Below are 112,336 nucleotides of genomic sequence, written 5' to 3'. Positions count from 1 at the left end.
GATAAACCACGCCCGGCAGGTTCGCTACCAGGCCGCGGAAGCGACTCTCGCTCTTCTGCAGGGCGCGGGTGGTCTGCAGCAGCTCGCTGATATCGCTGGCGATGCCGAGGAATCCGGTGATCTGGCCGCCCTCGTCGAACATGGCACTGACGGTGAGGTTGACCTGGCGCAGGCTGCCGTCCTTGTGGCGATAGGTCCACTGGCGGGTTTCCGGCTCGCCGCCACGGGCGTTGTGCACGAATATTTCAAAACCCTCCACTGGCCGGCCTGCCGTCGCGCTCAGTTCAGCGGCACGCGCCTGGACTTCCTCCTCCAGATGAATGACCGCCGGAGTGCGAAGGCCGACCATCTCCTCGGCGCGGTAGCCGAGCAGGCGCTCAGCGCCGGAATTGAACAGTGTGATGGTGCCGGTGCTGTCGGAGGCGATGATCGAAACGCCGGTGGCGGAATCCAGCACCGCCTGCAGGTAGGCGCGGGCGGAACGTACGGCGTGCTCCTGCTGCTGACGTTCCAGCATGGCGCCGACCCAGCGGGCGAACAGGCCGAGAAAGTCGCGGTCGGCTTCATCGAAGGGGCGCTTGCGCGGTTCGCGGTTGGCGAAAGCCAGCGTACCGAAGGGCTTGCCGCCGACCCGGACCACGGTACCGATGTAGCTTTCCAGGGCGAACTGGCCGTAGCAGGGGTGGCCGCGGTGAGTCGAATCGGCCATGTGGGTGATGGCAAGCGCCTCGTCCTGTTGCAGCGCCAGGCTGCAGTAGGTATCGCCCAACTCGAACTGCTGGCCGTCGCGCAGCGTGCCCTCGGGCGACACCTGCACCAGCACCTGGTACTGCTCGCCTTCGATGCGACTGATGATGCCCAGCGGCATGCGGAAGTGATCGGCGCCCAGGCGCAGAGCCTGGCGCAATTGCTCGGTGCGGGTCAGGCTGGGCAGCGCGGCAATTTCATTGAGCGCGCGTAGCGCTGCCTGTTGACGCTGCATCAGGCGTTGGGTGCTGCGCCGAGTGCTGCGCAGCAGGCCCAGCAGCAGTGCTTCGGCGCCGCACCAGGCGAGCAGCCACTTGATCACCAGCCAGCGCTTGTCGCGCTGGTGCACATTGTACTGATCGCTGATGTCGTGCCAGATCAGCGCGACCGCCAATGGCCCTTGACTGGGCGCATGAAGTTCCTGGTAGCTGCGTAGCGCGACCTGGTTGAGCAGATAATGGCGTTCGCCGTCGCCCAGCAGGCGTACGCTATCGCCCGCTGCTGGTGCGGGCAGGCTTTGCTGTTGTTGCCAGGCCAGCACCTGTGGCCGCGAATGGCCCATCATTTGCCAGCGCTGGCTCTCACCGGCGAGGCCGCGCAGCTCTTCGCCACTGTCCGAACTTAGCAGCAAATCCTCGCGCAGCAGCAGGGCGACGCCGCTGTCGAACTCCCGGTCCAGTTGCGCGAGGTCTTCGAGCACGCCCATGGCCACTTCGATGGCCCCTACCTGAACGGGCCCGTTGGCTCCGTCAGCCAGTAGCGGGGCGATCGCTCGCATGCCGATGCTGCCCCGGCTCAGGCCCAGGCCGGCCTGGCTTCTGGCGCTGCGCAGCGCTTCCCGGACCATGGGGCGCCAGCCGATCTGCAGATCGCCGAAGTGCTCGGGCTCGTGCACGCGCAGCAGCACCCTGACGTCAGGCGCCAGGTGTACGTACAGGCGAAACGGTTGATGCGCTTGCAGATTGCGCCAGCGTGGCGCCAGACGGGTGTAGAGCTGGCTGCGGATGCTGGCCAGGCTTTCATGATCACTCGCCGGCAGGGCATGGGCCTGGCGCACCAACTCCGTCACCCAGGCGTCGGCGGCGATGGTTTCAGCCAGCAGTTGCGTGCGTTCCTGCAGCCCATGTTGAGTGCTGTTCAGCGCCAGACGCTGAATCTCCGCCTGTTTGCCCATCTGCAATTGCCAGAGGGCTTCGCGCTCGTTCAGCGCACGGCTCCCGAGAAAGGCGAAGAACAGCGCCAGGCATAAACTGCCGCCAATGACGATTCTGCGGCCAGCATCCCGCGGGCTGGCGCTCCAGCGGCCGAACCCGCGCCTAACCAGCCTCGGCATGTTCATCGGACGTACCTCAGGTCAGCCCGGCCAGGCGGCGCAAGCGCTGCACTTGCTGGCTATCGGCACTGTGCATTTCGACCGTGGCCAGACGCATGAGGATGGGCTCCCGGCGCGCGTTGCCGGGCGCCAGGCCATAACAGGCACCGATCAACTCCCGCAGGCCAATGGGTAGACGCCAATGCACCTTGAGGCGGTTGGCCAGCTCGCTGCTGTACTGGTGCAGAGCTTGTTGCAGATGGCCCTCGTGCAGCTCGAGGCCGCGTTGGCGCCAGCTCTGCGCCTGTTGCAGCACGGCCAGCTCACCCATGCGTTGCAGCATGGCCGCGCATTGCAGTGGCGCCGGGTCCAGTTGGCAGGCCTTGGCCAGTTCCGCGACCCTCAGGCGCAAGGTCAATTGCGTTTGCAGCAGACTCTCGCCAAGGGCTTTCAGGTCTGCGTCCTGCAGGCTGGCCAGTGGTCGTAGCGCCAAGCCCTGGACAAGGTTCAGCGCGGTGGCCGCACCCAGTCGGCGAACCGCGTCGGCCAGGCTGCTGCAGGGCTGTCCTGTGTTGTTGTAGAGCGGGTTGTTAGCGGCTGCAACCAGCCGCGCCTGCACAGCCGGATCCTGCTGCCAGAGGTCGCCTAGCTGCTGCAGGCTGGTGGATGCTTCGGTGATGGCGAGCAGTTGCTGGCGGAGATCATCGCGCAGCGGCAGATCGATGTCCTCGTCGCGCAATGCGCCCAGGTGCTGAAGAAAATCTTGTTCTTCGCCTGGTGGTGCTGCAGTGGGGGCGGGTGCCTCGGGCAGCAGCCGCTGCAGGCACTCCAGGACCTTGGGAACCTGGAAGGGCTTGCTGATGAAAGCATTGATCCCCAGCGGGCGTACCTCGAGCACGCTGTTGCGATCCGCTCGGGCGGTGATCATCACCAGCGGCACCTCGCGATCCTGGCTGCGTACGGCCTGCAGCAGCAGAGTGCCGCTACCGTCCGGCAGGCTCCAGTCGGCGATCACCAACTGAGCCGGCTCCCGTTGCCAGGCCGAAATGGCGTCCGCCACGCGTGCCTGGCAGTCAACTCGAGCGCCGGGGCGCAGGCTAAGTACGATCTGCTTGAGCAGATCGGCGATCCAAGGATCGTCTTCGAGTATCAGCACGCGCATGTTCAGCTCCTCGTGCTGGACTGGCTACTTTTCGCTTCGTTGAGTGGCGTGTCGACGGAGGCAGTTGGTACCGGCTGCGGGTGGCCGAAGTGATAGCCCTGGCCATAATTGCAGCCTAGCTCACGCAGGAAGTCGGCCTGAGCCGGTTGTTCGATGCCCTCCGCGAGGACCTTCAGACCCAGGCTCTTGCCCAGCGCGATCACCGCACGGGCGATGGCGGCGTCCTCGGGGTCGTCGGGCAGGCCGCGCACGAAACTCTGGTCGAGCTTGAGCTTGTCCACCGGCAGGCGTTTGAGGCGCGCCAGCGAACTGTAGCCGGTGCCGAAGTCATCGATCGCCAGGCGTACGCCCAGTGCCCGCAGGCTGGTGAGCAGCTTCAGGGCGGCGTCAGGGTCTTCCATGATCGCGCTTTCGGTCACTTCCAGCTCCAGTTGCTCGGGCGGCAGTCCGGTTTCGGCGAGCACGCTGGCGACCTTCAGGTCGAGCTCACCGCGGCTGAACAGGCGGCTGGAGACGTTCACCGCGACGAAACTCAACGCATGCTCTTCGGCATTCCAGCGCACCATCTGGCGGCAGGCCTGTTCCAGCACCCAGGCGTCGATAACGCCGATCATGCCGTTGTCTTCGGCAATCGGAATGAACTCGCCAGGAGGGATCAGTCCGCGTTGCGGATGTTGCCAGCGTACCAGCGCTTCCATGCCAACCTGGCGACCATCACGCAGGTCGTGCAGCGGCTGGTAGTAGACACGCAGCTCCTGATTGTCCAGGGCATGGCGCAGGCTGCTGGCGAGCTCCACGCGCTGGCGGGCGTAGTCGGTCAGTTCCTGCACATAGAAGGCATAGCCCTCGCGGCCGCTGCTCTTGGCCTTGAACAGCGCCGAGTCGGCATTGCGCAGTATTTGCTCGACACTGTCGGCATCTTCGGGGAACAGGCTGATGCCGATGCTGGCGCCGATGTAGAGCTCGTGGCCGTCGAGACGAAAAGGGGGCTCCAGGCTGCGCAACAGGCGCTGTGCCAGTTCGGCTGCCTGCGCGGCTTCGGCGCAGTTCTCGCTGAGCAGGCCGAACTCGTCACCGCCCAGCCGGGCCAGGGTACTGCCACTGGGCAAATCCTGCTGCAGGCGTTCGCCGACACCCTTGAGCAGCAGGTCGCCGACGTTGTGACCCAGGCTTTCGTTGATGTGCTTGAAGTGATCGAGGTCGATCAGCAGGACTGCGCCACGCAGCTCCTCGAGCGTGCTGCGCTCCAGTGCGTGGGCGACGCGTTCTGTGAACAGCAGGCGGTTGGGCAGGTTGCTCAGTGGATCGTGGTGCGCCAGGTAATCCAGCTCACGCTGCGAACGCTTGAGTGCGGTGATGTCGGAGAACACCGCGACGTAATGGCTGACACGCCCCTGCTCGTCATGGATCACGCGGATGCATTGCCACTGTGGGTAGATTTCGCCGCTCTTGCGCCGGTTCCACACCTCGCCGCTCCAGGCACCGCGATTCTCCAGGGCATGCCACAGGCTGTGATAGAAGGCAGCGTCGTGGCGACCCGATTTGAGCAACGTGGGGTGCTGACCGAGAATCTCTTCGCTGCTGTAGCCGGTGATACGGCTGAAGGCCGGATTGACGTGAACGATGCATTGCTTGGCATCGGTGACCAGAACGCCTTCCTGGGTGGCATCGAACACGGCTGCGGCCTGGCGCAGGCTGTCGTCGATGGCACGCTGCCGGGTGATGTCGCTGGCGATACCGATGAAGCGTTGTGGTTGGCCTTTCTCGTCACGCAGCAGGCGGCCACGCGAATGAATCCAGCGATAGCTGCCATCGGCATGGCGCAGGCGATAGACATTCTCGTAATGCTGCTCGCCGAACTCGGCATTGAGCGCATGCAGTGCGCGCTCCTGGTCATCCGGATGCAGGCGTTCGGCCCAGGCCTCGCGGGTGTCACCAAGCGTCTGCGGGGTCAGCCCGAGCAGCTTGGCGTAGCCTTCGGAAAAGAACACGCGTCGGCTCGACACGTCCCAGTCCCACAGTCCGTCGCGTGTGGCGTCCAGCGCCAGGCGCAGACGTTCCTCATTGCCTGCCAGTTGCAGGCGCGCGCTGCGATACTGCCGGGCATGGCGGTGCAGTACGAGATACAGAAGCGAACTGGTGAGTGCGACGAAGAACAGGCCCTTGAGTGACTGCAGGCGCTCCTGCTGCGCCACGGAGAGCCCCAGAGCCGCGAGTAGCTGATCGCTGAGAAGAATCCATAGACCAGCCAATAGCAGGTAGCCCAGGGTCAGTCGCAAGGCGGCGGTGTCGATAAGCATGAGTGGGCGGCTAAGCTCCCTGGAAATGTTGGGCAGTATAGATGGGCTGGGTCTGAAACATTCTTATCTAAAAGACCAACTGGTTTTCTGGCATGGGTCAGGGATAATGTGATCTGGTTCGTCCTTGTAGGACAACCGCGTTTCCCTATCAAGAGGCAACACCGCCTATGTGGTACAACGGTTTACTCGACCTGTCGGTCTGGCAGCTGGTGGCTGCGACCCTGCTGATGACACATGTGACCATCGTCAGCGTCACCGTCTATCTGCACCGCTACTCCGCGCACCGGGCACTGGAACTGCACCCTGCGCTCAAGCATTTCTTCCGTTTCTGGCTGTGGCTGACCACGGGCCAGAACACCCGCGAGTGGACCGCGATTCACCGTAAGCATCACGCCAAGTGCGAAACCGTCGATGACCCGCATAGCCCGGTCATCAAAGGGCTGAGCACCGTGCTGCGCAAAGGTGCAGAACTCTATCAGGAAGAGGCGAAGAACCAGGAAACGCTGCGTATCTACGGCAAGAACTGCCCGGATGACTGGATCGAGCGCAATGTCTACAGCCGCTACCCGATTGGCGGCGTGACCCTGATGGCGATCATCGACCTGGCTCTGTTCGGCGTGCTCGGTATGACCGTCTGGGCGATCCAGATGATGTGGATTCCGTTCTGGGCGGCCGGCGTGATCAACGGCCTGGGCCATGCCGTCGGCTATCGCAACTTCGAATGCCGCGATGCCGCTACCAACCTGGTGCCGTGGGGCATCATCATCGGTGGCGAAGAACTGCACAACAACCACCATACCTATCCAAACAGCGCCAAGTTGTCGGTGAAGAAGTGGGAATTCGACATGGGCTGGGCCTGGATCAAGCTGTTCAGCTTCCTTGGCCTGGCCAAGGTGCAGCGCGTGGCGCCCATCGCCCATCGTGTCGAGGGCAAGGGCCACCTGGACATGGACACCGCCATGGCCATTCTCAACAACCGTTTCCAGATCATGGCGCAGTATCGCAAGTTGGTGATTGCGCCGCTGGTCAAGCAGGAAGTAGCCAAGGCCGACGAATCCGTTCGTCACCTGTTCAGCCGTGCCAAACGTCTGCTGTCGCGTGAGCCAAGCCTGCTGGAAGAGCAGCATCATGCACGCATTGCCGACATGCTGGCGCAGAGCCAGGCGCTCAAGGTGATCTACGAGAAGCGCCTGGCGCTGCAGCAGATCTGGGTCAAGACCAGCAGTAATGGCCACGACATGCTCGAGGCCATGAAGCAGTGGGTGCACGAAGCCGAGGCCAGTGGCATCCAGTCGCTGCGAGAGTTCGCCGAGCAGCTCAAGACCTACTCGCTACGCCCCTCCGCCGCGACAGCCTGATCTCCGTTCGCTCTCATCGAAGGCCCGCCGAACTGGCGGGCCTTTGTGTTTGTCCAACGGCTCGCACTATGCTCAATTCAATGCGAGGCGAGGCGGGATGGCCGCTGTAATGGACGATCAAGGCAACGCTGTTTCCGAGTTGGAAGAACTGACCCTGGCTCTGCTGCACAGTCGGGCTGAAGTGGAACGCCTGGGTGAGCGCGAGCAGCTGTTCAGCAGCCTGCTGGGTAGCGTCAACGCGGTGCTCTGGGCCTTCGACTGGAACGAACAGCGGATGATCTACGTCAGTCCGGCCTATGAGCGTATCTTTGGACGCTCTGCCGCGTTGTTGCTGGCCGATTATGGCGAGTGGCGCAACAGCATCTATCCGGATGATCTCGATTACGCCGCCGAAAGCCTGGCCAAGGTGCTGGAAACCGGAGCCGTGGAGTCGCGCGAGTACCGCATCATTCGCGCTGATGGCCAACTGCGCTGGCTCAGTGACAAGTGCTTCGTAAGCCCCAGACCGGGTGCGGAGCCGGGCAGGGTGATCGTTGGTATTGCCGAAGACATCACCGAGAAGAAACGGCTGGAGGGCGAGCTGCATCGTCTGGCCACGACCGACGTGCTGACCCAGAGCAGTAACCGTAGGCACTTCTTCGAGTGTGCCCGTCGCGAGTTCGAGCATGCGCGCAAGTTCGGCAGCCCGCTGGCCTTCCTGCTACTCGATCTTGATGACTTCAAGAAGATCAATGACCAGTACGGCCACCAGATCGGCGATGAGGTGTTACGTCGCCTGGCTCAATGCGGCAGCAATGCCTTGCGTCGCGGCGATCTGTTCGGGCGTATCGGCGGGGAAGAGTTCGCCGCTTTGTTCCCAGGGTGCGAGCAGGACGTGGCCTTGCAGGTGGCCGAAAGACTTCAGCGCGAGGTGCAACGCCTCAGCTTTCAGCATGAGGGCTCCAGCTTTGGCATCACCGTCAGCCAGGGCCTGACCAGCCTGCTGGCAACCGATGTCAGTCTCGATGCTCTTTATGCGCGCGCCGACGCGTCGATGTACCTGGCCAAGCGGCAAGGCAAGAACCAGATCGTGCTCGGATAGCCATTGGCGATTTTCCGCCTGAGAGAGGGGTGTGGTCGGCGGAAAATTGCCTATAGAGAGTTGTCACTGACCGGTCACGCCTCTGCAGAAAAACTGTAACCTACTGTTCTAGAAGCCTTGTGTGCCCGTTCGGAGGAGCTGGCGCGCTATCTGCATAGGCCTCGCCAGATGCCGGCAGGATGTCGGCGCAAAATAACAACGACGAGAGAGTACTCACCATGCATCACTCTGCCCTCCTCATTTCGGCCGCCTCACTGCGTTCGCCGTTGTTCCGTTCTTCCTGAGTTTTCACGCGCCCTGTTCGAGCCCGGCTTAGCCGTGTCCTGGCTCGCGTGCGCGTATGCCCCATTCGTTCCGGCCTGCCTCTTCGTGCCGAAGTCTGCGCCGGACGATGCGTCACCTTAAACACACTGGAGAGAAACATAATGAGAAAGACCTCCCTGGCACTGGCCGTAGCCGCCAGCACCCTGGGCCTGAGCCAAGTAGCCTTTGCCGATTTCATCGGTGACAGCAAGGCCAGCGTGACCATGCGCAACTTCTACTTCGACAACGATGTCAAGAACACTGCTGACAACAATGGTGCCGCTCGTGAATGGGGTCAGGGCTTCATTCTCAACTACACCTCCGGTTTTACCGAAGGTACCGTGGGCTTTGGTGTTGACGCGGTTGGCATGCTGGGTGTGCGTCTGGACGGTGGTGGTCGTGCAACCAAAACTGGTCGTGACCGCACTCCGGGCGCTCTGTTCCCGCTGGAAAGCGACGGCAGCGCAGTCGACGAGTTCAGCAAGGGTGGCCTGACCGGTAAGGTTCGTTTCTCCAAGACCGAGGCTCGCATCGGTACCCTGATGCCGAAACTGCCGATCCTCACCTCCAACGACGGTCGCCTGCTGCCGCAGATGTTCGAAGGTGGCATGATCACCTCCAACGAAATCGACAACCTGACTCTGACCGCTGGCCAGATCGAGCACGCCGTAGGCCGTGCGTCGAGCAACAGCACCGGTCTGGCCGTGGATGGCGGCAGCCAGGCCTCCAACAAGTTCTACTTCGGTGGTGGTGACTGGAAGATCAACAAGGATCTGACTGCGCAGTACTACTACGCCAACCTTGAAGACTACTACAAGCAGCACTTCGCCGGCCTGGGCCACAACCTGGCGCTGGGTGAGGGCAGCCTGAAGACTGATCTGCGTTACTTCCGCACGACTTCCGACGGCAAGAACGGCAGTGCTGCCGGCCGTGCTGGTGGCTATTCTGCCAACAGAACTTTCGGTGACGGCACCGGTGAGATCGATAACAACACCTGGAGCGCAGCCTTCACCTACACCCTGCAGAGCCACGCGATCATGCTGGGTTATCAGCGTGTTTCCGAGGACAGCAACTTCGTACAGCTGAACCAGGGCGGTATCGAAGGTTCCGCAGGCGCCAGCGTGTATCTGTTGACCGACCGTCTGGCCCATAGCTTCACCCGTGCTGGTGAGCGCACCACCTTCGGTCAGTACACCTACGATTTCGCTGGTCTCGGCGTCCCGGGTCTGAAAGCTTCGGTTGCCTACCTGAAGGGCACCAACGTTCAGCGTGCCGATGGTACAGAGGCCAAAGAGTGGGAGCGTGACGTCGCTCTGGACTATGTGTTCCAGGACGGCGCCCTGAAAGGTCTGGGTCTGGGCTGGCGTTACGGCGTGCTGCGTGGCAACGCCGCAACCGACGTCGACCAGAACCGTCTGATCGTCAGCTACACCCTGCCGCTGCTCTAAGTCGGTATTGGCGGGGACTTCACTCCCCGCCTGCGTTGTAACGAAAAAGCCCGCATCGAAAGATGCGGGCTTTTTTCATTCTGCGCTCGCCACGTTCTCGCTCGTGTTAGCCGATGCCGCAAGAATGGCGCTGGCCAGTGCCATATCGTCGGCGTTCTGCAGCTGCGGATTGGCGCTGCGCAACTGCTGCATCGCGGCCTCCAGATGCGGCCCACGAATTTCGCCGTTACTGGCGACGAAGCTGCTGGCATCTTCTTCGGCCGCCGCGACCAGCTTGCGATCCTTGAAGGTCAGGTAGGTCGAGGCGGTGGTGGCGCCCGAGGACAGAATATCGCGCAGCATGCCATCGGCTGCTGCTGTCTGGGCGATCAGGCAGGCACTGAACGCCAGTGCGGCACGGCTCGTTACACGCATGATGAAACTCCTGTAGGTGGTTCCTATCCTAGGAGTCGTATTGGCCGCTTGTGGTTCCTTGCAGGCGATGGCCGGTTGCCACGCTGGTCAACTTTGCAGTCGGCGCGCGCGATGTTGATGGCGCCGCCAGAGCAGCGCCGAGGTCGCCGCCAGGGCAGCGAACAATAGAAGCTGCCAGGCCCAGGACAGATCGGGAAAGAGGTACGACAGCGCGCCGATGCCGACCGCCACCAGGCCTATCCACAGCAGATAGCCGCCAGCGCCGAACACCTCGAGAATCAGTAGCAAGGTGGCCAGTGCCAGCCAATCCCAGAACGACAGATGTTGCAGGTAGGTGATCATGAGAAGACGCGGCTACCTGTAGTCAGACAGTGTGCTGATCGCCCTTCGGTGTGCATCGCTTAGACTCCATTACCAGATTCATCAATCTAAGCACAGCGGCCCGCGCTCTGCCGCCGACCCCTTCGCAAGGTGGGCAGATGCCGGGCAATGGGTGTGAACTTGGGCATATTCAGGCGTCTGACGAGTGCGTTTTTGCTTGCCATTGTGCTGGGCCAGTACGCGGCGGCTGACGGGCAGCTTGATGTATTGCAACGCGCAGCGCCGCAGTTAGAGGTGCGTGCGTTGCAGGAGGCGCTGCAGGCGCTGCGATGTGCCGAGCGCGGTGGGATCGGCAAGGCCAGGAGGCTGGCGGTCATCGATTACTCTCGCTCGTCGCTGGAGCGGCGCATGTGGGTCTTCGATCTGGCGCAAAGGCGCCTGCTGCAGCGTGAATTCGTAGCCCATGGTCGTCAGTCCGGCGAGTTGTTCGCCGAGCGCTTCTCCAATCTGCCCGGCAGCCATCAGTCCAGTCTCGGCCTGTTTCGCGGTGCCGAAAGCTACACGGGGCGGCACGGTCACTCGTTGCGTCTCGATGGCCTGGAGCCCGGTTTCAACGATGAGGCGCGAGCCCGGGCGCTGGTGATCCATGGTGCTGATTACGTGGCGCCGGCCTGGGCCGAGAAACACGGGCGCATGGGGCGTAGCCTGGGCTGTCCTGCGGTGCAGCAGGAGGTGATTCGGGTGCTGGTGGATCAGCTCAAGGATGGTCAGTACCTATTCGCCTGGCACCCGCAGATGAAAGCAGGCCGCTATCTCCACTGTGCGAGCGTTAGCGCTGTTCGCTCTGTGGAGTGACGCGCAGCACTTCTTCGATAGTGGTCAGCCCCGCGGCAACCTTCTGCGCACCGGACAGGCGCAGGCTGCGCATACCGTCCTTGAATGCGGCCCGGCGTAGCAGTGTAAGGTCTGTGTCGGCGCTGATCAGTGGCTTGATCGCGTCGTTGATGAGCATGATCTCGTAGACGCCGGCCCGGCCACGATAGCCGGTTTCGCGGCATTCCAGGCAACCGACTGCGTGGTGCGCCTGAGTCGGCAGCGGTGAGCTCCAGGGGCGCGTCAGGCCGTTCCAGGTATCTTCGTCCAGTTGTACCGGCGCCTTGCAGTGCGGGCACAGGGTGCGCACCAGGCGCTGGGCCATGACGCCAAGAATGGTGGCCTTGAGCAGGTAATGCGGCACGCCCAGTTCGAGCAGGCGGGTGATGGCGCTGGGGGCGTCGTTGGTGTGCAGGGTGGAGAGCACCAGGTGGCCAGTCAGCGCAGCCTGGATGGCCATTTCCGCTGTTTCCAGATCACGTATCTCGCCGACCATGATGATATCCGGGTCCTGACGCATCAGTGCACGCACGCCGCTGGCGAAATTCAGGTCGATATTGTGCTGCACCTGCATCTGGTTGAAGGCGCCTTCGATCATCTCGATGGGGTCTTCGATGGTGCACACGTTCACTTCCGGCGTCGCCAGTTGCTTGAGTGTGGTGTAGAGCGTGGTGGTCTTGCCTGAGCCGGTGGGGCCGGTGACCAGGATGATGCCATTGGGCTGACTGGTCATGCTCGCCCAGCGGCGCAGGTCTTCGGGGGAGAAACCAAGCTGATCCGGGCTCTTCAGCAGCACTTCCGGGTCGAAGATACGCATCACCATCTTCTCGCCGAAGGCTGTCGGCAGCGTGGAAAGACGCAGCTCTACCTCGCCGCCGTCCGGGGTCTTGGTCTTGACCCGGCCATCCTGCGGTTTGCGCTTCTCGGCGATGTTCATGCGGCCGAGGTTCTTCAGGCGGCTGACTACCGCCATGGTGACCTGCGCGGGGAACTGGTAGACGGTGTGCAATACGCCGTCGATGCGAAAGCGCACCGTCCCCTGTTCCCTGCGCGGTTCGATGTGGATATCGCTGGCGCGCTGCTGGAAGGCGTACTGGAACAGCCAGTCGACGATGTTGACGATGTGCGCGTCGTTGGCATCCGGCTCTTGGTCCTGGGCGCCGAGGCTGAGCAATTGTTCGAAGTTGCCGACACCGCTGACCTTTTGATCGGTGGCATTGGCGCCGCTGACCGAACGCGCCAGACGATAAAACTCGGTGGTGAAGCGCTGGATATCGCTGGGGTTGGCCACCACGCGCTTGATCGGGCGCTTGAGTACGTGGACCAGGTTGGCTTCCCAGCTGTGCACAAGCGGCTGGCTGCTGGCGATGGTCACGCTCTCGCTGTCCACTGCCACGGCGAGAATCTTGTGGCGCTGGGCGAAGGCGTAGGACATCAGCGGGGTGATGGCCGGTACGTCGATTTTCAGCGGGTCGATGCGCAGGTAGGGTTGGCCGGCGAAGTTGGCCAGCCAGACCGTGAGGCTTTCCAGATCGAGCTTCTTGCCCGGTCGAGACAAGTCGTCGACCTGTTGCGCGGCGAGAAACTCAAGAGGGTGCTGGGCGTTGTTCAGCGAGCTGCGACGAATCGCCAGGCACTGCTCGGCCACCTCCTGCTCGACCCGGCCTTGGGCCACCAGCTCGCGCAGCAGGTCGCCAAGATCCAGTACACGGTCAGGGGCGGTAGCGGTGAAGGCGGACATGCGGGCTCCTCGGGTCGGCCTAAACAAGGGTAGCAGGTCGTTTTTCAACGACCTTTGAGCCGAGCTAGGATGCCCGAAAAGCTGCGTGAGGGCGAAGTGTCTGGCGTGATCGAATGCCCGCTTCAGGCCACCTCAGTTACCAGGCTGTGATCCAGATGCTGCCAGGACACCTCCCATACACACACCAGGCCGCGCAGTTTTTGCGCAAGCACGCCAGCGCGATGCAGTGAGATGCCGGGTAGGCGCAGGCTGATGTGCAGATCATCCTGCAGGCGTTCCATGTGCAAGGCCTCAGGTAATAACTGCAATTGGGCGAACAGCCCCAGCAGGCGGCACATCACGTCGGCTTCGGCGTCGGTGCGCAGCTGGTATTCGACACAGGCATCGCCACGATCCTGCCAGGGATCGCGGCGGTTATGGGCGGACGGAAACGGGGTGGTATCTGGCATGGCGGAAGCTCGGGCAGGTTTTGCTTAAGTTTCCGCCTTAGTTCGGCAAAAGTTCTGCCTGGTTTTCTGGGCTATTCCAGGTTTCATGGATAAACTTGCCTTGTTAATCGAGTATTGGGGATTTTTTATGTCCGTCGTGCTGGATGCTTACGACCAACGCATTCTTGCCCTGCTACAGGAAGATGCTGGTCTCTCCACTGCGGAGATAGCCGAGCGCATTGGCCTGTCGCAGTCGCCTTGCTGGCGTCGTATTCAGCGGCTCAAGGAGGAGGGTGTGATTCGCAAGCAGGTGACGCTGCTCGATCGCAAACGCATCGGCCTGCATACGCAAGTCTTTGCCCAGGTCAAACTCAACGCCCACGGCCGCTCTAATCTGACCGAGTTCGCCGAGGCCATGCGTGAATTTCCCGAGGTACTGGAGTGCCATGTGCTGATGGGCGCGGTGGACTTCATGCTGCGCATCGTCACGCGTGATATCGAGGCTTATGAGCGCTTCTTCTTCGAGAAGCTGTCATTGGTTCCCGGTATCCAGGAGGTGAACTCCATCGTCGCGCTGTCGGAGATCAAGTCCACCACCAGCTTGCCGCTGGCTTAAGAGCCTTTTCAGCATCTCGCGAGCTAGAGCGAAGCCAGTTGAAAAAGCGCAGTTTACGGGCTGTAAATGAGCATTTTGACTGGGCTCGCACGCGAGGCTGGCTTCAACGCAGCATGGCCGACGCGCAGCAGATCGTGAACAGGTTTTAAGGTTTGATCACCATCGGAGGCGACTGCTCGGCGTTGCGTTTGCCGGGTGGCGTAAGTCCCATGGACACGTAGATGCTGGTCAGTTGCTCCACGCCCATGTCGGCAGGGCGTATCCATTCCTCTGGCACATAGAGCAAACCGCCACCCACCGGGATCGGTGCGGTGGGAATGAGAATGGCGCAGTAGGCGCGGCCTTCCAGCTCCACGGTTTCCGAACTCGGGCGCAGAGCGAGCACTGCTGCACCATCGCCGCCGAAGAAACACCAGACGGGGGCCATGGTGGTGATATCCGGGTTCTTGCTCCTGTCCAGCAGGCCCACGAAACGGTCGGCCAGGTTGTAGAAGTTGCCGATCAGTGGGGTGCGTCGTAGCGTGCGGTCGAGCAGCCAGGACAGCGGACGGCGCAGGCCCAGTTGCACGGCCAGGCCCAGCGGGTAGAGGCTGGCCAGCAGCACCAGGCTACCGAGCAGATAGGCCATGTAGCCGTTGCTGGAAAAGGGTTGTCCGAGCGCCGCGAACAATTGGCCGATCAGGGTCGAAGGGCCGACCAGGCGATTGAACAGGCTGAATATCCAGGCGAGCAGTGCCAGGGTCAGCACCAGCGGGAGAAGCGCCAGCAGGCCGGTCAGCCAGGTAGCGACGACGGATTTCAGGCTGCGTCTGATCATGCCTCGGTTCCTTGATGAATATGCCGGCGACTTTACGCCAGGATGTCCGGCTCCGGGCAGTTATGTCCGCACCGTCGAGCCGGGAAATGGCGACAACTCTTTTCCTACGACCATTTCGCTTTCCTGACGTGCAAAAAAAGCCCGGCACAGAGGCCGGGCGGAGTGGGTACACAGGGTACCGAAGTAGCAGCGTTGGTTTGAACGGTTACAGGCCGAGCATATTAGGCAGGGCCATGGACACGGCCGGGATGTAGGTGATGATCATCAGGAAGCTGAGCAGCAGCATCAGCCACGGCATCGCCGCGCGGATCACCGCCGTCAATGGCATGCCGGTCACCGCCGAGGTGACGAACAGGTTCAGCCCCACCGGCGGCGTAATCAAACCGATCTCCATGTTCACCACCATGATGATGCCCAGGTGGATCGGGTCGATGCCCAGCTGCATGGCGATCGGGAACAGGATCGGTGCCAGGATCAGGATGATCGCCGACGGCTCCATGAAGGCACCGGCCACCAGCAGCACGATGTTCACCACCAGCAGGAACTGCCACGGCTGCAGGCCCAGCTCGACCACCCAGGCGGTGATGGTCTGCGGGATCTGCTCGGTGGTCAGCACATGGGCGAAGAGCATGGCGTTGGCGATGATGAACATCAGCATGATGGTCAGCTTGCCGGACTCCAGCAGCACCTTCGGGCAGTCGCGGACCTTCAGGTCCTTGTACACGAACAGGGCGACGAAACCGGCGTACACCGCTGCCACGGCTGCGGCCTCGGTCGGGGTGAACATACCGGTGTAGATACCACCGAGGATGATCACCATCAGCAGCAGGCCCCAGAACGCCTCGCGGGCGGAACGCAGCCACTCGCGGAAACTGGCGCGTGGCAGGGCCGGCAGCTTCTTAATGCGCGCGACGATGTAGATCGCCACCATCAGCACCACGCCGAGCATAATGCCGGGGATCACACCAGCCATGAACAGCTTGCCCACCGACTGCTCGGTGGCGGCGGCGTACACCACCATCACGATCGACGGCGGAATCAGGATGCCCAGAGTACCGGCGTTACAGACGATGCCGGCGCCGAACGCCTGCGGGTAACCGGAACGCACCATGCCGGCGATGGCGATGGAGCCCACTGCAGCTACGGTAGCCGGCGAAGAACCGGACAGAGCGGCGAACAGCATGCACGCCAGTACCGCACCGATGGCCAGGCCGCCACGAATGTGACCGACGCAGGCGTTGGCGAAGTCGATCAGGCGACGTGCCACGCCACCGGTGGTCATGAAGGCGCCGGAGAGCAGGAAGAACGGGATCGCCAACAGGGTGTAGTGCTCGGAAGTCTCGAACAGCTTGATCGCCAGCGAGCGTACCGAGTCCGGGCTGAACAGCATGATGGTGATCGAGCCGGCCAGGCCGAGCGACGCGGCGATCGGCACGCCGATGAACATCAGCAGGAACAGCAGCAGGAAGAGGAACAGAACGGTCATTATTTGGCCTCCTCGTGCTCATTGATTTTCAGCGCATCGGCGGCTTCGTCAGCCAGGCCGAGGCCGGTCTGCTCGTTGCGCAGGATGCGCACGAGGATCTCCAGGAAGCGGATGAACACCATGGTGTAGCCGAACGGCACGATCATGCCGATGTGCCATTGCTGCACGCCGTAATGGCCGAGGTCTTCGGCGCCGATGCCGGCGATGAACAGGGTGCGAACCCAGTCGAAGCTGCCGATGGCGATCAGGCCGGCGTAGCCCAGGCAGCACAGGCAGGCGATCACGCCGATAACGCGCTGTACGCCGCGCGGGGCGAGCTTGACCAGTGCGTCGACGCCGATATGGCCGGCGGTGCGCACGCCGTAGGCCAGGCCGAAGAAGATCAGCCAGCCGAACAGGGCTTTGGTCAGGGCATTGCTCCAGGTCATCGCCTGGGCCATGTCGAGAATGGAGTCGCCGATAGCGAGCAGGGTCTCGTTACCGCCGAAGGTGTCACCCAGCCAATAGAATAGGGTGTAGAAGTTGTTGAGGATCACGTAGACGAAAGTGATCAGCGTCATGGCCGCCAGGAGGAAAGCGATGAAGCCTTCCTCGAAGTGCTCCCAGACGCGCCGCAAGGCGTTCATGGTCGGTTCTCCCGAATGGAAAGGGCGTAGGGTGGGACGCAAGCCGTCCCACCGGTTACAACATTGAACGACGCCCATCGCGGGCGTCGTGGTGGGTCAGTGCTGCAGTGCGCTGCCCACCCTACGGCTCTCCGGCCTTATTGCTGGTTGGCGGCTTGGGCGGCCTTGATCAGGTCGGCACCGATTTCGCCTTCGAACTTCTTCCATACCGGCTGCATGGCGGTACGCCATTCGTTGCGCTGCTCGGGAGTCAGGGTCAGGATCTCGGTGGTACCAGCGTCGATGATGCGCTGCTTGTCGCCTTCGTTGAGGGCGTCAGCCTGCTTGTTCACCTCGACGGTGACTTCGGCGATGATCTTGTTCAGCTCGTCGCGTACGTCAGCCGGCAGACCGTCCCAGAACTTGGTGTTGGTGATCAGCATGTAGTCCAGCAGGCCATGGTTGGACTCGGTGATGTACTTCTGCACTTCGTGCATCTTCTGGCTGTAGATGTTCGAGTACGGGTTCTCGGCACCGTTGACTACGCCAGTCTGCAGGCCCTGGTAAACCTCGGCGAAGCTCATCTTGCGCGGGTTGGCGCGCACGGCCTTGAACTGCTCTTCCAGTACGGCGGAAGCCTGTACGCGGAATTTCAGGCCACGGGCGTCTTTCGGCTCCAGCAGCGCCTTGTTGGCCGACAGTTGCTTCAGGCCGTTGTGCCAGTAGGCCAGGCCGGTGATGCCCTTGTCGGTCATGGAGGTCAGCAGCTTCTGGCCTTCCGGACCTTTCTGGAAGCGATCGACTGCAGCCATGTCGTCGAACAGGAACGGCAGGTCGAACACCTGCAGCTGCTTGGTGTAATGCTCGAACTTGGCCAGGGACGGAGCGATGATCTGCACGTCGCCGAGCAGCAGCGCTTCCATTTCCTTGCCGTCGCCGAACAGCGAGGAGTTCGGGTAGACCTCGACCTTGACCTTGTCGCCCAGACGCTCTTCAGCCAGTTGCTTGAACAGCACGGCGCCCTGACCTTTCGGGGTGTGCTCGGCAACCACGTGGGAGAACTTGATGACGATCGGGTCGGCAGCGTGAACCACGCCAGCGATGGACAGGGACAGGGCGCAAGCCAGCGCCTTGGCAGTCAGTTTGAACATGCGGATGCTTCCTCTTGTTGTGTTTATCGCATTGGCGCCGAAGCGCTGCTGACGAACGGACAAGAGCAAGTCTAGGCGGCTTGGAGAAAAACGCCGGTGGCATCAGCGAGGCCTGGACTTGTACTTGTGGGTTCGCTTGAGGCTAGCTTAGAGCAACCCTTGTGCCAGTCTGCTGTCGTTGGATTTCATGCATCGGGGAAAAGCCCGTGGTTGAGGGCTTTGATGGCTCTTTGCCGAGGGGCTGGCGGGTTCATGAACCCGCCGCCGGCAAGTCTTTGGTGATGGATTTGGCGGTTTGCCGCCAGTCAGTCGAAGTCCTCTGGCGAGCTTCCGCCAGCGCCGGAGAAATTCAGCCCATGTTTGCGCAGTTTGTCGTGCAGGGTCTTGCGCGGTACGCCCAGTGCTTCGGCCAGGCTGCGTAGCGAGCCGTGCGGACGGCTCAGCTCGGCGGCGATCAGCGCGCGCTCGAAGGCTTCGACCTGCTCGCTGAGCCCGCCGTTGACCGGCGGCAGGTTCGGTGCGTTGCTGTCCAGCGCCAATTCCAGGCCCAGGGCGAAACGTTCGGCGGCGTTCTGCAGTTCGCGCACGTTGCCCGGCCATGGATGACGCAGCAGCAGCGCACGCTGGCCCGGCTGCAGTTCGCGCGGAGCCAGGGCATGGCGGGCGGCCGCCCCTTCGGCGAAGTGCTGGAACAGCAGCAGGGCATCCTCGCCGCGCTCGCGCAGCGGCGGAATCGAGAGCGGCGCGACGTTGAGGCGGTAGTAGAGGTCGGCGCGGAAACGCCCGGCATCGGCGGCCTGGCGCAGGTCTTCCTTGGTCGCGGCAATCACGCGGATATCCAGCGGGATCAGCTGGTTGCCGCCGAGACGCTCGACCACCCGTTCCTGCAGCAGGCGCAACAGCTTGACCTGCACGTCCAGGCTCATGCTCTCGATCTCGTCGAGGAACAGGGTGCCGCCATTGGCGAACTCGAACTTGCCGATTCTGCGCTTCTGCGCGCCGGTGAAGGCGCCTGCCTCGTGGCCGAACAGTTCGCTCTCCACCACCGATTCGGCCAGCGCACCGGCGTTGATGGCGACGAAGGGGCCGTCGCGGCGGCTGGACAGATCGTGCAGGGCGCGGGCGACCACCTCCTTGCCGGCGCCGGTCTCGCCGAGGATCAGCACGTCGGTGGCGATGCCGGCGAGCGCGCCGATCTGTTCGCGCAGGCGCTGCATGGCAGGCGACTGACCCACCAGGCGGCTGGAGAGTTGCTGGCGGTCATTGAGCGCCATGCGCAGGCTGCGGTTGTCCAGTACCAGGCGGCGCAGTTCCAGGGCACGGCGCACGCTGTCGAGCAGGTCGTCGTTGGCGAAGGGCTTTTCCAGGAAATCGTAGGCGCCGGCACGCATCGCCTGTACTGCCAGTGGCACGTCACCGTGACCGGTAATCAGCAGCACCGGCAACTCGGCATCGCGTTCGCGAAGCTGCTGCAGCAATTGCAGGCCGTCGATGCCCGGCATGCGGATATCGCTGACCACCACGCCGGGCCAGCCGGCCGGGATACGCGCAGCCAGGCCCTGGGCGTCGCCCAGGCTGAGGACCTTGAGCCCGGCCAGGTCGAGCGTCTGGCTGAGCGCCTGGCGCAGATGGGCATCGTCGTCGATCAGCAGTACCTGAATGCGGCTGTCGATGGCGCTGTCGCTGGTCATGGCGAAGGATCCTCAGATGGTTGCAGGTTGACGCCGGGGCTGGCCAGGCGCAGGCGCAGGGTGATCAGCGCGCCGCCGGCCGGATGATTGGCCAGCAGCAGTTCGCCGTCCAGCGCCCGCACCAGGCTATCGCAGATGGCCAGGCCGAGCCCCAGTCCCTGGGCGCTGGTCTTGGTGGTGAAGAAGGGCTCACGCGCACGGGCGAGGGATTCGGCCGAGAAGCCCGGGCCATTGTCGCGCAGCAGCAGCTCGAGGTGTTCGGCCTGATGTTCGATGCTGATCCAGATGCGCCGTGGCGGCGCCTTGTCGACCAGGGCATCGAGCGCATTGCCGAGCAGGTTGCCGAGCACCTGGCGCAGGCGTGTCTCGCCGGCCTGGACCCAGAGCGTGGCGTCCGGCAGGTCGCGGATCAATTCCACATCCATGGCCCGGCGGCGTTTGGCGAGCAAGGCCAGGGCGTCGTCCAGCGCCGGCTGCAGAGCGACCCGCTCCGGTGCATGGCGATCACGGCGGGCAAAGGCGCGCAGATGGGCGATGATCGAGGCCATGCGCTCGGTCAGTTCGCTGATCAGCTTGAGGTTGGCACGGGCGTCATCGCTGCGCTGGTGGTCGAGCAGGGTGCTGGCGTTCTCCGCGTAGCTGCGGATCGCGCCCAGGGGTTGGTTGAGCTCGTGACTGATACTGGCGCTCATGGTGCCGAGCGCGGAAAGCTTGCCGGCCTGGACCAGCTCGTCCTGGGCGCGCACCAGTTCCTGCTGGGCCTGCTCGCGTTCGAGCACTTCCTGCTTGAGGCGGCTGTTGAGCAGTTCCAGGTCCCGCGTACGTTCGGCCACTCGCTGCTCCAGCTCGGCCTTGGCGCGGGCGTCGAGGGCGATGCGTTCCAGGTAATGACGGCGACGCAGAATCAGCAGGCCAAGCAGCAGGAGCACGGCCAGCAGGGCAGCCGCACCGACAGCTACCGCGCTGCGCACAGGGCGGTCGAGCAGGATGCGCGGGGCGAGAATGCTCACCGTCCAGCCGGTTTCTTCCAGGGCGCGGCTTTGTGTCAGCCAGGCGTTGGGCTCGAGCTCGAGCGCGGGCGGCGCCTGGGTTGGGTAGGGCTGGTTGGCGGCGATCGCCAGTTGCTCGGTGCGGTCCAGTGGGCGGCTGGCATGGAAGCGCCAGTCCGGGCGTGAGGTGAGAATCACCACGCCATTGGTGTCGGTAACCAGCAGCTGTTCAGGGGTATTGCCCCATAGCGTTTCGGTGTGGTCCAGGTCGACCTTCACCACCAGTGCGCCAATGTTGTGACCGTCTTCGCGCACCGGGTAGGCGAAGTAGTAACCGCGTTTGCCGGAGGTGGTGCCGAGGCCGAAGAAGCGGCCCAGGCGCCCCGCCAGTGCTTCGCGAAAGTACGGGCGAAAGGCGAAATTGCCGGCGACGAAGCTGTCGGGCTTGTCCCAGTTGGAGGCGGCCAGGGTGACACCGCGGGTGTTCATCAGGTAGATCACGTCGGCGCCGGTCTGGTTCTTCACGCGCGCCAGCAGGCGGTTGGCGCTGTCCAGCACGGCGGGATCCTCTGGCGCCTGCAGCGCGGCGCGCAGGCCGGGCAGGTCACCGAGAATCTGCGGCAGCACCTCGTAGCGACGCAGCGTACCGAGCAGGTTGGCCACGTAGAGGTCCAGTGTCTGCCGATTCTGTTCGGTCAGTACTTCACGGTAGTAACGCTCGGCGAGGAAGTGCACCGGCCACAGCAGTGGCGCGAGCAGCAGCGCCAGCAGCACGAGGCTGCGCCAGCGCAGGCGACGGGGAGTGGCGGTGTTCGTGCTCATGGAAAACCGTGCAGAAATGATCGGCGCATTATGCACGTTAAGCGAGCGGCCGGTGATGTGCGCCGGCCGCTGATGTCAGTTCATGCGCTGCAGGCAGGTGTCCAGTGCCGTGCGCCAGTCCGGCAGGCGAATCTGCCACTCTTCCTCCAGGCGCTCGCCATCCAGGCGCGAATTGAGAGGGCGCTGCGCCGGCGTCGGGTAGTCGCTGCTGGGGATGGGGCGCAGCCGGGCGCAGGGCTTGCCGGCCGCACGCAGACGCTCGGCAATGGCGCTGGCGAAGCCGAACCAGCTGGTCTCGCCCTGGCAGGTCAGGTGATAGGTGCCCCAGCGATGACGTCCTTGCTGCCACTTTTCGATCAGTTCGGCGGTGGCGCTGGCAATACTGCCGGCCCAGGTCGGAGCGCCGATCTGGTCGTCGACCACGCTCAGCTCTTCACGCTCCTGCAGCAGGCGCTGCATGGTCAGCAGGAAGTTGCGCCCATGCTGCGAGTAGACCCAGCTGGTACGCAGAATCAGGTGGTCGCAGCCACTGATGCGCAGTGCCTGTTCCCCGGCAACCTTGCTGGCGCCGTAGACACCCAGCGGGCGCGGCGTGTCCGCCTCGCGGTAGGGCATAGCCTTGCTGCCGTCGAAGACGTAGTCGGTGGAATAGTGGATCAGCGGGATGTCCAGTTCGAAGCAGGCATCGGCCATGACGCCCGGCGCTTCGGCATTGATGGTGAAGGCCAGTTCGCGCTCCTGTTCGGCCTGATCGACGGCGGTGTAGGCGGCGGCATTGATCACCAGCGCCGGGCGCTCGCGCAGAATGATTTCGCGCAGGCCGGCCGGGCGCGACAGGTCGAAATCCTGACGACCAAGGCTGATCAATTCATGCTCGCGCAGGGCCAGTTGCAACTCGCGGGCGACCTGTCCGGTGTGACCACTGATCAGAATCTTCATGCGAACGTCTCGGCGTCGGTGAGGCTCAGGCCCTGCTGGTCCTTGGCCGATAGTTGCGGCGTCAGGCCTTCGAGCGGCCAGTCAATGGCCAATTGTGGATCGTCCCAGCGGATGCAGCGTTCGTGAGCCGGGGCGTAGTAGTCGGTGGTCTTGTAGAGGAACTCGGCGTATTCGCTGAGTACCAGAAAACCGTGTGCGAAGCCTTCCGGTACCCAAAGCTGGCGCTTGTTCTCGGCAGACAGATGCACGCCCACCCACTTGCCGAAGTTCGGCGAGCTGCGGCGCACATCCACCGCCACGTCATAGACCTCGCCAGCGCTGACCCGCACCAGCTTGCCCTGGGCCTGCTGCAGTTGATAGTGCAGGCCACGCAGCACGCCTCGGGCAGAGCGCGAGTGATTGTCCTGCACAAACTCGCGGGTCACTCCGGTGGCTTCGCCAAAGCGTCGGGCGTTGAAACTCTCGTAGAAAAAACCACGCTCGTCGCCGAACACCTGAGGCTCCAGAATCAGCACTTCCGGTAGTGCGGTTGCGATGACGTTCACTGAGGGTCCTCCGCCAACTTGTACAGGTACTGGCCGTAGCCGGTCTTGCCCAGCGCCTTGGCGCATGCGAGCAGTCTGTCGCGGTCGATCCAGCCCTGCTGATAGGCAATTTCCTCCAAACACGCGACCTTCAAACCCTGGCGCTTCTCCACTGTCTGCACATAGTGCGAGGCATCGAGCAGGCTGTCGTGGGTGCCGGTGTCGAGCCAGGCGAAGCCGCGACCGAAACGCTCTACGCGCAGATCACCGCGGGCCAGATAGGCATTGTTGACGTCGGTGATTTCCAGCTCGCCGCGCGGCGAGGGTTTGACCTGCTTGGCGATCTGTACAACGTCATTGCCATAGAAATACAGGCCGGTCACGGCGAAGCTGGACTTCGGGTTTGCGGGTTTTTCCTCGATCGACAGTGCGTTGCCTGCGTCGTCGAATTCGACCACGCCAAAGCGCTCCGGATCGCTGACCCAATAACCGAAGACGGTGGCGCCGCTTTCATGGCTGGCCGCGCGCAGCAGTTTTTCGGTGAAGTGCTGGCCGTGGAAGATGTTATCGCCGAGGATCAGGCACACCGAATCGCTACCGATGAACGACTCGCCTATCAAGAACGCTTGGGCCAGGCCGTCCGGTGAAGGTTGCTCGGCATACTGCAGCCTGATGCCGAACTGGTTGCCGTCGCCGAGCATCTTCTCGAAGTTGGGCAGGTCTTCGGGGGTGGAAATGATCAGAACCTCACGTATGCCGGCCAGCATCAACACCGACAGTGGGTAATAGATCATCGGCTTGTCATAGATAGGCAGCAGTTGCTTGGATACGCCCAGGGTGATTGGGTGCAAACGGGTGCCGGAGCCGCCGGCGAGGATGATGCCCTTCATTGAAGCTCCTTAGAGTGCGCCGAGTCGCTGGCCCTGATAGCTGCCATCCTGCACGCGGCGACACCATTCGAGATTGTCCAGGTACCACTGCACCGTCTTGCGCAGGCCTGTGTCGAAGGTCTCCTGCGGCACCCAGCCCAGTTCGCGTTCGATCTTGCTGGCGTCGATGGCATAGCGCAAGTCGTGGCCCGGACGGTCCTGCACATAGGTGATCAAATCTTCATAGCGAGCAATGCCGGCAGGTTTTTGTGGCGCCAGTTCTTCCAGCAGGGCGCAGATGGCGCGCACCACATCGAGGTTCTTCTGCTCGTTGTGTCCGCCGATGTTGTAGGTCTCGCCGACCTTGCCTTCGCTGACCACCTTGAGCAGCGCGCGCGCGTGATCTTCCACGTACAGCCAGTCGCGCACCTGCTGGCCATTGCCATAGACCGGTAGCGGCTTGCCTGCCAGGGCATTGAGGATCATCAGCGGGATCAGCTTTTCCGGGAAATGGTACGGCCCATAGTTGTTCGAGCAGTTGGTGATCAGCACCGGCAGGCCATAGGTGCGTTGCCAGGCACGGACCAGGTGATCGGACGCAGCCTTGCTCGCCGAGTAGGGCGAGCTTGGGGCGTAGGGGGTGGTTTCGGTGAACAGGTCGTCGACGCCATGCAGGTCGCCGTAAACCTCGTCGGTAGATATGTGGTGGAAGCGGAAGGCTGCCTTGCGCTCGGTATTCAGACCGAGCCAATAGGCGCGTGCGCTTTCCAGCAGGCTATAGGTGCCGACGATATTGGTCTGGATAAAGGCCGCGGGGCCATCGATGGAGCGGTCGACATGGGACTCGGCGGCCAAGTGCATGATGGCATCTGGCTGGAATTGGCTCAGCGTCGTAGCGACTCGCTCTGCATCGGCGATATCGGCCTGAACGAAGCTGTACCGTGGGTTTTCCGCAATCTCCAGCAGGGAATCCAGATTGCCGGCGTAGGTCAGCTTGTCGAGGTTGAGGACTTCGTGCTCGGTGTCCTGAATCAGATGGCGAATCAGCGCCGACCCGATGAAACCGGCGCCGCCGGTAATAAGAATACGCATCAGCCCATTGCCTCGCTAGTTAGCCTTTCGCCATACCCACTATCCGAGTGCGGTAAGTGCAATGAACAAGCGGCGGATATGGGCAGTGCAAAAACAAAAAAGGCCTGCGTGAAAGCAGACCTTAGATATTAGATGGTGCCGGCACCAGGAGTCGAACCCGGGACCTACTGATTACAAGTCAGTTGCTCTACCAGCTGAGCTATACCGGCACTGAAGGGCCGCCATTATATCCATTCGTCGGCGTGAGTAAAGCCACGTTCGAGCCTGGCTTTTTCGGGGGTGGTTATCAGCAGCTTTTGGCTTATGCACAAACAGGAGGCGCGTGCGACAGACACGCACCAGCTCTGTGCGCCTTGTCACGATATTTCGCAAGTTGTTGTTTTTGCTGGGTGTTCTGCGAATGATCAGAAAATGATCAGATGTCTATGAGGCCATTCACAAGTGGCGCTGCGGCATTTGCCCAGAAGGATCAACAGAGTTATCCACAGCTTCTGTGAGCAACTCAGCTGCGCTCCGCCAACAGCAGCAGGTTGCGCGGGCTCAACTGGTAGTCGCAGAAGGTGCCCAGTCTGACGCTGTAACCCTGTTCTGCCAGGTACAGGGCGCGGTCCAGCAGTAACCAGAGTTCCAGTGGGCGGCGGAACAGGTTGCGCAGCAACTCCAGGTTGCGCACTTCGGCCAGGCGCTGCCAGCCGCGAGCCTCCAGCTCCGGCCAGTCCTGCTCGCCGGGCGAGGCCACGCCTTTCAGGGCGGCGAGGTCATGGCAGAAGCGGGCGAAGGGTTTGCTCAGCCAATCGCTGGGCAGCGATGGTGTCGGCAGGTATTCGTCGATGCCGCGTAGTAGGCGCTGCAGCAGGTCGAAGGCCAGGCGCCAGGCCATCGACTGGTCGCGTTGCCTGCGTACCCGGGCGCCGGCCGTGACGGTCTCGCTTAGTGGCAAGCCTAGATCGTCGCGTGAAAGCTGCAGGGCGGATGTTTGCGCTGCAGTCGAAAGCGCTTGGTACTGCTTGCCGGCGATGCGGTTGTAGCAGCAGGGAGCGACTGCCAGTTGCGAGCAGCCCTTGCGGCTGGCCAGTTGCAGCAGGCGTACGTGTAGGTCGCCACAGGCGTGTAGGGCTACCGGGGTGTGCTCTTTGCTCAGGTGGTCGCTGCAATCATCGGCCAGCACATCTTGCTGTAGGTGCATGGCATCCAGTCCCAAGCGTCTGCTCAATGCGCTACCCGATTCGATCAGTGCCGGGTCGTACTCCAGGCAGGTCAGGTGCTGACCAGTCTGGGTCAGCCAGCGACCAAGATGGCCCTTGCCGGAGCACCAGTCGAGCCAGTGCTTGGGGTGCTGTTGAAACTGCAGATGACTGGCGAAGGCCTGGATCTGCGCCAGCTTTCTACCGGGCACATCGACGCTGAGGGTATGCGCGCGTGCTGGGGCGTCGCGGCTCGGCAGTTCGCCCAGCTGGCTGAGCGCCTGTGCCTGACGGGCTAGAGCGGTGAACGGAGAGGGTGCTGCGAGCGCGAAGAGATGGCTGTCGCTGGTTTGCGCCTGCTCCAGAGAGCGGCTGCGCAGCCAGGCGGAGAGTTCGGGTAACTCTGCCTCCCAAGGTAGGTGCAGATGATAAAACGGTCTGGGACGCCAAAACGCCTGGTGCTGCAGGAGAAAGTTGTCCAGCGCCTGGAAGCGGGCGCGCAGTTCGCCTGAGGTAAGGATGGGCTCGGACATGGCGTCTATGTCGGAAGGGCGGGCCACCCGTGCAGGCGGCCCCCAGGCTTAGCGGCCTTGGCAGGCGTCGACGCGCAGCCAGCGTTCTAGCAGCTTGAAAAGATTGATCAGGACAAAAGTGATCGCGAGGTAGAACAGTGCCGCGGTGAAGAAGAACTCCATGCTTACGTAAGTGCGGGCATTGAGCGTACGCGCCATGCCAGTCAGTTCCAGCAGTGTGACCGTGCTGGCCAGGGCGCTGGCCTTGAGCATTAGGATCACCTCGTTGCTATAGGCCGGCAGGCCGATGCGTGCGGCGCGCGGCAGGATGATGTGCAGCATGGCCTGGGCGCGCGACATGCCCAGGGCGCGAGCAGCCTCAATCTCACCTGGCGGTACCGCCTGGATGGCGCCGCGCAGAATCTCGGCGATATAGGCGGCGGTGTGCAGGGTCATGGTGAGCACCGCGCACCAGTACGGATCACGCAGATAGGGCCAGAAGACGCTCTGGCGCACGGCATCGAACTGTGCCAGGCCGTAGTAGATCAGGAACAGCTGCACCAGCATCGGTGTGCCGCGGAAGAAGAAGATGTAGCCGTAGGGCAGCGCGCGTACGTACCAGTGTTTCGACGCTCGGGCGATGCCCATGGGCAGTGCCAGGATCAGTCCGGCAATGACCGCAACTGCCAGCAGTTCGATGGTCAGCAGTGCGCCTTCGAACATCTTCGGCAGGTACTTGTAGATCAGCTCCCAGTTCATTGGTTGCTCCTGACGAAGCCGCGTGAGGCTTTCTTCTCAAGGAAGTGCAAGCCGATCATGGCAATGATGGTCAGCCCCAGATAGATGATGGCGGCGACCAGGAAGAAGATCATTGGATTCTTGGTGGCAGTGACTGCGATCTGTGCCTGGCGCATGATTTCGGTCAGGCCGACCACCGATACCAGGGCGGTGTCTTTCATCAGAATCATGAACAGGTTGCCCAGGCCGGGCAGGGCGATGCGCCACATCTGCGGCATGATCAGCTTCCACAGGATGCGCCCCTTGGACATGCCGAGTGCCTGTCCAGCTTCGCGGTGCCCCTTGGGAATGGCCAGAATGGCGCCGCGGAATACCTCGGTGGCATAAGCGCCAAAGCACAGGCCGAGGGCGATGACGCCCGCAGCGAACGGACTGAGCTCCAGGCTACCTACGCCCAGGTTTTCGCCCAGCGCGCGCAGTACGTTGACGGTGCTGAAGTAGATCAGCAGTACCCATAGCAGCTCGGGCACGCCGCGCACGATGGTGGAATAGCTGCCGCCGAGCCACTGTAGCGGCTTGTACGGCGAAGTCTTGGCCAGCGCGCCGAGCAGGCCGAGCACCAGACCTAGAACCAGCGCGCAAAGCGCCAGTTGAATGGTCATCAGGGTGCCGGCGGCCAGGGCGGGGCCGAATCCTTGGAGATCGAAAATCATCGGAGGGCTCGGGCGACCGCGCCGCCAGGTCGGCGGCGCAGCGCCTTCAGGTCATCAATAGATGCTGAACGGGAAGTACTTGTCGTTGATCTGCTTGTAGGTGCCGTCTTCTATGATGGCTTGCAGAGCGGTGTTCAGCTTCTCGCGCAGCGGGTCACCCTTGCGCACGGCGATGCCGATCTTGTCGTTGTCGAACACCGGGTCACCCTTGAATTCGAAATCCTTGCCGGCGTCGCTCTTGAGCCATTCCCAGTTGACGAAGGTGTCGGCCAGCACGCCGTCGAGGCGGCCGGAGGCCAGGTCGAGGTAGGCGTTTTCCTGGGTGTCGTACAGCTTGATGTCGACCACTTTGCCCAGGTTATCTTCCAGCCAGGTACCGGCGATGGTCGCGCGCTGGGCGCCAATCACCTTGCCCTTGAGGCTGGCTTCGTCAGTCTTGAAGTCGGCCGACTTGGGCGCGATGAACTGCAGTTTGTTGGTGTAGTAGGGTTCGGTGAAGTCGACCGCGGCCTGACGCTCTTCGGTGATCGACATGGAGGCGATCAGGAAGTCGAATTTCTTGGCGTTCAGGGCCGGGATGATGCCATCCCAGTCGGAGGTGACCACTTCGCACTCGGCCTGCATCTTGGCGCACAGCGCCTGACCGATTTCCACGTCGAAGCCGGTGACCTTGCCGCTGGCGTCGATCAGGTTGAAGGGTGGGTAGGCGCCTTCGGTGCCGAGTTTCAGTTTGTCAGCTGCGACAGCGCTGGTGCCGAAAGCCAGGGTAGCGGCCGCGGCCAGCAGGATCTTCTTATAGTTCTGCATGCATGTTGCTCCGTGTTAGCGATTGCTGGACATGAATTGTTTACAGCGTGCCGAGTTCGGGTTGTCGAACACCTGGGCGGGTGACCCCTGTTCCTCGACCAGGCCCTGGTGGAGGAACACCACCTCGCTGGATACCTGGCGAGCGAAACTCATTTCATGGGTAACCAGCAGCATGGTGCGACCCTCATCGGCAAGCGCGCGAATCACATTAAGCACTTCTTGTACCATCTCCGGGTCGAGGGCCGAAGTCGGCTCATCGAACAGGATCACCTTCGGTTGCATGGCCAGGGTGCGGGCAATGGCTGCGCGCTGTTGCTGGCCGCCGGAAAGCTGGTTGGGGTATACGTGGCGTTTGTCGGCGATACCGACCTTGGCCAGCAGCGCCTCGGCCACTTCGATGGCCTCGGCCTTGCTCTGGCCGAGCACGCGACGCGGCGCCTCGATGATGTTATCGAGCACGCTCATATGCGGCCACAGATTGAAATTCTGGAAGACGAAGCCGATCTCGCTGCGCAGGCGGTTGATCTGCTTGTTGTCGGCGGCAACCAGCTCGCCGTTCTTCGCTGACTTGAGCTTGAGCTCTTCGCCAGCGACGAAAATCTGACCCTGATGCGGATTTTCCAGCAGGTTGATGCAGCGCAGGAAGGTGGACTTGCCGGAGCCGGAGGAGCCGAGAATCGAGATGACGTCGCCATCTTTGGCCGTCAGGGAGATGCCCTTGAGCACTTCGAGATCGCCGTAGCGTTTGTGCAGGTTGCGAATTTCCAGCGCGGGCGTCGCCTCGGCCATGGGGTGGTGTCCTCTTCTTCTTCGAATGCGCTCCGGCGTACGGCGGGCCGTCCTGGCTGGCGGCCAAGCTAGCATAGCGTTTCCGTGACCGCCAAGCCGTTTGCTGGCCTATGGCTTGCTCTACGGTCAGGGTGTCGCCTGACTGCAGCAGGTTGTCGCGCAGATGCAAAACGCGCAGTTCAACGTACGTCGTTCAAGTACAGCTCGACCATGTCGTCGAGGCGTGCCTTGATTGGCTGCCAGTCTGGCATGGATTGGTCTAGCAGGCGCCAGAAGGCTTCCGAGTGATTGTGCTCGGCAAGATGGCAAAGCTCATGCAGCAGGACGTAATCAATGCACTCGGCAGGCGCTTTTACCAGATGCGGATTGAGCGTCAGCGTGCCGGAGTGCGAGCAGCTTCCCCACTGCGTCTGCATGGTCAGCAAGCGAAGCGCAGGCTTGCGCGTGACCCATGGGGTCTGTGCGATCAGACGCTCTAGGCGTTGATTGAACTGTTCGCGTGCGCGAGCTTTGTACCAACCGAATAGCAGCTCACGCACCTTATCTGCGCTGTTATGGCGCAGTGTCACGCACAGCATTCCGCGCAGCAGCTTCACCTGTTGCGGTGCTCGCGGAGCCTCCTGCACCTTCAGTGGATAGCGTTTGCCCAAGTAGAAGTGGGTCTCGCCGCTGACGTACTGGCGTGGGCGAACCTGCAGCAGGCGTTCACGGATGGGCTGCAGTTGCTCCCAGATCCAGCGAGCCCGATTCGTCACTCCCCGGTTGATCTCTTCATCGCTGGCGGTCTGCGGTGCCAAGACCTCAACCTGGCCATCCGGGTGCACCTTGATGGTCAGTTTGCGTGTGGCGCGCGCCAGCTTGCGTACCTGATAGCAGATGATTTCGCCGCCATAGTGCAACTGGCTCATCAGCGTTTGCGCGTCCCGGCACGCACGATCTGCACGACCTGCTCCACCAGCGCCTGCACACTATCCATGCCCATTCCAAGGGGTTTGAGTGCCAGGAAGTACAGAGGGAGAAGCTGCTGGCGTATCGACGCTTCGATATTCAGCGGGTTGATGGAAAACTCCCGCACGGCCTGATCGACGATGGCATCGGTCTGTTCGGCCAGCGCTACCCAACTCTCGTCAGTCGCTACCTGTTGCTCCGCAAGCACCAGTTTGAAGGCGCCGTAATAGGCCTGTACGTGCGGGTTGCCGCGTACTTGCTGAGGCAACTCGTCGAGCTGGCGTTGTTGCACCTGCTCATCGAATGACTTGAACAGCAGGTACTGCTTGAGCGGATGGTCGAACAGCGCATCGGCTTCTGCGATCACCTGGCGCAGCAGTTCGGAGAAGCGCTTTTTCGCGTAAGGGTCGTCCAGAAGCTGATCGATTTCGCGGGTCACTCGGGTCTGGATGATGTCCTTCTCGTTGCGCGCTTTTTCGTCGCTCCAGTTTTCCGGGTGGTGCGAGCCCATTTCCCCAACCAGATAAGCGCCCTTGGCTTCTCGCACATCGATACCCAGCACGTGCTTGTCCATGAGCTTTCTCACCTGCACGGCGTACTCGTCGTAATCCACCGTATCGCCTGTGATCTGCTTGAGGCGCTGACGCAGGTTGGAAAGCTGCTTGACCGTCTCCTTGTATTGGCGGCGAGTGTTCTCGCTGACGCTTTTGTCCTGAAAGAACGCCTGCGATTGCAAGGCAATGCTCAGGCAGCCGGCAAACTCGCTGAGCAGCGCATAGAAGTCATCGCGCGCTTTCTGCCGGCTATCGACCTGCACGCCATCGCGCTCTTCCAGACGAGGCAGCAGCACCGCCAGCATCTGCTCGATATCCTGGGTGTTCTTCACCTCGGCGAAGATCTCCCATAGACGCTGATAGAGATCCGGCAGCTTCTTGTACTCGGTGCTCATCGGGCTGTAGAGGCCGTCCAGATCCTCGATGCTGTAACCGCCCTGGGTGCGGGTTGCCAGATCCTGGTACTGGGCGATGGTGATATCCAGCTCGCCGAGGATGCCACGATAGTCGATCAGCAAGCCGTGCTTCTTGTGCGGATGCAGGCGGTTGACCCGCGCGATGGCCTGGATTAGGTTGTGCTGCTTGAGGTTCTTGTCGATGTACAGCACCGCGTTGCGTGGCTCGTCGAAGCCGGTGAGCAACTGATCGATGACGATCAGCAGGTCGGGGCCATCGTCTTCGGCGAATGCCTCGATCATGCGCTGCTTGTAGGCCGTGCCGTCCTCCTTGCCGACATGCTTGTCCCACCAGGCCTGCACCACCGACTTGCTGTCCTCGTCGCTGTCGCTATTGTCTTCGCGGCTATCGGGGGCGGACATCACCAGCACCGACGACACCTGGCCGATCTCATCGAGAAACGCCTTCAGGCGAATCGCCGACACGCGGCTGTCGCAGGCGACCTGGCCCTTCAAACCATCGGTGACGTGCTTGCTGAAGTGATCGCTGATGTCGTGAGCGATCAGTTCCAGGCGCCCAAGTGCCTTGTACAGCTCACCCTTCTTGGCGAATTTCTTCTTCAGGTCGGCCTGCTGGGCGGTGCTCAGGTTCTGTGTATGGCGCTCGAACCAGCTGTCGATGGCGCGGTCGTTGACGTCCAGTTCGAGGCGCCGCTCCTCGTACAGCAACGGCGTTACCGTGCCGTCCTCCACCGCGCGCTGCATGGTGTAGGCATGCACGATGGGGCCGAACTTGTTCTGCGTCTTTTCATCCTGCAGCAGCGGCGTACCGGTAAAGGCCACGAACGCGGCATTGGGCAGGGCAAGGCGCATCTGCGCATGATTTTCGCCGCCTTGAGAGCGATGCCCTTCATCCACCAGCACGATGAAATCGCTGCTGTCGTTATGGCACTCCGGCAGTTTTGCCGCCGAGTTGAATTTCTGGATCAGGCTGAACATCACCCGCGCCGACCCTTTGCCGATTTGCTGGGCCAGATGGCGCCCGGATTGGCTCAAGGCCTCCTGCTGGTCGCGCGCGCTCAGCGCGCCGGCGCTGGCGAAGGTCTTGCTCAGTTGCGCTTCCAGATCGGTGCGGTCGGTGATCACCAGCACGCGGCAATTCTGCAGCTCCGGGTGGAAGATCAGTGCCTTGGTCAGCAGCAGCATGGTGATCGACTTGCCCGAGCCGGTGGTGTGCCAGATCACCCCGCCCTTGCGCGCACCACGCGCATCGCGTTGCTGAATGCGCTCGATCAGCGCGCGGATGCCGAACACCTGTTGATAGCGCGCGACGATCTTGCCGTGCTTGCTGTCGCTGTAACTGTAGAAACGCACCATATCGAGCAGCCGATCCGGGCGGCACAGGCTGATCAGCAGCTTGTCCTGCTGGCTGGCCAACAGGCCGCCGGCCAGCCATTGCTGATACCAGGCCAGGCTGGCTGCCGGGCGCTGAGCGAAGATGGCCTGTTGTTGCTCGGCATCCAGAGGGCGATTCTTCAGTTCGGCGAACGCCACTTCGCCGATTTCCTCCTCGCGCCAGGCGGCCCAGAACTTCTCCGTGGTGCCCACGGTGCCGTAGCGGCCGCTGCTGCCGTCGATCACCAGTAGCAGTTGGCTGAAAGCGAACAGCTGCGGAATTTCGTCGGCGCGCTGATTGCGCAGCATCTGCGAGATGCCCTGTTTGATCAGCTCCTTGCCGTTGCTGGCGTCTGGCCGCTTGGCCTCGATCACCGCCAGTGGTAGGCCGTTCACGTAGAGCACGATATCGGGAATACGCAGGCCGATACCACTGGCGCAGCCCACACCCAGCTCTTCGGTGAAGTGGAAGCTGTTGTTATCGAGATTCGTCCAGTCGATCAGCGCGATGGTCGGGTTGACCTTGTTGCCCGCCACGAAATCGCTGACCCCGATGCCGTACAGCAATTGCTCGGAGAAGCGCTGGTTGGCCAACTGCAGGCCCTCGTTCAGCGCGGGTTGGCCTATCTCGGTCACCAGCTTGTTCAGGGCGGCTTCGCTCAGCCCGTGCTCCACGCCCGCGCTGTGAAAGCGCCGTTTGGCCAGCTCGGCGCGCAGCACCGGGGCCAGCACCACGCGCTCCTTGCTGCCGCGCATCTCCAGCGCCTGGCTGGGGCTCAGGTAGGTGAAGCCGAGGTTAGCCAGCAGAGCCAGGGCGGGGATCTTGGCGCTGTACTCTTCCTGAAAGCGTGGTGAGGCGGTCACAGCACTATTCCTTGTTCTGCCAGCCACAGGCGACCAGCAGCGCTGGTGACATAGGCCTGCTGTGGGTGGTTGATCACTTCGGGGTACAGGTATTCCAGCAGGCCTTGCTGCTCGCGCAATGGGTTCAGGTGGCCGGTTTTCAGTGCCACCACCTGACGATTCAAGTGTCTGGCCAATTGCTCCGCATTGTGTGGGCGGATGCTGCATAGCCAGAGAATCAACGGCCAAAGCTTGTGCTTGCGGGCCTTGGGTGAAATCGTTGCCAATGCTGCGAGCAGCGGCTCGGGCAGCTCGCCCGTATCAGGGGCGAGGTCACTCGTATTTACCCTGAGGTCACTCGTATTTGCCTCGAGGTCACTCGTATTTACCCTGAGGTCACTCGTATTTGCTCCGAGGTCACCCGTATTTGGCTCGTCTGCGCCTTCCTCCGGGAACAGCGGCAGGCCTGGCAGCTCGGCCAGTTGGTAATAGGTCGCCGGCCCCGCGCCGCCTTTTACCAGCAGGCCGCGTTGATGATGCAGACGTCCCAGAATCTGGCTGGCGGCCAGGGTATCCAGATCGCTGATGGCGCGCAGCGCGGCGTTGTCCACTGCGCCGGTTTCCGCCGCCAGCAGCAGCGCCTTGGCTTCGTCGGCGCTCAGGTGCAGATGGCTGAACTGCTGCAGCCAGCGCAACTGCTGCTCGCCCAGCAACTGGTGCAGCAGGTAAATGGCAGTGAACTGGTTTTCCAACTGATGGCTGCTGAACACCGGCGCGGTCAGCCCCAGTTCCTGCAGCAGACGGCGCATGGTGCGGATGCCCGTGCCCTTGGTTTCGGCAAAATCCAGGTCATACAGCACCGCAGCGATGATCGGGTTGCGCAACTGTGAGCCCATTTCGCCGAGCAGTGCGGTGGGCTTGAGCGAATAGCCGGCATTGCGGATTTCCAGGCGATTGCTGTAACGCACCACCAGCGTCGGCTGGTTGACCTGATAGTCGCGGTGCATCAGCGCATTGACCACCGCTTCGCGGATCACCTTCTGCGGCAGCAACGGCTGGTCGGAGCGCTGGGTTTCGCCTTCGCGCAAACGGAAGTGTCGCGGCATGTCGTCGAGAATGGTCGCCTCCAGGCGGACGATCAGGCGCAGCAGCGGCTCGCGAAAATCCTGGGTGGTGGCGAAGCGCTGTTCAGGGTCTTCGACCCACTGCGTGCCCTGGATGCGCACATAGTCCACCCGCACGGCTGGCAGCAGGCGGCGCAGCGCCAGCGGCTTGCCCAACAGTAGCAGGCCCGCCACATTTGGCCGCCAGTGCCCGTCGATGCGCTTGACCAGATTCAGCGCGCGCAGCATTTCCTCATCGCCGGCCAGCAACTCCTCGGCCTGTGGGCGCACACGGGCACGTAGCTGCCGATACAGGGCGATGGCGCCGTCATCGAGGTCATCCCACTCGGCGTCCGGCAGGATCACCTGTTCGAAGCTCATACCCGACTTGGCCAGCAGCAGTGGCTCCAGCTCCTGTTGCGAGCACTCGTAGTCGCCGTTCAGGCCGCGTCGCCACACGCCGGTCTTGCGCTTGTTCTTGCTGTCGAACCTGCCCTTGAAGATGCAGGGTTTGGCGGCGGCATCCAGCTCCGGCACATACAGCGCCACCACGCGCTGGCCATCGATCAGCGCTGTCTGGCTATGTATGGCGATGGCGCTCTCGAACTGCTCGCGGCAGTTGCCCTGAATCTCGTTCAGCAGCTTGTCGACATCGGCGACGCCCTCGACCCAAAACTCGGCGTGCGTTGCGTCCGGCTCGCCTATCCCCAGCAGCAGATAACCACCGCCCAGGCCTGGTTCATTGGCGAAGGCGCAGATGCTTTGCATGATCGAGGCGCCGGCCTGGCTGGCGCGTTTGGCTTCGATGCGCGGGTGCTCGTCGAGCGCGCGCAGTTCGGCGAGCAGGGACTCAACGCTTTGCATCAGTGCTCGCAGCCTCCGAAAACGGCGGCGGCAAGACGCAGTGGCGAGCGGGTGAGGGCGCTGGAGGGCTGCATAAGGCTTCCTTGCAGAGGTTTGCCAGACGATACCAGAGGCGCGCCAAGGCGGCACCGTTGGCGCTGAGCCTCAGTGTAGGCAGCAGTGCTTGAACTTCTTGCCGCTGCCACAGATGCAGGGCTCGTTACGCCCCGGCATCTTGACTGAGTGCGCCGGAGCGTTTGCTGGTTGGGTGCTGCGCAGGGACAGCCAGTAGGCATGCAGGGCGATGGCGGCGGGTTCGATACCGTCGACCAGGGCCTGGTGTTGTTCCAGGCTCAGGCCATCGAGCTTGTCGAAGTGTTCTTCGCGGCCATGCAGGGCGATGGCCTCTAGCTGGCTGGCCTGGGGTTCCGGTAGTGGCGGCCATTGGCCCAGATCGACGCCACGCATATAGCCGAAGCACCATTCCTCGATCACGGTCACGGGCTTGCCCTGGTGTTCGTTCTCGTAGAACAGCGCGGTGAAGTGTTCGGGCTGGGTCATCAGCAGGCTGGCGATATCGTTCATATGGCGCAGCAGCAGGCTTAGCACGGCCTGTTCTTCGTCGATACTGGCAAAGGTCGGCAGCACGCCGCCCCACAGCTCCGGCAGCCAGGTGCTGGGCATCACCGCTTCGGGGCCGGAAACCAGCGCGGTAAAGAAGCCGTCCAGTTCGGAGATACCGAGCACCGAGTCATCGTTGCCGTGATCCAGCAAGGCGGCGTCGAGAAAATCCAGTTCTTCCGGCGTTAGCGGTGTGTCGTGCATGAAGCCTCCATCGATGAAGCACCAGCGATCAGTGTAGGAGCGGCTTCAGCCGCGAAGCGAGGCCAGCATACCGCCACGTCGAGGGCGCAAGCCGCGTGGCGATCAGCGTATCGATCGCCCGAAACGGTAGGCATCCAGCATTGGCGGACGGTGTAGTGCCCAGCATCGTGGTTGGCTGCAAGCCCGCTCGGTGGGTTACGGCGCCTCTGACCTGGGGGCTGGTTGTTCCGCCCGCGACAGGCGCCTAACCCACCCTACGGATCGGCGCCAGATCCTCTTCCTCGTCGTCCAGGCGCACCCGGCGTTTGCCGGTCAGCAGTTGTTGCATCAGGGCCTTTTTCTCCAGCTTCAGCTTGTCCAGCTGGGCTTGCAGATTGGCGATTTCGGCATCGGCGGTGGAGAGTACCTGGGCGATTTTTTGTTGTTCGGGGAGTGATGGCAGCGGAATTTCAAGCTGGCTCAAATCGGTGAGATAGATTCGGACTCGAACGCTGCCATTTCCAGCACTCTCCATATAGCTTGTCCATGACTCCGACCTTCGGAAGTGATCGAAGTAGGCGCCAAGCAGTACCTCTTCATTGCACTCGAATACGACATAGTCTGGGCTGACTAGGCAGTCGGTTTCTTTATGCCAGCGACAAATAGAGCCAACGTTAATACGCATGGGGTTGTAAGCGAACCAGCCAGGCTTGACGATTTTATAGCGATCAATCGACTTGCCGATGGTCTGCTCCCTCATCGGGATCATGCCGTCGGTTTTATTGACCGACATGACGTCTTCTACGCTCAGCCTGGAGTTTGTGTTACGTAGACTAGAGCCCAGTAAGCAGCTTGCAACAGAGGCTCTACGCCAATTCTGCGAAAAGCCCCGTAAGCGCTTTTGCCCTGTCAGTAAGTGCTGTATCAGGGCCTGCTTCTGCTGCTTGCTATTGGCAAGCAGACGCTCGGTGGTGGCGATGGCTTTGTCCCAGGTGGAAAGGATTTGGGCGATCTTGGTTTGTTCTGCGAATGGCGGTACAGGAACTGGAATTTCTTTAATTAAACCGGCGCTCAGGTTGTTTTGGCTGCCACCATTGCTCATGCCACGAATATTTTCATACTCGGACTGTAGGTACTGAAAGAGGTATTCGTGTGAGTAGCCGCTTTTGAGAATTATCGCTGCGCAGGCCTGGTTGGTTGTTGCCTCTATACTTAGCTTAGCAACTTGGCCGCGTGTTTTACCCTGGCCGTACATGGCCATCAAGATGGTGTTTTTCGGGAATAATTTTGCCGATGAACACTGCATGCCCAATGAAGTGATCTTTTGGGCTGTCTTGGTAATCGTGCCGAAGTTGATTTCTGCTGTTGTAACCCAGGGAATATCTCCATCCCAGTATTCGCTCTGGGAACGGCTGGGGGTACCACCAGAGGAAATAGTGGCTATATCACCAAGGTCTTTGATGACCCAGCTATCAGGCACCATAACCCAGCTCCTTCAAATACCCATCCATCTCCCGCTTTAGCTCCAACAGCTCCCGCTCCAACTCTTCACGCTCAGCCTTGATCGCCAGCAGGTCGATTTCTTCTTCGGCCTTGAAGGTATCCACATAGCGCGGGATATTCAGGTTGTAGTCGTTCTCGCGGATGCGCTGCAGCTCGACCCGTTCCGCGTAGCGGCTCTGGTGCTGTCGGGCACGGTAGGCGGCGACGATGCGCTCAAGCTGCTGCGGCCCCAGCTGGTTCTGGTTCTTGCCAGCGACGAAGTCGCGCGAGGCGTCGATAAACAGTACGTCGTCGCCGCTCTTGGCCTTGCGGAACAGCAGGATGGCGGCCGGGATGCCGGTGCCGAAGAAGAGTTTTTCCGGCAGGCCGATCACGGCGTCCAGCAGGTTTTCTTCGATCAACGCCTGGCGGATCTTGCCTTCGCTGCCGCCACGGAACAGCACGCCGTGGGGCACCACCACGCCCATGCGGCCAGTGCCGGGTTTCAGCGTTTCGATCATATGCAGGATAAAGGCGTAGTCGCCCTTGGTCTTCGGCGGCAGGCCGCGCTGGAAGCGGCCGAACTTGTCGCGCTCGGCCTGTTCGATGCCCCATTTCTCCAGGGAGAAGGGCGGGTTGGCCGTGACCACGTCGAAATGCATCAGGCCGCCGCTGGCATCCAGCAGTTTCGGGTTGCGGATGCTGTCGCCCCATTCGACCCGGTGGTTGTCCTCGCCATGCAGGAACAGGTTCATTTTCGCCAGCGCCCAGGTGGCGCCGATGGACTCCTGGCCGAACAGGGCGTAGTCGCGCGAGCCGGTCTTGCTCAGCACCTTGCGCCCGCACTTCATCAGCAGCGAGGCCGAGCCGCACGCTGGGTCGCAAATCTGCTCGCCCGGCTGCGGGTCGAGCAGTTCGGCCAGCAGGTCGCTGACTTGCGGCGGGGTATAGAACTCACCGGCGGTCTTGCCGGCGCCGGCGGCAAAGCGCGAAATCAGAAATTCGTAGGCGTTGCCGATGATGTCCAGATCGCCGATGCGCGAGGGGCGCAGGTTCATCCCCGGCTGGGCGAAGTCTTCCAGCAGGTGGCGCAGCAGGTCGTTCTTGCTCTTTTCCTCGCCGAGCTTGTTGGCGTTGAAGCTGATGTCCTGGAATACGTCGCGCAGCTTGCTGCTGTTGGCGTCTTCGATGGCGTGCAGGGCCTTGTCGATACGCTCGCCGTTGCCGGGCAGGTGGCGATTCTTGTGCAGGCTGTAGAAGTTGGCCGACTCGGGCAGCACGAAGCGCTCGGTCTTCATCATCGCGGCGATCAGCGCCGGCTCGTTGCCGTACTTGGCCTGGTAGGCCTCGTAGTGATCCTGCCAGACGTCGCTGAGGTACTTGAGAAACAGCATGGTCAGCACGTAGTTCTTGTAGTCGCTGGCATCCACGCTGCCGCGGAAGGTGTCGCAGGACTTCCAGATGATGGCGTTGATTTCGTCCTGGCTGATCGGGCTATGGCTCATGGGCTTCTTCTTGACGGCATCAAAGGGTTGGGCTGGCGTGCGTAGTCGCGCGCAAACGGCGTTGAGCTTCGATAGTGAGTGGCGCCTGGCAGGGCTGTGCGAAGGTGTGCAGGTTGCGGGCCAGGTCGCGAGGGGAGGTGGGCGTCTGATCGTACATGGCAGCGGGCGTCCCTGAGGTTGACGATGCTGTACATGGCCATGGCAGGAGGGCTGCCATTTTCTACAGATAGAAAAAAGGCTCACATTGCTGTGAGCCTTTTTCAAATATGGTGCCCAGGGACGGAATCGAACCGCCGACACGGGGATTTTCAATCCCCTGCTCTACCAACTGAGCTACCTGGGCCAACGGGGCGCTATTAGACGGATTTGAAGGATCAGTGTCAAGCGCGGGTTTGAAAAATATTTAATTATTTCGGGCGCTTAGGTTCGTGAGCGCTGAAAAACGGGGAGGGCGAGCCGGGCTGCACGTTGGCAATAAGCGACGCTTGTCGCGGCTGAAGCCCCTCCCACGGGTGTCGTCACTCGCTCGGCGGTACGTAGCCTTCGGCCTGGGCGTATTCCTCGCCAGAGAGGAACTTGTCCATCTCGGTCTGCAGGAACTTGCGGTCTTCGGCGTTCATCATGTTCAGACGACGCTCATTGATCAGCATGGTCTGGTGCTTCTGCCACTCGTCCCAGGCCTGCTTGGAAACGTTATTGAAGATGTCTTCGCCTTTGGCGCCGGGGTAGGGCGCGCGATCCAGGCCGGGCAGTTCCTGTTTGTATTTGCGGCACTGTACGGTGCGGGTCATGTCGGTTCTCCAGCGGTAATGGCTTGCGCCGCGCGTTTGAGCAGCTTCTTCACCGGGGCGGCGAGGCCCAGGCGCGGCGGGGTGGCGAGGTTATACCAGAGCCAGTCGGCCTCGGCCACGCGGCCCGGCTGCTCGGTGGCCTTGATTAGCCAAGGTTCGATGGCCAGTTGGAAATGGCTGAAGGTGTGGGTCAGGCCTTCCAGTTCGCGGCGCTCGCCGAGGCGCAGTTGTTGCTGCTGGGCAAGGCTATCGAGTTGGGCGAGATCGTCCAGTTCCGGCAGGCTCCACAGCCCACCCCACAGGCCAGTGGCTGGGCGGCGATAGAGCAGGATGTCGCCGGAATCGTTAACCAGAATCGGCATCAGGGTGCGTTTCTGCGGCAGCGTCTTGCGTAGCTTCGGTATGGGATAGCGGATTTCCAGACCGAGCAGATGTGCCTGGCAGCCGCTGCGCACCGGGCACAGTAGGCAGGTGGGTTTGCTGCGCGTGCACAGGGTGGCGCCGAGGTCCATCATCGCCTGGGTGTAGTGGTTGACGCGCTCGTGCGGGGTGAGGCGCTCGGCCACGTCCCACAGCTGCTTGGCCACTTTCGGCTCGCCCGGATAGCCCTCCTGCGCCACGTAGCGCGCCAGCACGCGCTTGACGTTGCCGTCGAGGATCGGCGCACGCACGCCCATGCTAAGGCTGGCGATGGCGCCGGCGGTGGAGCGGCCGATACCGGGCAGCTCGGCCAGCGCCTCAACGCTGCGCGGGAACTCGCCGCCGTGCTCGCGGATGATGATCTGCGCGGTCTTCTGCAGGTTGCGTGCGCGGGTGTAGTAGCCCAGGCCCGTCCACAGGTGCAGCACTTCGTCTTCGGGGGCTTCGGCCAGGTCTTTCACGGTCGGCAGCGCGGCCATGAAGCGGTCGAAGTAGCCGAGCACGGTGCTGACCTGGGTCTGCTGCAGCATGATTTCCGAAACCCACACGCGATACGGCGTGATGTTCTGCTGCCAGGGCAGATCCTTGCGCCCGTGCTGGTCGTACCAGGCCAGCACGGCGCCGTTGAACTGCTCGGGACTCATCGGTTGAACAGGCCCTTGAGTGCGTCTTTCAGATCCGGGCTGACCTTGTCGCCGAGTTTCTCTTCCAGCTTCTCGGTCAGCTTGTTGCCGGCCAGACGTGCAGCGATCTTGCCCAGGCCGTCCTGATCCAGGCGGCAGGCCTTGGCGCCCAATTCGAGTGGGCCGCGGCAGCGCAGCGGCCATTCGATGCCGACGTAACGTTCGTTGACCTGGCAGGCCGGGTCCGGCATTTCACGCTTGTCGCCTTCGATGGTGATACCGACCCTGTAGTCGAGACCCAGTACACGCAGGTCGAGATCGCCATTGCCGCTGACCGCCAGGCCGGGAACCTGGGCCTTGAGGTCGGGGTTGTGAGCGACGCCGTCGCGCACGCTGAGGCTGCCCGTGAGTTCGCGGAAGGGGGTGTCCTTGCCGGTTGGCGGGTTGCTCAGCGACTTGCGGTTGAGGGTAGCGATGCCGCGGCACAGTTGCTGTTCGAGGTTGGCATCGACCAGCACGCCGTCGTTCAGTACGAAGCTGGCGTTACCGTTGAGTGCCTCGACCCACTCCTTCTGGCTGTTGCCGCGGGTATTGAACTTGGCGTCGAGGTCGAGCAGCCCTTTGATCGGCGACGGCTGATCGTCCTTTTTCAACAGCGGCTCCAGCGGGATACGGCTGAGGCGTTTTTCCACGCTGATCATCGGCTCGGCCTGGCGCACGTCGATGCGCCCGCTGCCAGCGAAGCTGCCGCCCTGCAGTTTGCCACGCGCTTCCTCCAGGGTGATCAGGCCGCCACGGCCATTGGCCTTGAGGTTGACGTCGGTGAGGGGGTGCTTGTCGTAGGTGAGTTGGCCGAGGCTGAGCGCCAGCTGCAGGTCGAGTTTGCGCAACTGGTCCACAGGTAGCACTTTCTCGTTGCTCCAGGCCTGTTGAGTCGGCGGCTTGGGCAGGGGCGTGGTGCCGTCCTTGCCGGCGCCGGCGATGCTCTCCTTGACCTCGGCCTTGCGCGCAGCTGCGGCACTGTCCTTGGCTTTGGGCGGCAGGTAGCGATCGAGGTCGAGCTTGTCGCCCTTGAGGTCGACGCGCAGCGCCTGTTTGCTGACATCGGCCACGCCGAGTTTGCCGGTGAAGGTGCTGCCGTCGAGTTTGAGGTTGAGCTCTTCGAACATCATGCCCTTGCTCGAACCATTCAGGCGGCTGACCAGCTCGAACTGGTTAAGGGCATCGCCAGCCTGCATGGCCGGCAATTGGACGCCGATGCCGTCGAGGAACTCGCGCAGGTTGAGCGAGGCGATGGACAGCCCGCCGGAGATCTTCGCGTCCTCGCCCAGTTCGCGCGCCTTGATCTCACCGAGGGCGCGCATCTGGTTGGCGGAGAGCTTCAGGCCGTTCCACTCGGCGATGTTGGCCGCCTGGTCGAGCAGCAATTGGCCCTGGGCTGAGAAATTCAGCGTCTTGCCCTTGAGCGGCTCGCCGGACGCTTCGCCGGCCAGTTTCAAGTCTTCGAACTGATAGCGCTTGAGAGCACGGTCGAAACGCAGTTGGCCCTCCACTTCGCTGCGCGCACGCAGCACCGGCTGATTGGTGCCAAAGAAAGCGCTGAACTTGACCGGAATACTGGCGCCTTCGCGAATGGCGCCGGTTTTCAGCTCGATGTTCTCGACGGTGAATTGCTGGCCCTTCTGTGCGTCGCTGTAGTCAACGCGAGAGTTGCTCAGGGTCAGGCTGTCGATGTCCAGTTTCAATGGCTGGCCGGCCGGCTTTTCGCTTGGCTGGCTCGGTGGCGTGTCGCCACTCGGCGCCTGTTCGCTGGGCGCGGGCTGCGTTGTACTGGCCTGGGCCGGGCGACCGACGCCTTCCCAGTTGCCATGGCCCTTGTCGTCGCGCTGCAGGTTGAGGTTGAGGCCATCGACGCGGATGTCGCTCATCTGCACCTCCTTGCGCAGCAGTGGCATCACGCGCACCGACAGGCCGATCATGCGCAGGTCGGCGAAGGGCTTGTCCGGGGTGTCGGCGCTGGCCAGGGTCGCATCGGTTAGCTCCAGACCCAGCCAGGGGAACAGGCTCCAGCCGATGTCGCCCTTGAGCTGCAGGTCGAGGTTAGCCTTATCGTGGGCGATCTGGCGGATTTCGTCCTTGTAGTCGTTGGGGTCGAACAAATGAGTCAGGGCGAACAGCAGCGCCACTACGATCAGCAGCAAGCCGAGAAGGAAGAGGCCCAGGATCTTGCCGAGCGCTTTCATGGACGAGTCCTTGTTTCGATAACGAAATGTGCGGGCGGCCAGTGATGGCGCAGCCGTCGATAATGGGCGCCGATTATAGCCTTACAGGGTTCCTGCGACCCGCTCGGCAATGGCCAGGCTGGCTGTCAGCCCTGGCGATTCGATGCCGAACAGGTTGACCAGGCCCGGCAGACGGTGGTCGGCAGGGGTTTGGATCAGGAAGTCGGCAGCCGGTTCCCCGGGCCCGCTGAGCTTGGCGCGCACTCCGGCGTAGCCGGGTTGCAGGCGGGACGCATCGATTGCCGGAAAGTAGCGGGCAATGGCGCTAGCGAAGAGTGTGCGCAGACTTTCGTCTACCTGATAGTCGAGCGCATCCAGCCAGCGCACGTCCGGGCCGAAACGCAGCTGTCCAGCGAGGTCGAGGGTGGCGTGGATGCCCAGGCCGGCGGTGTTGGCCTCAGGCATGGGATAGATCAGGCGGGAAAACGGCGAGCGCCCGCTGTAGCTGAAGTAGCGCCCCTGGCACAGGTGCAGCGGCGGTACCGGAAGGTCTTCGATGGTGCTGGCCAGGCACTGGGCGAAGGGACCGCCGGCGTTGATTACGCGTTGTGCGCGCAGGGTAAAGGGCTCGCCGGCGCTGTGGCCGCTGGCGATCCAGGCGTCGCCGTCGCGCTGCAGGTGTTCGACTCGACTGTGCAGCACCAGTTGTGCGCCGCGACTCTCCGCCACCGCCAGCAGCGATTGTAGATAGGCATGGCTGTCGATGATGCCGGTGCTCGGCGAGAGTAGGGCGCGTACGCCACGCAGGGCGGGTTCCAGTTCGTACAGATGCGACTGGCTTATGGCTTGCAGATCGTTCACGCCGCTGGCCTCGGCGTTGCTGGCCAGAGCCTCGAGCTTGTCGACTTCGTTCTCCTGTACTGCCACCAGCAGCTTGCCGATACGCCGATGCGCCACGTCGTATTGGTTGCACCAGGCGTACAGACGTTCGCGCCCCTCCAGGCATAGCTCGGCCTTGAGCGAGCCGGGTGGGTAATACAGGCCGGCATGAATAACCTCGGAGTTGCGACTGGACGTGTGGCTGCCAATCAGCCCTTCCGCCTCCAAAATCAGCGTGTCAGGCGTGCCCAAGCGAGCGGTGCAGGCCAGGCCGAGGGCGCCGGCGCCAATGATCAGGGTATCGACTTCGTGCATGGCTCTATCGGTGTGTTGGCTGGTCGGCGGGAGCATAGCAAGAGCTGCGTTGCGCTCTCAGGTTCGGGCGCGTCGGTATTGCGCAGTTCATCCGACCATCGCCGGTAGCCGTTGCGGCCCCGGCGCGCCTATAATGCGGGCCTTTTTCCGTTAGTAATTCGTGGAGCTGGTGATGGCCGAACGTACGGCATTCGTCGAGCGCAATACCCTGGAGACCCAGGTCAAGGTCTCGATCAACCTGGATGGCACCGGCAAGGCCAGATTCGATATTGGCGTGCCCTTCCTCGAGCACATGCTCGACCAGATCGCCCGTCATGGCCTGATCGACCTCGACATCGAGTGCAAGGGCGATCTGCATATCGACGATCACCATACCGTCGAGGACGTCGGCATCACCCTCGGTCAGGCCTTCGCCAAGGCCATCGGCGACAAGAAGGGCATGACCCGTTACGGCCATTCCTACGTGCCGCTGGACGAAGCGCTGTCGCGCGTGGTGATCGACTTCTCCGGGCGTCCGGGCCTGCAGATGCACGTGCCGTTCACCCGTGCTGTGGTTGGCAACTTCGATGTCGATCTGTTCCAGGAATTCTTCCAGGGCTTCGTCAACCATGCGCTGGTGTCGCTGCACATCGACAATCTGCGCGGGCACAACACCCACCACCAGATCGAGACCGTGTTCAAGGCATTCGGTCGCGCGCTGCGCATGGCTGTCGAGCTGGACCCGCGCATGGCCGGGCAGATGCCGTCGACCAAGGGCTGCCTGTAAATGCAGACGGTAGCCGTAATCGACTATGGCATGGGCAACCTGCACTCGGTCGCCAAGGCGCTGGAGCATGTCGGCGCTGGTCGTGTGCTGGTGACCAGTGACGCCAAGATCATCCGCGAAGCCGACCGGGTGGTGTTTCCCGGTGTTGGCGCGATCCGCGATTGCATGGCCGAGATCAAGCGCCTGGGCTTCGACGAGCTGGTGCGTGAAGTCAGCGCCGACCGCCCGTTCCTCGGTATTTGCGTCGGCATGCAGGCCTTGCTCGACCGCAGCGAAGAGAACGACGGCGTCGATTGCATCGGTCTGTTCCCCGGCCAGGTACGCTTCTTTGGCAAGGACCTGAACGAGGAGGGCGAGCGTCTGAAGGTGCCGCATATGGGCTGGAACGAAGTGGCGCAGGCGGTGAAACATCCGTTGTGGCACGACATCCCCGATCATGCGCGCTTCTATTTCGTGCACAGCTATTACATCGAGGCCGGCAAGGCGCAGCAGGTGGTCGGTCGCGGTCACTATGGCAAGGACTTCGCCGCCGCGCTGGCCGAAGGCTCGCGCTTCGCCGTGCAGTTCCACCCGGAGAAGAGCCACGCCCACGGCCTGCAGTTGCTGCAGAACTTCATCGCCTGGGATGGCCGCTGGTAATGGCCCGCGCCAAGGTGCCGAGCCTGGCGCTGGAGCCTGCTCAAGAGCAGGCCGCGCTACTGGTTCTGCAGCGCTTTCTCGATGAGCGCTTCGAGCTTGAGCTGGGCACCTTCGAGGTGCAGGAAGTACTCGACCTGATCACCCGCGAGCTGGCACCGCACTACTACAACAAGGCGATTCTCGACGTGCAGGCGCACCTGAAGGACAGGTTCGAAAGCATCGAGAGCGACCTCTGGGCGCTCGAAAAGAGCTGAGCGCCTTACCGAATTCAAACTTGAGCAGGTTCAACCGATGCTGATTATCCCCGCTATCGATCTCAAGGACGGCGCTTGCGTGCGTCTGCGTCAGGGCCGCATGGACGACTCCACGGTCTTTTCCGATGACCCGGTGAGCATGGCCGCCAAGTGGGTAGAGGGCGGTTGCCGTCGCCTGCACCTGGTTGATCTGAACGGTGCCTTCGAAGGCCAGCCGGTCAATGGCGAAGTGGTCACTGCCATCGCCAAGCGCTACCCGACCCTGCCAATTCAGATCGGCGGTGGCATCCGCACCCTGGAGACCATCGAGCACTACGTGCGCGCCGGTGTCAGCTACGTGATCATTGGCACCAAGGCAGTCAAGGAGCCTGAGTTCGTTACCGAGGCGTGCAAGGCCTTCCCCGGCAAGGTGATCGTCGGCCTGGATGCCAAGGACGGTTTCGTCGCCACCGACGGCTGGGCTGAAGTCTCCAGCGTGCAGGCCACCGACCTGGCCAAGCGCTTCGAGGCTGATGGCGTGTCCGCCATCGTTTATACCGACATCGCCAAAGACGGCATGATGCAGGGCTGCAACGTCGAGGCCACCGCCGCGCTGGCCGCTGCCAGCAGGATTCCGGTGATCGCTTCCGGCGGCATCCACAACCTCGGTGATATCGAGAAGCTGCTGCTAGCGCGTTCGCCCGGCATCATCGGCGCCATCACCGGCCGTGCCATCTACGAAGGCACTCTGGATGTGGCCGAAGCCCAGGCTTTCTGCGACAACTTCAGCAATTAATGTAGGGCGTACTCGCCGCAGGCAGTACGCCATCGCCAACCGGCGGACTGTTCGCTGTGCTCCGAGCGGCCAGCATCTGGGCCGCCCTACGGAATATCGATATGGCACTGGCAAAACGCATCATCCCCTGCCTCGACGTGGACAATGGCCGCGTGGTCAAGGGTGTCAAGTTCGAGAACATCCGCGATGCCGGCGACCCGGTGGAGATCGCTCGTCGCTACGACGAGCAGGGCGCCGACGAGATCACCTTCCTCGACATCACCGCCAGTGTCGACGGTCGCGATACCACGCTGCATACCGTCGAGCGCATGGCCAGCCAGGTCTTCATCCCGCTGACCGTCGGCGGTGGTGTGCGCACCGTGCAGGACATCCGCAACCTGCTCAACGCCGGCGCCGACAAGGTGTCGATCAACACCGCTGCCGTGTTCAACCCCGAGTTCGTCGGTGAGGCTGCTGCGCGTTTCGGTTCGCAGTGCATAGTCGTCGCCATCGATGCCAAGCGCGTGTCGGCGCCCGGTGAGCCGGGGCGTTGGGAAATCTTCACCCATGGCGGGCGCAAGCCGACCGGTCTCGATGCCGTCGAGTGGGCGCGCAAGATGGAAGGCCTGGGTGCCGGCGAAATCCTGCTCACCAGCATGGATCAGGACGGTGTGAAGAGCGGCTACGACCTCGGCGTGACCCGCGCCATCAGCGAGGCCGTACGGGTGCCGGTGATCGCCTCCGGCGGTGTCGGCAACCTGCAGCACCTGGCCGACGGTATTCTCGAAGGCAAGGCCGACGCGGTGCTGGCTGCGAGTATTTTTCACTTCGGTGAATACACCGTGCCGGAGGCCAAGGCCTACCTGGCCAGTCGCGGTATCGTCGTGCGCTGATCTGTCGCGCCGCGCGGAGCTTAACAGCCGCTCCGCGCGGCGTTTTCATATGCCTGAAGCGCCCGATTGACGCCGCTTTCGCTCAAAGCTGCGGGCGAGTCGACGGCAAAGTGCCAGCGATCCGGCTAGCATGAGACTATATCCCATCACGTTGCCTCTCCGCGATTGCGGGGGCTGCTTTTTGCCGAGCATTTTCGACACGGAGTCTGCATGTTCCTTCTTCGATTCGTGACCATCCTGGCCCTGACCTGCGGCCTCAGCCTAGCGCGCGCAGAGTCGCTGGTGCTGCTCACGGAAAATCTGCCGCCGTTCAACATGTCGGTCACTGGCAACAATTTCGCCCGAGACGACAATGTCACCGGTATCAGCACCGATATCCTGCGTGTCGTGTGCGAGCGCGCCGAAGTCGACTGTCAGCTGATCCTGCGTTTCCCCTGGCAGCGCGTTTACCAGCAGACCCTGAACGATGCTGGTTACGGACTGTTCTCGACGGCGCGCACGGCCGAGCGCGAGAAGTTGTTCAAGTGGGTCGGTCCGGTCGCCAGTAATGACTGGGTGCTATTCGCCAAGGGCGACAGCGCCATTCAGCTGGCCTCGCTGGACGATGCCCGGCGCTACCGCATCGGCGGCTACAAGGGCGATGCCAAGACCCAGTTCCTGCTGGACAAGGGTTTCGAGCTGCAGACGGCACTGCGCGACAACGAGAACGTGCACAAGTTGAACCGTGGCCAGATCGACCTCTGGCTGGCCTCCAGCCAGGCGGGCCGTTTCATGGCGCGTCAGGAGGGTATGGAGAACCTCAAGGTGGTGCAGCATCTGCATACTGCTGATCTGTATCTGGCGCTCAACCTGCAGACCCCTGATGAGCTGGTGCAGAAGTTGCAAAAGACACTGGATTCACTGCGGGCCGAGGGTGCGCTGAAAGCCATCGAAGACCGCTATTGAGGCACACTGCCAGTAATCGCTGGGCCGGGGAGGGCGTGGCGGTTATGCTGACGCCGTCTGCCTTTTATTAGAAAGAGAAATGCCATGTTCAAACGCCTGCTGATCACGCTGGGCGGCACCCTTGTGGTGCTGGCTGGCGCTGCTCGCGCCGAAGTGGATCCGAATTTCAACGTGGTCCTGCTTACCGAGAACTTCCCGCCCTACAACATGGCGGTCAATGGCAAGAATTTCGCCCAGGAAGAAAACATCAACGGCATCGCCGTGGATATCGTCAAGGAAATGTTCAAGCGTGCCGGGGTTCAGTACAACCTGACCCTGCGCTTCCCCTGGGACCGCATCTACAAGCTGGCCCTGGAAAAACCGGGTTATGGCGTGTTCGTCACTGCCCGCCTGCCGGAGCGTGAGCAACTGTTCAAATGGGTCGGCCCCATCGGCCCGGACGACTGGGTGCTGCTGGCCAAGGGTGACAACCCGATCAACCTGACCAGCCTGGACGAGGCCAAGTCGCATCGCATCGGCGCCTACAAGGGCGATGCCATCTCCGAATACCTGACGGAGAAGGGCGTCGAGCACAGCACCTCGCTGCGTGACCAGGAGAATGCGCGCAAGCTGGCGACCGGGCAAATAGACCTCTGGGCGACGGGAGACCCGGCCGGTCGCTACCTGGCCAAGCAGGAGGGCATCTCCGGCCTGAAGACCGTTTTGCGCTTCAACAGTGCCGAGTTGTACCTGGCGTTGAACAAGGACATGCCCGATGAGATCGTCGCCAGGCTGCAGGCTGCGCTGGATCAGATGCGCGCCGAAGGCTTCGTGGACAAGACTCTGAACAGCTACCTGTAAGCACCGAACACGCGACCGGCCACGAGTCGGTCGCTGGCCATGGATGGCGGAGCCGCTGAGTGCCAATGACCGGGCTCGGGCCCATGCAAGGATGTCGCTAGCCATAACCACAAATCATGCGAGCGGTACGTCTTATGCTGAAAACTCTGAAGAAAAGCCTGTTCGTCGCCCTGTTCCTCGCCTCCGGCTTCGCCCACGCGGAGTTGCCGGCGGACTACAAGGTGGTGCTGCTGACCGAGAATTTCCCGCCCTTCAACATGGCGGTGGACGACAAGAACTTTGCCCGTGACGATGGAATCGATGGTATCGCCGCCGATATCGTGCGCGAGATGTTCAAGCGTGCAGGTATCGATTACACCCTGACCCTGCGCTTCCCCTGGGATCGACTCTATCGCCTGACCCTGGACAAGCCCAATTACGGGCTGTTCTCCACCTCCTATACTGAAGAGCGCAAGCCGTTGTTCAAATGGGTTGGGCCGATTGGCAAGACGCGCTGGGTACTCCTGTCTGCGCCTGGTAGCGATATCAAGGTATCGAGCCTGCAGGAGGCGGCCAAGTATCGCATCGGTGCCTACAAGAACGATGCAGTCAGCCAGCATCTGGAAAGCCAGGGGTTATCACCGATCAATGCCCTGCGTGATCAGGAGAACGTGAAGAAGCTGGTACGTGGACAGATCGACCTGTGGGCGGCCACCGATCCTGTGGGGCGTTATCTGGCCAAGCAGGAAGAGGTTTCCGGCCTCAACACCGTACTGCTCTTCAAAGAGGTCGATCAGTATCTGGCGCTGAACAAGGACACTCCGGACGAAGTCGTCGAGCGCCTACAGAAGGCGCTGGAAGAAATGCGTGCCGAAGGCTTCGTCGACGAAATTACCGAGAACTACCTCTAGGCCACCCTAGGTCTATTTCACGGCTGGTGCGCATGGTGCACCCTACGCATGTTGACAAGAAAAAGCCCGGACACTGTCCGGGCTTTTTCGTATTGCCGAGCGGGATCAATTGCCGCGTGTGACGCTCAGGCCCTTGAGCAGGTTGAGCGCCTGGCTCAGCTGGTAGTCGTCGTCCTGCGGGCGTTCGGTACGTGCAGCCTGCGCGCCTTTGCTCGGGCGATCCGCGCCGCCGTTGCCGTTGCCCAGATGCCCCTGCAGGTCGGCTTCCTTGATGCCCTCTGCGTCCTGTTCGCGGGTGACCTTGGCGCGCGCGACCTCGATGTCCGGGATGATTCCCTGGGCCTGGATCGAGCGGCCGTTGGGCGTGAAGTACAGTGCGGTAGTCAGCTTCAGCGCGCGGTCGTTGTTCAACGGCAACACGGTCTGCACCGAGCCCTTGCCGAAGCTGTCGGTGCCCATCAGCACGGCGCGCTTGTGGTCCTGCAGCGCGCCGGCGACGATTTCCGAGGCCGAGGCGCTGCCGCCGTTGATCAGCACCACCAGCGGTACGCCTTCGCTGGCGTCGGCCGGGTCGGCATTGAAGCGCAGCTCCGAGTTGGCCAGGCGGCCCTCGGTGTAGACGATCAGCCCGCTCTTGAGGAAGTGGTCGGCCACTTCCACTGCAGCCTGCAGCACGCCGCCCGGGTTATTGCGCAGGTCCATGACCAGGCCGCGCAGCTTCTTGTTGCCGTTCTCCTGGCGCAGCTTGGTCAGCGCCTTGCCAACTTCTTCGCCGGTGTTGACCTGGAATTGCGAGATGCGCAGGTAGCCGTAGCCGTCTTCGAGCATCTGGCTCTTGACGCTGCGCACCTTGATCACTGCGCGGGTCAGGGTCAGGTCGAAGGGGCGGCCGCCGTCGCGTACCAGCGTCAGCTCGATCTTGCTGCCGGCCTTGCCGCGCATCTTGTCCACGGCTTCCATCATTGACAGGCCCTTGGTCGGCTGACCATCGATCTTCACGATCAGGTCGCCGGGCTGAATGCCGGCCTTGGACGCCGGAGTGTCGTCGATGGGGGAGACCACCTTGACGAAGCCGTCCTCCATGCCGACCTCGATGCCCAGGCCGCCGAACTCGCCGCTGGTGCTTTCCTGCAGCTCGGCGAAGGCTTCCGGCTCTAGGTAGGCTGAGTGCGGGTCAAGGTTGCTGAGCATGCCCTTGATGGCATTCTCGAGCAGGGTCTTGTCGCTCACCGGCTCGACATAGGCGGCCTTGATACGGTCCATCACCTCGGCGAAGGTGCGCAGATCGTCCAGCGGCAACGGAGCCTTGCTGCTTGCCGCCGGTGCCGGCGCGGGGGCAGGCTCGGCGGCTTGCAGGGCTGGAACGCCGAGCAGCAGCCCAAGGGCCAGAGCCAGGCAGGTGGGGCGAAAGCGATGGGGCATGAAGACAACTCCTAAATGGATAAAGCGCTTATCCCTGCGCGCGGCACCATTGTGCCGGATCACTCGGACGGCCATTCTGGCGAATGGCGAAGTACAGTGCCGATGTATCCTGGCCACCGCTGCTACCAACGGTGGCGATGGGGTCGCCGGCCTTGACCACGTCCCCGGCACTCTTGAGCAGGCTCTGGTTGTGGCCATACAGGCTCAGATAACCATTGCCATGGTCGAGAATGACCAACAGACCGGCACCACGCAACCAGTCGGCGAAAACCACTCGGCCGCCATGCACGGCGCGCACCTGGCTGCCGGCGGGTGCGCCGATCAGCACGCCGTCCCACTTAGTACGAGCGTCGCCGCCGCGAGGGGTTCCGTAGCGTGCTACCAATCGGCCATCGACCGGCCAAGGCAACTTGCCGCGCGCGCTGGCGAAAGGCCCGCCATAGACTGCGCCAGACGTCACCAGGGGGCCGCTTGGCTGACTGCCTGGGCGTGCCTGCTCGGCCGTCTGGGCGGCCAGTGCGCGCTTGCGTGCTACCTCGGCCTCACGTGCCTGGCGGGCCAGGGTTTCCTCGATTGTCTTGAGTACGCGACCCAGTTCGACCTGTTCCTGCTGGCGCGCCTTGAGCCGCTGATCGCGGCTGGCGAAGTCGCGGTTGAGCTTGGCCAATGCCTGCTGGCGCTCCTTGCGCGCCTCGGCGAGTTTGGCGTGGCGTTCATCCAGGCCTGCCTTCTGCGCCTGCAGCTGGGCCTGATGGCTGGTGATTTCCTGTTCGACGTTGGCCAGTTGGCGCAGGGTCTCGTTGAACGCAGAGAGCTGTTCGAGCCGCGCCTGGCTGAGGTAGTCGTAGTAGGTGAGGGTACGCGAGAATTTTTCCGGGTTCTGCTGGTTGAGCAGCAGCTTGACGTACTCCTGACGGCCGCTCTGATAGGCGGCGCGGGCCTGGATGGCGATCAGGCGTTGCTGTTCAGTGCGTGCGCCCTGGAGTTTTTTTTTCTCCTGATCCAGGCGCTGGATTTCCTGCTCGCTGCCCTTGAGCTCGCGTTGCAGTTCCTTGACCTGGTTTTCCAGGTCGCCCATTTCGGTCTCGGTCTTCTTCAATTGCTGCTGCACGCCGGATTTCTCCTGCTGCAGTTTCTCCAGCAGCTTCTTCAGCTCGGCGACGTCCTGACGCGCGGCTTCCAGCTGGCGCTGGGTATCGGCGCGCTGATCGGCAATGGCCGGAGCGATCAGGCTGCTGAGCAAAATCAGGGCAAGGATGCGAAGCATGGGCGGGGCGACACCGGAGGGCGAATTGGGGCCTAGTATGCCCGTGCTGCCGGGCAAAAAAAACGCCCCAGGCCTGATGGCGCGGGGCGTTTCTTGTTTTATGCCGATTACTGCAGCTCGACGATGGTCTTGCCGGTCATTTCGGCGGGCTGTTCCAGGCCCATCAGCTTGAGCAGGGTCGGCGCCACGTCAGCCAGGACGCCGCCTTCGCGGATGCGCGCCGGGCGCTTGCCAACGTAGATGAAGGGCACCGGCTCGCAGGTGTGTGCGGTGTGCGCCTGGCCTGTGCATTCGTCTTCCATCTGCTCGACGTTGCCGTGGTCGGCGGTGATCAGCGCTTCGCCACCAACCCTGTCCAGCGCCTCGGTGATGCGGCCCACGCAGGTGTCGAGTGTTTCCACGGCCTTGACCGCCGCCTCGAACACGCCGGTGTGGCCGACCATGTCGCCGTTGGCGTAGTTGACGATGATCACGTCATAACGCTGGTTCTCGATGGCATCGACGATCTTGTCGGTGACTTCCGGCGCGCTCATTTCCGGCTTGAGGTCGTAGGTGGCGACATTCGGCGACGGAATCAGGATGCGTTCTTCGCCCTCGAACGGCTCTTCGCGACCGCCGGAGAAGAAGAAGGTGACGTGGGCGTATTTCTCGGTCTCGGCGATGCGCAGCTGGGTCTTGCCGTTCTTCGCCAGGTATTCGCCGAGCACGTTGGTCAGCGCTTCTGGAGCGAAGGCGCTAGGCGCCTTGATGCTCGCCGCGTACTGGGTAAGCATGACGAAGCTGACCTGCGGTGCACGCTTGCGCTCGAACTCCTTGAAGCCGGGCTCGACGAAGGCGCGGGTCAGTTCACGGGCGCGGTCGGCGCGGAAGTTCATGAACACCACGGCGTCGCCATCTTCCACCTGCACCGGCGTGCCGATGGTGGTGGCCTTGACGAACTCGTCGCTCTCGCCACGTTCGTAGGCGGCCTGCAGGCCTTCGACGGCGCTGGCGGCGTTGAACTGGCCGGCGCCGTCGACGATCAGGTGGTAGGCCTGCTCGACGCGGTCCCAGCGGTTGTCGCGGTCCATGGCGAAATAGCGGCCGGTGAGGCTGGCGATGCGGCCTTTGCCTAGGCGGGCGAAGGCGGCATCGAGCAGCTCGATCGAAGGTTGTGCGCTTTTCGGTGGGGTGTCGCGGCCGTCGAGGAAGGCGTGCAGGTAGATCTTCTCGGCGCCGCGCTTGGCGGCCAGTTCGGCCATGGCGACGATGTGATCCTGGTGACTGTGCACGCCGCCGTCGGAGAGCAGGCCGAGGATGTGCACGGCCTTGCCGGCAGCCACGGCCTTGTCCACGGCCTGGTTGATCGTCGCGTTCTGGAAGAACTCGCCGTCGCGGATCGCCTTGGTCACACGGGTGAAGTCCTGGTACACCACGCGCCCGGCGCCGAGGTTCATGTGACCGACTTCGGAGTTGCCCATCTGCCCGTCCGGCAGGCCGACATCCATACCGCTACCGGAGATCAGGCCGTGTGGGTAGGTTGCACGCAGGCGGTCGTAGACCGGCGTGTTGGCAGCATGGATGGCGTTGTACTCGGGTTTGTCGCTGTGACCGAAGCCGTCGAGGATGATCAGAACCAAGGGTTTTGGCGTGGCACTCATTAAGCTGGCTCGCTCTGCGTCTGAGGGGGCAAGGAAACAGCCCGGCATTTTAGGGCCAAGCGCCTGGCGCGTCACTGCCAGACGGGGTTTGGCCGACCTGTGGGGCTGTGTATACTGGCCGGCATTTTACCGTCCTGGGCCATATAGATGTTCGCCAACCTGATTGAATTCATCATTAATCACTATGTGCTGAGCGGCATGTTCGTCGTGCTGCTGGTGCTGCTGATCGTTACCGAGATGCGCAAGGGCGGGCAGAGCCTGTCGAGCCGCGAGCTCACCGCGCTGGTCAACAGCGACAAGGGCGTGGTGCTCGACGTGCGTGCGCAGAAGGACTTCTCCGCCGGTCATATCGTCGGCTCGCTGCACATCCCCTACGACAAGGTCGCGGCACGCATCGCCGAACTGGAAAAGCACAAGGCCAAGACCATCGTCGTCGTCGACGCCATGGGCCAGCACGCCGGCAGCATCGCCCGCGAGCTGAAGAAGGCTGGCTTCACCGCCGCCAAGCTGTCCGGTGGCATCGCTACCTGGCGTGGCGACAACCTGCCGCTGGTGAAGTGACATGACCGGCGTGGTCATCTACTCCAGCGACTGGTGCCCCTATTGCATGCGGGCCAAGCAATTGCTGGCCAGCAAAGGGGTGGATTACGAGGAAATTCGTGTCGATGGCGAGCCCGCCATCCGCGCGGAGATGACCCGCAAGGCCGGGCGCACCTCGGTGCCGCAAATCTGGATCGGCAGCACCCATGTCGGTGGCTGTGACGACCTTTATGCCCTGGAGCGCGCCGGCAAGCTCGACGCCCTGCTGCAGAACCCCGCTTGAACCTCAACGTTAAGGAAGGCTAACGCCATGACCGAGCAAGCCAACAGCGGCGCAGCCGCTGCCGATTCGCAGAACCCGCAATTCTCCCTGCAGCGCATCTACGTCAAGGACCTGTCCTTCGAAGCGCCGAAGAGCCCGGAAATCTTCCGTCAGGAGTGGACCCCGAGCGTCGGTCTGGACCTCAATACCCGCCAGAAAGCTCTGGAAGGCGACTTCCACGAAGTCGTGCTGACCCTGTCGGTGACCGTCAAGAACGGCGAAGAAGTCGCCTTCATCGCTGAAGTGCAGCAGGCTGGCATCTTCCTGATCAAGGGCCTCGACGCGGCTTCGATGAGCCACACTCTGGGCGCCTTCTGCCCGAATATCCTGTTCCCTTACGCTCGCGAAGCGCTGGACAGCCTGGTGACCCGCGGCTCGTTCCCGGCCCTGATGCTCTCGCCGGTCAACTTCGACGCGCTGTACGCCCAGGAGCTGCAGCGCATGCAGCAGGCTGGCGAGACCACGGCTCACTAAGCCGCGTCTGGCTGCAGGAAAACGCCGCGGTTGCATCAAGCAACCGCGGCGTTTTCGTTTGTGCACAGCGACTTCGCGGACCAATCGGCTTCCACCAGGCCGGTGACGCTACTTCTGTTGTGGGAGCGGACTTGTCCGCGAATGGGTGCAAAGCGCGCTGCCACGATTTATTGATCACCTGGCGCAGCGGGGACGATTCGCGGACGAGTAGTCCGCCCACAGAATCCAGCTGCGTCAAACCTGCGGGGGATGGCTTTTCAGCTACCCGCAAAACCGTTCTGCCGCCAGGCCTCGTAAACGGTGACGGCCACGGTGTTGGACAGGTTCAGGCTGCGGCAACCGGCGCGCATGGGCAGGCGTACGCGCTGCTGTGGAGGCAGTGCGTTGCGTACCTCCTCCGGCAGGCCGCGGCTTTCCGGGCCGAACAGGAAGGCGTCGCCGGGCTGGTAGGCGATCTCGTGGAACGGCTGCGAGCCCTTGGTGGTGAAGGCGAACAGGCGCGGATGGCCGAGGGCCTCGAGGCAGCTCTGCAGGTCGGAGTGACGCTTGAGCGTGGCGTATTCGTGATAATCCAGGCCAGCGCGGCGCAGGCGCTTGTCGTCCAGCTCGAAGCCCAGTGGCTCGATCAGGTGCAGCTGGCAGCCGCTGTTGGCGCACAGCCTGATAATGTTGCCGGTATTGGGTGGAATTTCCGGTTGAAAGAGGATGACGTGGAACATGCAGCACTCCGAGCACTGGGACGAGCGCCATTCTACGCCGCCGGAAGATCCGCGGCCGCGTTTGCGCTGGCGTTTTATGGCGTCGGTGATGCTGATCGCCTTTCTCGTCGGGCTGATGCTTGGGCGTCTGTTCGATCCGCCACGTTTGCATATCGAAGAGATCGAACCGTGGCAGCAGGGGCTTCAGCTCTGGCTCAACCGCGAGCCGCAGGCACAGATCGAGCATATCGATGGTGCGCTGGTGTATCGCTACGAGGATGCCTACGGGCGGGTGCGTGATGGTCAGCTCAAGTTGCCACTTGGCTTGGTGAACTGGCGCCTGGAGCGCGACGGACGGGATCTGCTGCTGGTGCTGGTGTCGCCCCGCCCGCTGAGCGGGGAATGGCGCGGTACGAAGGTGGACGGACGCTGGCGTGCACGCCTGGTGCTGCGTCCCGAATAAAGAGGGGGATTCCCCGGCCTGCCTGTACCAAGGTCCCCGAAACGGGTGGCGCCTGCCAGTGGTGCGCGGCGCTCGCTGTGACGCGTCTGTCGCGTCGAATAAAGAAGGGGATTCCCCGGCCTGCCTGTACCAAGGCCCCCAAAAACTGGATTGCCTTAGTCTATGCAGGGGGTGTGCCAATTTCATGACCGAAACGGCAAGGCCCGAATTTGCGGGGTTCGTGGCTCTGGGACGAGGGTTGCGACGCCATTTGCGGCGTCGCGGTGCACCAGCGTGCAGCGCGATGCACCGCAGGCGCACCACACTGCATTCAAGCGCGTCAGCGAGGCAGCAGCGTCAGCGTGCCCTGGCTGTTGGCTTTGACATCCGCTTCGCTCAGGTGCTGCGGCTGATATTCGCCAGCCACATGGGCGGCGGCCTGATCGCCGTAATGGGCGTCGAACGGTACGCCGCTCTGGCCCACCGGAATGCCACCCAACGCCTTGTCGGCGTCGCCGAGGTCGACCAGCCGCCGGGTCGAAGGGCCATAGACCACGGGCCAGGGCGCCGGCCCGATCTTGTGCGACAGGTTGTTCGGTGTTTCATGGCCGCCAGGTGCAGCCAGCGGGCCGATGTTGAGCAACCAGGCCAGCGGCTGCTGTTGGCCAAGCGGATGGTTGTGGGTGAGGGTATGGCCACGGCCCCAGGCCCAAGATTCGACATCATCACCGAGTACGCTGTGCAGGTGCTTGAGGCTGGCGCGCCAGGCCTCGGCGACAATCTGCACGCGGCTTTCACGCTGCTCGCTGCCCTGGCGATTCCACCAGGGCGAGTCCGCATTGGCGGTCAGGCGCGGTAGTGCGGTGTCGAGCGCGCGAGTTTGCAGCAGGCTGTCGAAGAACGCCTCGCCCAGCTCGTCGGCCATGGCTTCGTGGGCGAGCTGGTAGGTCAGCTGATTGAACAGGGTGGCGGCCACGGAATCGAGTGTGTGGCCACCATCCCACTGGGCCAGTTGTTCCACCAGTGCGCGTTCCTGATCGTCCGCCGCTGCGCTGCGCAGTTCGTCGAGGATAGGGGCCAGCAGGCGCGGGCCATAGCCGGTGCCTGGGTCGAGTTGCAGTGCCTGGCTGTTTTGCGTATCCCATTTCACCGAGGCATCGCTCAGGTGCTGGTTCAGGCGCTGGCCGCGATCAGGCAGGTTGTAGTAGCCGGGAATCTCGATACCGCTGGCCGGCACGGGCTGGTAGTTGGCCGAGAGGATGTAGCCACGCTGCGGATTCTCTTCCTGCGGGTTGGCGCTGAAGGGGTGGTAGCCGAGCTTGTCCGCGTCACCGCTGGCGCCGTCGAGAATGAAGGTCGGGTTGACGCCCTCCGGGCGCAGCGGCAGCTTGGCCGCGGCCCACCAACCGATATCACCGCTGGCGTTGGCCCAGACCACGTTGAGGCCGGGGGCTTCGATCTTCTCGGCGGCGGCGCGGGCCTTGCCCAGGGTATTGGCGCGGTTGAGCTGGTAGAAGGCCTCGAGCGTCGGGTTGTCGGTCTCGAGGAAGGCCCACCACATGGCAATCGGTGTGTTGCCGCTGGTCTGGCCCAGAGCGTCGTTGATGATCGGCCCATGCGGCGAGCGACGCAGGGTGATCTGCACCGGCTCGGCGTCCTTGACCCGGATGGTTTCCGTGCGTTGCTGGAGGTCGACCCAGTTGCCCTGATACCAGACCTGATTGGCATTGTCCGGGTTGACCCGCTCGGCGATCAGGTCGAGGTCGTCGTTCTGGAACATGGTCAGGCTCCAGGCGAAGTCGCGGTTGTGGCCGAGCATGGCGCTGGGGATCAACGCATGGTGGTAGCCGTACAGCTCGTAGCCAGGTGCCTGCAGGTGTGCTTCGTACCAGACGGCCGGCAGCGAGAAGCGAATGTGCGGGTCGCCGGCCAGCAATGGCTTGCCGCTGGCAGTGCGGCTGCCGGAGACGGCCCAGGCGTTGCTGCCCTCGAACTGTGGCAAGCCGGTGCCTGCCAGGGCGTCATTGCTGAGCTGGGCAAGGGCGGATAGGTCCTGCCAGTCGCTGGCGGCGAGGGAGGTACCGATTACACCCTGCGGATGCCAGTCGAGATCGAAGAGCTCGAGGTAGTCCGCGCCCAGCTCGTCACGGATGTGGGTCATCACCGGCTCGGTGCGCAGCGCCGCGGCGAAGCTGTAGGCCATGTAGCCGGCCACGCTGAGGGTGTCGGCAATGGTGAAGGGGCGCGGCTTGATGCCCAACAGGTCGAACTCCAGGGGGAGCGGGCGACTGGCCTGGTACTGGTTGATGCCTTCGAGGTAGTGCAGCAGGGCCTGGGTGGACGGGCTGTCGGGATCCAGGCGTGCGGCGTAGGCATCGGCATGGCGGCCGATTTCCAGGGTGCGGAACAGGCGATCGGTAGGCACCAGTTTCTCGCCAAGCACGTCGGCCAGTTCACCGCGTGCCAGGCGCCGCAGCAGCTCCATCTGGAACAGTCGATCCTGGGCGTGGACGAAGCCGAGGGCGCGGTACATGTCCGCTTCATTCTCTGCGCGAATATGCGGCACGCCGCGTTCGTCGTAGTCGACCGTGACCGACGCCTGCAGCGCGCCGAGCACCAGCTCGCCGTCGCGTTGCGGTTGTTTGTCGTGCAGGTACCAGGTCAGGCCGCCTGCTGCTGCGGCAATCACCAGCGCAAGGGCGGTCAGGGAACGTTTCATCCAGCGATCCTTATTGTTGTGGGGCAAGCGTGAGAGCATTTTGCTCAGGCGCGTGGAGGTCGGCATTGACCATATACCTCAAGGCTGGAAGTCTATGGTCAATAGTTGACCGGAGCCATCATGGCCGAGAGCGCATTCGTTGCCCTGACCCATTCTTCGACTCTGCGCCGGCTGCTCTACGAGGCACTGGCGGCGCTAGGGTTCGATCCGACCGATACCTACCGCCGTGCCTACGCCGGTGTGCCGCTGGCTGCTCCGCTGCTGGAGGCGCGTGAGGAGCACGACAATGCACCGCGTTTCTGGCAGGCGCTGGCAGGCATCAGCGGTGATGTCGACATCGGCCTGCATCTGGGCGAGGTGATGCAGCCGCGGCCGATGGATGTGGTCAGCTACCTGTTGCTGGCGGCGCGCGATCTGCGCCAGGGCGTGCAGGCTTTCGTGCGCTTCCAGCACATCCTGTCCGGTGGTTTTGCTGCGCGCTTGGAGGAGCAGGGCGATGAAGCGCGCCTGGTGATCGATCTCAACTACCGCGAAGTTGGCTCGTTGCGCCAACAGATGGAATGTCTGGCGGTGCTGTTGAGCAAGATGCTGGCTGCGGCGTCCGGTGGCGAGCTGCCGCTGGTGGGCGTCGAGTTTCGCCACCGGTCGCCACGCAAGCTCGCCGAACATCGCCGTCTGCTTGGCGTCGAGCCGCGGTTCGCGCAGCCGCACGACGTGTTGATCCTGCCGCGTACACTACTTTCGCGGCCCTCGCGCAGCGCCAACCCGCGGCTGTTCGAGGTGCTCAGCGAGGAGGCCGAGAAGCAGTTGGCAATGTTGGTGGAGAACCAGTTGCTGGTGCGGGTGCGCTACTGGCTGGAGGTCAACCTGGGTACGGCGACCTGCAGTCTGGAGGCCTGTGCGCTGGCCCTGGGCAGCAATCGCAGCGCCTTGCAGCGGGCCCTGAGCGAGCAGGGCAGCAGCTTTCGTACGTTGCACGATGAAGTGCGCCGTTTGCGTGCGCTGCGCCTGCTCGATCAGGGCCTGGGCGTCCGCGAAGTGGCGCGAGCCTGCGGTTTTGCCGAACTGTCGCCGTTCTACCGCGCCTTTCGCCGCTGGGAGGGTGGCACGCCACGTGGTTTGGTGGCGCGCCACGGATTGACTGGCGGTTGAGGCGCTTTCGTTGGGTTAGGCGCCTGTCGCACTGATCAGTCGACTCGACTTATTACGGTGTAACCCACTGCCGGCGCAACGCGATCTAGCGCCTGGTGGGTTACGCGACGCCCCCACCTGCGCGATGTTTTTCGATTCACCTGAGGCGTCGCTAACCCACCCTACGGGGTCATTCGCTGTCGGGTTCGGCCCATTGGCAGAAGCAACCCACGGCCAGGGTGTTGCTGGCATCCACCTTGCGCCCGGCCGCCAGTGCTTCGAGTATCGGTTCGATGAAGCTGTTGCTCGAGTTGCACACCAGGCCCTCGCTGTAAGGCCCGAAGTAGGCCAGTTGGCCCTGCCTGTCCCAGATCGCCACGGCGGGGCTGGCCGGCAGGTTGGCGCTGCCGGGTAGCTCATCGATGGGCTTTAGCGCGGCCAGCTCGGCGGGCAGGCGACCCTGGCTGCCGGGTTTCTGCACGACATGGAACTGCACCCCTTGCGGGGCATAGTGTTCGATCAGCTCGGCGAGGTGCTGCTGGTTGCCGACGTTGCACGGGCAGGCCGGGTCCCAGAAGTGCACCAGGCGGATCGCGCCGGGGCCGCTCAGCTCGGCGGGCAACTGCAGCTCGGCGCCGGAGAATACCGCTGCGCGTTCGTCGAAGGTGCGCAGGTAGCGTGTTTCGAACCAGCGATAGGCCATTGCCAGGCCAACCAGCGAGGCCAGGGTGAGCAGGGCAATGAGCAGGTTCTTGCGAGACGGGCGGGGCATGATTGGGCCAGGCGAAAAAGGGCCTGTAGCTTGCCACGATGCGCCCGGCAGCTGAATATCGCAGCATTCGAGGAGTCGTCGCGGGGGGCGCCCATCGGCCGCCCGCAACTGATGGAAAACCTTATGTCAGAGCCGTTTCAGCCCGATCAACTACGCCCGTTGCTGCGACCCTTGGCCGCAGCGCGCCTGGATCTGCCCGCGCTGCAGGCCTATCGCAGCTTCTATGGCTTCGATCTGGCTACGCGTTATGCCGGGTTGGATAACCGCCTCGGCAGCTTCAACGCCGCCGGCTACCAGATTGCCGTGCAGCTGTGGGCTCCAGCCGAGCCGCGAGGCACCCTGCTATTGCTGCATGGCTATTACGACCATATGGGCTTGTACCGGCACGTGGTCGATTGGGCGCTGGGCATGAATTTCGCCGTACTTGCCTGCGACCTGCCAGGGCATGGTCTGTCCAGCGGTGCACGCGCCAGCATCAGTGACTTCGCCGAATATCAGCAGGTCCTCGGCGGTTTGTTCGAGCAGGCTAGCGAACTTGGGCTGCCGCAACCCTGGCATCTGTGTGGGCAGAGCACGGGCGGGGCGATCCTGCTGGACTATCTGCTCGCCGATGGCAAGCGGCCGGAACTGGGGCAGAGCATTCTTCTCGCGCCGCTGGTGCGGCCACGCTCCTGGGGCTGGTCGAAGCTCAGCTATCGCCTGCTCAGCCCGTTCGTTCGCGAGATTCCGCGGCGTTTCAGCGAGAATTCCAGCGACGCCACCTTCATCGACTTCGTGCACAACCTCGACCCGTTGCAGCCGCGCAGCCTGCCGACGGCCTGGGTCGGTGCGTTGGCGCAGTGGGTGCCGAAAATCGAGGCGGCCGGGCGCAGTGAACGCAGTCCGCTGATCATTCAGGGGGAGGCGGACATGACAGTGGACTGGCGCTACAACCTCGGGGTGCTGCAGGACAAATTCCGTCAGCCGGAAATCCTGCGCCTGAGCGAGGCGCGCCACCATCTGGCCAACGAGAATGAAACGCTGCGGCGGCGCTACTTCGATTTCCTGCGCGAGCGTTTGGCTTAGATGCCCTGCGGTGCCGGTTCCAGCTCGTTGGTGCTCATGCCCACGGCCAGGCCGGCGCGCAGCGATCGCAGGGCCGCCTGGTAATAGGCCTTGCCGGCGTCGGACTGAGCGAACTCGACGAACTGCTCCAGCTCCGGGTCGCTTAGCTCGCGATAGACGTGCAGCAGGGTGTTGTCGAGGTCCTGCTCGATCTGCGCCATCAGGCGCTCGCGCTGGCCATTGAGCAACCCCTGGGCCTGGCCGCCGCCAAGCAGGCCGGGAATCATCTGGCTGAGACTGTCGGCCGCCACGCCGGCCAGCGCCAGGCTGACTTCGGCGCCAGCCTCCTTGGCGGGAATGGCCTGGGCCAGGTGACGAATCAGCAGGCGCCGGGTGGCATCGGCGTCGGTGCGCGGCAGGCCGTTGGCGTACTTGGCCAACTGATCGCTGCGGGTAGCCAGCGTTTCGGCAGCAACGATCTTGCGGCCCAGCGCGGACTCGAAGAAGGCCAGCGCCGGCTGCGGGTCGGCCAGCTCCGTGCGCAAGCTGTTCTGCGCGCGCTGGTCGATGGCGGTAGCGGCGAAGCGGCGGTTGCTGTTATCCACCAGTGCCTGGAATACCGCCGGCGGCAGGGTGCTGCGATAGCGCTGCTGGGCGGCGTCGAGTGCCTGGTTGAAGTGTTCGCGCTGTTGCGGCCAGCCGGCAGCCTGATACAGGCGCAGGTGATCGTCGGCCAGGACCGGCAAGGTCAGGCCAATCAGCAACAGGGCAAACAGAACGCGCATCGAGAACTCCTTGGCAAACTTTCGAGCCGGCCGCAGGCTGCTGCGGCTGGCTATTTTCGGTGGCTAGCAGGGGCTTGTCGAGCTATGTCTAGCCGCCATCCGGCACTGTACAATCGCCGCCATGACCGAAGCCCGCCTGCAACACCCCCTTTCCAGCCTTATCGACGACCTCGCCAGCCAGGGGTGGTCGCAGCAGGCGTTATTCACCCCTCAAGTTCTGACCCGCGAACTGGCTGCCGAGTGCCGTAAGCGTGAGCGCAGTGGCGAGCTGAGCGCTGCCAGCGTTGGCCGTGGCAGTGCCCAGCAGGTGCAGGAGGGTATCCGAGGGGATCGTATCCAGTGGCTGGAGCCGGGGCAGAGCGAGGCCAGTGACCGCTATATGCAGCTGATGGACGATCTGCGTCAGGCACTCAACCGCGAGCTGTTTCTCGGGCTCGAGGATTTCGAATGCCATTTCGCCTGCTATGAGCCGGGCGCCTTTTACCTGCGTCATCTGGATCGCTTCCGCGATGACGATCGACGCACGGTTTCGGCGGTGCTCTACCTGAACGAGGACTGGCAGGCCGAGCAGGGCGGAGCGCTGCGTCTGTACCTGAGCGATGGACGCGAGCATGACGTGCTGCCGCAGGCGGGCACCCTGGCGCTGTTTCTCTCCGGGGAAATGCCGCACGAAGTGCTGCCAGCGACCCGTGAGCGGCTGTCGCTGACAGGCTGGTTCCGACGCCGCGGCACGGATGTGCTCTAGGGCGCAGGGGCCTGATCAGTGGCCCCAGACCTTGATGGTGCCATTGATATCGCGCAGATCGCGCAGCGCGACATTGCCGATGCTGGTGTCGCCGATATAAAGATCGCTGGCTACCCGTGCACGTATCACCAGCTTGCCCAATGGGCCGAGCTGCTGGTTGATTGCCGTCAGGTTGGGTAACTTCAGTTGCAGCTGGCTCTGGCCGTTGCTGCCCTTGACCACATCCACCTCCAGGGTCGGCACCTCCAGCCCAAGAACCGGTACGCTGGCGCCCAGCTGGGCCGGGCCCAGGGTGTAACCGTCGCAATCGCTGGGTTTGAGGCAGCCGTTATCGATCTTCACGTTGCGCAGCGACAGGCTGCCGCCATCGTCCTGCCATCGTATTTCGTCGATACGTGCCATCAGGTCGAGGCGGATGGTGAGACCGGCCTGGCCGCTGATCTGGCTCAGGCTTTCGTCCTCCAGTGCCTGCAGTGCGGCCTGGGCAGGTGGGGCAAGTAGCGCCGCAGCGCAGAGCAGCGGTAATAACATCGTTCGAACTGGCGTGGACATGGGCGGACCTCCCTGGTTGGCCGCGCAAGTCTGGTGTGGCCTTGCAGGCTACGCCATGGGGCAGGGCCGCTTCCCGCCGAAGGATAGGCCGCAAGCCTCGGTGATCCGGCGTTTCTGCCCGCCCTGGGGGCTACCGGAGCAAGGGCTGACGGTGTTGTTACCGGCGGTTACCCTGGTAGGGTCAGTGGAGAAGGACAATGCAGAAGATATTGGTCAGCCGCTGCCTGCTCGGGCACCGGGTGCGTTACGACGGTGGAGCCCACGGCCCCTTCGATCTGCTTCAACAGTGGTTGGACGAAGGGCGGGTCGTAGCGTTATGTCCAGAGGTGGCAGGCGGCTTGCCCACGCCGCGCTCGCCGGCGGAGATCCCTGGCGGCCAGGGCAGCGCGGTGCTGGACGGCCAGCTGCCGGTGCTGACCATCGACGGCGAGGACGTTACCGCCGCCTTCGTCGACGGCGCCGAGCAGGCGTTGGCTATGGTGCGCGAACACGGCATCGCGCTTGCGCTGCTCAAGGCGCGCAGCCCTTCGTGCGGCAATCTGGAGAATTATGATGGTAGCTTCAGCGGCGCTCGTGTGGCGGGCGAGGGCGTGACGGCTGCACTGTTGAAGCGGGCCGGGGTGAAGGTGTTCAACGAGGAGCAGTTGCTCGAAATGGCGCAGGCGTTGGCAGAGCTGGACGCGGGTTGAGCGGCAGGCAGGTACGAAAAAGGGAGACCGGGGTCTCCCTTTTTCATTTCTATCTACTTCCGGGACTCGCGAGCTAGAGCGAGACAAGGCGGGAGCGACCGAGGAGAGCGAAGTTTACGTCAGTAAATGGGCATCTCCGGGGTCGTTCCCAACGCCGTGTCGCCGATGCGCAGCAGCTCCGGCTTAGAACAGTACGCGGCTGCGGATCGTGCCGTTGACCTGCTGCAGTTTCTCCAGCGCCAGGTCGGAATAATCGGCGTCGACGTCGATCACCACGTAGCCGACCTTGTCGTTGGTCTGCAGGAACTGGCCGGAGATGTTGATGCCGTTGTCGGCGAACACTTTGTTGATCTCGCTCATCACACCCGGGACGTTGGCGTGGATGTGCAGTAGGCGGTGCTTGCCCGGATGCGCCGGCAGGGCGACTTCCGGGAAGTTGACCGAGGACACCGACGTACCGTTGTCGCTGTACTTGACCAGCTTCTCGGCCACTTCCAGGCCGATGTTGGCCTGCGCTTCGGCGGTCGAACCACCGATGTGCGGCGTCAGGATCACGCGATCCAGGCCACGCAGCGGGCTTTCGAACTCTTCGTCGTTGGACTTGGGCTCGACCGGGAATACGTCGATGGCCGCGCCGATCAGGTGCTCGTCCTTGATCGCCTGGGCCAGGTGGTCCAGCTCGACCACGGTGCCGCGTGCGGCGTTGATGAGGATGCCGCCCTTCTTCATGGCGCGGATTTCCTTCTCGCCGATCATCCACTGGGTGGACGGCAGCTCCGGTACGTGCAGCGAGACGATGTCGCACAGGCCCAGCAGCTCGTACAGGTCACCGATCTGCGTGGCGTTGCCCAGCGGCAGCTTGGTCACGGTGTCGTAGAAGAACACCTGCATGCCCATGGCTTCGGCCAGCACCGACAGCTGGGTGCCGATGGAGCCGTAGCCGATGATGCCCAGTTTCTTGCCGCGGATCTCGAAGGAGTTGGCCGCCGACTTGATCCAGCCACCACGGTGGCAGGAGGCGTTCTTCTCGGGGATGCCGCGCAGCAGCAGGATGGCCTGAGCCAGTACCAGCTCGGCCACCGAGCGGGTGTTGGAGTAGGGCGCGTTGAACACGGCGATACCGCGCTCACGGGCGGCGTCCAGGTCGACCTGGTTGGTGCCGATGCAGAAGCAGCCGACGGCCACCAGCTTCTTCGCACAGTCGAAGACCTCGGCGGTCAGCTGGGTGCGCGAGCGAATACCGATGAAGTGGGCATCGGCGATCTTTTCTTTCAGCTCTTCGCCTGACAGCGCGCCCTTGAGGTACTCGATGTTGCTGTAGCCGGCGGCCTTCAGAGTGTCCACGGCATTCTGGTGGACGCCTTCGAGAAGAAGGAACTTGATCTTGCTCTTGTCGAGAGAGGTCTTGCTCATCGGAGTACCTGTTGTCCCAGGGATGTTTTCAGGGAAGGGCTGAGAAGCTCAGCCAGCGCCCGTAGATCACCGCATAGCTCGATTCACGGGGTGCGTATGCTAGCATGTTCGCCTTTTTCAATGCTCGGTTGCGACCTGAATGGTTCTCAGGGCGACCATGAATCCTTTGAGAGTTCCGTAGATGACCACCCCCGCCCAGATCGAAGAGCTGAAGACCCTGGTTGAACCCGGCAAGGTGCTGACCGACGCCGATTCCCTGGAAACCTACGGCAAGGACTGGACCAAGCAGTTCGCTCCGGCCCCTTCGGCCATCGTCTTCCCCAAGAGCACCGAACAGGTGCAGGCGATCGTGCGCTGGGCCAATCGGCACAAGATCGCGCTGGTGCCGTCGGGTGGCCGCACGGGTCTGTCCGCCGCTGCGGTGGCGGCCAATGGCGAGGTGGTAGTGTCGTTCGACTACATGAACCGCATCGTCGAATTCAACGAGTACGACCGCACCGTCGTCTGCCAGCCGGGCGTGGTGACCAAGCAGCTGCAACTGTTCGCTGAAGAGAAGGGCCTTTATTACCCGGTGGATTTCGCCTCAAGCGGTTCCAGCCAGATTGGCGGCAACATCGGCACCAATGCCGGCGGAATCAAGGTGATTCGCTACGGCATGACCCGCAACTGGGTCGCCGGCCTGAAGGTGGTCACCGGCACTGGCGAGCTGCTGGAGTTGAACCGCGACCTGATCAAGAACGCCACCGGCTACGACCTGCGCCAGCTGTTCATCGGCGCTGAAGGTACGCTGGGCTTCGTCGTCGAGGCCACCATGCGCCTGGAGCGTGCACCGAAGAACCTCACCGCGATGGTACTCGGTACGCCTGATTTCGATTCGATCATGCCGGTGCTGCACGCCTTCCAGGGCAAGCTCGATCTGACCGCCTTCGAATTCTTCTCCGACCGCTGCCTGGAGAAGATCCTTGGTCGTGGCGACGTGCCGGCACCGTTCGAGAGCCGCACGCCGTTCTACGCGTTGCTGGAATTCGAGGCGCTGAACGAGGACGTGGCCAACGAAGCGCTGGCGACCTTCGAGCATTGCGTCGAGCAGGGTTGGGTACTCGATGGGGTGATGAGTCAGAGCCAGCAGCAGCTGGAAAATCTGTGGAAGCTGCGCGAGTACATCTCCGAGACCATCAGCCACTGGACGCCGTACAAGAACGATATCTCGGTCACCGTCGGCCAGGTGCCGGCCTTCCTCAAGGATATCGACGATATCGTTTCGGCCAACTACCCGGACTTCGACGTGCTCTGGTACGGCCACATCGGTGATGGCAACCTGCACCTGAACATCCTCAAGCCCGAAACGCTGGCCAAGGAAGACTTCTTCGCCAAGTGCGCGGTGGTCAACAAGTGGGTGTTCGAGATCGTCGAGAAGTACAACGGCTCGATCAGCGCCGAACATGGCGTCGGCATGACCAAGCGCGACTATCTGCAATACAGCCGCTCGGCGGCGGAAATCGCTTATATGAAGGCGATCAAGGCGGTGTTCGATCCCAACGGAATCATGAACCCCGGCAAGATCTTTAACTAAGAGAGCTGAGCTGGCTAAGGGGTAGCAAGGCTGGAGCTGTCTGCACGGTTCCAGCCAACCCCTGGACCCCTTGTGGGAGTGGACTTGTCCGCGAAGCTCTTACTGGCCAGTGACTACCGTCTGGCAGCGTTCCCGCGGCAATCGCCTGCATGTCCGCCTGATCGGTGTGGGCCATTCATTCGCGGACACGTCCGCTCCCACAGGTTGCGCTGTACACGGTGCAACACCGCGCAGCATTCAGGCCTTCGCTAACCGCTAACTCCGGCAGTACCTTTCATATTAAGGTACGGCACCGGCCACAAGCCGCGATGCCCACAATACGAACAACACAGGAGTCGGTGATGAGCTATCAGCACCAGTACGTCGACGGTACCACCGTCCACTTCCCGCTCGGCAAGGTCGTCTGCATCGGCCGCAACTATGCCGAGCACGCCAAGGAACTGAACAACCCGGTGCCCAGCGAGCCGCTGCTGTTCATCAAGCCGGGCTCCTGCGTGGTGCCGCTCGATGGCGGTTTCAGCATTCCCGATGACCGTGGCTCTGTGCATTACGAGGCCGAAATTGCCGTGCTGATCGGCAAGCCACTTTCGAAGAAGCCCGATGCCGAGGAAGTGCGCGATGCCATCAGCGGCTTCGCCCCCGCGCTCGATCTGACCCTGCGCGACGTGCAGGCCAAGCTCAAGGAGAAGGGCTATCCCTGGGAAATCGCCAAGAGCTTCGATGGCGCCTGCGTGCTGGCCCCTTTCGTGCCGGGCGATGCCATCGAGGACCTGGCCGACATCGGCATTCGCCTGGTGATCAATGGTGAAACCCGTCAGGACGGCAACAGCCGCGACATGCTCAACCCGATCGTCAGCATGATCCAGCACATGGCTGGGCATTTCGCCCTGCAGCCGGGCGACGTCATCCTCACTGGCACGCCGGTCGGCGTCGGCGCACTGGGCAAAGGTGATGAGCTGGTACTGGAGCTGGTCGGTCACAGTAGCTTCACCAGCCGCGTGCTATAAGCGGCGTCCCGCTCAGCCTTCCTCTGGGTTGAAACCAGCCGCCGCCCGTCAGGCGGCGGAACTCCCCTGGACACTGGATGTCTGATCGCTGTTAAGCAGTCGAGTTGTCGCCGATGTCCGTTCTCCTTCAGAAGATCCGCCGCCCCCGCTACTGGCTTTCAGGCCTGGCGGTCATCACCCTGAGTGCATTGGCACAGACCCAGCATTGGGATGACCGCGCCCAGCTCTGGTTGCAGGAACGCTCCACGCCACTGGTCGACCGCCTGGCCAGTGTCTGGCTGCCAGGCTACCGCGCCGTGATCCAGGCCAAGGCACTCAACGGGCTGGAGGAGGATGAAACCTCTGGACTGACCTACAACCCGGCCACCGGTACGCTGTTCACCGTCACCGGCAAGAATCCGCTGCTGGTGGAATTGTCCCGTGAAGGCGAGATTCTGCGCCGTATCGAGCTCAAGGGTTTTGCCGACCCCGAAGGCGTGGAGATGATGGACAACGGCCGCATGGCCATCGTCGACGAACGCCGCCGCCAGCTCACCACCTTCACCCTGGGTGACGATGACCTCGAACTCGACGCGGCTGACTTTCAGGGTTTCGACCTGGGCTTCGCCGACGCCGGCAACAAGGGGTTCGAAGGCCTGGGTTGGGATTCGCGCAGCCACAGCCTGCTGCTGGGCAAGGAGCGCGCTCCGCTGGGCCTGTTCAGCTTGCCCTTCCCTGGCGAGGACGGTTCTGCCGGCGCGCTGCAGCCGCTGATGGCCGGCAACCTGGGGCTGCGCGATATTTCCTCGCTCAGTGTCGACGAGCGCACCGGTCACCTGTTGGTGCTGTCCGACGAGTCGCGCATGCTGCTGGAGCTTGACCGCAGTGGTCATCCGGTCAGCTTTCTCAGTCTTACTGGCGGCCTCAACGGCCTGGATCGCGGTATCGAGCAGGCTGAAGGCGTGGCGATGGACGACGAGGGCAACATCTACATCGTCGCCGAGCCCAACCTGTTCTATGTGTTCAGCAAGCCTTCGCCGGATGCCAGCTGAGCTGGGTGGTGGATTCAGCTTGGCTTAAGCGGCGATTCAGTCTGGCTTCAGCTAGCGGCACTAATCTGACCCCGTCACTTACGAACAACGAGGTTCACACCATGAAACGTACCGCTCTCGCTCTGATGGTTCTGCCGCTGCTCAGCACTGCTGCTTTCGCCACGGGTTACACCGGCCCGGGCGCAACCCCGCAGGTCACCACCGTATCCGCTGCGCTGGAGGCCGCCGACGACACTCATGTCGTACTGGAAGGCCAGATCGTCAAGCGCCTGCAGGACGAACTCTATGAGTTCAAAGATGCCACCGGCACCATTCAGGTGGAGATCGACGACGAAGACTGGCCGGCCCAGAAAGTCTCGGAGAACGCCAAGGTGCGCCTGACCGGTGAAGTCGACAAGGACTTCAATAGCCGCGAGATCGATGTGGATCGCGTAGAGCTGATCAACTGATCGCGCTTCACCGCATGCCCGCCACGTAATAATCGTGGCGGGCTTTTCTGTGGTCGTCAGAGAAATTCACCATGCGCCGTCTGCTCTCCATCAACCCCTGGCTTTATCTGTTGTTCTTCGTGCTGTTGGTGGCCGCCGTTGTGGGGCAGCAATATCGGCTGTTCGAGCGAGCCTGGTTTTCCGTGCAGGAGTGGCAGCATGGTGAGCAGTGGCGCGAACAGTCGCTCTGGCTGGGCGACTACCGCGTAGTGATCGAGGCCAAGCCCATCGCCAATATCAGTGATGTCTCGGCGCTGACCTACGATCCAGATCGTCGCAGCCTGTTCAGCGTCACCAATAAACCGGCCAAGGTAATCGAGCTGAGCCTGCAGGGCGATCTCCTTCGCACCATCGATCTTGAAGGTTTTGGTGATCCCGAGGCCATCGAGTACGTGGCGCCCGGCACCTATGTGATCGCTGACGAGCGCGAACAGCGTCTGGTCAAGGTGCGTATCGACGATGCTACCCGCGTGCTCGCCGCCACCGATTTCCAGCAGCTTTCGCTGGGCATCGGCCGTAATGGCAACAAGGGATTCGAAGGCCTGGCCTATGACGCCGCCAACCAGCGTTTGCTGGTAGCCAAGGAGCGCGATCCGGTGCGTATCTTCGAGGTGCTCGGCTTCCCGCATGTGGACGACGGCAAGCCGCTGGCGCTGCAGGTCAATACCGACCCCAAGCGCGATGCGCGGCTGTTTGTGCGCGACCTATCCAGCCTCGACTTCGATGCGGCAACCGGCCATCTGTTGGCCCTGTCAGACGAATCGCGCCTGGTGATCGAGCTGAATGCCGAGGGCAAGCCGATCAGTACCCTTTCATTGTTGCCCGGCCAGCATGGCCTCAAACGCGGTGTGCCGCAGGCCGAGGGTGTCGCCACGGACGATGAGGGCAATCTCTACCTGATCAGCGAGCCGAACCTGTTCTATGTGTTTAGGAAGCAGAACGACTAGCAGGCCGCTGAAAAACTGCCTACGTTGGCAATACTGCGTTAAAAACAGCCTCAAAATGCTCATTTACAGCTTGTAAACTCCGCTTTTTCGGCTGTTTTTGCCTTGTCTTGCCTGCCTCGTCTACGTTTTCAGCAGCCTGCTAGCCGGTCTGGTCGTCCAGAGCAGCAGTCGGCGCATTCTTCTGTACCGACTCTATTCCGCTCTTGCAGCTTGCGGCACTCGCATACATCTGGCTTTGCCCGACCACCTGGCCATTTGTGGCCATGAGCAGGAAGTAGTGCTTGTCGTTGCTCGAGGTCTTGGTCTCGAAGGCACCTTCACGTTGCGAATTCTTCTTCACCGATGCGATGCCGTTAAGCGCCGAGTCCTTGGCCTTGTACATCTCGCTGCTGAGGATGACCTGACCATTGGTTGCCAGCAGGTTGAAATGGAACTGGCCGTCTTTGGCCTTCTTCAGTTCGAACTTTCCAGGCATTTTCGTTTCTCCCTGAGCGTCCGGTGAGATACCGGAACGGTGCTCAGCAAGCGTAGTTCATCAATGCGAGTGGCTCTTGCCAACATGGGTATGGCCATCGTCCGGTAGTGGCTGCACACCGCCGCTGACGTTGAGCTGACGCAGGATGCCGCAGTCCTCGGATTCCTGTGGGCTGTTGCAGCGATCACGCAGCTCGGTGAGCTGGTCCCGTAGTGCCAGCAGACTGTTGATGCGGGCTTCGACGTGCTCGATGTGCTCGTCCACCAGGCTGTTGATGCCGGCACAGCTCTCATGGGGCAGGTCGCGCAGGGCCAGCAGCCGCTGGATCTCCTCCAGGGTCATGTCCAGTGTCCGGCAATTGCGGATGAACACCAGGCGCTCCAGGTGCGGACTGCCGTACAGGCGGTAATTGCCTTCTGTCCGTGCCGGGGCGGGTAGCAGGCCCTCGCGTTCGTAGTAGCGGACGGTTTCCACCTGGCAGCCGGCCTTTTTCGCCAAATCCCCGATTTTCATGCGATCGCCTCCTTGGGTGCTTGACCCTATAGTGACTACAGGGTGTGTACTGCGCAACAGAGACCTGACGGAGATTCGCCATGAGCCGCTGCTGCGACCATTCGCACCAACAGCCACCCGCCCACCACGAGCATGGCCATGACCATGCCGGGCATGATCACGACCCTGTTCACCAGTCGTCTGCGGATGAGCTGGCGGGGGCGTGCAATACCCGCATCCGTATCGAGCAGATGGACTGCCCGACGGAAGAACGCCTGATCCGAGACGCATTGGGCCGCCTGCCCGGCGTGACGGGCCTGCAGTTCAACCTGTTGCAGCGGGTGCTCACCGTCAGCCATGACGAGGGGGCGCTGGCCCAGGTAGTACCCGCGATTCAGGCACTTGGCTTCACCCCGCAGGTGGAGGATCAAGGCGCTGCTCAACAGCCGGTCGCCGCGCCTGCGAAGAAGCCCTGGTGGCCGCTTGCGCTGGCGGCAGTGCTGGCAACCGCTTCGGAGGTGGTGCATTTCGCTGCGCTCGGGCCGGATTGGTGGGTGGCTGTGCTTGCCGTCGTCGCCATCGGGCTGTGTGGGCTGAATACCTACAAGAAGGGTTGGATCGCCCTGAAAAACCGCAACCTCAACATCAACGCCCTGATGAGCATCGCCGTGACCGGTGCGGTGCTGATCGGCCAGTGGCCAGAGGCGGCGATGGTGATGGTGCTGTTCACTCTGGCTGAACTGATAGAGGCGCGCTCGCTGGATCGGGCACGCAACGCCATCCGCGGCCTGATGGATCTGGCGCCACCGCGCGCGACTGTCAGGCAGGCCGATGGCAGTTGGCAGGAAGTCGATGTGCAGGTCATTGGCCTGGGCGCCGTGGTACGTGTCCGTCCGGGCGAGCGCATCAGCCTCGATGGCGAAGTGGTCAGCGGCAATTCGACGGTCAACCAGGCGCCCATCACCGGCGAAAGCCTGCCGGTGGAAAAGCGTGCGGGTGACCCGGTATTCGCCGGCACCATCAACGAGGCGGGCTCGCTGGAATTCCGCGTAACGGCAGCGGCACGCGACACGACCCTGGCGCGCATCATCCATGCGGTGGAGGAGGCGCAGGGTTCGCGTGCACCGACCCAACGCTTCGTCGACCAGTTCTCGCGTATCTATACCCCGGTGGTTTTCGTCTTTGCCCTGGCGGTGGCGGTGTTGCCGCCGCTGCTTAGCGGTGGCGCCTGGTTCGACTGGGTATACCGCGCCCTGGTACTGCTGGTGGTGGCCTGTCCCTGTGCGCTGGTGATTTCCACTCCGGTGACCATCGTCAGCGGCCTGGCTGCTGCGGCGCGCAAGGGCATCTTGATCAAGGGCGGCGTGTATCTGGAGAATGGCCGCCACCTGGCCCTGCTGGCGCTGGACAAGACCGGCACCCTGACCCATGGCAAACCAGTGCAGACCGACAGCCTCCACCTGTTGGAGGCGGACGAACCTCTGCATGTGATCTGGGCGGCGAGCCTGGCCGCGCGCTCCGATCACCCGGTTTCCAGAGCGCTGGCCCTGCGAGCTGAAGAGTTGGGGCAAGTGCTGCACAACATCGAGGATTTCGAAGCGCTGCCGGGGCGGGGAACCAAAGGGCGGATCGACGGTAGGTTGCTCTATATGGGTAATCACCGTCTGGTCGAGGACCTCGGGCTCTGCTCGGCGCAGTTGGAGCAGCGTCTCGAAGCGCTGGAGCGTCAGGGCAAGAGCGTAGTGGTGCTGTGTGACGAGCAGCGCGCGCTGATGCTTTTCGCCGTCGCTGACACGGTGCGCCAGACCAGCCGCGAGGCGGTCGCCGAACTGCATGAGCTGGGGGTACGCACCTGCATGCTCACTGGTGACAACGCCCACACTGCAGCGGCCATCGCCGAGCAGGTCGGCGTCGATGAAGCGCGCGGTGACCTGCTGCCAGCGGACAAGCTGGCCTGGATCGAGGCGAGTCAGGCACGCGGCAAGGTGGTCGGCATGGTTGGTGATGGCATCAACGATGCCCCGGCGCTGGCCAGGGCCGAGATCGGTTTCGCCATGGGCGCGGCTGGCACCGATACTGCCATCGAGACGGCCGACGTCGCACTGATGGACGACGATCTGCGCAAGATTCCGGCTTTCGTCCGTCTTTCCCGGCAGACCCACGCGATCCTTCTGCAGAACATCGTCCTGGCGCTGGGCATCAAGGCGATCTTCCTGGGCATGACCCTGGCAGGTGAGGCGACCATGTGGATGGCGGTGTTCGCCGACATGGGCGTCAGCCTGATGGTTGTATTCAACGGCCTGCGCCTGTTGCGCAAATAAGGAAGCTGCCATGCACATGAAGTTGCAAGACGCGATCGACGAAGCCTTTGCCCAGGCGTTGCACGAACTGGCTGCTCGCCGTAGCGCCGCAGCGCTGGTCTGGCTGGAGCGGGCGCACATCCTCACCCAGTGTCGCCCATGGCTGCATGCGCGTTCACATTGGCTGATGCTGCGCGCCGGCTGGCAACAAGGCGATACGCGTGAGGTGTTGGGGCAAATGCCGCGCATCCTGGCGGCGCTGCTGTTCTCGCGTATCTGGGTGCCTATCGGCAACACCGGACGGGCGCGGGTCAGTGCCTTTCGACCGATGCCGGTCGCTGAGGAGTTGCGGTCATTGCTGGCGACTGAACGTCGAGGGCGAGTGCCGGGAGACTAGGCGCCCGGCACTCGCCTTGTCACATCAGAACAGGTATTGCAGACCTACGGTGTAACCGGCCTGGTCGCCATTGTCGTGCTGTAGACGTCCGTTCGCCTCGGCGTAGATGGCGAGAGCTTCGCTGACGGCCAATTGTGCGCCCAGGCGCGCACGCGCGAAGTGCTTGTCGTTCTCCAGGCCATTGGCCACGCGTCGTGCCGAACCATCGACCAGGCTGGTGACCACGAAGTCGTCGCTAACGCCATCGCCCAGTTCCTCGATCCAGGCCAGGCTGGCGTAAGGCTGCAAGCGCATCGCCCCACCCAGAGCGAAGTTGCCGCGAAGCTGCCAGCCGAGACTCAGCTCTATGGAGTCGAAACGTTCGTCATCGAAGCGCAGGGCAGTGCGTTGCGTAGATTTCTCGCTGAAGCCGTCTAGCTTGTAGTGGCGATAGTCGATGCCGACTTGCGGGCCGGTACGCCAGTCGCCGAAAAGCAGGTCATAGCCACCGAGCAGGCGCGCGCCCCAGAAGGTCGCGTCGGTCTCGCCCGTGAGCTGCTGGTTAAGCAATACGGGCCCGCCTGCGTTGCCCTGGATGAAAACCGAACGGTCCAGGTCGAAGCGCGTACGACCCGCGCTGATGTCGGCATTCAGCCACAGAGGCCCTGCGTTGCTCAGCAGCGCATAGAGGCCCGCCTGCCAGGTATCACTCTCGACCTTGCCACCGTGCTGCAGGTCGTCCTTGCCGCGGGTGAAGCTCAGGCCAGCGCCAAGGTTCAGCCACTCGCTGAGCTGGGTGTCGCCAAACAGGTAGGCGGTAGCCTGGCGCGAGCGCTGGTCCAGCGGGCTGTCGAAGCCGCCGCTGGGCGAGAGCTGACCTTCAATCCCAACGCTGCCGTCGACGCTGCCGACTTCGCGCGGTATGGCCCGTAGAGTCTGCCAGCGACGCTCGAGCAACTGCTGGTGGGTGTGCTGCTGGCGTGTCAGGGTGTCTTCCAGGGTGCCCAGCATGGCGCCACCGGATTGCGCCGCATAGCGCAGGTCAGTATTGGTGGCTTCCAGCACCAGGCGGGTCAGCAGGCGGGAATAGTCGCGCAGGCGTTGTGCGATGCGCTCCTCGCCGAAGGCTCCAACCAGTACGGTTTCGTTGTCCAGGGCTGGGTTGTGCCAGGTTGCGCCACCCGGGATGGCCGGGTTGGTGGTCTGGTCGTAACCATCGAGGGCGCCGATGTCCCAGTTGGTGGCTTCAACAAACAGCACTGGAATGCCCAACCCCTCGAAGCTTTCAGCGTCGCTGCAGCAGCCGGTGCCTGCCGGGTAGCCGGCATTGAGACCTGGGTTGGTATGCAGGTCGATACCCAGTTCCTCGGCGATACGGAAGGTGTGCTCGCGGAGCGAAGCCAGCTCCGGCGCTGAAGTGCTGTCGGAGCCGGCGTGGGCATACATCATGTCACCGGTGATCAGACTGTCGATGTTGATCATGCCGGTCAGGCGAGCGCGTGCTTCGGTATCCAGAGAATCGACGTAGGCGCGCGAGCCCCTCAGGCCTTCCTCTTCGGCGCCGAAGCCGATGAAGGTCACGCCGTCTTCGAAGGAGAGCCCGGCCAGGTTACGGGCGATCTCCGTCAGCACGCCCGCCCCGGAGGCGTTGTCGTCCAGGCCTTGCAGGGTGGGTCGGCCGAAGTAGGTATCGAAGTGGGCACCGATGACCAGGTTGTTGCCGGTGACGCCGCCAGCTTCGGCGATCACGTTCTGTGAGTTGCGGTTGCCTGCCCAGGTGAAGTCTTGGCGATAGCTGTTGTATCCAGTCGCTGAGAGACGCTCCTCCATCCAATCAGTCGCGCCTGCGAAGTTGGAGGTATCGCGGTAACGGCCCGGATAGTCATTGATCAGTGTGTCTACGGTTTCGCCAGCGTACTCGCCGTACTGGTAGGCCAGGGCCAAGGGAGATAACAGCGTGCCGGTCAGGCCCATTCCCAGGATGAGGGGTTTGATCACATCATGCTCCTTATGGTGTTTTTGTGGCATTCAGCGCAGAGCAGTATGTGGGCCTGAAATCGAAACGTGCAGGGAAATGACGCAGAACATGCATGCAAGTGTCGCGTCATCGTAAAAAGACGGACGAGTGCCGAGTGGCGATTGCTGTGAATGAGCAGGAATCTTTCAGGCGGGCGCTTATTTGGTGCAAACAAGCGGGGGGCGGGTGTTGGTCACACCCGCCCATAGGCTCAGCGCTTGAGCGTTTTCACGCCTTCGGCGGTGCCGAGCAGCAGCAAATCAGCCGGGCGGGCGGCGAACAGGCCGTTGGTGACCACGCCGACGATGGCGTTGATGTCCGCTTCCAGCTTCACCGGGTCGACGATCGACATGTTGTGCACGTCGAGGATGATGTTGCCGTTATCGGTCAGTACGCCTTCGCGGTACACCGGATCGCCGCCCAGCTTGACCAGCTCGCGGGCGACATGGCTGCGCGCCATCGGAATCACTTCCACCGGCAGCGGGAATTCGCCCAGCACCGGCACCAGCTTGCTGGCGTCGGCGATGCAGATGAAGGTCTTGGCCACGGCGGCGACGATCTTCTCGCGGGTCAGGGCTGCGCCGCCGCCCTTGATCAGGTTAAGGCGCTCGTCGCTCTCGTCGGCGCCATCGACGTAGAACTCCAGGTCGCTGACGGCGTTGAGGTCGTACACCGGGATGCCATGGCCTTTCAGGCGCGCGGCGGTGGCTTCGGAGCTGGCCACGGCTCCGTCGAATTCCATCTTGTGCTTGGCCAGCGCGTCGATGAAGAAATTGGCGGTGGAGCCGGTGCCGACGCCGACGATGCTCTTGCTGTCGAGGCGCGGAAGAATGTGGTCGACGGCGGCCTGGGCCACGGCCTGTTTCAGCTGATCCTGGTTCATCGCGGTGAAGTGCCTGGGGAGATGGGGGAACAAGGCGCGAATTATAGCCGCAAGTACCTGGCTGACGGGGCAAAACCCGCGTGTTTTGTATGGTCGGGCGGCGCGGCGCTGGGGTAGACTCGGCAGTCCCCTCCAAGCCCGAACGCCTGCGAAATCGCCATGCTCGAACAGTACGTGAAGAAGATCCTCACCTCGCGCGTCTATGACGTCGCGGTGGAAACCCCGCTGCAACCCGCCCGTCAGCTCAGCGAGCGACTGGGCAGCCAGATTCTGCTCAAGCGCGAGGATCTGCAGCCGGTGTACTCGTTCAAGATTCGCGGCGCCTACAACAAGCTGGCGCAACTGTCCGCCGAAGAGCTGGCGCGCGGTGTGGTCACCGCCTCGGCCGGCAATCATGCGCAGGGCCTGGCCCTGGCGGCTAAGCATCTGGGGGTGAAGGCGACCATCGTCATGCCGCGTACCACGCCGGAGCTGAAGGTGCAGGGCGTGCGTTCGCGTGGCGGCAAGGTGGTGCTGCACGGCGATGCCTTCCCCGAGGCGCTGGCGCATTCGCTGAAGTTGGTGGAGGAGAAGGGCTACACCTACATTCACCCGTACGATGATCCGCTGGTGATCGCCGGCCAGGGCACCGTGGCCATGGAGGTGCTGCGCCAGCATCAGGGCCACATCGACGCCATCTTCGTGCCGGTCGGTGGCGGTGGCCTGATCGCCGGCATCGCCGCGTACGTGAAATACCTGCGCCCGGAAATCAAGGTGATCGGCGTCGAGCCGGACGACTCCAACTGCCTGCAGCAGGCGATGGCGGCTGGTGAGCGCGTGGTGCTACCTACGGTCGGCTTGTTCGCAGATGGTGTGGCGGTGGCGCAGATTGGCCAGCACACCTTCGATATCTGCAAGCATCACGTCGATGAGGTGATCACTGTCAGCACCGACGAGATCTGTGCGGCGATCAAGGATATCTACGACGATACCCGCTCGATCACCGAGCCGGCCGGCGCGTTGGCCGTGGCCGGGATCAAGAAGTACGTCGAGCGTGAGGGCGCCAAGGGCGCAGTGCTGGTGGGCATCGATTCCGGCGCCAACGTCAACTTCGACCGTCTGCGCCACGTGGCCGAGCGTGCCGAGCTGGGTGAGAAGCGCGAGGCGATCATCGCCGTGACCATCCCTGAGCAACCCGGCAGCTTCAAGGCCTTCTGCGAGGCGGTGGGCAAGCGCCAGATCACCGAATTCAACTACCGTTTTCACACCGGTCGTGAAGCGCACATCTTCGTCGGTGTGCAGACCCACCCGGAAAACGACCCGCGTGCTGCGCTGGTCGAGGGCCTGCGCGCGCAGGGCTTCCCGGTACTGGACCTGACCGATAACGAACTGGCCAAGCTGCATATCCGCCATATGGTCGGTGGCCATGCTGCCGGTGTCGGTGACGAGGTGGTGCTGCGCTTCGAGTTCCCCGAGCGTCCCGGTGCACTGTTCAATTTCCTGCAGAAGCTGGGTGGGCGCTGGAACATCTCGATGTTCCACTATCGCAACCATGGCGCCGCCGATGGCCGCGTACTGGCCGCGCTGCAGGTGCCGGAAGACGAACGCCACCTGATTCCGGCAGCGCTGGACGCCATCGGTTATCCCTACTGGGATGAAAGTGACAACCCGGCTTATCGCCTGTTTCTCGGCTGAACAAGGACTTCGTGATGGAACACTACCTGCTGGTTCGCATTCTCCACAGCGCCCCGGGCGTATTGCTGCTGCTCGGCCTGATCGCCCATGGTGTCATGCTGTTCAAGGCGCAGCGCAATGCTGATGCGACAGTGTTGGCGCGCAAGCTGCGCGTGACCCTGTTGTTCAGCTTCCCGGCGTTCGCTGTGCTGGCGCTGAGTTTGCCGATCACCGGTTACTGGCTGGTGGACACCGCCGGCTGGCCGCTGGGGCAGACCTGGCTACTGTTGGGTAGCATTCTCTACGCGCTGATGATGCTGATCGGCCTATTGCTGGCCGGTCGTCTGGCTACCTGGCGTGCGCTGGGCGATGCGCCAGCGCCGACAGCGCTGAAGCGTCTGTGCCTGATCTATGCCGGGCTCATCCTGGTATTGTTGATTGCCATCATGGCGCTGATGGGCGCCAAGCCGGTATGAAGCAGCCGCAGAGCGGCTTCTGATGACCCTCTCCCGCTGGGAGAGGGTGCCCGAGGGCTTGTGGTTCGCGCATCTCGACTGCCAAGCCCTGTAGGGTGTCGCGGGGCCGGCCAGGCTGTATGCACTGGCTGCTAATGAAGCAGTCTGCGGTGCGCACGGCGCACCCTACGTCTTCTCAGCGCAGCGAAATCACCGGCCAGCCGCGCTCGATGGCGATGGCGCGCAACACGTCGTCCGGGTCGACCGCCACCGGATTGGCCACCGCTTCCAGTAGCGGCAGGTCATTGCGCGAATCGCTATAGAAGTAGGCACCGTCGAGGTTGTACCCCGTCTCGGCCAGCCACTCGTTCAGGCGCGTCACCTTGCCGCCCTGGTAGCATGGTGTGCCGGTGATCTGGCCGGTATAGCGGCCGTCCTGCATGCCGCACTCGGTGGCGATCAGCGTCTCCACGCCGAGACGTTCGGCGATGGGCGCGGTGACGAAGCGATTGGTGGCGGTAATGATCACCAGCTTATCGCCTGCGGCGCGGTGTTCGGCCAGCAGCGCCTCGCCCTTGGCGAGAATGATCGGCTCGATCACCTCGGTCATGAACTCGCGGTGCCACTGCGCCAGTTGCGCCATTTCATGGCGACCCAGAATGGCCTGGCTGAAATTCTGGTAGGCCACCACGTCCAGCTTGCCGGCGCAGTAGTCGGCATAGAAGGCATCGTTGCGCGCCAGGTACTCGGCAGCATCGACCAGGCCGCGCTGGCAGACGAATTCGCCCCAGCTATGATCGCTGTCGCCAGCCAGCAGGGTGTTGTCGAGATCGAAAAGGGCCAAGCGCACGGTTCTATACCTGTTCTGCAAAGGTTTGGGGCGCGCCAGAATAGCCGCTTTGGCCGGGCTTTCCCACTGCCGCCAAACCCGCGTTGCTGCTGGACTCGGCTTTGTGGAACAATGCCGGAACTTGCGTGTACGAGGTTGCTTGCCGTGATCGATTCTGATGGTTTCCGCCCGAATGTCGGCATCATCCTGACCAATGATGTCGGCCAGGTGCTTTGGGCCAGGCGTATCAATCAGGACGCCTGGCAGTTTCCGCAGGGCGGCATCAATGATCGTGAATCGCCGGAAGAGGCGCTTTACCGTGAACTGAATGAAGAGGTCGGGCTCGAAGAGCAGGACGTTAAGATCCTCGCCTGTACCCGCGGCTGGTTGCGTTATCGTCTGCCGCAGCGTCTGGTGCGTACGCACAGCCAGCCGTTGTGCATCGGGCAGAAGCAGAAGTGGTTCCTGCTGCGTCTGACCGGTGCCGAGGACCGTGTGCGCATGGACCTGACCGGCAAGCCGGAGTTCGATGGCTGGCGCTGGGTAAGCTACTGGTACCCGCTGGGGCAGGTGGTCACATTCAAGCGTGAGGTTTATCGCCGTGCGCTCAAGGAACTTGCCCCGCGCCTGATAGTGCGCGACTGATACGGACCCCAATCGAGCATGCTCAATACGCTGCGCAAGATCGTCCAGGAAGTGAACGCCGCCAAGGATCTCAAGGCGGCGCTGTCGATCATTGTGCAGCGTGTAAAAGAAGCGATGGGCAGCCAGGTTTGTTCAGTCTATCTGCTGGACCCGGAAACCAACCGCTTCGTGTTGATGGCCACCGACGGCCTCAACAAGCGCTCCATCGGCAAGGTCAGCATGGCGCCCAGCGAAGGTCTGGTCGGCCTGGTGGGTAGCCGCGAAGAGCCGTTGAACCTCGAAGACGCCGCCAGCCACCCGCGCTATCGCTACTTCGCCGAGACTGGCGAGGAGCGTTATGCCTCCTTCCTCGGTGCACCGATCATCCACCACCGCCGCGTGATGGGTGTGCTGGTCGTGCAGCAGAAGGAGCGGCGTCAGTTCGACGAGGGCGAAGAAGCCTTCCTGGTCACCATGAGCGCGCAGCTTGCAGGCGTCATCGCCCATGCCGAGGCAACCGGCTCGATTCGCGGTCTGGGGCGCCAGGGCAAAGGCGTACAGGAGGCCAAGTTCGTCGGCGTGCCGGGTGCGCCGGGGGCAGCGGTCGGAACCGCTGTCGTGGTGCTGCCCCCGGCCGATCTCAATGTAGTTCCAGACCGAAGCGTCGATGACATCGCCGCCGAGCTGGAACTGTTCGACAAGGCGCTGGGTTGGGTGCGCGAGGACATGCAGGAGCTTTCCGAAAAGCTCGCCACCCAACTGCGCAAGGAAGAGCGCGCGCTATTCGACGTCTACCTGATGATGCTCGAGGACGCCGCGCTGGGTAATGAGGTGCGCAAGATCATCCGCACCGGCCAGTGGGCGCAGGGCGCCTTGCGCCAGGTGGTGCTCGACCACGTCAAGCGCTTCGAGCTGATGGACGATGCCTACCTGCGCGAGCGCGCCAGCGATGTACGTGACCTGGGCCGCCGCCTGCTGGCCTACCTGCAGGAAGAGCGCAAGACCTCGCTGGTCTACCCCGACAACACCATTCTGGTCAGTGAGGAGCTTTCGCCGGCGATGCTCGGCGAAGTCCCGGAAGGCAAGCTGGTCGGCCTGATCTCGGTGACTGGCTCGGGTAACTCCCATGTGGCGATCTTCGCCCGCGCCATGGGTATTCCCACGGTTATGGGCGTGGTCGACCTGCCGTATTCGAAGATCGACGGCATCAAACTGATTGTCGACGGCTACCACGGCGAAGTCTTCACCAACCCCAGCGAGCTGCTGAGCAAGCAGTACGCCGATGTGGTCGAGGAGGAGCGCCAGCTCACCGAGGGCCTCGACGCCCTGCGTGCGTTACCCTGCGAAACGCTCGATGGCCATCGTATGCCTCTGTGGGTCAACACCGGCCTGCTCGCCGATGTGGCCCGTGCCCAGCAGCGCGGTGCCGAGGGTGTCGGCCTGTATCGCACCGAAGTGCCGTTCATGATCAACGAGCGCTTCCCCAGCGAGAAGGAGCAGCTTGCTACCTACCGCGAACAGTTGCAGGCCTTCCACCCGCTGCCGGTGACGATGCGCACTCTGGATATCGGCGGTGACAAGGCGCTGTCCTATTTCCCGATCAAGGAAGAGAACCCCTTCCTCGGCTGGCGCGGTATCCGCGTCACGCTCGACCATCCGGAAATCTTCCTGGTGCAGACCCGCGCCATGCTCAAGGCCAGCGAGGGGCTGAATAATCTGCGCATCCTGCTGCCGATGATTTCCGGCACTCAGGAGTTGGAAGAAGCGTTGCACCTGATCCACAGAGCCTGGGGCGAGGTGCGTGACGAAGGCACCGATGTGCCGCTGCCGCCCATCGGCCTGATGATTGAAATTCCCGCGGCGGTGTACCAGACCCGCGAGCTGGCGCGGCAGGTGGATTTCCTCTCGGTGGGTTCCAATGACCTGACCCAGTATCTGCTGGCGGTGGATCGCAACAACCCGCGCGTGGCCGATCTCTACGACTTCCTCCACCCGGCGGTGCTGCAGGCATTGCAGAAGGTGGTGCATGACGCCCATCTGGAAGGCAAGCCCGTGAGCATCTGCGGCGAGATGGCGGGTGATCCGGCGGCGGCTGTGTTGCTGCTGGCCATGGGCTTCGATTCGCTGTCGATGAACGCCACCAACCTGCCCAAGGTGAAATGGCTACTGCGGCAGGTCACCCAGAGCAAGGCCAAGGAACTGTTGGGCCAGGTGATGACCATGGATAACCCGCACCTGATCTACAGCACCCTGCACTTGGCACTGCGTAATCTCGGCCTGGGGCGGGTGATCAACCCGGCGTCCAATATCCAGGCTTGAGTCGCGCTCCCTGGATTGCACCCAAGCTACCTGCGTAACGCGACTTCACCCAGCACGGCGCCATTTGGCCCGAAGCTGCGCTCGGTGATACTCCAGTGCCCATCCCGGTCAAGATTCAACACGGTGCTGGCGCGGGTGCCATAGGCCTCGCCGATGATGAATGTAGTCGAGAGCAGGCGCTCCGTCGCCAGCCCTACGCCCGTGTCCGGTAGCAGGTGATCGGCGGGCGGGCTGCGGTCAGCCAGTAGCGCCAGCAGGGCTTCATCCTCTGCCTCGATACGCTCTCTCAGGGCGTCCTTGGCACTCAGCAGCTTCGGCCAGGGGGTGTCGAGGCTGGCGTTGGACATCCCGTAGATGCCGCGCTCCAGTTGCCTGGGCCGTCTTTCCTGAGAGTTGAAATGCCAGAGCTGATGGCGATCACCGACCAGCAGGTTGAAACCGGGGTACTCGGCCGCATCGCGCATGATCCTGTCGAGATACGCAGGCGCCGAATCCTGGCCTTGCAGGTAGTCGGCCGTCAGTGCACCGCGTGAACGCGGGCCGGCTTTCTGTCTCAGGTCGCGGATATTGGTCAGTGCGGCGAAGCGGCCCAGGGTGGTGATGCCAAGCCAGGTGCCACCGGCTTGCAGGTCACGGCCGGCGAATACGCCAGGGGCGTCCGGCCACTCGCCCAGCGCTGCGCTGGGGCGCGCATGGAACTCGTCACGATTGGATGCCAGGCGCAGCACCGTCGGGCTTTCCGGCTGCCAGGCGAAGACGATCAGGCACATGCGCATTCCTCCAGTGGCGAGTCTGGCAGGCTAGCGAGCTGAGCCGCAGGCGGCAACCGTTCTGTCGATCCGTGTGCCGTTGCGAAGGCATTTCCGCTACCATGCCGCTTTGTTTTCGGGGGTGTCGATGGAACTGCTGCTCTACCTGGTGCTGGGTTCGGCTGCCGGTGTGCTGGCGGGTCTGTTCGGCGTGGGTGGCGGTCTGATCATCGTACCGGTGCTGGTGCTGAGTTTTACCTCACAGGGTATGGCGACGGAGATTCTCACCCACCTGGCAGTGGGCACGTCGCTGGCGACCATCGTCTTCACCTCGATCAACTCATTGCTCGAACACCATCGCAAGGGGGCGGTGCGCTGGCCGCTGTTTCGCTGGCTGAGCCTGGGCATTCTGCTCGGCGCGGCGCTGGGTGCGCTGACCGCAGCGCTGATCCAGGGGCCGATGCTGCAGAAGATCATCGGGACCTTCGCGATCATCGTGGCCGCGCAGATGGCGCTGGACCTGAAACCCAAAGCCAGCCGCGGTGTCCCAGGCAAGCCGACGCTGACGGTGGCCGGTGGTGTGATCGGCTGGGCCTCGGCAATCTTCGGCATCGGCGGTGGCTCGCTGACCGTGCCCTTTCTGGTCTGGCGCAGTGTGCCGATCCAGCAGGCGGTGGCGACCTCGGCAGCCTGTGGTTTGCCCATCGCCATCGCCGGTGCGCTGAGCTTCATGTTTACCGGCTGGGGGAATGCGCATCTGCCGCCTTGGAGCGTCGGTTTCGTGTACCTCCCGGCATTGCTGGGCATCGCAGTGACCAGCATGTTCTTTGCCCGTTTTGGTGCGCGCCTGGCTCATCGCCTGTCGCCACAGTTGCTCAAGCGCCTGTTCGCCCTGCTGCTGTTCAGCGTGGGCGTGAGTTTTTTCATTTAAGGAGTCCTGGATGCTGCCTTATCCGCAGATCGACCCGGTGGCCATCGCCCTCGGTCCCCTGAAAATCCACTGGTACGGCCTGATGTACCTGGTCGGTATCGGTGGCGCCTGGCTGCTGGCTTCGCGCCGGCTGGAGCGTTTCGACTCGACCTGGAACAAGGACAAACTGTCCGACCTGGTGTTCTGGGTGGCCATGGGGGTGATTCTCGGTGGGCGACTGGGCTACGTGTTGTTCTACGATCTGCCGGCGTACATCGCCGAACCGGCGAAGATCCTGCGGGTCTGGGAAGGCGGTATGTCTTTCCATGGCGGACTGATCGGGGTGATGCTGTCGACCTGGTGGTTCGGCAAGCGCAACGGCAAGAGCTTCTTCGAGCTGATGGACTTCATCGCGCCGCTGGTACCGATCGGCCTGGGCGCCGGGCGGATCGGCAACTTCATCAACGCCGAACTCTGGGGCAAGGCCACTGACGTGCCCTGGGCGATGGTCTTCCCCACCGATCCACAGCAACTGGCGCGCCATCCATCGCAGCTTTACCAGTTCGCCCTGGAAGGCGTGGCGCTGTTCACCATCCTCTGGTTCTATTCGCGTAAGCCGCGCCCGACCATGGCCGTGTCCGGCATGTTCGCCGCCTGCTACGGCGTGTTCCGCTTCATCGTCGAATTCGTCCGTGTGCCCGACGCCCAGCTTGGCTACCTGGCCTGGGGCTGGCTGACCATGGGCCAGGTGCTGTGCGTACCGATGATCCTCGCTGGCCTGGGCCTGATCGCCTACGCCTACAAGCGCCAGCCCGTACAAGGAGCCGTGTGATGAAACAGTACCTCGACCTGATGCGCCACGTGCGTGAGCACGGCACCTTCAAGGAAGACCGTACCGGCACCGGCACCTACAGCGTGTTTGGCTACCAGATGCGCTTCGACCTGGCTGATGGTTTCCCAATCGTCACCACCAAGAAGTGCCACCTGCGCTCTATCATCCACGAGTTGCTGTGGTTCCTGCAGGGTGACACCAACATCAAGTACCTCAAGGACAACGGTGTCAGCATCTGGGACGAGTGGGCCGACGAGAATGGCAACCTTGGCCCGGTCTACGGTTACCAGTGGCGCAGTTGGCCGGCGCCCAATGGTGAGTCCATCGACCAGATCGCCAAGTTGATCGAGATGATCAAGAAAAATCCGGACTCGCGTCGCCTGATCGTCTCAGCCTGGAATCCGGCGCTGGTCGAGCAAATGGCGCTGCCGCCGTGCCACGCGCTGTTCCAGTTCTACGTGGCTGACGGCAAGCTCAGTTGCCAGCTCTACCAGCGCTCGGCAGATATCTTCCTCGGCGTGCCCTTCAACATCGCCAGCTATGCGCTGCTGACGCTGATGGTGGCGCAGGTGTGCGATCTGCAGCCGGGTGAGTTCATCTGGACTGGCGGTGATTGCCACCTGTACGCCAACCATATCGAGCAGGCCGATCTGCAGCTGACCCGCCAGCCGCTGCCGCTGCCGACCATGAAGCTCAACCCCGAGGTGAAGGACCTGTTGGCCTTCAAATTCGAGGACTTCGAGCTGGTGGGCTACGAAGCGCACCCGCATATCAAGGCGCCGGTGGCGGTCTGACATTGAAGTGGTGGGCTTTAGCTCTCCGATTGTATGGAGAGGTCGTTGCGCAGGCGCTCTACCTGTTCGGCGCGCTCGGCCTCTTCCAGGCGTGCGCCTGGATTCAGTGACGACCATTCGGGATGCGCGCGCGCCACGTTCAGTGGTGCGGGCAGCCTGCCCTGGCGCCACAGAGTTTCCTGCGGGGCACCGAGGCTGATGGCGTCCATGGCGGCGTGGCCGCGCTTGTTCAGCGCCGCCAGCAACTGTTGTTGGCGCAGGGCGAGCAGGCGTAGCACGGCGTCGTCGACGGTCAGTTCGCGCTGGCCCTTCAATTTGCCTTTCAGCCGTTGCCCATAGTTGCGCAGGGTCTGTGCGCTGCCACCGATCACTGCGCCCAATGCAGCCGCCGCGCCCATGGTCAGGCCGCCGACCAGCAAGTCGATGCCAACGCCGGTGGCCGCACCCGCGGCCATGCCGCCGCCGACCTTGATGCCGAGCTGCTTGAGAGTTTCGGGATTGAACAGATCATCGCCCCAGCGACCGTCGAGCAACGGCAGGTCGGCCGCTTTGGCATCGCTGCTGCGAAAGGCGTACAGGCGCAGCAGCGCTTCGACGCAGCGCTGCTCGCGCTGGCGGATGGCCGTGCGCAGCTCGCTGATCGCGCCCTGTTCCAGCACTGGCTGGGCGGCGACGCTGCGGCGACAGGCGGCGCAGTCGATCAGCAGTTCGGCGATCAGCCGGTTGCCGGCCTGGCGTCGAGCCCGGCGCTGCGCTTCGTGATCCTCGATCAGGCGCTGCAACTGCGGGCGCGAACGTTCCAGCAGCAGCGCCAGGCTCTCGTAAAGGCGTCGTTCGCCGTCCTCCGGCGGCGCCACGCTGTCGAACGCCACCAATGCATGCAGGCCGAGGCGGGCCAGGGCCTCGCGCCACTCACCTTCGCGGTGCTGGCTGCTGGCAACGAAATTGAGGACCGGCAGCAGCGGGCGGCCACACATGGTGAGTACCGCCAGTTCGTCACGGTACTTGGCCAGCACCGGTTCGCGTACGTCGATCACATAGAGCCCCGCGTCGGACGCCATGAGCTGACGTAGCACCTTGGCCTCCTGCTCATAGCGCTGGCGTGCCTCGCTGCCTTCGAGAAAACGCGCCAGCCGCGCCGGGCCATCCAGGCGTTCGCCGGGACGGTCAAGGCGCTCCAGATAATCGAACAGGGCGATGGCGTCTTCCAGGCCAGGGGTGTCGTACAGCTCAAGCAGCGCCTGGCCCTCTACCGACAAGCGAGCGCCCTCGACATGACGGGTGGTGCTGGCACGCGGTGATACCTCGCCGAACTCCACATCGCGAGTCAGCGTGCGCAGCAATGAGGTCTTGCCGACATTGGTATGGCCGACCAGGGCCAGTTTCAGTGGGTCAGTCATGGCCCGTCTCCAGCCAGCTCAACGGCGCACTGTCGCCATGCTGCAATCCGAGGTTGGTGATTGCCTGATGCCAGTCCGCCAGGCGTGCGCTGTCTAGAACCTCGCCGGGCGCGGGTGGCAGCAGCCAGATGCGGGTGGCGGAGGACGAGCGCGCCAGTTCGCCGAGCAGTGCAAGAGTGCCGCGATCTGGCGAGCGCCGCGGGTCGCAAGCGATGGCCAGGCGCTCAGGGGGGAAGCGGGTCAGTTGCTCGAGCAATTGCCGGCGCTGTTCGCGGTTGTCGATCACACCGGCATTGGCTACGCCCTTTGGCAATGGAGCAGGCGGCCAGGGGCGCCGGTCGTCGAGCTCCAGGCCAAGCAGGAGGGCGCCGCTGCCCGGCTGGGAATGGGCACCACCTTGCGGCTGGTGCAGGGCGGCTGGGGCCAGATCACAGACACCGAGGCGTTCGCTGTCCGGTTGCAGGCGCTGGCGCAGCAGGCTGTAGCCGGGCAGGTCGAGGTCCAGGCTCAGTGCGCCTTTGCCGGACTGCCAGCGCCATAGGCACAGCAGTGCCAGCAGCAGGCGTGGCAGCAGACCGTAGATCAGCACTACGCCGACCAACCAGCCGGCCCAGCTTTGCCTGGCCGCCTCGCTGGCGATGGCGGCGTCGCCGCTGGCGCGTATCAGTTCGACGTCCGGCAGGCTGAAGCCGAACAAGGCGTGCAGGGCGCCGATGGCCTGGGTCAGGGCGATGAAGGTGTCACCACCAAGGATGGTCGTTTCCCAGACGAAGCCATAGCGGCGCGTGGCGAGCAACAGCAGCAGGGTGGCCAGAGCTGCGAGCATGGTCAGCGTCCACAGACCGTTGACCAGCAGGCCCAGGCCCCAGCGAGTCAGACGTTGGCGTTGCAGCATCAGCAGCAGAGCCGGGGCCAGTTGCGCGGCGCTAGCGTCGCGCGCCAGCTTCTCGCTGAGCCACAGCCACAGGCGCCCGAGTGCGCCGGGGTGATCGCGGGTCAGCAGCAGGCCGAGCAACCAGCCCACCAGCATCAGCAGATTGAGCCCGAGCAGGCTGCCCAAAGCCCAGAACACGTTGACCGGCTGGCGACCGTCCCCGAGGGCAGCCAGGGCCAGGCCGATGCCGCTGAGTAATGCCAGCAGGGTGAGTAGCAGGCCAGCCAGACGCGCGCCTTGCAGCCAGTGCTGCAGCGCTTGCCACTGTCCATCACGACGTGCCAACAGCAGGGCACGATGCTGGATACGCTCAACCAGCTCGCTGTGCTCGGCTCGGGCCAGGCGATTGGCCTCGGTGTCCTCGAGCGGGCCGGCGTGTTCTTCGCGTAGGCGAATCGTCTCGCTGAGCCAGAGGCGTTGGAATACGGTGGGGGAGGAGGCGTCAGTCACGCGGCGTCTCGTCGTTCGGATCAGGGGTTGAGAATAACCCCTGATCCGTTCCGGCGCGACTCAGTGCGTCTCGCGCAGGCGTACCGCGATGTCCGGTTGGTCGATGAACAGACCGTCGATGCCAGTGGCAAGGAAGGCGCGCAGTTCGGCCTCGATGTCGCCGCGCTCGCTCGGCTCGCCATCACTGCGCAGGCTGGTGGGCAGGAAGGCATTCTCGGCGCGGAAGGTGTAGGGGTGCACCTTGAGCTTGGCGGCATGGGCATCGTGCACCAGATGGGTCGGCGTGGTCAGGTTGCCGGCGGCGTCACGCGGGATGATCATGCCTTTTTCCGGGCCGATGCCGCTGGCGTAGCGGGCAATGGCCTGCAGCCCCTTGGGCGTGATCATCTGCGCGTAGCCCAGGCCGGTGCCGAGCACCTGTTGGTCATAGGGCTGGCCCTCGGTCCAGAGTAGCTGCACCAAACGCACCTGAGTCAGGCGGCTCAGGGTCTTGAGGTTCTCCACTTCGAAGGACTGGATGTACACCGGCGCCTTGGCACTGTCGTATCCGTTGCGCTTGAGTACCTTCACCAACGGTTTCTCCATGGCCAGGCCTATCTGCTGGAAATGCGTCGGGTGCTTGGTTTCCGGATACAGGCCGATGACCCGCTGCTGGCTGAGTTGCAGGCTTTTCACAAGGTCGATGATTTCCTGCAGGGTTGGAATTTCGAACTGGCTATCGAAGCGCGTATTGGCTGGACGCACCTGCGGGATGCGCTCGATGGCACGCAGGGTCTTGAGTTCGGCCAGGGTGAAGTCCTCGCTGAACCAGCCTTCCAGGCTGACGCCATCCACCATCTGGGTGCGCTTGCGATTGGCGAATTGCGGCCGCTGCGAGACGTCGGTGGTCAGCCCCAGCTCGTTGTCATGGCGTGCCACCAGCTGGCCGTCGCGGGTCATTACCAGGTCCGGTTCGACGTAATCCGCGCCCTGGAGGATGGCCAGGGCGTAGGCGGCCAGCGTGTGTTCGGGGGCGTAGCCGCTGGCGCCGCGGTGAGCGATCACCAGCGGCTTGGCGTCGCCATGGGGCTTGCTCTTGTGCGCCACGGGCTGTTGCTGTGCCCAGTCGATGGCGGTTTGTACGCTGTCGGGCTCGGCTGATGCAGCCATGCCGAGGGTGGGCAGCAGCAGGCCGGCGCAGAGCAGCCAGCCGCGAAGTGATTGCGTCAACATGGTGGTACCTCCTTGCACGATGGAAACCCAAGCCTGCAACGGTAAGGATGACGATTGTGCGACAGCGGGCCAAGCCTGGCCGACTGGGTGGATCGTCAGGCAAAGCCAAAGGTGGGCTGCGGGTGCGTCAGGTGCTCTGCTATGCTCGCGACCATGAAAACGACACTGCCCCTCAGCCTCATCGCCGCGCTCGCGTACAACCGCGTGATCGGCCGTGACAATCAATTGCCCTGGCATCTGCCGGCGGACCTCAAGCACTTCAAGGCGATGACCCTGGGCAAGCCGATCATCATGGGGCGCAAGACCTGGGACTCGCTCGGTCGCCCGCTGCCGGGACGGCTCAATATCGTGGTCAGCCGCCAGCCTGGCCTGGCGCTGGAAGGTGCCGAGGTGTTCGCCACCCTGGAGGCGGCCATCGAGCGGGCCGATGCCTGGGCCCGTGAAGAGGATGCTGAGGAGCTGATGCTGATTGGCGGCGCGCAGCTCTACGACTTGGGGTTGGCCCAGGCTGATCGCCTGTACCTGACGCGTGTGGGGCTTGAGCCCGATGGTGACGCTTTCTTCCCGGAAATCGACGAGTCTGCCTGGCGCATGACGTCCAGCGTCGAGCATCCGGCTTCTGCCGAGACACCGTTCTACGCCTTCGAGGTGTGGGAGCGGCGCGGCGCATAACGATAACGACCCTCCGGCCGTCTCTGCTGCTTGATTCTCCAGCACGCGTGACGGCCAATGCCTTGCCTCTGCCGTAATTCTTCGGTGAACTTTGCTGCAGGTATTTCGATGACAGATCAATCGTCCATCGACGAGCGCCCGAGCGCCGTCGCCGCACTCTTCGTGCGCCACCCGCTGTGGGAGGATGCGCTGGCCTTGCTGTTCGGCACCGCCCTGGTGGCCCTGGGCATCGCCTTCTACACGCATGCCGGGTTGCTGACTGGCGGTACCGTTGGCATCGCGTTTCTGGCCAACTATCAGGCCGGCTGGTCGTTTGGCCTGGTGTTCTGCCTGGTCAATCTGCCTTTCTACCTGCTCGGTATCTGGCGCATGGGCTGGGGGTTCACCTTGCGTACCGGTTGCGCGGTGTTGCTGGTTTCACTGCTGGCCGAACTGACGCCACACTGGGTCGCCTTCGCCCACCTGAGTGCGATCTATGCCGCATTGTTCGGTGGCGCTGCGATGGGGCTGGGTTTGCTCATGCTGTTTCGTCACCGCGCCAGCCTGGGCGGGGTGAACATTCTCGCCCTGTACATGCAGGAACGCTTCGGTCTGCGCGCGGGCGCCGTACAGATGGCCATCGACGCGAGCATCGTGCTGGCGGCCATCTTCGTGGTGTCACCAGACAAGGTGCTGCTCTCGGTGCTGGGGGCGGTGATGCTCAATCTGGTGCTGGCGATCAATCATCGGGCGGACCGCTACGTCGGCGTCAGTTGAGCGCATCATCGAACGAGGGGCTACCTCGCTGGAGGCAGCCCCTCGTCGGTTTTGCCGGCGCGAGAGTCAGATTACTTCGGTGAACTGGATGATCTCGACCCAGTAGCCGTCCGGGTCCTTGATGAAGGCGATATCGCGCATGCGGCCGTCGGTCAGGCGCTTCTGGAAGTCCACACCGAGGTCTTCGAAACGCTGGCAGGCGGCCTTGATGTCCGGCACCGATACGCACAGGTGGCCGAAACCGCGCGGGTCGCTGTTGCCGCTGTGGTAGGCGAATTCCGGGTCCTTTTCTGTGCCGTAGTTATAGGTCAGCTCCAGTACGCCGGGGATGGATTTGCGCCACTGATGGCGGGCGGCCGGGTCAGCCGGGATCTGCGACTTGTCATTGATCAGCGCGAGGAAGTACAGGCTGAACTCGGCCTCGGGGAATTCCTTCTTCTCCAGCAGGGTGAAGCCCAGCACGCGGGTGTAGAAATCCAGCGACTTCTGCAGATCCTTCACGCGGATCATGGTGTGGTTGTAAACGAAGTCGGCGGTGGCGACGTCGGGCTTGGCTGTCACGCCGGGAATGGCGTTGAGCTCGTCGAGGGTCATGGGGTTCTCCATCAGGCGGGAAAAGGCTGTATCTCCCTAGATGGATTCGGTGGCAACGTTTTTCAAGTGTGTTGTAAGCGTAGCCAGCCCTGACCAAGCAACTAAGCAGGGGCGTTTGTAGGAGCGGCTTCAGCCGCGATTGACGCGAAGCATCGCGGCTGAAGCCGCTCCTACGGCGTATATGGTGGGCAACGCTTTTCCTGTCCACCGGTTTGGCGGGACGTTGGATGGGTGAAGCGTCGTCTACCCTACGATGGTCATCAGACCTGCAGCGTGATCAGTTCGGCTCGTACCTGGCGGCCTTCGATATCCAGGATGCCCACGCCGATGGGCAGTTTGAAGCGCCGCGGTCCGGCGCTACCGGGGTTGAGGTAGAGCACGCCGTTGCGCTCTTCATGCAGCGGTTTGTGGGAATGCCCGGTGACCACCACATCGATACCTTCGGCCCTGGGATCGATGGCCAATTGCTTGAGGTCATGCAGGACATAAAGGCTGAGCGCGCCGAAGCGCAGGGTCAGGTTTTCCGGAATCGCATCGGCCCAGGCCTCGTCATCATTATTGCCGCGCACCACCGACAGCGGCGCGATGCGCTGCAGTTCGGCGAGAATATGCGGTCCACCGATATCACCGGCATGAATCAGGTGGTCGACGCCCTGCAATGCCGCCAGCGCTTCAGTGCGTAGCAGGTTGTGGGTGTCGGCGATCAGGCCGATGCGCATGGAACTCTCCCTTCAGTGAGCGAGAGATCAGCTTGCGGCGGAACGCACTGCAATGCAAAACCCGAGTGCAAGAAAAAGCCCGGCACAGTGGCCGGGCTTTCCTATGCAACAGCGATCAGCCGTCGAGCAGAGCCTTGTTGCGCACGGCGCCCTTGTCGGCGCTGGTGGCAAGCAGGGCGTAGGCCTTGAGCGCCGTGGTCACCTTGCGGGTGCGCGGTGCGGCCGGCTTCCAGCCTTTCTTGTCCTGCTCGGCGCGACGGGAAGCCAGTTCTTCATCGCTGACCAGCAGGTTGATGCTGCGGTTGGGGATGTCGATCAGTACCTTGTCGCCGTCCTTGACCAGGCCGATGGCGCCGCCTGCGGCTGCTTCCGGCGAGGCGTGGCCGATGGACAGGCCGCTGGTGCCGCCGGAGAAACGGCCGTCGGTGAGCAGGGCGCACGCCTTGCCCAGGCCCTTGGACTTCAGATACGAGGTTGGGTAGAGCATTTCCTGCATGCCCGGGCCGCCTTTCGGACCTTCGTAGCGGATGATGACGATGTCACCTTCCTTCACTTCGTCGGCGAGGATGCCTTTTACCGCGCTGTCCTGGCTCTCGAACACCTTGGCGGTGCCTTCGAACACGTGGATGGACTCGTCGACGCCGGCGGTCTTCACCACGCAGCCGTCGAGGGCGATGTTGCCGTACAGCACGGCCAGGCCGCCTTCCTGCGAATAGGCGTGCTCGACGCTGCGGATGCAGCCGTTCTCGCGGTCGTCGTCCAGGCTCGGCCAGCGGGTGCTCTGGCTGAACGCGGTTTGGGTCGGGATGCCGGCCGGGCCAGCCTTGAAGAAGTGGTGAACCGCTTCGTCCTGGGTCTGGGTGATGTCCCACTGGGCAATGGCTTCGGCCATGTTGGGGCTGTGTACGGTGTGCACATCGGTGTGCAGCAGGCCGCCACGGGCCAGTTCGCCGAGGATAGAGAAGATGCCACCGGCGCGGTGCACGTCTTCCATGTGGTACTTCTGGATGTTCGGCGCCACCTTGCACAGCTGCGGCACCTTGCGCGACAGGCGATCGATGTCGCGCAGGTCGAAGGCGACCTCGCCTTCCTGGGCCGCGGCCAGCAGGTGGAGGATGGTGTTGGTCGAGCCGCCCATGGCGATGTCGAGCATCATGGCGTTCTCGAACGCCTTGAAGTTGGCGATGTTGCGCGGCAGCACCGACTCGTCGCCTTCGCCGTAGTAGCGCTGGCACAGCTCGACGGCCAGGCGGCCGGCGCGCAGGAACAGCTGCTCGCGATCACTGTGGGTGGCCAGGGTCGAACCGTTGCCCGGCAGGGAAAGCCCTAAGGCTTCGGTCAGGCAGTTCATCGAGTTGGCGGTGAACATGCCGGAACAGCTGCCGCAGGTCGGGCAGGCGCTACGCTCGTACTCGGCGACCTTCTCGTCGGAGGCGCTGGAGTCGGCGGCGATGACCATGGCGTCGACCAGGTCCAGGCCGTGGCTGGCCAGTTTGGTCTTGCCGGCTTCCATCGGGCCGCCGGAGACGAAGACCACCGGGATGTTCAGGCGCAGGGCGGCCATCAGCATGCCGGGGGTGATCTTGTCGCAGTTAGAGATGCAGACGATGGCGTCGGCGCAGTGGGCGTTGACCATGTACTCCACGGAGTCGGCGATGATCTCGCGGCTCGGCAGCGAATAGAGCATGCCGTCGTGGCCCATGGCGATGCCGTCGTCCACGGCGATGGTGTTGAATTCCTTGGCCACGCCGCCGGCTTTCTCGATCTCGCGGGCGACCAGCTGACCCAGGTCCTTGAGGTGCACGTGGCCGGGCACGAACTGGGTGAAGGAGTTGGCGATGGCGATGATCGGTTTCTTGAAGTCTTCGTCCTTCATCCCGGTGGCGCGCCACAGGGCGCGGGCGCCGGCCATGTTGCGGCCGTGGGTGGAGGTTTTCGAGCGGTAATCGGGCATGACGGTATTCCTGCGACTAATTCGGTTGTGTGTGCGGTGAGCGTCGTCGAGCGGCAGATCGCCGCGGTGTCAGGAGGCTGCATGACGAAACGGGATCACCGTTCGTACGGCCGGGGCTCACGGGCCCGCCGGAGGATTTCTGGCGAGGAATGCAGTGATTCTACGCCCGCCGAGGCGGGCGGGGGAAGGTTGCCGGTCAGGCACGCTCGGCGCGCAGGATATGCACGGGAATTTGCTCTAGGGGAATCTCGCGCCCGACCGCGCCGAGTTTCTTCGCTTCCTTGGGCATGCCGTAGACCACGCAACTGGCTTCGTCCTGGCCGAAGGTCTGCGCACCGGCCTCGAACATCTCGCGCAGGCCACGGGCGCCGTCGTCACCCATGCCGGTCATGATGATGCCGGTGGCGTTGGCGCCGGCGGCGCGGGCGGTGGAGCGAAACAGCACATCCACCGAGGGCTTGTGGCGGCTGACGGGCGGGCCGTCGACCACTTCTACCATGTACTGCGCACCGCTGCGTTTGAGCAGCATGTGGCGACCGCCGGGGGCGATCAGGGCGCGGCCAGGGATGACGCGGTCGCCATGGCGCGCCTCCAGTACCTCGATCTGACAGAGGCCATTGAGGCGTTCGGCGAAGGCGGCGGTGAAGCGTTCCGGCATGTGCTGGACGATGACGATGCCGGGGCACACGCGCGGCAGGGCGGTGAGGATAAATTCCAGTGCCTGAGTGCCGCCGGTGGAGGTACCGATGGCCACCACGCGCTCGGTGGTGCGGGCCATGGCCGGCTGGCTGGCGGGAATCACGGCATCGGCGCCCAGCTTGGGTTGTACCGGAACCTTGCTCTTGGCCAGTTGGCGCATATTGGCACGGGCTGCGGCCTTGACGGCCCCGAGCAGGTCATCGCTGGCATTGACCAGAAACTTGCTCAGGTTGACCTGGGGCTTGGTGACGATGCTTACGGCGCCGGCGGCGAGGGCCTGCATGGTGGTGCTGGCGCCTTTTTCGGTCAGTGTCGAGCAGATCACTACCGGGGTGGGGCGCTCGGCCATGAGCTTCTTGAGGAAGGTGATGCCGTCCATGCGTGGCATTTCCACGTCGAGGACGATCACGTCCGGCCACTCACGCTCCATCTTGCTCAGGGCGAACAGCGGATCGGCAGCGGTGCCCAGAACCTCGATCGCCGGGTCGGCTGCCAGTACCGAGGCCAATACCTGGCGGACGACGGCAGAGTCGTCGACGATCATGACTTTGATGGGTTTCATGCAGGTTGTACTCCAGTGGGACTTCCACTGTCAGCGACGATAGGGGATAGCTTCAGGGCCAGTTGGCCGCTCCAGATGTCGAAGAGAAGATGGCGATGGCCGGTTCCGCCGACGTGTTCGCCGTGACTCATCAAGCCGTACGTAGCGAGGAGCTTGTAGGCCATGTCGATATTTTGCTGACCGACGTGGCGTGTGCTGCGCGCGCGAACGCCGATGTGCGGAAACATGTTGCCGCCGCCGAATACACGCACGTGATATTCCTTGACCCGTGTGCCGTGGGCGCTCATAGCTTTGAGCAAGAGCTGCATGGCTTCGTCACCATAGCGGCCATCCAGCTTTTGGCCAGGCATGCCACGGGTCGGCAGCATGTAGTGACACATACCCCCAAGTCTGTGGCGTGGATGCCAGAAAACCAGGGATACGCAGGAGCCGAGCAAGGTGCGAATCCGCGTGCCGACGCCTGCGAAGTGCAGATCGCCGGGTTGTAGATAGACATCACGCGGTGTAACGGGTCTAGGCATCGGGTTTGCGATAGATCGAGGGTTTCACGACCTTGAGCGTGTCATCGATGCCGTTGAGGCTTTCCGAATGGCTGATCAGAAAGTAACCGCCTGGCCGCAGGCGGCTCAGCAGGCGCTTCACGACCTGGCGCTTGGTGTCACCGTCGAAGTAGATCATGACGTTACGCAGGAAGATCACATCGAATTGACCGACTTCCGGCAATGAATTGTTCAGGTTGATCTGCTCGAAGCGCACACGCCGACGCAGTGCTGGGTCGATGAGCAGATTGCCCTCGTTGGCACCGACGCCGCGAAAACAGTGGCGTACCAGCATCCGGCGCGGGATATCCTCGCTGTCCTGCACACGATAGACCCCGGCACGCGCGCGATCCAGCACCCGCTGGCTGATATCCGACGCAAGGATTTCCCAGGGCTTTTCGCCCAGCACATCGGCCAGCAGCAGGGCAATGCTGTAGGGCTCCTCGCCGCTAGAGCAGGCGCCGCTCCAGATGCGTAACGGACGACCGCTGGGGATCAGTCCGGGCTGGCCCAGGCGCTCACGCAGGAAGTCGAAATGCTTGGGTTCGCGAAAGAAGTAGGTCTCGTTGGTGGTCAGCAGGTCGACGCAGGTCTGCAGCTCTGCCGGGCTCTGGCTTAGGCGACGGAAGTACTCGCCGTAGCTGTCGAGCTCGAACTCGCGCAGGCGTTTGCTCAGGCGGCCGGCGACCAGAGGCTTCTTGGCATCGGAAAGGCTGATACCGGCGATCTCGTGAATCAACTGGCGAAACCTGGCGAATTCCTGATCGCTCAGGGCGATGGCGGCGCTGCTCATGGGCTTTCCTGCGCCGTGGTAGCGTGCGCGCCGGCTTGCTCCAGCAGGGCTATCTCGTCGTCGGAGAGTACCCGGCCGACATCGAGCAGGACTACCAGTCGATCGTCCAGCTTGCCCATGCCGCGAATGAAGTCGGCGCGGATGCGGTTGCCGAAGCTGGGCGGCGGCTCGATCTGTCCGCTGCCCAGCTCCAGCACTTCATTGACCGCATCGACCACCATGCCGATCACCCGCAGGCCATCGCGCGAGGCGATTTCCAGGATGACGATGCAGGTGCGTGGACCGATGACGGTGGCCTTGCCACCGAAACGCAGGCCGAGATCGATGACCGGCACCACGGCACCGCGCAGGTTGATGACGCCGAGTATGCTCGGCGGCATCATCGGTACGCTCGTCAGCCGGCCATACTCGATGATTTCGCGTACGGCGTGGATATCGACGCCGAACAGTTCCTGCGCCAGGGTGAAGGTCAGGTACTGGCCGGCGGCGTTGCTGATTGCGGCAGCCATTGGCTACTCCTGGAAGCGCACGTAACCGACTGGGAGGCCGCCTGCCATTGGCATCGCGCCATCGTCATCGATCTGCTGCGCGCGAGACGAGTGGCTCGGGCGCTGGGCCTGAACGTGACGTTGCTGGCTACGCCCGGAGGCCATGGTGTTGAGCTTGAAGAAGTCCATCAGTTGCTGCAGCTGCTCGGCCTGGCCGCTCATTTCCTCGGCAGTGGCTGCGAGCTCTTCGGAGGAGGAGGCGTTCTGCTGCGTGATCTCGTTGAGCTGGTTCATCGCGGTGCTGATCTGACCGACGCCTGAACTTTGCTCCTCGGAGGCGGCGGAGATTTCCTGCACCAGGTCCGATGTCTTGGCGATGGACGGCACGATCTCGTCGAGCAGGGTGCCGGCACGCTCCGCCAGTTGCACGCTGGACTTGGCTACCTCGCCGATCTCCTGGGCTGCCACCTGGCTGCGTTCGGCCAGCTTGCGCACTTCTGCGGCGACCACCGCGAAGCCTTTGCCGTGCTCGCCGGCACGCGCGGCCTCGATTGCGGCATTGAGGGCCAGCAGGTTGGTCTGGTAGGCGATGTCATCGACGATGCCGATCTTGTCGGCGATGGTCTTCATGGCACGTACGGTTTCCTTGACCGCCTGGCCGCCTTCGCCGGCTTCGCCGCTGGCCTTGCTCGCCATGCCGTCGGTGATCCGCGCGTTCTCGGTGTTCTGCGAGATGGAGGCGGACATCTGCTCCATCGACGCGCTGGTTTCTTCGACCGACGCGGCCTGCTCGGATGCGGCCTGGCTCATGCTCTGCGCCGTGGCGGAGATTTCCTCGGAGGCGCTGGTCAGCGCGTCGGCGGAGCTGCGTACCTCGGAGATGATCTGCGACAGGCGTTGCGACATGCTCTTGATCGCGGCGAGCATGCTGGTGGTATCACCGTTGCGGGTGGTGACCTCCACTCGCAGATCGCCCTCGGCGATGCGGGTCACCACTTCTGCAGCGTAGCCCGGCTCGCCACCCAGTTGGCGCAGCAGGCTGTGGGTGATCAGCCAGGCCAGCAGGACGGAGATCAGTGCGGCAACGCCGCCGATGATCATCAGTTGCATGCGGGATTCTTCGAACAGCGCCGTTGATTCATTCTGGGACTGTTCCATTAGCTCAGCCTGGAAGTCGGCCAGTGCGGTCGAGGCTTTCAGCAGTTCGTTGTTGGCCGGGATGATCTCGCTATAGAGATAAGCCAGCGCTCGTTCCTGGTCATCCATGAGCTTGTATATTTCGTCGTAGCGTTGGCCTACCAGCTCGCGCGCGCTGTTGATCCGTGCCAGCAGCTCAAGCGCTTTTGGGGCCGTCACGGTGTTTTGTAGGTTCTCGACGGCTTTTGCGCGCCGCTCTCGGCTCTCGCTGATCAGGGCCAGGTTCTTCTGGTCGGACGCTTGATCGTCGAGGATGATCAAGTCACGAATTAAACGCGCCTGGTTGAGCGTTTCTTCCTTGATGATGTTCGCGTCGACGATTTTGGGATAGCGGTCGTCGACGATGACGTCGTTGGAGCTGTTGATCGCGCTCATGCGCATGATCCCGAGCAGGGTTGCCAGCACCAGCAGGGCCACGACCGAGCCAAAGCCGAGGCCAAGCTTGGTCGCCACTCTCATATTCTTGAACATGGTCACTTCTCCGTATTATCTGGCTGGGCGCTCAGGCGTTTGTCGTGCGGATTTGCTGCTGCCGGAGGCCGCGATTTCGGCGACCGCCAGGGTGTTTTCGATAGTCAGCAGGACGATGAACTCATCACCCAGTCGAACCATGCCGTGTATGAAGTCGGCACGAATGGGATTGCCGAAGGCCGGCGCGGGGCGCACCTGACTGGCGACCACTTCGAGCACCTCGCTGACGGCGTCGACGATGATGCCCAGTACGTGGTCGTCCTCCTCGTCCGTCACTTCGACGATGATGATGCAGGTGCGTTTGTCGATGCGGCTTGCGCCCTGGCCGAAGCGCAGGCTCAGGTCGATCACCGGCACTACGGCGCCGCGCAGGTTGATGACGCCGTGGATGCAGGCAGCGGCCATGGGCACGCGGGTCAGTTGCGGATACTCGATGATCTCGCGCACGCTCAGGCCATCGAGTGCGTAGCGGCGCGCGTTGAGCTCGAAGGTCAGATATTGCTGCGGCGTATTCTGCTCGGGCTCCACTGTCGCCAGCGCAGTGCTCGCTGGCGGATGGTGCTCGACGTTGGCCGGGCTGCTGGAAAGACTCATGGTGGTGTGGGCTCTAGTCGTTGAGTTCAGGCTTCGCTGGTTGCAGGCATGGCGCTGGTAGTCGGGTGAGCCAGGTCGGTCAGCAGGCTGGGGGTGTCGAGAATCAGGGCGACGGCGCCACTGCCCAGAATGGTGAAACCACCGACGCCTCTGCAGTTGCCGAACAGCTTGCCCAGTGGCTTGATGACCGTCTGAAACTCGCCCATCAGGTGATCGACGACCAGGCCGGCGCGTTGCCCGGCATAACTGACCACCACCACGTTCTCGCGTCTGGGCGGCTGGCCTTCTTCATCGAACAGCTCGCGCAGGCGTATGAACGGCAGGACCTCGCCGCGCAGGGAAATGTGCCCGCGGTCCTGGCAGGCGCCAGGTTCCAGCTCGATGCATTCCTCGACCAGATCCAGCGGGATCACATAGCCCGCCTGACCCACGCCGACCAGGAAACCGTCGATGATGGCCAGGGTCAGTGGCAGGCGGATACGTACACAGGTGCCTTCACCGAGTACGCTGTCCAGTTCGATGTTGCCGCGTAGCGCGGAGATGTTGCGCTTGACTACGTCCATGCCCACACCACGACCGGACAGGTTGCTGACCTGATCGGCGGTGGAGAAGCCGGGCTCGAAGATCAGGTTGAAGGTTTCCTTCTCGGTCAGCACCTGCCCTTCGCTGATCAGCCCACGTTCACGGGCCTTGGCGAGAATGCGCTGTGGGTCGAGGCCGCCACCGTCGTCGGCGACTTCCAGCACGATGCTGCCGGCATCATGGTAGGCATTGAGGCGCACGTTGCCCTGCCCAGGCTTGCCACGCGCCTGGCGTACGGCAAGGGGCTCGATGCCGTGATCCATGGCGTTGCGCACCAGGTGGGTGAGCGGGTCGGTGATGCGCTCGACCACGGTCTTGTCCAGCTCGGTTTCGCCGCCGCTGATGGACAGGGCGATGTCCTTGCCGATCTCTCGCGATACGTCGCGCACCACACGCTGGAAACGGTTGAATGTCGCACCAATCTGCACCATGCGCAGGGTCAGCGCGGAGTCGCGAACCTCTTCCACCAGGCGTGACAGCTGCTCGGTGGATTCCAGCATTTCGGCATGCCCGCATTGCTGAGCGGTCATGCGTGCGCCAGCGCCGGCGATGATCAGCTCGCCGACCAGGTTGATCAGTTGGTCGAGCTTGCTGGCGTCGACACGGATCAGGTTGTTCTCGTTGCTGCGGCTCTCCTTGACCTGTTGCTGTTTTTGCAGCGCCGCGGCGATCACCGGTGGCTGCACCAGGCTTTCTTCCATCAGCACCTGGCCGATGGGGCGGGCTTCGGCTTCCTGTTGTCCCTGTACCTGGGCGTGCAGCACATCCTGCAGCTCGGCGGCGGTCAAGGTGCCGCAGCGCATCAGGATTTCACCCAGGCGCATGTCTTCTTCGGGGAGCGCGCGGATCAGTTCGAGGTATTCGTTGGACTTGCTGTGGGGCGGCAGAATGCGGATCAGGCTGTCTTCGCGGACGAACTCGAAGGCACCCTCGATGGTGGCCTTGTCGGCATCACTGGCGAAGGCGACTTCGAAACTGAGGTAGCAGGTCTCGGGGTCCATCTCGGCCGCGGGCGGCATGCGGTCAAGCAGCGGCACGATGTTGACGATGCGCCCGAAGGTATTGAGATAGCGCAGCAGGGACAATGGGTCCATGCCGTTGCGCAGGGTGTCCGGGCCGAAACGCAGCGAGAGATGCCAGTGGTCGGCGCTCAGGCCATCCTGCGTGCTGCGCTCGATCCGCTCGTGCTGGGTGGGCAGGCCTTCGGGATTTCTGGGCGGCGCCATGTAGGCGCTCAGGCGCTCCCCGAGCTGGCGGTTCTGCTCCAGGCTCTCGGCATCCAGTTGCTCGAGATCGTGGCCTTCGTCGAGGTGGGTGATGAGTTTGCCGAGGTGATCGCCAACCTGTAGAAACAGGGCCGTGAGCGTTTCATCGAAATGCAGTTCGCCATTGCGGATGCGGTCGAGCACGCTTTCGGCAATGTGGGTGAAGTCAACGATGAGATCGAGGCCGAACAGCCCGGCGGAGCCCTTGATCGTGTGGGCGGCACGAAAGATGGCGTTGATGGTATCGGCGTCTTCAGGAGCACTTTCCAGCACGAGCAGTGCTTCTTCCATCAGTTCCAGCAGTTCACGGCTTTCAGCGATGAAGATCTTGAGTACTTCGTCCATATCCATACTGCATCACTCGTCGCTGGGTTTGATCAGGATGGGGTCGCCGAAGAACGAGGCGAGTCCGCTGAGCTCGAACGCCTCGATCACTGCCGGGCTGTGGTGGCTCAGGCGCAGTTGGCAGCCCTGGCGGTTGGCTTCCTGCTTGGCCAGCACCAGCAGTTGGAGACCTGCGCAGTCGACTTCGTCGAGCGCCGAGAGATCCAGTTCAACTTCCGCGGCAGGGGCCAATGCGCGCATCAACAGTTCCATGTGTTCGCTGACGCTGTAGATGGTCAACCCGCCTTCCAGAGGCAGAATGCGATACAGGTTCTCGCCCGGCGCGTCTGTCATGGCGTGGGCCTCAAGGCAGGATCAGCTTGGAGACGGCATTGAGCATCTGCGCCGGCTGGAACGGCTTGACTACCCAGGCCTTGGCGCCCGCGGCGCGGCCTTCGTCCTTCTTCGCTTCGCCGGCTTCGGTGGTGAGCATGATCACCGGAGTGAACTTGTAGGCAGGCAGTTGCTTGACGTTCTTGAGGAAAGTGATGCCGTCCATGTTCGGCATGTTCACGTCGCTGATGATCAGGTGCACCTTGCGACCGTCGAGCTTGGTCAGTGCGTCCTTGCCATCGCAACCTTCGATAACGTCGTAGCCGGCACCCTTGAGCGTGATGCTGACGACCTGCCGGATCGAGGCGGAATCGTCGACGATGAGTACGGTCTTGCCCATGGGGTACCTCAGAAGAATGTGATTTCGGAATCGTTACGCTTGCCGGGGGCTTCGCCCCGGTGGATGTCATGCTGCTCGGGCATGGTGTAGGTCTGCGCCAGTTCATTCAGCCAGCGATCGACGTCCAGAGGCGATGGCTCGTGGCCGAGTCGGCGTTGTTCGTTGTTGGCATGGATGTGGGCGAGCAGCTTTTCGATGTCGCCACTCACGTGGCCCAGCATCTGGCTGATACGGTCCTGGAACTGCAGCGAGACCAGCACCTCGGCAATGTCCTGCCCGACGATTTCGCTCTGGCTGCGCATTGCCTCGTTGTGGCTGACGATGCCGCTGGCGCTGTGATGGAAGCGGGTGATCACGCCCTTGATCACCTCGCTGGCGTTGTTCAGGGTCTGCGCATCGGTCTTGGCGTATTCCCTGGAGATGTCCAGCGTCTTGTGGATCGCGGTGTTGACGATGCTCACCGTCTCGCCAATACGCTGGCCGGTTTCGCCGGACCGGGTGGAGAGCGTGCGCACTTCATCAGCGACTACGGCGAAACCGCGGCCACTTTCTCCAGCTCGGGCTGCTTCGATGGCGGCGTTTAGGGCCAGCAGGTTGGTTTGCTTGGCGATGTCGGCCACGCCCTGCGCCATTTCCTGCAACTGGTCGGTGAAGTTCGACAGCTGCATCACTTCCTTGAGCAGCGACTCCTTGCTGGCCAGCGCCTCGCGCAGCGCCATGATGATCATGTCCAGCTCGTGCTGGCTGGTGGACAGTAGGGCGACCAGGCGGTTGCCAGCCTCGCGCTCTGGGCCGTTGCCCAGGCTTTGCTGTATGCGCACGGCGAGATTGGCGAAGCGCTCGCTCAAGGCGCTGATGGCCTCTTCGGTGTGGCTGCGTGCGGAGTGGATCTGCTGCGACCAGAGTGGCAGCGTCTGTTCGCACAGTTCTTCTACATCGCTCTGCGGCTGCAATACGTCAGTAACCGGCGTTTCTACTGCCTGCACCAGCGGTTGGCGCTTGCTCTGCCGAACCAGCAGCACGCCTCCCACCACCATCAGTCCAATCAGTGCCGGGAGGGTTCCCAGCCAGCCGAAGCCGACCAGAAGCACGGCGACGATACCGGCCAGCAGTGCCAGAGATGGGATAACCAGAGAGAGGTTTGGCTCGCGCACTGCTTGGCTCCGCGACGGATGAGGTCAGGTGATCGCGGAACAATTGCCAGGCTAGAAGGGGGGATTCCTGCAGAGTGCCTGCCATCGTTCCATCGACAGTCGGAGCATGCATTAGGGACTTTTGTCGGGGCATCGGGATGTGCTGGATTTGCGCGCAAATTTATCCCGATCGCGACTAGGGAAATCCTCAGACTGGTTCGGAAATGCTGAGTTTGCTGGCGAACTTGATCAGGTCGGCATTGCTGGAAAATCCCATCTTCTGCATCAGATTTATCTTATGTGTGCTGACCGTCTTGTTGCTGATCATCAGCTGTTCGGCGATCTGGTTGATGCTATGGCCATCTGCCAGCAGTCGCATGATCTGGAACTCCCGGTTGGTTAAGCTGTCGAGGCCGCTCGAAGGGTTCGACTTGAGGCTGTTCAGTGCAATCTGCTCGAGGAGCTCCGGGTCAATGTAGCGTGCACCGGTGCTGACTTTCTTCACCGCGGCGATCAGCGTCTCCGGTGACTGGGTCTTGGTCAGGTAGCCGGTGGCTCCCGAGCGCAGCACGCGCATGGCGACATGAGGGTCGCTGTGCATGCTGAGCACCAGGATGGGCAGGCGCGGGTACTGATGGATGAGGCGCGATATCAGGGCTTCACCGCTCAGGCCGGGCATGCTGATATCCAGAAGGAGCAAGTCCACGTGTTTCGTCCTCAGGCGTTCGAGTGCCTGTAGACCGTCAGCTGCCTCTGCTGCGATGTGGATGTCCTTGTCCAGTTCGAACAGGCGCTTCAGGCCTTCTCGCATGATCATATGATCATCGACGATCATCAGATTGATCATTGGTTGATTCTCACGGGAAAGATTGCCTGGACGATGGTGCCCTGGCCGGGGTGGCTGAAAATGATCACGGGACCTCCGAGTTGCTTGCCGCGCTCGCGCATACCGGAAAGCCCGGTGGAGTCGGGCAGGATGTCGCTGAGGATGAAGCCCTGGCCGTCATCGAAAATCTCCAGCACGTAGTCATTATCACGTCGCTCCAGGCTCACCTCGGCCCGACTGGCATTGGCGTGACGCAGAATGTTGGTCAGCGACTCCTGCACGATGCGATACAGGTGCGATGCGCGCCCCGGCTCCAGCTCGAGGTCTTGCTTGGGCAGGTTGTAGCGGCATTCGATTTCCGAGAGTTGCCGAAATTCCTCTATCAGGCCTTCGAGGGTGCTACTCAGGTTGTGCTGTAGTTGCTTGGTGGGCGCACCGTTATGAATTTCACGGATGGTCTCGATGGCCCCGTGGGAGATGCTGGTCAGTCGTTCGATATGACTCAGCAGGTCCGGGCGGTCCTGGCCGAGGTGAATGCGCAGCACACCCAATCCCTGTTGCAGAGCGGTCAGTTGCTGCCCTAGCTCGTCGTGCAGCTCGCGGGCGATGCGCTTGCGTTCCTGAGCGCGGGCGAGTGCGCAGAGCTTGGCGTGTGTCGACTGGCAAACGGCGCAGATGATTTCGGGGTCGTGGGTGTTCGGCTTGCGAGGAGGGGGGGGCGTAGCGCGAGAGCGTCCTTGTCGTGTTCACGTTAGCTCTATCTCTTCTTTGGCGCGGTGAGTGCAATCCACCGCTGGACTGGCTCGGGGTTGGGAGTGTTTCTGGCCAGAACGCAGGCTACGGCTCAGAAAAAAGCGGGCCCAACATCGATGGAAGAAGTAACGGAAGGCGAGGACTTCACTCTCTTGGAGTGGGCGGGTTGAGATGTGCTTCCCCTGTTTCCCGTCACTTGAACGAAACTCCGGCGCCGTTCAGAGACAGTCGGGCGCAGCTCAGCGTTTTGGCTGCGGCTGTGGTTTATCCGTCTCCGTAGTGGTTACACCGGTCTGCCGGGTATGAGGGGCGGAGCGAGTGCATCGGCCACCAGGTGGCTGATGCCTTCGTGGGAAGGAGTGATCATGGCACGGGCCCTACTTGTCTGATCACTTAGCATATCGCCCGCGCCGCTGGTGAGGACAGCAGGAAATGATCAGACGCCCGGATAGCGGCGTCTGTGGCGGTTGTATGTCGTCTTTGGGTATGTGTCAGGCTATTACCGGAGCGACCTGTTTCCGATCACTGCGGCATCTCGATCCCACGCATGCGCTCGGCGCGACGACGCAGCAGTTCCAGTGTCACCAGCAGGGCGATGGATACCAGAATCAGCAGAGTGGCGATGGCCAGGATGCTCGGGTTGATCTGCTCGCGCAGGCCCGAGAACATCTGCCGCGGAATGGTGCGCTGCTGAGGGCCGGCCATGAACAGGATCACCACCACTTCATCGAACGAGGTGATGAAGGCGAACAGCGCGCCGGAAATCACCCCGGGGCGGATCAGCGGCATGATTACGTCGAAGAACACCCGAATCGGCGTGGCGCCGAGATTCAGCGCGGCGCGGGCCAGGCTGTAGTCGAAGCCAGTGAGCGTGGCGGTGACGGTGATGATGACGAAGGGCGTGCCCAGCGCCGCGTGCGCCAGGATCACCCCGAGGTAGCCACCGGCCAGGCCCAGGTTGGAATAGAAGAAGAACATCCCGGCGGCGGTGATGATCAGCGGCACGATCATCGGTGACAGCAGCAGAGCGGTGATGAAGCGGCGAAACGGCATCTCGTCGCGCGCCAAGCCTACGGCGGCGCAGGTGCCCAGAATCGTGGCGAGGAGGGTGGAGAGGATGCCGATGAAGAAGCTGTTCTTGATCGCCAGAATCCACTTCGGGTCGTCGAGGATTTCCCGGTACCAGCGCAGCGAGTAGGCGTCCGGGTCCAGCGTGAGCATGCCTTCGGTGAAACTGAAGAACGGCTCGGCGTTGAACGACAGTGGCACGATCACCAGGATCGGCAGGATCAGGAACAGCAACACCAGCCAGGAGCTGGCCTTGAGCAGCCAGTGTCCGAGGTGGTGCCAGAAGCCGTAGTAGGCGGGGATTTTCATCGTCTCATCATCCCAACTTGATGTTGCTGGCGCCGACGAAGCGGTCGTACACCCAGTACAGCAGCAGGATCAGCCCGAGCAGCAGCGAGCCCAGCGCGGCGGCCAGCTCCCAGTTGTTCGAGCGCTGCATGTGGAAGGCGATGATGTTGCTGATCATCTGCCCGTCGGTGCCACCGACCAGCGCCGGGGTGATGTAGTAGCCGACCGAGATGATGAACACCAGCAGCGCCCCGGCACTCAGGCCGGGCAGGGTCATCGGGAAGTAGATGCGGGCGAACGCAGGTATTGGCTTGTCGCCCAGGCTGAGCGCTGCGCGCATGTAGCTGGGGTCGATGCCGCGCATCACGCTGTACAGCGGCAGGATCATGAACGGTAGCAGGATGTGGGTCATCGCCACCACGGTGGCGAACGAGGTGTAGAGCATCTCGAAGGGCTGGCTGATGATACCGATGCCCATGAGGAAGGAGTTGATCACGCCGTTGGTCTGCAGCAGCGCGATCCACGAGGTGGTGCGCACCAGCAGCGAGGTCCAGAACGGCAGCAGCACCAGCACCAGCAGCAGGTTGGCGCGGTTCGATGGCAGGCCGGCGAGGTAGTAGGCCAGCGGGTAGCCGAGCAGGGCGCAGAGCAGGGTGATGACCAGCGCCATGTTCAGCGTCTTGGAGTACAGCTGCAGGTAGATCTGCGTGTCCTGGCGCACCTGGATGCCATCGTCGGGGTGCAGCTCCAGATCCAGCGCGGTCAGGTAGTAGTCGTAGGTGTAGACCTTGCCGGCACGTTCGATGGCGTACCACAGCTCGGGCTTGCTCCAGTTGCGATGGGCGTCGAGCAGGGTCTGTATACCCTGGCTTTCCAGCTGCTGCGCATCCAGTCGACCGACACGCCGTGCGGTGGCTTTGACCACGCTGGACATACCGGTATACGCGCGGTTGAACTCCTCTGAGAGCTTGCCGGACAGGCGCTGCTCGTTGAGCTCATGCAGCTCTGTGACGAAGACCTGCAAGGTCGTCTCGTCCGGCAGTTGCCTGTGATCGTCCCAGCGTTCGAGTTCGGCCAGGGTCAGGGGAATCAGCTCGGCCACGGTCGGGTGATAGACACTGCGCCACAGCATGGTGCCGATCGGGGCGACGAAGGTGACGAGGATGAACAGCAGCAGCGGCACCACGAACAGAAAGGCGGCGACGCGCTTCTTGCGACGGGCGCTGGCGGCTTGGCCGGCTTCGTGGGTAGTGAGAGAGGTCAAAACATTACTCCGGAATCAGCACCTTCTCCGTTGGGGCTCGGCACTCGTGGGAGGGGCTTCAGCCGCGACCGTCGCCGCTGAAGCCCCTCCCACAGGTGGTCTGCTTACTTCAACAGCCACTCGTTGAACTTCTCTCCCAGCGACTCGCCGTAGTCGGCCCAGAACTCCGAGCCAGCCTGGATGCCCTTGTCCAGATGAGCGGTCGGCAGGTGCGGCGTGGCGTTCTGGTCAGCCAACGGCATGGACGACTTGCGCGTCGGGCCGTAGGCCACATCCGGCATGCCGGCTAGCGGTTTGGAACCGGTGGCGTACTTGATGAACTCCATGGCCAGCTCCTTCTTCTTCGAGCCCTTGACGATGGCCCAGGCGTCGAGGTCGTAGACATGGCCGTCCCAGACGATTTCGAAGGGCTTCTTCTCCTGCACGATGGCATCGTAGAAGCGGCCATTGGCCGACTGCACCAGTACTGCACCGCCGTCGTTGAGCAGTTGTGGCGCCTGCGACCAGGAGTCGAACCAGACGATGTCCTTCTTGATGCTGTCCAGCTTGTCGAAGGCGCGCTGCTGGCCTTCCGGTGTGGCCAGCACTTCGTAGACTTCCTCCGGGGCCACGCCGTCGGCCATCAGTGCCCACTCCATGTTCACCTGCGGGCGCTTGCGCATGGCGCGCTTCCCGGGGATCTTGGCGGTGTCGAAGAAGTCGCCGATGCTGGTGGCCTTGGTGCCGCCGATGGTGTTGTCGTTGAAGGCGAACACCACGGACCAGACGATATTGCCCACCGCGCACTCGCTGGCCAGCGCTTCGGGGATGAAGTCCTGGGCCGCCGGAGTGCCGTCGATGCCGGCCGGCAGCACGCTGTGGTCGATGGTTTCCAGCAAGCCTTCGGAGCAGGCGCGTTCGAGGTCGATCACTTCGAAGTCGACCACGTCCCACTGGATGTTGCCCGACTCGACCTGGGCCTTGATCTCGGCGACGCCACCCGAGTAGTCCTCGAATAGCACCTTGACGCCGGTTTCCTTCTGATAGGGGTCGATGACGTGCTTCTTCTGCGTGGCGCCGTAGGAGCCGCCCCAGGACACCACGGTGAGACTGTCCTGGGCCGTGGCGTTGCTTGCGGTGAAACCCAAGGCCGCCAACAGGGCGAAGGTGGAAACGCTGGTAGTCAGTGATCTAGCCATTGCTGTGCTCCATTTGCTTCTACTAGTTGTGGTGGTCAGAGCGTCGTCGGCACTTCCGATCGGTCCAGGGCCTGGCTGTCTTCCGGCAGCCAGGTGAGGGCGATCTCTTCCTGAGCGCTGAGTTGCGGGGCTGAACTGTCGTTCAGATTCTTCACCACCAGTTCACTGCCGCTGGCAGTCTCGAAGTGGTAGCGGATGTATTCGCCGACATAGTGGCGGGTGACGAAGCGGGCTTTGACCTGGTTGCCGCTGTCGCCGAGGCGGGTGGTGAAATTGAGCTTTTCCGGACGCACCGACACCGTGGTGGCCTGGCCAACTTCGCAGCAGTTGGCTTTAAGCGTGCTGACCAGCCCGCCATCGTCGAGGCGTACCTGCACGCGGTCCGTTTCGACCGTCTCGATCACCCCTTCGAGCTTGTTGCTCTCGCCGATGAAGTCAGCGACGAACAGGTTGGCCGGTCGTTCGTAGAGCACGTGTGGCGCGGCGCATTGCTGCACCACGCCGTTGTTGAACACGGCGATGCGGTCGCTCATGGTCAGCGCTT

106 protein-coding genes and 2 tRNA genes (2 of these 108 only partly in view) are annotated in these 112,336 nt (G+C 62.9%); 37 read left to right on the top strand and 71 right to left on the bottom strand.

The window, feature by feature from the left end; all coding sequences use genetic code 11:
• The 3 genes in view from EL191_RS24715 to EL191_RS22645 are tightly spaced (at most 10 nt apart) and all read right to left on the bottom strand, a layout consistent with a single transcriptional unit that may run on beyond the window.
• Window positions 1-2,086, bottom strand: the 5' portion of a protein-coding gene (locus EL191_RS24715; RefSeq protein WP_041980331.1) for a PAS domain S-box protein. The gene continues 1,748 nt to the left of window position 1, outside the view; the window shows 2,086 of its 3,834 coding nt (coding positions 1-2,086); its start codon is at window positions 2,084-2,086; its stop codon lies beyond the left edge, outside the window.
• Window positions 2,087-2,096: 10 nt separating this feature from the next.
• Window positions 2,097-3,221 (bottom strand): HDOD domain-containing protein, encoded by a 1,125-nt coding sequence (locus EL191_RS22650; protein WP_041980330.1) that lies wholly within the window; start codon window positions 3,219-3,221, stop codon window positions 2,097-2,099.
• Between the two features lie 2 nt (window positions 3,222-3,223).
• Window positions 3,224-5,521: a putative bifunctional diguanylate cyclase/phosphodiesterase gene (locus EL191_RS22645; RefSeq protein ID WP_041980328.1), complete on the bottom strand. Its 2,298-nt coding sequence runs from the start codon at window positions 5,519-5,521 to the stop codon at window positions 3,224-3,226.
• A 167-nt stretch (window positions 5,522-5,688) separates the two neighbouring features.
• On the opposite strand from EL191_RS22645, the gene desA reads away from it, so the two are divergent.
• The 3 genes from desA to EL191_RS22630 all read left to right on the top strand — a co-directional run bounded on the left by desA (window position 5,689) and on the right by EL191_RS22630 (window position 9,711).
• Window positions 5,689-6,879 (top strand): delta-9 fatty acid desaturase DesA, encoded by a 1,191-nt coding sequence (gene desA, locus EL191_RS22640; protein ID WP_013717660.1) that lies wholly within the window; start codon window positions 5,689-5,691, stop codon window positions 6,877-6,879.
• A 109-nt stretch (window positions 6,880-6,988) separates the two neighbouring features.
• Window positions 6,989-7,960, top strand: coding sequence for a GGDEF domain-containing protein (locus tag EL191_RS22635; RefSeq protein ID WP_013717659.1), 972 nt, complete (start codon window positions 6,989-6,991; stop codon window positions 7,958-7,960).
• Window positions 7,961-8,385: 425 nt separating this feature from the next.
• Window positions 8,386-9,711 (top strand): OprD family porin, encoded by a 1,326-nt coding sequence (locus EL191_RS22630; RefSeq protein WP_013717658.1) that lies wholly within the window; start codon window positions 8,386-8,388, stop codon window positions 9,709-9,711.
• Between the two features lie 75 nt (window positions 9,712-9,786).
• Here EL191_RS22630 and EL191_RS22625 read toward each other — a convergent pair whose 3' ends face one another.
• Together EL191_RS22625 and EL191_RS22620 are read right to left on the bottom strand one after the other, a co-directional pair.
• On the bottom strand, window positions 9,787-10,125 hold the full coding sequence (locus EL191_RS22625) for a DUF2388 domain-containing protein (protein ID WP_013717657.1): 339 nt from the start codon (window positions 10,123-10,125) through the stop codon (window positions 9,787-9,789).
• A gap of 87 nt (window positions 10,126-10,212) precedes the next feature.
• A complete protein-coding gene (locus EL191_RS22620) occupies window positions 10,213-10,467 on the bottom strand; it encodes an NfeD family protein (RefSeq protein WP_017363891.1) in 255 nt (84 codons plus the stop codon).
• Window positions 10,468-10,614: 147 nt separating this feature from the next.
• Here EL191_RS22620 and EL191_RS22615 point away from each other — a divergent pair, with 147 nt between their 5' ends.
• On the top strand, window positions 10,615-11,301 hold the full coding sequence (locus EL191_RS22615) for a murein L,D-transpeptidase catalytic domain family protein (RefSeq protein ID WP_391527724.1): 687 nt from the start codon (window positions 10,615-10,617) through the stop codon (window positions 11,299-11,301).
• On the opposite strand, the gene EL191_RS22610 is transcribed toward EL191_RS22615, so the two are convergent.
• Window positions 11,276-13,060, bottom strand: coding sequence for a GspE/PulE family protein (locus EL191_RS22610; RefSeq protein WP_013717654.1), 1,785 nt, complete (start codon window positions 13,058-13,060; stop codon window positions 11,276-11,278). The genes EL191_RS22615 and EL191_RS22610 overlap by 26 nt on opposite strands.
• Before the next feature lie 122 nt (window positions 13,061-13,182).
• On the bottom strand, window positions 13,183-13,509 hold the full coding sequence (locus EL191_RS22605; RefSeq protein ID WP_013717653.1) for a hypothetical protein: 327 nt from the start codon (window positions 13,507-13,509) through the stop codon (window positions 13,183-13,185).
• Between the two features lie 127 nt (window positions 13,510-13,636).
• Between EL191_RS22605 and EL191_RS22600 the strand changes: the two genes are divergently transcribed.
• The gene (locus EL191_RS22600) at window positions 13,637-14,104 is read left to right on the top strand and encodes an Lrp/AsnC family transcriptional regulator (protein WP_017363889.1); all 468 of its coding nucleotides are present in this window, start codon (window positions 13,637-13,639) and stop codon (window positions 14,102-14,104) included.
• A 145-nt stretch (window positions 14,105-14,249) separates the two neighbouring features.
• Here the strand turns inward: EL191_RS22600 and EL191_RS22595 are convergent, their stop codons facing one another.
• The 27 genes from EL191_RS22595 to EL191_RS22465 form a co-directional block, all read right to left on the bottom strand.
• Window positions 14,250-14,921: a DUF502 domain-containing protein gene (locus EL191_RS22595; RefSeq protein ID WP_017363888.1), complete on the bottom strand. Its 672-nt coding sequence runs from the start codon at window positions 14,919-14,921 to the stop codon at window positions 14,250-14,252.
• A gap of 205 nt (window positions 14,922-15,126) precedes the next feature.
• Complete coding sequence (gene dctM / locus EL191_RS22590) at window positions 15,127-16,407, bottom strand: C4-dicarboxylate TRAP transporter large permease protein DctM (protein ID WP_036994768.1); 1,281 nt, start codon at window positions 16,405-16,407, stop codon at window positions 15,127-15,129.
• Window positions 16,407-17,033, bottom strand: a complete 627-nt coding sequence (locus EL191_RS22585) for a TRAP transporter small permease (RefSeq protein WP_041980326.1) — start codon at window positions 17,031-17,033, stop codon at window positions 16,407-16,409. The genes dctM and EL191_RS22585 overlap by 1 nt, the downstream gene beginning before the upstream one ends.
• 137 nt (window positions 17,034-17,170) lie before the next feature.
• Complete coding sequence (gene dctP / locus EL191_RS22580; protein ID WP_013717648.1) at window positions 17,171-18,163, bottom strand: C4-dicarboxylate TRAP substrate-binding protein DctP; 993 nt, start codon at window positions 18,161-18,163, stop codon at window positions 17,171-17,173.
• Window positions 18,164-18,468: 305 nt separating this feature from the next.
• Window positions 18,469-19,854 (bottom strand): sigma-54-dependent transcriptional regulator, encoded by a 1,386-nt coding sequence (locus EL191_RS22575; RefSeq protein ID WP_017363903.1) that lies wholly within the window; start codon window positions 19,852-19,854, stop codon window positions 18,469-18,471.
• A complete protein-coding gene (locus EL191_RS22570; protein WP_041980325.1) occupies window positions 19,851-21,665 on the bottom strand; it encodes a sensor histidine kinase in 1,815 nt (604 codons plus the stop codon). Before EL191_RS22570 ends, EL191_RS22575 begins: the two co-directional genes overlap by 4 nt.
• A 75-nt stretch (window positions 21,666-21,740) precedes the next feature.
• Window positions 21,741-22,604 carry a dTDP-4-dehydrorhamnose reductase gene (rfbD, locus tag EL191_RS22565; protein WP_041980324.1) on the bottom strand — a complete coding sequence of 288 codons (864 nt, stop codon included), beginning with the start codon at window positions 22,602-22,604 and terminating at the stop codon, window positions 21,741-21,743.
• The gene (gene rfbC / locus EL191_RS22560; RefSeq protein WP_041980323.1) at window positions 22,601-23,149 is read right to left on the bottom strand and encodes a dTDP-4-dehydrorhamnose 3,5-epimerase; all 549 of its coding nucleotides are present in this window, start codon (window positions 23,147-23,149) and stop codon (window positions 22,601-22,603) included. The genes rfbD and rfbC overlap by 4 nt, the downstream gene beginning before the upstream one ends.
• Complete coding sequence (rfbA, locus tag EL191_RS22555; RefSeq protein ID WP_041980322.1) at window positions 23,146-24,018, bottom strand: glucose-1-phosphate thymidylyltransferase RfbA; 873 nt, start codon at window positions 24,016-24,018, stop codon at window positions 23,146-23,148. Before rfbA ends, rfbC begins: the two co-directional genes overlap by 4 nt.
• A 9-nt stretch (window positions 24,019-24,027) precedes the next feature.
• A complete protein-coding gene (rfbB, locus tag EL191_RS22550; RefSeq protein ID WP_041980321.1) occupies window positions 24,028-25,089 on the bottom strand; it encodes a dTDP-glucose 4,6-dehydratase in 1,062 nt (353 codons plus the stop codon).
• Window positions 25,090-25,222: 133 nt separating this feature from the next.
• Window positions 25,223-25,298 (bottom strand) — tRNA-Thr (locus EL191_RS22545).
• A gap of 293 nt (window positions 25,299-25,591) precedes the next feature.
• Window positions 25,592-26,806: a methyltransferase gene (locus EL191_RS22540; protein ID WP_041980320.1), complete on the bottom strand. Its 1,215-nt coding sequence runs from the start codon at window positions 26,804-26,806 to the stop codon at window positions 25,592-25,594.
• Between the two features lie 48 nt (window positions 26,807-26,854).
• Complete coding sequence (locus EL191_RS22535; protein WP_041980319.1) at window positions 26,855-27,544, bottom strand: ABC transporter permease; 690 nt, start codon at window positions 27,542-27,544, stop codon at window positions 26,855-26,857.
• On the bottom strand, window positions 27,541-28,236 hold the full coding sequence (locus EL191_RS22530) for an ABC transporter permease (protein ID WP_041980318.1): 696 nt from the start codon (window positions 28,234-28,236) through the stop codon (window positions 27,541-27,543). The genes EL191_RS22535 and EL191_RS22530 overlap by 4 nt, the downstream gene beginning before the upstream one ends.
• A gap of 54 nt (window positions 28,237-28,290) precedes the next feature.
• On the bottom strand, window positions 28,291-29,043 hold the full coding sequence (locus EL191_RS22525; protein ID WP_013717635.1) for an ABC transporter substrate-binding protein: 753 nt from the start codon (window positions 29,041-29,043) through the stop codon (window positions 28,291-28,293).
• A gap of 15 nt (window positions 29,044-29,058) precedes the next feature.
• The gene (locus EL191_RS22520; protein ID WP_013717634.1) at window positions 29,059-29,832 is read right to left on the bottom strand and encodes an ABC transporter ATP-binding protein; all 774 of its coding nucleotides are present in this window, start codon (window positions 29,830-29,832) and stop codon (window positions 29,059-29,061) included.
• Between the two features lie 179 nt (window positions 29,833-30,011).
• Window positions 30,012-30,740, bottom strand: a complete 729-nt coding sequence (locus EL191_RS22515) for a M48 family metallopeptidase (protein WP_041980317.1) — start codon at window positions 30,738-30,740, stop codon at window positions 30,012-30,014.
• Window positions 30,740-33,988, bottom strand: a complete 3,249-nt coding sequence (locus EL191_RS22510) for a type I restriction endonuclease subunit R (protein WP_041980316.1) — start codon at window positions 33,986-33,988, stop codon at window positions 30,740-30,742. The genes EL191_RS22515 and EL191_RS22510 overlap by 1 nt, the downstream gene beginning before the upstream one ends.
• Window positions 33,985-35,934: an ATP-binding protein gene (locus tag EL191_RS22505; protein ID WP_041980315.1), complete on the bottom strand. Its 1,950-nt coding sequence runs from the start codon at window positions 35,932-35,934 to the stop codon at window positions 33,985-33,987. Before EL191_RS22505 ends, EL191_RS22510 begins: the two co-directional genes overlap by 4 nt.
• Before the next feature lie 144 nt (window positions 35,935-36,078).
• Complete coding sequence (locus EL191_RS22500) at window positions 36,079-36,738, bottom strand: UPF0149 family protein (protein WP_041980314.1); 660 nt, start codon at window positions 36,736-36,738, stop codon at window positions 36,079-36,081.
• Window positions 36,739-36,982: 244 nt separating this feature from the next.
• Complete coding sequence (locus EL191_RS22495) at window positions 36,983-38,200, bottom strand: restriction endonuclease subunit S (protein WP_041980313.1); 1,218 nt, start codon at window positions 38,198-38,200, stop codon at window positions 36,983-36,985.
• Window positions 38,190-39,704 carry a type I restriction-modification system subunit M gene (locus tag EL191_RS22490; protein ID WP_041980312.1) on the bottom strand — a complete coding sequence of 505 codons (1,515 nt, stop codon included), beginning with the start codon at window positions 39,702-39,704 and terminating at the stop codon, window positions 38,190-38,192. Before EL191_RS22490 ends, EL191_RS22495 begins: the two co-directional genes overlap by 11 nt.
• A 267-nt stretch (window positions 39,705-39,971) precedes the next feature.
• A tRNA-Phe gene (locus EL191_RS22485) sits at window positions 39,972-40,047 on the bottom strand.
• Between the two features lie 175 nt (window positions 40,048-40,222).
• Entirely contained in the window at window positions 40,223-40,495 is a 273-nt protein-coding gene (locus tag EL191_RS22480) for an oxidative damage protection protein (RefSeq protein ID WP_041980311.1), read from the bottom strand.
• Window positions 40,492-41,559 carry an A/G-specific adenine glycosylase gene (gene mutY / locus EL191_RS22475; RefSeq protein WP_041980310.1) on the bottom strand — a complete coding sequence of 356 codons (1,068 nt, stop codon included), beginning with the start codon at window positions 41,557-41,559 and terminating at the stop codon, window positions 40,492-40,494. Before mutY ends, EL191_RS22480 begins: the two co-directional genes overlap by 4 nt.
• Complete coding sequence (locus EL191_RS22470) at window positions 41,556-43,781, bottom strand: AsmA family protein (protein WP_041980309.1); 2,226 nt, start codon at window positions 43,779-43,781, stop codon at window positions 41,556-41,558. Before EL191_RS22470 ends, mutY begins: the two co-directional genes overlap by 4 nt.
• An 81-nt stretch (window positions 43,782-43,862) precedes the next feature.
• Window positions 43,863-44,954 (bottom strand): NAD(P)/FAD-dependent oxidoreductase, encoded by a 1,092-nt coding sequence (locus tag EL191_RS22465; protein ID WP_041980308.1) that lies wholly within the window; start codon window positions 44,952-44,954, stop codon window positions 43,863-43,865.
• 172 nt (window positions 44,955-45,126) lie between these two features.
• Here EL191_RS22465 and hisB point away from each other — a divergent pair, with 172 nt between their 5' ends.
• The 8 genes from hisB (at window position 45,127) to EL191_RS22425 (ending at window position 50,935) form a co-directional block, all read left to right on the top strand.
• On the top strand, window positions 45,127-45,720 hold the full coding sequence (hisB, locus tag EL191_RS22460; RefSeq protein WP_003464169.1) for an imidazoleglycerol-phosphate dehydratase HisB: 594 nt from the start codon (window positions 45,127-45,129) through the stop codon (window positions 45,718-45,720).
• Window positions 45,721-46,359, top strand: coding sequence for an imidazole glycerol phosphate synthase subunit HisH (gene hisH, locus EL191_RS22455; protein ID WP_041980307.1), 639 nt, complete (start codon window positions 45,721-45,723; stop codon window positions 46,357-46,359).
• Window positions 46,359-46,613, top strand: coding sequence for a DUF2164 domain-containing protein (locus EL191_RS22450; protein WP_013717627.1), 255 nt, complete (start codon window positions 46,359-46,361; stop codon window positions 46,611-46,613). The genes hisH and EL191_RS22450 overlap by 1 nt, the downstream gene beginning before the upstream one ends.
• A gap of 37 nt (window positions 46,614-46,650) precedes the next feature.
• The gene (hisA, locus tag EL191_RS22445) at window positions 46,651-47,388 is read left to right on the top strand and encodes a 1-(5-phosphoribosyl)-5-[(5-phosphoribosylamino)methylideneamino]imidazole-4-carboxamide isomerase (protein WP_041980306.1); all 738 of its coding nucleotides are present in this window, start codon (window positions 46,651-46,653) and stop codon (window positions 47,386-47,388) included.
• A gap of 101 nt (window positions 47,389-47,489) precedes the next feature.
• Window positions 47,490-48,260 (top strand): imidazole glycerol phosphate synthase subunit HisF, encoded by a 771-nt coding sequence (gene hisF, locus EL191_RS22440; protein ID WP_004374000.1) that lies wholly within the window; start codon window positions 47,490-47,492, stop codon window positions 48,258-48,260.
• Window positions 48,261-48,470: 210 nt separating this feature from the next.
• Window positions 48,471-49,205 carry a substrate-binding periplasmic protein gene (locus EL191_RS22435; RefSeq protein WP_041980305.1) on the top strand — a complete coding sequence of 245 codons (735 nt, stop codon included), beginning with the start codon at window positions 48,471-48,473 and terminating at the stop codon, window positions 49,203-49,205.
• Between the two features lie 84 nt (window positions 49,206-49,289).
• Window positions 49,290-50,045, top strand: coding sequence for a substrate-binding periplasmic protein (locus EL191_RS22430; RefSeq protein WP_013717624.1), 756 nt, complete (start codon window positions 49,290-49,292; stop codon window positions 50,043-50,045).
• Between the two features lie 134 nt (window positions 50,046-50,179).
• Window positions 50,180-50,935, top strand: coding sequence for a substrate-binding periplasmic protein (locus EL191_RS22425; protein ID WP_041980304.1), 756 nt, complete (start codon window positions 50,180-50,182; stop codon window positions 50,933-50,935).
• A gap of 105 nt (window positions 50,936-51,040) precedes the next feature.
• Here EL191_RS22425 and EL191_RS22420 read toward each other — a convergent pair whose 3' ends face one another.
• The 3 genes from EL191_RS22420 to gpmI form a co-directional block, all read right to left on the bottom strand.
• Window positions 51,041-52,357 carry a S41 family peptidase gene (locus EL191_RS22420; protein WP_013717622.1) on the bottom strand — a complete coding sequence of 439 codons (1,317 nt, stop codon included), beginning with the start codon at window positions 52,355-52,357 and terminating at the stop codon, window positions 51,041-51,043.
• Window positions 52,358-52,385: 28 nt separating this feature from the next.
• A complete protein-coding gene (locus tag EL191_RS22415) occupies window positions 52,386-53,624 on the bottom strand; it encodes a murein hydrolase activator EnvC family protein (protein ID WP_041980302.1) in 1,239 nt (412 codons plus the stop codon).
• Between the two features lie 107 nt (window positions 53,625-53,731).
• Complete coding sequence (gene gpmI, locus EL191_RS22410; protein ID WP_041980300.1) at window positions 53,732-55,264, bottom strand: 2,3-bisphosphoglycerate-independent phosphoglycerate mutase; 1,533 nt, start codon at window positions 55,262-55,264, stop codon at window positions 53,732-53,734.
• Window positions 55,265-55,411: 147 nt separating this feature from the next.
• Here gpmI and EL191_RS22405 point away from each other — a divergent pair, with 147 nt between their 5' ends.
• The 3 genes from EL191_RS22405 to secB are packed head-to-tail and all read left to right on the top strand — an operon-like array spanning window position 55,412 to window position 56,600.
• A complete protein-coding gene (locus tag EL191_RS22405) occupies window positions 55,412-55,825 on the top strand; it encodes a rhodanese-like domain-containing protein (RefSeq protein WP_017363181.1) in 414 nt (137 codons plus the stop codon).
• Window position 55,826: 1 nt separating this feature from the next.
• Window positions 55,827-56,087 (top strand): glutaredoxin 3, encoded by a 261-nt coding sequence (gene grxC / locus EL191_RS22400; RefSeq protein WP_013717618.1) that lies wholly within the window; start codon window positions 55,827-55,829, stop codon window positions 56,085-56,087.
• Window positions 56,088-56,114: 27 nt separating this feature from the next.
• Entirely contained in the window at window positions 56,115-56,600 is a 486-nt protein-coding gene (gene secB / locus EL191_RS22395) for a protein-export chaperone SecB (RefSeq protein WP_013717617.1), read from the top strand.
• A gap of 257 nt (window positions 56,601-56,857) precedes the next feature.
• Here secB and trmL read toward each other — a convergent pair whose 3' ends face one another.
• Window positions 56,858-57,319: a tRNA (uridine(34)/cytosine(34)/5-carboxymethylaminomethyluridine(34)-2'-O)-methyltransferase TrmL gene (gene trmL / locus EL191_RS22390; RefSeq protein ID WP_013717616.1), complete on the bottom strand. Its 462-nt coding sequence runs from the start codon at window positions 57,317-57,319 to the stop codon at window positions 56,858-56,860.
• Between trmL and EL191_RS22385 the strand changes: the two genes are divergently transcribed.
• Window positions 57,318-57,761, top strand: coding sequence for a hypothetical protein (locus EL191_RS22385; protein ID WP_013717615.1), 444 nt, complete (start codon window positions 57,318-57,320; stop codon window positions 57,759-57,761). The two genes, trmL and EL191_RS22385, sit on opposite strands and share 2 nt — an antisense overlap.
• Window positions 57,762-58,080: 319 nt before the next feature.
• On the opposite strand, the gene EL191_RS22380 is transcribed toward EL191_RS22385, so the two are convergent.
• The gene (locus EL191_RS22380) at window positions 58,081-60,459 is read right to left on the bottom strand and encodes a penicillin acylase family protein (RefSeq protein ID WP_041980298.1); all 2,379 of its coding nucleotides are present in this window, start codon (window positions 60,457-60,459) and stop codon (window positions 58,081-58,083) included.
• Between the two features lie 120 nt (window positions 60,460-60,579).
• Here EL191_RS22380 and EL191_RS22375 point away from each other — a divergent pair, with 120 nt between their 5' ends.
• Window positions 60,580-61,611 (top strand): AraC family transcriptional regulator, encoded by a 1,032-nt coding sequence (locus tag EL191_RS22375; RefSeq protein ID WP_017363178.1) that lies wholly within the window; start codon window positions 60,580-60,582, stop codon window positions 61,609-61,611.
• A gap of 169 nt (window positions 61,612-61,780) precedes the next feature.
• Here EL191_RS22375 and EL191_RS22370 read toward each other — a convergent pair whose 3' ends face one another.
• A complete protein-coding gene (locus EL191_RS22370) occupies window positions 61,781-62,362 on the bottom strand; it encodes a DUF6436 domain-containing protein (protein WP_017363177.1) in 582 nt (193 codons plus the stop codon).
• Between the two features lie 123 nt (window positions 62,363-62,485).
• Between EL191_RS22370 and EL191_RS22365 the strand changes: the two genes are divergently transcribed.
• Entirely contained in the window at window positions 62,486-63,427 is a 942-nt protein-coding gene (locus tag EL191_RS22365) for an alpha/beta hydrolase (RefSeq protein WP_041980297.1), read from the top strand.
• Here EL191_RS22365 and EL191_RS22360 read toward each other — a convergent pair.
• Window positions 63,424-64,191: a hypothetical protein gene (locus EL191_RS22360; RefSeq protein WP_013717610.1), complete on the bottom strand. Its 768-nt coding sequence runs from the start codon at window positions 64,189-64,191 to the stop codon at window positions 63,424-63,426. The two genes, EL191_RS22365 and EL191_RS22360, sit on opposite strands and share 4 nt — an antisense overlap.
• 121 nt (window positions 64,192-64,312) lie before the next feature.
• On the opposite strand from EL191_RS22360, the gene EL191_RS22355 reads away from it, so the two are divergent.
• Window positions 64,313-64,936, top strand: a complete 624-nt coding sequence (locus tag EL191_RS22355) for a 2OG-Fe(II) oxygenase (RefSeq protein ID WP_017363175.1) — start codon at window positions 64,313-64,315, stop codon at window positions 64,934-64,936.
• Between the two features lie 15 nt (window positions 64,937-64,951).
• Here EL191_RS22355 and EL191_RS22350 read toward each other — a convergent pair whose 3' ends face one another.
• Window positions 64,952-65,488, bottom strand: a complete 537-nt coding sequence (locus EL191_RS22350; RefSeq protein WP_231118645.1) for a DUF6160 family protein — start codon at window positions 65,486-65,488, stop codon at window positions 64,952-64,954.
• A 197-nt stretch (window positions 65,489-65,685) separates the two neighbouring features.
• On the opposite strand from EL191_RS22350, the gene EL191_RS22345 reads away from it, so the two are divergent.
• The gene (locus EL191_RS22345) at window positions 65,686-66,177 is read left to right on the top strand and encodes a DUF523 domain-containing protein (RefSeq protein ID WP_041980296.1); all 492 of its coding nucleotides are present in this window, start codon (window positions 65,686-65,688) and stop codon (window positions 66,175-66,177) included.
• Window positions 66,178-66,360: 183 nt separating this feature from the next.
• On the opposite strand, the gene serA is transcribed toward EL191_RS22345, so the two are convergent.
• Window positions 66,361-67,590 carry a phosphoglycerate dehydrogenase gene (gene serA / locus EL191_RS22340; protein ID WP_017363172.1) on the bottom strand — a complete coding sequence of 410 codons (1,230 nt, stop codon included), beginning with the start codon at window positions 67,588-67,590 and terminating at the stop codon, window positions 66,361-66,363.
• Window positions 67,591-67,771: 181 nt separating this feature from the next.
• Between serA and EL191_RS22335 the strand changes: the two genes are divergently transcribed.
• From EL191_RS22335 to EL191_RS22315, 5 genes are all read left to right on the top strand, one after another.
• The gene (locus tag EL191_RS22335) at window positions 67,772-69,163 is read left to right on the top strand and encodes an FAD-binding oxidoreductase (protein WP_041980295.1); all 1,392 of its coding nucleotides are present in this window, start codon (window positions 67,772-67,774) and stop codon (window positions 69,161-69,163) included.
• Window positions 69,164-69,504: 341 nt separating this feature from the next.
• On the top strand, window positions 69,505-70,170 hold the full coding sequence (locus EL191_RS22330) for a fumarylacetoacetate hydrolase family protein (protein WP_017363170.1): 666 nt from the start codon (window positions 69,505-69,507) through the stop codon (window positions 70,168-70,170).
• Window positions 70,171-70,283: 113 nt separating this feature from the next.
• On the top strand, window positions 70,284-71,201 hold the full coding sequence (locus EL191_RS22325) for an SdiA-regulated domain-containing protein (RefSeq protein ID WP_041980294.1): 918 nt from the start codon (window positions 70,284-70,286) through the stop codon (window positions 71,199-71,201).
• Between the two features lie 101 nt (window positions 71,202-71,302).
• Window positions 71,303-71,650 carry a NirD/YgiW/YdeI family stress tolerance protein gene (locus tag EL191_RS22320; protein ID WP_017363168.1) on the top strand — a complete coding sequence of 116 codons (348 nt, stop codon included), beginning with the start codon at window positions 71,303-71,305 and terminating at the stop codon, window positions 71,648-71,650.
• A 71-nt stretch (window positions 71,651-71,721) separates the two neighbouring features.
• Window positions 71,722-72,636: an SdiA-regulated domain-containing protein gene (locus tag EL191_RS22315; RefSeq protein WP_041980293.1), complete on the top strand. Its 915-nt coding sequence runs from the start codon at window positions 71,722-71,724 to the stop codon at window positions 72,634-72,636.
• Between the two features lie 139 nt (window positions 72,637-72,775).
• Here EL191_RS22315 and EL191_RS22305 read toward each other — a convergent pair whose 3' ends face one another.
• The gene (locus EL191_RS22305; RefSeq protein ID WP_013717600.1) at window positions 72,776-73,111 is read right to left on the bottom strand and encodes a YegP family protein; all 336 of its coding nucleotides are present in this window, start codon (window positions 73,109-73,111) and stop codon (window positions 72,776-72,778) included.
• Between the two features lie 60 nt (window positions 73,112-73,171).
• Window positions 73,172-73,624: a Cd(II)/Pb(II)-responsive transcriptional regulator gene (gene cadR / locus EL191_RS22300; protein ID WP_017363166.1), complete on the bottom strand. Its 453-nt coding sequence runs from the start codon at window positions 73,622-73,624 to the stop codon at window positions 73,172-73,174.
• Window positions 73,625-73,704: 80 nt separating this feature from the next.
• Between cadR and EL191_RS22295 the strand changes: the two genes are divergently transcribed.
• Both EL191_RS22295 and EL191_RS22290 read left to right on the top strand, forming a co-directional pair.
• On the top strand, window positions 73,705-75,924 hold the full coding sequence (locus tag EL191_RS22295; protein ID WP_041980292.1) for a heavy metal translocating P-type ATPase: 2,220 nt from the start codon (window positions 73,705-73,707) through the stop codon (window positions 75,922-75,924).
• Window positions 75,925-75,934: 10 nt separating this feature from the next.
• A complete protein-coding gene (locus EL191_RS22290; RefSeq protein WP_041980291.1) occupies window positions 75,935-76,300 on the top strand; it encodes a DUF3703 domain-containing protein in 366 nt (121 codons plus the stop codon).
• A gap of 24 nt (window positions 76,301-76,324) precedes the next feature.
• On the opposite strand, the gene EL191_RS22285 is transcribed toward EL191_RS22290, so the two are convergent.
• Together EL191_RS22285 and rpiA are read right to left on the bottom strand one after the other, a co-directional pair.
• The gene (locus EL191_RS22285; RefSeq protein WP_026042159.1) at window positions 76,325-78,277 is read right to left on the bottom strand and encodes an autotransporter domain-containing protein; all 1,953 of its coding nucleotides are present in this window, start codon (window positions 78,275-78,277) and stop codon (window positions 76,325-76,327) included.
• A gap of 230 nt (window positions 78,278-78,507) precedes the next feature.
• Window positions 78,508-79,179, bottom strand: coding sequence for a ribose-5-phosphate isomerase RpiA (rpiA, locus tag EL191_RS22280; protein WP_013717596.1), 672 nt, complete (start codon window positions 79,177-79,179; stop codon window positions 78,508-78,510).
• A 159-nt stretch (window positions 79,180-79,338) separates the two neighbouring features.
• On the opposite strand from rpiA, the gene ilvA reads away from it, so the two are divergent.
• Both ilvA and EL191_RS22270 read left to right on the top strand, forming a co-directional pair.
• Window positions 79,339-80,853, top strand: a complete 1,515-nt coding sequence (gene ilvA, locus EL191_RS22275; RefSeq protein ID WP_041980290.1) for a threonine ammonia-lyase, biosynthetic — start codon at window positions 79,339-79,341, stop codon at window positions 80,851-80,853.
• Window positions 80,854-80,867: 14 nt separating this feature from the next.
• A complete protein-coding gene (locus tag EL191_RS22270) occupies window positions 80,868-81,308 on the top strand; it encodes a DUF2269 domain-containing protein (RefSeq protein ID WP_041980289.1) in 441 nt (146 codons plus the stop codon).
• Between the two features lie 175 nt (window positions 81,309-81,483).
• Here the strand turns inward: EL191_RS22270 and EL191_RS22265 are convergent, their stop codons facing one another.
• Window positions 81,484-82,137 (bottom strand): histidinol-phosphatase, encoded by a 654-nt coding sequence (locus tag EL191_RS22265; RefSeq protein ID WP_041980288.1) that lies wholly within the window; start codon window positions 82,135-82,137, stop codon window positions 81,484-81,486.
• Between the two features lie 144 nt (window positions 82,138-82,281).
• Between EL191_RS22265 and EL191_RS22260 the strand changes: the two genes are divergently transcribed.
• A complete protein-coding gene (locus EL191_RS22260) occupies window positions 82,282-82,761 on the top strand; it encodes an RNA pyrophosphohydrolase (protein ID WP_004373919.1) in 480 nt (159 codons plus the stop codon).
• A gap of 18 nt (window positions 82,762-82,779) precedes the next feature.
• On the top strand, window positions 82,780-85,059 hold the full coding sequence (gene ptsP, locus EL191_RS22255) for a phosphoenolpyruvate--protein phosphotransferase (RefSeq protein ID WP_013717592.1): 2,280 nt from the start codon (window positions 82,780-82,782) through the stop codon (window positions 85,057-85,059).
• Window positions 85,060-85,085: 26 nt separating this feature from the next.
• Here the strand turns inward: ptsP and EL191_RS22250 are convergent, their stop codons facing one another.
• Window positions 85,086-85,829, bottom strand: a complete 744-nt coding sequence (locus EL191_RS22250; RefSeq protein WP_041980286.1) for an NRDE family protein — start codon at window positions 85,827-85,829, stop codon at window positions 85,086-85,088.
• A gap of 127 nt (window positions 85,830-85,956) precedes the next feature.
• Here EL191_RS22250 and EL191_RS22245 point away from each other — a divergent pair, with 127 nt between their 5' ends.
• The 3 genes from EL191_RS22245 to EL191_RS22235 are packed head-to-tail and all read left to right on the top strand — an operon-like array spanning window position 85,957 to window position 88,344.
• Window positions 85,957-86,739: a sulfite exporter TauE/SafE family protein gene (locus EL191_RS22245; RefSeq protein ID WP_041980285.1), complete on the top strand. Its 783-nt coding sequence runs from the start codon at window positions 85,957-85,959 to the stop codon at window positions 86,737-86,739.
• 10 nt (window positions 86,740-86,749) lie between these two features.
• Window positions 86,750-87,550, top strand: coding sequence for a prolipoprotein diacylglyceryl transferase (gene lgt / locus EL191_RS22240; RefSeq protein WP_013717589.1), 801 nt, complete (start codon window positions 86,750-86,752; stop codon window positions 87,548-87,550).
• The gene (locus EL191_RS22235; protein ID WP_013717588.1) at window positions 87,550-88,344 is read left to right on the top strand and encodes a thymidylate synthase; all 795 of its coding nucleotides are present in this window, start codon (window positions 87,550-87,552) and stop codon (window positions 88,342-88,344) included. The genes lgt and EL191_RS22235 overlap by 1 nt, the downstream gene beginning before the upstream one ends.
• Window positions 88,345-88,361: 17 nt before the next feature.
• Here EL191_RS22235 and EL191_RS22230 read toward each other — a convergent pair whose 3' ends face one another.
• From EL191_RS22230 to EL191_RS22220, 3 genes are read right to left on the bottom strand one after another with little or no spacing between them, the layout of a single operon-like run.
• Window positions 88,362-89,744: a GTPase/DUF3482 domain-containing protein gene (locus EL191_RS22230; RefSeq protein WP_041980284.1), complete on the bottom strand. Its 1,383-nt coding sequence runs from the start codon at window positions 89,742-89,744 to the stop codon at window positions 88,362-88,364.
• A complete protein-coding gene (locus EL191_RS22225) occupies window positions 89,737-91,128 on the bottom strand; it encodes a DUF2868 domain-containing protein (protein WP_041980283.1) in 1,392 nt (463 codons plus the stop codon). Before EL191_RS22225 ends, EL191_RS22230 begins: the two co-directional genes overlap by 8 nt.
• A gap of 60 nt (window positions 91,129-91,188) precedes the next feature.
• On the bottom strand, window positions 91,189-92,340 hold the full coding sequence (locus EL191_RS22220; protein ID WP_041980281.1) for a glycerophosphodiester phosphodiesterase: 1,152 nt from the start codon (window positions 92,338-92,340) through the stop codon (window positions 91,189-91,191).
• Between the two features lie 141 nt (window positions 92,341-92,481).
• On the opposite strand from EL191_RS22220, the gene EL191_RS22215 reads away from it, so the two are divergent.
• Together EL191_RS22215 and EL191_RS22210 are read left to right on the top strand one after the other, a co-directional pair.
• A complete protein-coding gene (locus EL191_RS22215) occupies window positions 92,482-93,012 on the top strand; it encodes a dihydrofolate reductase (RefSeq protein WP_041980279.1) in 531 nt (176 codons plus the stop codon).
• Between the two features lie 108 nt (window positions 93,013-93,120).
• Entirely contained in the window at window positions 93,121-93,768 is a 648-nt protein-coding gene (locus EL191_RS22210) for a YitT family protein (RefSeq protein ID WP_041980278.1), read from the top strand.
• Between the two features lie 66 nt (window positions 93,769-93,834).
• On the opposite strand, the gene gloA is transcribed toward EL191_RS22210, so the two are convergent.
• From gloA to EL191_RS22115, 19 genes are all read right to left on the bottom strand, one after another.
• Window positions 93,835-94,362, bottom strand: a complete 528-nt coding sequence (gloA, locus tag EL191_RS22205; RefSeq protein ID WP_013717582.1) for a lactoylglutathione lyase — start codon at window positions 94,360-94,362, stop codon at window positions 93,835-93,837.
• A 260-nt stretch (window positions 94,363-94,622) separates the two neighbouring features.
• Window positions 94,623-95,081: a metallophosphoesterase family protein gene (locus EL191_RS22200; protein ID WP_041980277.1), complete on the bottom strand. Its 459-nt coding sequence runs from the start codon at window positions 95,079-95,081 to the stop codon at window positions 94,623-94,625.
• Window positions 95,082-95,196: 115 nt separating this feature from the next.
• Window positions 95,197-97,035, bottom strand: coding sequence for a dihydroxy-acid dehydratase (gene ilvD, locus EL191_RS22195; protein WP_041980276.1), 1,839 nt, complete (start codon window positions 97,033-97,035; stop codon window positions 95,197-95,199).
• A 196-nt stretch (window positions 97,036-97,231) separates the two neighbouring features.
• Entirely contained in the window at window positions 97,232-98,296 is a 1,065-nt protein-coding gene (locus tag EL191_RS22190; RefSeq protein WP_041980275.1) for a protein-glutamate methylesterase/protein-glutamine glutaminase, read from the bottom strand.
• On the bottom strand, window positions 98,293-98,664 hold the full coding sequence (locus EL191_RS22185; protein WP_231118644.1) for a chemotaxis protein CheD: 372 nt from the start codon (window positions 98,662-98,664) through the stop codon (window positions 98,293-98,295). The genes EL191_RS22190 and EL191_RS22185 overlap by 4 nt, the downstream gene beginning before the upstream one ends.
• Window positions 98,665-98,809: 145 nt before the next feature.
• Entirely contained in the window at window positions 98,810-99,628 is an 819-nt protein-coding gene (locus EL191_RS22180) for a CheR family methyltransferase (protein WP_013717577.1), read from the bottom strand.
• Complete coding sequence (locus EL191_RS22175; RefSeq protein WP_017363146.1) at window positions 99,625-100,137, bottom strand: chemotaxis protein CheW; 513 nt, start codon at window positions 100,135-100,137, stop codon at window positions 99,625-99,627. Before EL191_RS22175 ends, EL191_RS22180 begins: the two co-directional genes overlap by 4 nt.
• A gap of 3 nt (window positions 100,138-100,140) precedes the next feature.
• Window positions 100,141-101,784 (bottom strand): methyl-accepting chemotaxis protein, encoded by a 1,644-nt coding sequence (locus tag EL191_RS22170; protein ID WP_041980273.1) that lies wholly within the window; start codon window positions 101,782-101,784, stop codon window positions 100,141-100,143.
• Between the two features lie 15 nt (window positions 101,785-101,799).
• Window positions 101,800-102,378, bottom strand: coding sequence for a chemotaxis protein CheW (locus EL191_RS22165; protein ID WP_041980272.1), 579 nt, complete (start codon window positions 102,376-102,378; stop codon window positions 101,800-101,802).
• Window positions 102,379-102,404: 26 nt separating this feature from the next.
• Window positions 102,405-104,576: a chemotaxis protein CheA gene (locus tag EL191_RS22160; RefSeq protein ID WP_013717573.1), complete on the bottom strand. Its 2,172-nt coding sequence runs from the start codon at window positions 104,574-104,576 to the stop codon at window positions 102,405-102,407.
• A gap of 6 nt (window positions 104,577-104,582) precedes the next feature.
• On the bottom strand, window positions 104,583-104,903 hold the full coding sequence (locus EL191_RS22155) for an STAS domain-containing protein (RefSeq protein ID WP_041980271.1): 321 nt from the start codon (window positions 104,901-104,903) through the stop codon (window positions 104,583-104,585).
• Window positions 104,904-104,913: 10 nt separating this feature from the next.
• Window positions 104,914-105,282 carry a response regulator gene (locus EL191_RS22150; RefSeq protein WP_013717571.1) on the bottom strand — a complete coding sequence of 123 codons (369 nt, stop codon included), beginning with the start codon at window positions 105,280-105,282 and terminating at the stop codon, window positions 104,914-104,916.
• 8 nt (window positions 105,283-105,290) lie between these two features.
• Complete coding sequence (locus EL191_RS22145; RefSeq protein WP_041980270.1) at window positions 105,291-106,436, bottom strand: methyl-accepting chemotaxis protein; 1,146 nt, start codon at window positions 106,434-106,436, stop codon at window positions 105,291-105,293.
• Between the two features lie 187 nt (window positions 106,437-106,623).
• A complete protein-coding gene (locus EL191_RS22140; protein WP_041980268.1) occupies window positions 106,624-107,262 on the bottom strand; it encodes a response regulator in 639 nt (212 codons plus the stop codon).
• Window positions 107,259-107,804 (bottom strand): sensor histidine kinase, encoded by a 546-nt coding sequence (locus EL191_RS22135; RefSeq protein WP_232005542.1) that lies wholly within the window; start codon window positions 107,802-107,804, stop codon window positions 107,259-107,261. Before EL191_RS22135 ends, EL191_RS22140 begins: the two co-directional genes overlap by 4 nt.
• A gap of 712 nt (window positions 107,805-108,516) precedes the next feature.
• The gene (locus EL191_RS22130; RefSeq protein WP_017363141.1) at window positions 108,517-109,371 is read right to left on the bottom strand and encodes an ABC transporter permease; all 855 of its coding nucleotides are present in this window, start codon (window positions 109,369-109,371) and stop codon (window positions 108,517-108,519) included.
• Between the two features lie 7 nt (window positions 109,372-109,378).
• A complete protein-coding gene (locus tag EL191_RS22125; protein ID WP_041980266.1) occupies window positions 109,379-110,614 on the bottom strand; it encodes an ABC transporter permease in 1,236 nt (411 codons plus the stop codon).
• 104 nt (window positions 110,615-110,718) lie between these two features.
• Window positions 110,719-111,792: an ABC transporter substrate-binding protein gene (locus EL191_RS22120; protein WP_013717565.1), complete on the bottom strand. Its 1,074-nt coding sequence runs from the start codon at window positions 111,790-111,792 to the stop codon at window positions 110,719-110,721.
• A gap of 35 nt (window positions 111,793-111,827) precedes the next feature.
• Window positions 111,828-112,336 carry the end of an ABC transporter ATP-binding protein gene (locus EL191_RS22115; RefSeq protein ID WP_017363138.1) on the bottom strand. 610 nt of this gene lie beyond the right edge of the window, so only the last 509 of its 1,119 coding nucleotides appear in the window; its start codon lies beyond the right edge, outside the window — the gene reads right to left on this strand; its stop codon occupies window positions 111,828-111,830.

This window comes from Pseudomonas mendocina (assembly GCF_900636545.1).
Taxonomy (GTDB): domain Bacteria; phylum Pseudomonadota; class Gammaproteobacteria; order Pseudomonadales; family Pseudomonadaceae; genus Aquipseudomonas; species Aquipseudomonas mendocina.
The sequence above is the reverse complement of the archived record's forward strand: the minus strand, read 5'-3'. Positions and strand labels throughout refer to the sequence as shown.

Coding starts and splice junctions, on each gene's coding strand:
- EL191_RS22120 (WP_013717565.1), bottom strand. CDS start 111,792: ATGGCTAGATCACTGACTACCAGCGTTTCCACCTTCGCCCTGTTGGCG.
- EL191_RS22495 (WP_041980313.1), bottom strand. CDS start 38,200: ATGGTGCCTGATAGCTGGGTCATCAAAGACCTTGGTGATATAGCCACT.
- EL191_RS22320 (WP_017363168.1), top strand. CDS start 71,303: ATGAAACGTACCGCTCTCGCTCTGATGGTTCTGCCGCTGCTCAGCACT.
- rfbB (WP_041980321.1), bottom strand. CDS start 25,089: ATGCGTATTCTTATTACCGGCGGCGCCGGTTTCATCGGGTCGGCGCTG.
- ilvD (WP_041980276.1), bottom strand. CDS start 97,035: ATGCCCGATTACCGCTCGAAAACCTCCACCCACGGCCGCAACATGGCC.
- EL191_RS22160 (WP_013717573.1), bottom strand. CDS start 104,576: ATGGATATGGACGAAGTACTCAAGATCTTCATCGCTGAAAGCCGTGAA.
- EL191_RS22250 (WP_041980286.1), bottom strand. CDS start 85,829: ATGTGCCTGATCGTCTTCGCCTGGCAGCCGGAAAGCCCGACGGTGCTG.
- cadR (WP_017363166.1), bottom strand. CDS start 73,624: ATGAAAATCGGGGATTTGGCGAAAAAGGCCGGCTGCCAGGTGGAAACC.
- ilvA (WP_041980290.1), top strand. CDS start 79,339: ATGCTCGAACAGTACGTGAAGAAGATCCTCACCTCGCGCGTCTATGAC.
- EL191_RS22230 (WP_041980284.1), bottom strand. CDS start 89,744: ATGACTGACCCACTGAAACTGGCCCTGGTCGGCCATACCAATGTCGGC.
- trmL (WP_013717616.1), bottom strand. CDS start 57,319: ATGTTCCACGTCATCCTCTTTCAACCGGAAATTCCACCCAATACCGGC.
- EL191_RS22295 (WP_041980292.1), top strand. CDS start 73,705: ATGAGCCGCTGCTGCGACCATTCGCACCAACAGCCACCCGCCCACCAC.
- EL191_RS22325 (WP_041980294.1), top strand. CDS start 70,284: ATGTCCGTTCTCCTTCAGAAGATCCGCCGCCCCCGCTACTGGCTTTCA.
- EL191_RS22405 (WP_017363181.1), top strand. CDS start 55,412: ATGTTCGCCAACCTGATTGAATTCATCATTAATCACTATGTGCTGAGC.
- EL191_RS22235 (WP_013717588.1), top strand. CDS start 87,550: ATGAAACAGTACCTCGACCTGATGCGCCACGTGCGTGAGCACGGCACC.
- EL191_RS22520 (WP_013717634.1), bottom strand. CDS start 29,832: ATGGCCGAGGCGACGCCCGCGCTGGAAATTCGCAACCTGCACAAACGC.
- EL191_RS22190 (WP_041980275.1), bottom strand. CDS start 98,296: ATGAAACCCATCAAAGTCATGATCGTCGACGACTCTGCCGTCGTCCGC.
- EL191_RS22490 (WP_041980312.1), bottom strand. CDS start 39,704: ATGAGCCATAGCCCGATCAGCCAGGACGAAATCAACGCCATCATCTGG.
- EL191_RS22615 (WP_391527724.1), top strand. CDS start 10,615: ATGGGTGTGAACTTGGGCATATTCAGGCGTCTGACGAGTGCGTTTTTG.
- EL191_RS22385 (WP_013717615.1), top strand. CDS start 57,318: ATGCAGCACTCCGAGCACTGGGACGAGCGCCATTCTACGCCGCCGGAA.
- EL191_RS22365 (WP_041980297.1), top strand. CDS start 62,486: ATGTCAGAGCCGTTTCAGCCCGATCAACTACGCCCGTTGCTGCGACCC.
- EL191_RS22620 (WP_017363891.1), bottom strand. CDS start 10,467: ATGATCACCTACCTGCAACATCTGTCGTTCTGGGATTGGCTGGCACTG.
- grxC (WP_013717618.1), top strand. CDS start 55,827: ATGACCGGCGTGGTCATCTACTCCAGCGACTGGTGCCCCTATTGCATG.
- EL191_RS22130 (WP_017363141.1), bottom strand. CDS start 109,371: ATGAAAATCCCCGCCTACTACGGCTTCTGGCACCACCTCGGACACTGG.
- EL191_RS22425 (WP_041980304.1), top strand. CDS start 50,180: ATGCTGAAAACTCTGAAGAAAAGCCTGTTCGTCGCCCTGTTCCTCGCC.
- EL191_RS22140 (WP_041980268.1), bottom strand. CDS start 107,262: ATGATCAATCTGATGATCGTCGATGATCATATGATCATGCGAGAAGGC.
- EL191_RS22245 (WP_041980285.1), top strand. CDS start 85,957: ATGGAACTGCTGCTCTACCTGGTGCTGGGTTCGGCTGCCGGTGTGCTG.
- EL191_RS22420 (WP_013717622.1), bottom strand. CDS start 52,357: ATGCCCCATCGCTTTCGCCCCACCTGCCTGGCTCTGGCCCTTGGGCTG.
- EL191_RS22430 (WP_013717624.1), top strand. CDS start 49,290: ATGTTCAAACGCCTGCTGATCACGCTGGGCGGCACCCTTGTGGTGCTG.
- EL191_RS22530 (WP_041980318.1), bottom strand. CDS start 28,236: ATGATTTTCGATCTCCAAGGATTCGGCCCCGCCCTGGCCGCCGGCACC.
- EL191_RS22355 (WP_017363175.1), top strand. CDS start 64,313: ATGACCGAAGCCCGCCTGCAACACCCCCTTTCCAGCCTTATCGACGAC.
- EL191_RS22335 (WP_041980295.1), top strand. CDS start 67,772: ATGACCACCCCCGCCCAGATCGAAGAGCTGAAGACCCTGGTTGAACCC.
- EL191_RS22215 (WP_041980279.1), top strand. CDS start 92,482: ATGCTCGCGACCATGAAAACGACACTGCCCCTCAGCCTCATCGCCGCG.
- EL191_RS22515 (WP_041980317.1), bottom strand. CDS start 30,740: ATGAGCCAGTTGCACTATGGCGGCGAAATCATCTGCTATCAGGTACGC.
- EL191_RS22185 (WP_231118644.1), bottom strand. CDS start 98,664: ATGCTGCCGACCCGTGGCATGCCTGGCCAAAAGCTGGATGGCCGCTAT.
- EL191_RS22435 (WP_041980305.1), top strand. CDS start 48,471: ATGTTCCTTCTTCGATTCGTGACCATCCTGGCCCTGACCTGCGGCCTC.
- EL191_RS22605 (WP_013717653.1), bottom strand. CDS start 13,509: ATGCCAGATACCACCCCGTTTCCGTCCGCCCATAACCGCCGCGATCCC.
- EL191_RS22180 (WP_013717577.1), bottom strand. CDS start 99,628: ATGAGCAGCGCCGCCATCGCCCTGAGCGATCAGGAATTCGCCAGGTTT.
- EL191_RS22150 (WP_013717571.1), bottom strand. CDS start 105,282: ATGGGCAAGACCGTACTCATCGTCGACGATTCCGCCTCGATCCGGCAG.
- EL191_RS22480 (WP_041980311.1), bottom strand. CDS start 40,495: ATGACCCGCACCGTACAGTGCCGCAAATACAAACAGGAACTGCCCGGC.
- EL191_RS22610 (WP_013717654.1), bottom strand. CDS start 13,060: ATGTCCGCCTTCACCGCTACCGCCCCTGACCGTGTACTGGATCTTGGC.
- EL191_RS22330 (WP_017363170.1), top strand. CDS start 69,505: ATGAGCTATCAGCACCAGTACGTCGACGGTACCACCGTCCACTTCCCG.
- EL191_RS22290 (WP_041980291.1), top strand. CDS start 75,935: ATGCACATGAAGTTGCAAGACGCGATCGACGAAGCCTTTGCCCAGGCG.
- hisB (WP_003464169.1), top strand. CDS start 45,127: ATGGCCGAACGTACGGCATTCGTCGAGCGCAATACCCTGGAGACCCAG.
- EL191_RS22165 (WP_041980272.1), bottom strand. CDS start 102,378: ATGAGTCTTTCCAGCAGCCCGGCCAACGTCGAGCACCATCCGCCAGCG.
- hisH (WP_041980307.1), top strand. CDS start 45,721: ATGCAGACGGTAGCCGTAATCGACTATGGCATGGGCAACCTGCACTCG.
- gloA (WP_013717582.1), bottom strand. CDS start 94,362: ATGACCCTCGACGAGCTCAACGCCATTCCCGGCGTGACAGCCAAGCCC.
- EL191_RS22380 (WP_041980298.1), bottom strand. CDS start 60,459: ATGAAACGTTCCCTGACCGCCCTTGCGCTGGTGATTGCCGCAGCAGCA.
- EL191_RS22175 (WP_017363146.1), bottom strand. CDS start 100,137: ATGGCTGCCGCAATCAGCAACGCCGCCGGCCAGTACCTGACCTTCACC.
- EL191_RS22315 (WP_041980293.1), top strand. CDS start 71,722: ATGCGCCGTCTGCTCTCCATCAACCCCTGGCTTTATCTGTTGTTCTTC.
- EL191_RS22270 (WP_041980289.1), top strand. CDS start 80,868: ATGGAACACTACCTGCTGGTTCGCATTCTCCACAGCGCCCCGGGCGTA.
- EL191_RS22585 (WP_041980326.1), bottom strand. CDS start 17,033: ATGAACGCCTTGCGGCGCGTCTGGGAGCACTTCGAGGAAGGCTTCATC.
- EL191_RS22570 (WP_041980325.1), bottom strand. CDS start 21,665: ATGAGCACGAACACCGCCACTCCCCGTCGCCTGCGCTGGCGCAGCCTC.
- EL191_RS22535 (WP_041980319.1), bottom strand. CDS start 27,544: ATGAACTGGGAGCTGATCTACAAGTACCTGCCGAAGATGTTCGAAGGC.
- rfbD (WP_041980324.1), bottom strand. CDS start 22,604: ATGAAGATTCTGATCAGTGGTCACACCGGACAGGTCGCCCGCGAGTTG.
- EL191_RS22350 (WP_231118645.1), bottom strand. CDS start 65,488: ATGTCCACGCCAGTTCGAACGATGTTATTACCGCTGCTCTGCGCTGCG.
- EL191_RS22500 (WP_041980314.1), bottom strand. CDS start 36,738: ATGCACGACACACCGCTAACGCCGGAAGAACTGGATTTTCTCGACGCC.
- EL191_RS22540 (WP_041980320.1), bottom strand. CDS start 26,806: ATGTCCGAGCCCATCCTTACCTCAGGCGAACTGCGCGCCCGCTTCCAG.
- EL191_RS22645 (WP_041980328.1), bottom strand. CDS start 5,521: ATGCTTATCGACACCGCCGCCTTGCGACTGACCCTGGGCTACCTGCTA.
- EL191_RS22360 (WP_013717610.1), bottom strand. CDS start 64,191: ATGCGCGTTCTGTTTGCCCTGTTGCTGATTGGCCTGACCTTGCCGGTC.
- dctP (WP_013717648.1), bottom strand. CDS start 18,163: ATGTTCAAACTGACTGCCAAGGCGCTGGCTTGCGCCCTGTCCCTGTCC.
- EL191_RS22200 (WP_041980277.1), bottom strand. CDS start 95,081: ATGCGCATCGGCCTGATCGCCGACACCCACAACCTGCTACGCACTGAA.
- desA (WP_013717660.1), top strand. CDS start 5,689: ATGTGGTACAACGGTTTACTCGACCTGTCGGTCTGGCAGCTGGTGGCT.
- gpmI (WP_041980300.1), bottom strand. CDS start 55,264: ATGAGTGCCACGCCAAAACCCTTGGTTCTGATCATCCTCGACGGCTTC.
- EL191_RS22505 (WP_041980315.1), bottom strand. CDS start 35,934: ATGCAAAGCGTTGAGTCCCTGCTCGCCGAACTGCGCGCGCTCGACGAG.
- secB (WP_013717617.1), top strand. CDS start 56,115: ATGACCGAGCAAGCCAACAGCGGCGCAGCCGCTGCCGATTCGCAGAAC.
- EL191_RS22155 (WP_041980271.1), bottom strand. CDS start 104,903: ATGACAGACGCGCCGGGCGAGAACCTGTATCGCATTCTGCCTCTGGAA.
- EL191_RS22470 (WP_041980309.1), bottom strand. CDS start 43,781: ATGAAAGCGCTCGGCAAGATCCTGGGCCTCTTCCTTCTCGGCTTGCTG.
- EL191_RS22220 (WP_041980281.1), bottom strand. CDS start 92,340: ATGTTGACGCAATCACTTCGCGGCTGGCTGCTCTGCGCCGGCCTGCTG.
- EL191_RS22635 (WP_013717659.1), top strand. CDS start 6,989: ATGGACGATCAAGGCAACGCTGTTTCCGAGTTGGAAGAACTGACCCTG.
- EL191_RS22465 (WP_041980308.1), bottom strand. CDS start 44,954: ATGCACGAAGTCGATACCCTGATCATTGGCGCCGGCGCCCTCGGCCTG.
- serA (WP_017363172.1), bottom strand. CDS start 67,590: ATGAGCAAGACCTCTCTCGACAAGAGCAAGATCAAGTTCCTTCTTCTC.
- ptsP (WP_013717592.1), top strand. CDS start 82,780: ATGCTCAATACGCTGCGCAAGATCGTCCAGGAAGTGAACGCCGCCAAG.
- dctM (WP_036994768.1), bottom strand. CDS start 16,407: ATGACCGTTCTGTTCCTCTTCCTGCTGCTGTTCCTGCTGATGTTCATC.
- lgt (WP_013717589.1), top strand. CDS start 86,750: ATGCTGCCTTATCCGCAGATCGACCCGGTGGCCATCGCCCTCGGTCCC.
- EL191_RS22650 (WP_041980330.1), bottom strand. CDS start 3,221: ATGCGCGTGCTGATACTCGAAGACGATCCTTGGATCGCCGATCTGCTC.
- EL191_RS22375 (WP_017363178.1), top strand. CDS start 60,580: ATGGCCGAGAGCGCATTCGTTGCCCTGACCCATTCTTCGACTCTGCGC.
- EL191_RS22595 (WP_017363888.1), bottom strand. CDS start 14,921: ATGATCAGACGCAGCCTGAAATCCGTCGTCGCTACCTGGCTGACCGGC.
- EL191_RS22415 (WP_041980302.1), bottom strand. CDS start 53,624: ATGCTTCGCATCCTTGCCCTGATTTTGCTCAGCAGCCTGATCGCTCCG.
- EL191_RS22630 (WP_013717658.1), top strand. CDS start 8,386: ATGAGAAAGACCTCCCTGGCACTGGCCGTAGCCGCCAGCACCCTGGGC.
- hisF (WP_004374000.1), top strand. CDS start 47,490: ATGGCACTGGCAAAACGCATCATCCCCTGCCTCGACGTGGACAATGGC.
- rpiA (WP_013717596.1), bottom strand. CDS start 79,179: ATGAACCAGGATCAGCTGAAACAGGCCGTGGCCCAGGCCGCCGTCGAC.
- EL191_RS22450 (WP_013717627.1), top strand. CDS start 46,359: ATGGCCCGCGCCAAGGTGCCGAGCCTGGCGCTGGAGCCTGCTCAAGAG.
- EL191_RS22575 (WP_017363903.1), bottom strand. CDS start 19,854: ATGACCAGCGACAGCGCCATCGACAGCCGCATTCAGGTACTGCTGATC.
- rfbA (WP_041980322.1), bottom strand. CDS start 24,018: ATGAAGGGCATCATCCTCGCCGGCGGCTCCGGCACCCGTTTGCACCCA.
- EL191_RS22170 (WP_041980273.1), bottom strand. CDS start 101,784: ATGTTCAAGAATATGAGAGTGGCGACCAAGCTTGGCCTCGGCTTTGGC.
- mutY (WP_041980310.1), bottom strand. CDS start 41,559: ATGAGTCCCGAGCAGTTCAACGGCGCCGTGCTGGCCTGGTACGACCAG.
- EL191_RS22370 (WP_017363177.1), bottom strand. CDS start 62,362: ATGCCCCGCCCGTCTCGCAAGAACCTGCTCATTGCCCTGCTCACCCTG.
- hisA (WP_041980306.1), top strand. CDS start 46,651: ATGCTGATTATCCCCGCTATCGATCTCAAGGACGGCGCTTGCGTGCGT.
- EL191_RS22305 (WP_013717600.1), bottom strand. CDS start 73,111: ATGCCTGGAAAGTTCGAACTGAAGAAGGCCAAAGACGGCCAGTTCCAT.
- EL191_RS22625 (WP_013717657.1), bottom strand. CDS start 10,125: ATGCGTGTAACGAGCCGTGCCGCACTGGCGTTCAGTGCCTGCCTGATC.
- EL191_RS22525 (WP_013717635.1), bottom strand. CDS start 29,043: ATGCAGAACTATAAGAAGATCCTGCTGGCCGCGGCCGCTACCCTGGCT.
- EL191_RS22345 (WP_041980296.1), top strand. CDS start 65,686: ATGCAGAAGATATTGGTCAGCCGCTGCCTGCTCGGGCACCGGGTGCGT.
- EL191_RS22600 (WP_017363889.1), top strand. CDS start 13,637: ATGTCCGTCGTGCTGGATGCTTACGACCAACGCATTCTTGCCCTGCTA.
- EL191_RS22210 (WP_041980278.1), top strand. CDS start 93,121: ATGACAGATCAATCGTCCATCGACGAGCGCCCGAGCGCCGTCGCCGCA.